Origin of the sequence: Xanthomonas vesicatoria ATCC 35937 (assembly GCF_001908725.1) — a bacterium.
In the GTDB taxonomy this organism is placed as follows: Bacteria; Pseudomonadota; Gammaproteobacteria; order Xanthomonadales; family Xanthomonadaceae; genus Xanthomonas; species Xanthomonas vesicatoria.
The window spans coordinates 4281903-4397245 of record NZ_CP018725.1 but is presented as its reverse complement, the minus strand read 5'-3'; the positions used below and the strand labels follow the sequence as shown (position 1 = coordinate 4397245).

The following is a 115343-nucleotide window of genomic DNA, read 5'->3' as shown; positions in this document are numbered from 1 at the left end:
ACCCGGGAATCTTGCGTCGCATCTCAGCAACGTCGCGCATCTTCTCGCCCAGTGCGTAGTGGCCGATGGCATGACTGATCACTGCGTCGAGCGATTCGCGCCCGAACATGTTGATCTCCACGCGGGCGCCGGGAATGACGCGTGCGCGCTGCTGGATGGCGGCGGCGTCCTGCTGCCGCAGCTGGTGCAGCATGTCGACCACTGCTGCGCGCTCGGAAGCCGTGCCGCCTCTCCATAACGATGCCGCCGCAGCATCGGTCGCCTGGGCGGCGAGCGCCCGCTGTTGTGCCAGGACGGCCCCGCCAAGCGCCGCGCCGGCTTCGATGGCCAGTGCGCCACGCCCCTGGATACGTTCGAGCACATTGCGCAGCACGACACTGCGCTCTTCCGGCGTGGCCGGATACTCCATCGCGCCCAGTTCGGCGCTGCTTTCCGGAAAGATGGCCTTGAGCCGCGCACGCAACGCATCCCATCCCTGCAGCGTCACCGGCTGCGCTACATGCGTATCCAGAGTGCGCTTGTAGCTGGCAGTGCCCAATAACGGACCGGTGCGCGTATCGTCCAGTATCGCGTCGGTTGGCAACTGCACGTCGCTGGACGCCACCCGCACCCCTGCCAGCTGCAGTGTGCCGGCACCGGTGGCGGCATTGACCAACCGCTTGAAATTGCGCCCCAATACCGATGTCAATGCGCCGCCTAGATTGATGCCGCCATTGACCTCGGCATTGATGCCCACGCGGCCCTGGAATTCCAGCCCGATGATGTCTCGCCACGCGTGGTCCAGATGCAATTCCATCTGGCTCCATTGCACACCGATCTGCGCCGTCATGCCGAACGGTAAAGATGTCGAAACCGCACTGCGCGGGTTACCGGTGGCTGCGCCCGGTGCGACTGGCTGTTTCGCACCATAGGGATGCCGCACTGCCAGCGGCTGCCCAGTCAGGTTGACGTTGAGCGACGCATTGAAATTGGTTTCGAACAGATCCAGGCCGATCGCCCCCTCATCCACGCCTGCACGTAACAGGTGGGTGGTCTCGCCGGCATGCCGGTCGAACAACAGTCTGGCGAATTCGGGGATGGTGTCCGGCGACAGGATGACCGCCGCGCCCACGCCATGTTGATAGGTTCCGCCCATCCCGAGATTGGCCGCGCCTCCCCAGGTTCCAGACACCGTTCGTGCCGGGGTGTCGACATACACATACTCGCCGGTTCCCGGGCCCGGCCGAAGATCGATACGCAGGCCCGCGCTGCCGGACACGGTCGCTTTTGCGTGGCGCACGAAGAAGGCCACCAGGCCCGCGTCGCCGTCCTTCGAATCGCCGATGCGCTCGACGCCCAGCGCGTGGATGGCCTCCCCGCCCATACCGACATTGATCGGATTGACCTGCGTCCATTGCGCCGACCCGAGCGAACCGCGCAGTTCGGCCGAGCGCACCCGACTCGAGAAGAAGGTGCTGCGATTGAACAGGTCCTGCAGCACGTCGATCATGCGCGACGCCATTTCATCCGGGGTGCTCCCCGGCGGCAGGCCAAGACTCTTGAGCAACTGCAGCTGGCGGGCACTGCCGGGCGTGGTGACCTCCTGCCGAAAGGTAGATACCACATCATCGAATGCCTCCAGTTCGCGCCAGGACGACAACCCCAGTTTGGCCAGCGCATGCAGCCCGGACTGCTGTCGCCGGGCGTCGGCTGCCTGCAGCGCCTGCGCGTCGCCGACGCCCAGCAACGTGTTGTACTCGACCAGGCCCGCAAGCAGGCATGCGCTGCGCAGCGCATGCGGCGCATCGGACGCGTTGGTGGCGTGATCCTTCTGGGCCGGCAAGGCGACATGGGCGGTCTTGAGTCGATGGCTGACCTCGCGCAGCTCGGCAAGCAGCGCCTGCTCAATGTCGCTCAACGCCTGCGGATGTAGCGCTGCGCCGCCGGCCAGGGCCGCGATGCAACGGTCGAATGAGGGCAGCAAATCGTGGCCTGCCTGGAGCGCAACGCGCATAGCCGCTGAATGCGCCCGCCGCCAAAGTTCGGCGGCGCGATAACTGGCCGTCGAACTTGTGCGCTGGATGGCGGCCCCGTCCGCCATGGAAAAATCGGCGGCCAGCGCACCCTCGCGGAAGCCGATCTTGCGCAGATCGCGCAACAGACCGGCCAAAGCCGTTTCGCGCAACGCGACCAGCTGCGCATGCTGGTCGGGCGAAAGCCCGTCGACCGGTTGGCGCAGACACGCCGCATCGGCAATGCGCACCTCCGCAAGCACCGGCAAGGTCTCGAACAGTTCCAGAGCAAGCGACTGCGCCTGCGCCGCCTCGTGGCGGAAGCCGGCAAGCCGCTTTTGCTGCGCAGTGGGTGGAGGTACAAAGCCAGTCCATCCGGCCGCCGTGCGCACGGCGCCGCAGGCCATGTCGACGACCACCTGCGCCAGCGCGGTGGCCTGCGCGCGACCGCTCTGGGCCAGCACCTGCGCAGTCGAGCGCAAGCGCAACGGATCGGTGGAAGTGGTGCCCAGCAAGGTCGTGCTGATCGCGGCGTCGTGGTCGGGCGTACTGATCCGGCTCGCCTGCTGCTGGTTGACATGGGCATTGGTACCGGACTGGGTACCGGCAGCAGCCGCCTCGTCGGGTGACGGATAGGTGGCAACGCGTGCCGCCTGGCGGGTGCCATCGGCAGCCGTCATTGCCGGCAACACGGTGTGCCAGCGCGCGCCGAGCTGCAATTGCAGTTGCCCGGTACGCGTACTGCGCAGCGCACCTGGCGGCGGTAGCGTCTGTGGCAGGGTGATCGGCACCGCATCCCACTGCCCGTGCTCGCCCAGCCGGTATAGCTGCGCAGGCCCTTCGCCGGAGTGGTCCAACGCATACAGCACATCGTCCAACCCGACGGCGATGGCCAGCGGGCGCGGCAACGCGGGCATGCCGACGCGCTGGCCTTCCGCATCCACCTTGATCAACGTGCCCGACGCCGTCAGCACCACCGCGCGACGGTCTGCATGCACGGCCGCCTGGACGAGATCTTCGTCGAAACGGGCGATCGACCTGCAGCGCACCTCCACCACGTCCGGCACCACGGCCAGCGGCCCACCGGAGGGCGTGCTGGGCACCGCACCGGCCGCCAGCCAGGTCGTCCGCCCGGGCAGTGTGACCTCGACCAATCGCGGCGGCGAAGCCAATAGTGCAAACACCGGCCGACGATCGACGAACCCACGCGGACCGGTATGCAACGAGACAACACCGGTCAGCGGTGCGCCATCGGCAAGCGTCAACCGCTCCCATGGCTGGTCCGGCGCGGGCGAGTAGTGCAGCACCCCGTTCAGATGCCCCAACCGGGCATGCCCATCCAGCACCACTGGCGACTGTATCGCCTCATTGGCGGGCAGCTGTAGCCCTTCGCTGCGCATCAGCAGAAGCGGGCGATCGAGCATGAACGCCGGCTGGAATCGCGCCTGCCCTGCCGGCCGTTGCAGCGAGATGCGGTGCCCGGCGCTGTCTTCCAGCACAAGATGCACACTGTTGTCGGTGGCCAGCCCCATGGACGTAACCGCCCATCCGTCCAAGCGCTCCATCCGATCCGGCAGGGTCAGGCGCTGCGCAACGATCGGTCCTGTGCCGCGCAGATCCGCCTCATACACACGCCCCTTGTCATCGAGCATCAGCGCAGTGCCGGCGTCAGGATGTGCCAGCGGCAGCACATCGACCGGCAAGGCAGGCGTCGATTCGAACGCCGGGCCGCCAGGCACCGGACGCAACAACTCCACCACCCGTCCGGGCGTGTCCTCATCGCAACGCCGCAGCACGCCGTCATGCAGCATGCATGGTCTGCTATCGGCATCGAAACGAAGCACGGCACCGTCCGGCAGATTGCCCACGCTGGCGGATATCTGGTCGCTGCCGGCGCGCCAGCAGTGCGCACCCGCCTGCAGATACACGGCGCCATCGGCTTGCTGGCCAAGCATGCGGATATTGGCAGCCGCACGACACGCCGCAGGGAGCGGAACCGGTACCCAGCGCCCGCTCGCATCGGCACGATGCAACTGATTGGCACGATAGGTGAAGCACTGACCGTCGGTCGCCTGCCAGATGCCGGTCAACAGGCCGATCGGCGGGTCGGCAAGCTGGCTGGCGATCCGGTCGGCGGTCGGCGCCGTGCCGGTGCGGCGTTCGACGTCCGGATGCACGGTCAATCCTGCGATCAGCAAGCCCGGCGTCGTGGTGAAGAACGCCTCGTTGCGTGGCATCCGCGGGTCCTTGGGGTCGGCCACATAGCGCAGCAGACGTCCACCGCCGCCCAGCGCCGATTCGCTCTGGATCGCCGGCCGACGCGCAAGACAAGCCTCGATCATGCGTGCGACATCGCCATCCGACGCCGAGGCGCCGTCAACCTGCACCCCGGCACGCCGGCCCTGCTGCGACGGGGAACTGCGCCGGCGGAGCGCTGGGGCCGAGCTGCTGGACGCGCCCGGCCTGACCGGCAACGCGCCCAGCGCATGCGGCGGAGACTCGGGGGAAGCTGCGCGCGGTGAGGGTGTGGTCGGCACCGGCGTGTCGACCGAATCTGGTGTCGGCAGCAGCAGCGGCCGCGACGCACGCGACGAAGCGATGGAGTGTGGTGTGGTCATCGAACGATCCAAAAAGTGGGATGCTCGGCGCGACGTCTGCAGGGCAACGCCTCACATCGTGTGAAGTACCAGAGGTGTGCGTTTCGATCAGGCAGTCGCATGGATGCCTGACAGCGCGCAGCGTGCATAGGCAATCCATTCGGCTTGATCGGTAACACCCAACGGCGCGGGCAACGCCCAGGCCCTCAAGTGGCGCACTGACGCATGGCCAGTTCAGTCCAAACGGCGAGCCCGCCAGAGACGCGCGCTCACGCGGGCGCGGCACACCCTGGGTGTGCACGCGATTGAAAACACTCACGCCCCCGAGCGTGACGCTGTTGCCTTGCTGCGATTAAGCGCATGTCGTCCTCCCTCCCAGAAGAGATGACATCCCGTCAGGATGTATCGCTGCGGACGCGTCGGGCATCCAACGTGCCGCTGTTTCGCTGGTAAAGTAATGCGCTGCGCATCGCGCGGAATGTCGAATGCGAAGCGCCGCGCGAGATGGCGAAGCAAGGCATCGCTTGAATTCCGACCGTATTGATCAGTTGCGACCTGCGTCGCCTAAACGATCAACGGCGCAAGAAATGCAGCTGTCCGGCTCTTGCCGTGTCGAGCCACCACCGCCGGCGTGCCTGCGACCACCACGTTGCCGCCCGCGCCACCCGCGCCCGGCCCCATGTCCAGCACCCAATCGCTGCTGGCGGCCACGCGCATATCGTGTTCGACCACGATCACCGTGTTGCCTGCGCCCACCAGCCCTTGCAGCTGGGCCATCAAGGTATCCACGTCGGCCGGATGCAGGCCGGTGGTGGGCTCGTCCAGCACATAGACGGTGTCGCGCCGCTGGGCGCGTTGCAGCTCGGTGGCCAGCTTGATGCGCTGCGCTTCGCCCCCGGAGAGTTCGGTGGCTGGGTGGCCAAGGCGCAGATACCCAAGCCCCACCTCACGTAATACCTGCAGCGGCCGCAGTACGCTGGCGTCGTCGGCAAAAAAATCCCCCGCCTGATCCACCGTCATTGCCAGCACCTGCGCGATGGTGTGGCCACGCAGTTCGATCTCCAGCGTCTTGGCGTTATAGCGCGCGCCATGGCAAGTGGGGCAAGGCGCGTACACGCTAGGCATGAACAGCAGTTCCACCGATACCGAGCCCTCGCCTTCGCAGGTCGCGCAGCGGCCCTTGGCGACGTTGAACGAGAACTGCCCGGGGTCGTAGCGACGGCGGCGCGCGGTGGGAGTAGCGGCGAACAGCTTGCGCACCGGATCGAACAGGCCGGTGTAGGTGGCCAGGTTGGACCGCGGCGTACGGCCGATCGCTTTCTGATCCACCCGCACCAGCCGACGCACCCGATCGAGCCCGCCAACGATCGCTCCACCCAACGGCACCTGCGTGCCACGCTCCAGCGGATCGAGCGCTTCGTCTTCCTCGGCCGGGGTTTGACCAAGGTGCGCGGCCAGCAGTTCCACCAATGCCTGGCTCACCAGCGACGACTTGCCCGAGCCGGACACACCGGTCACGGTGGTGAACACACCCAGCGGCAGGTCCACATCCAGGTCGCGCACGTTGTTGCGGGTGATGCCACGCAGCTGCAGCCATCCAGTCGCCGCACGCGCGTGGCTGTGCACCTGCGGCGGACTGCCGAACAGATAACGCCGCGTGGACGAGGCCTCCACCTGCTCCAGTCCCGCGGGCGGGCCGCTGTACAGCACCTGCCCACCGTGCACGCCGGCCGCCGGGCCGACATCGACGATCCAGTCGGCGTGGCGGATCACATCCACCTCGTGTTCGACCACGAATACCGAATTGCCTGCGGCCTTGAGCTGATCCAGCGCGCCCAGCAAGGCCTGCGCATCGGCCGGATGCAGGCCCGCCGATGGCTCGTCCATCACATACACCACGCCGAACAGCTGCGAGCGGATCTGCGTGGCCAGCCGCAGCCTTTGCAGCTCGCCCGGCGACAGCGTCGGCGTGCTGCGCTCCAGGCTGAGATAGCCCAGGCCGAGCGCCTGCACCACGGCGATCCGCGCGCGTAGATCTGCGGCAATCCGTTGCGCGGCGATCGCCTGTTCCGGATGCTGCGCTGCGCCCTTATTTTTTGCCTGCGTCCGCACATCGGCATCGGCCGCCGGGCGCAACAGCTCGGCCACCTCATCCAGCGGCCTGCGCGACAGCTCGCCGATGTCCAGCCCCGCGAACGTCACCGACAGCGCCTCGCGCCGCAGCCGCTTGCCGTCGCACTGCGGGCACTGCGTGCTGATCAGGTACTGCGCTACGCGCTTTTTCATCTGCGCGCTTTGCGTAGTGGCAAAGGTGTGCAGCACGTAGCGCCGCGCACTGGTAAAGGTGCCCATGTAGCTGGGCTCTTCCTTGCGCTTGAGTGCGCGCTTGACCTCGTCCAGGTCGTAACCGGCGTATACCGGCGCCACCGGCTGCTCGTCGGTGTAGAGGATCCAGTCGCGGGTCTTCTTCGGCAGCTTGTGCCAGGGCAGGTCCACATCGACGCCCAGCGTGGTGAGGATGTCGCGCTGGTTCTGCCCGTGCCACGCACCGGGCCAGGCCGCCACAGCGCGATCGCGGATGCTCAGGCTGCGGTCCAGCACCATGGTGGCTTCGGTGGCATCGTAGATGCGGCCCAGACCGTGACAGGTGGGGCACGCACCGGCCGGCGTATTGGGCGAAAACCCGTCCGCATAGATGATCTCCTGCCCGGGCGGATAATTGCCCGCACGCGAATACAGCATGCGCAGGGAGTTGGAGATGGTGGTGACGCTGCCCACCGACGAGCGCGCACTCGGCGCGCCACGCGCCTGCTGCAAGGCCACCGCCGGCGGCAGGCCTTCGATGGAATCCACTTCCGGCACGCCGACCTGGTCGATCAGGCGCCGCGCATACGGCGAGATCGAATCCAGATAGCGGCGTTGCGCTTCGGCAAAGATGGTGCCAAACGCCAGCGACGACTTGCCCGAGCCGGAAACGCCGGTAAACACCACCAGCGCATCGCGCGGAATGTCCACGTCCACGTTCTTGAGGTTGTGCTCGCGCGCACCGCGCACGCGCACCAGGCCGGAGGATGACGAGGCTGCGCTGGACATGAGTGACACACCGACATTCGACAACGTACTAGCCTAGCGCGGGAGGCATGCAGCCGGTGTCAGTGTCAACGGCCAGTCCTGCAGCGCTTCAATCAACCAACGCGCTGATTGCCTTGGAATGCATCGGTCGCGGGCCCTGCAGACAAATCACAGCTCCCGTGCTCTGCGGCTGGCCACTCCGCACCGTTTCATTACATCCAAGCGGGCGAGATTCGAGGCGTGGCGTCGTTAGATGCAACATCAAACGCCCAGTCGGTCGAGGGCGCGGTGCCCTCATCGCTCGCGGGACACGCCGTGAACCCATCCCTGGGGGCTCGGTGGCGGCATCCATGCCGCCACACGGTCCCGCAGGCGGCGAGGACACCGCACCAAAAAATGGGTCGGTAGCCTTGTGAAAAGCTGACCATCTCACTGGTTGCATCGGCTTGCTGATGCAGGCCGCAACCACATGAGAGTTGAGCGCGTTAAAGGCACCTCATGCACTGCTTGCACCATGCACACCGACCATCTCGACTGGTCCTTGCCCGCTCACCGTCGCGGGACCTTACGCGGCATGGATGCCGCGTAAGAGCTTACAAGGACGTACTTGCAGCGTGTCCCGCGACGGTGGGCGGGCAAGGGCCCTGCAGCCAAACCGCAGCTTCCGTGCTCTGCGGCGGCCCCTCCGCACCGTTTCATTACATCCAAGCGGGCGAGATTCGAGGCGTGGCGTCGTTAGATGCAACATCAAACGCCCAGTCGGTCGAGGGCGCGGTGCCCTCACCGCTCGCGGGACACGCCATGAACCCGTCCCTGGGGCTCGGTGGCGCCATCCATGCCGCCACACGGTCCCGCAATCGGCGAGGACCGCACCAGGAAGTTGGTCGGCCATTTTATTGAAAGCGTTTCGCTCGGCTCACGCGGGGAACTGATCGGACGCAACCTGATCCGAACAACGCACGCCACGCCTTGCTTGCAACTACGCGCACCGACCACCTCGACAGGTCCTTGCCCGCTCACCGTCGCGGGACCTTACGCGGCATGGATGCCGCGTAAGAGCTTACAAGGACGTACTTGCAGCGTGTCCCGCGATGGTGGGCGGGCAAGGACCCTGCAGCCAGGCCGCAGATCAGCCGCTCTACAACGCGATCAGCCCAGCACGTGCGCCGGCACAGGCTGCTCGCCGGTCTCGGCCAGCGCCTGCATGCGCGTCACCACGGCCGTGAACAAGCGTGCGGTGGCGGCATCGCGCGTGCGAAAGATGGCTTCCAGCTCACCGTAATACCACAGCGTGCCTTCGCGCCCGGCAGTGAATACGTTGAAGATGTCCTGGCCCACGGCGGGGTTCTCCAGGTCCTGCACGATGGTGCGCGCGTTATAGAGCTTGTCGCAGCCCGATACCAGCAGCGCGCGCTCCGGCGTCTTGCGCAAGTGGTCCAGGTAGGCCAGCTTGCGCTCGCGCCAATCGTTCTTCCGTGCGCGCGCGGTGTTGTCCACCTCGGCCTTGTCTTCGGCCGTAGCGTCGGTACACGCCATCACGATGTCGGCCACCACATCGCCGAACTGCGCGCGGATCGAAGCCTCGTGTCCGCCGCCGCAGTCTTCCACCACATCGTGCAGCAAGCCGGCAATGGCCTGTTCTTCATCGCCACCGCACTCCAACACCAGCGTCGACACGCCGAGTAAATGGCTCAGGTAAGGAATCTGCGTCCCCTTGCGCACCTGTCCGGCGTGGGCGATACGCGCGTAGTCCACGGCCTGGGCGTAGCGTTCGGTGAGAGCGGTCATGGGGCGTCCGATGCGAGCGATGCCACATTATCGCCGAGCAGAACCACACGCAGGGTGAGGATGCTGCGATGCGCAATTTGCACTCAATGACGCGTCGTTGCGGCCGATAGGATTAGGCTCGATCCACGCCGCACGATTGTGTCTACGTCATGACCCAACTTCCTATTTGCAACGCCTGCCGCGACGGCCAGGAGTTTCCCACCGCTATCACCATGGCGTTCCAGCCGATCGTGGACGTCTCCACGCGCAGCATCTATGCCGGCGAGGCATTGGTGCGTGGCATCAACGGCGAGTCGGCCGGCAGCATCCTGGCCGCGGTGGACGCACGCAACCGTTACGCATTCGACCAGGCCTGCCGCATCAAGGCGATCGAATGCGCCGCGCAGATCGCGCTGCCGGCCTTGCTGTCGATCAACTTCATGCCCAATGCGGTCTACAACCCCGAGCATTGCCTGCGCGCCACGCTCTCGGCCACCGCGCAACACGGCTGGCCGTTGGATGCGATCATCTTCGAGGTCAGCGAGCAGGAACACCTTGCCGATCCGGCGCATCTGCTGGACATCCTGCGCACCTACCAGGCGCGTGGCATGAAGACCGCCATCGACGACTTCGGCGCCGGCTATGCCGGGCTCGGCCTGCTGGCCGACTTCCAGCCAGACCTGCTCAAGCTGGATATCGCATTGATCCGCGGCATCGACGCCGACCGCAGCCGGCAGGCCATCGTGCGCCACGTCACCCGCATGTGCGAAGAACTCGGCGTTGCGGTGATCGCCGAGGGCATCGAACAGCCGGACGAGTACCGCACCCTGCGCGACATGGGCATCCACCTGCAACAAGGCTACCTGTTCGCCAGACCGCAGATCGGCGTGCTACCGCAGGTCCAGTGGCCGGAGTAAGCGCTAACAACGATCGCGCAACCGCCAGGCGGCCGCGGCCTGCGCCCCGAATCGGCACGTATCACGCGTAGGGCGCGGTTCCGGCTGCGCCGCCCGCATCCCATCTGAGGGTCGCTCGCGACGTCTTGTTGGCCACTCTGGTTTCCGCGTGCAGGCGTGCGCACTGGTCAATCAGCCCAGCCCCGCAAAACAAGCTCAGAGCGGCAAGCATCAAGCGCTAGACCCATGCAAGCGGGGTTGCCGGGAAAACACAGCAGAGGGAATGCGCTCTTACGATTCCCGAATCCCCAATTCCCGATTCCCAGCGGCGCACCAGCGCCGCTCACACGTAGCGCGGAATCGGCCCCAGCTGCGGTGTTTGATCCGGCAGTTCCACTTCCACTTCGTCCACGTAGCACCAGCCCCAGCCTTCGGGCGGGTCGTAGCCTTCGATGATGGGGTGGCCGGTGGCGTGATAGTGCGCAGTGGCATGGCGGTTCGGGGAATCGTCGCAGCAGCCCACGTGGCCGCAGATACGGCACAGGCGCATATGCACCCAGGCACTGTCGATGGCGAGACACTCTTCGCAGCCGCGCGCACTGGGCGTGACGTCTTCGATTTGCGCGGTGTGGGTGCAATGGTGGCTCATGCGGTGGTCGACTCCTGATTGGCGCTGGCAAGCTCGGAGGCCGGCACCGGATTGGCCTGATGGGCGAGGTATTGATGGATCTGCGCAACCACGGCGGCGCCCTCGCCTACCGCGGCAGCCACGCGCTTGACCGAGCTGGCCCGCACATCGCCAATGGCGAACACCCCGGGGCGATTGGTTTCCAACGGCAGGCAGGCTGGCACGCCATCGCCGCGCGCGGTGCCGGTGATGACAAAGCCGCGCTTGTCGGTCTGCACGCAGTCCTGCAGCCAACCGGTATTGGGGTCGGCACCGACGAACAAGAACAGGTGGCGCAGTTCCACGCGTGTGGTTGCACCGTCTGTTCGCGTCCGCAGCACGGCCGCCTGCAAACCGCGCTCGGGGTCGCCCTCCAGTGCGGACACTTCGGTGCCGGTATGCAGCTGCACATTGGGCAATGCCGCGATACGTTCGATCAGGTATTGCGACATCGAGGCTTCCAGCCCGCTGCCGCGAATGATCAGGTGCAACTCCTTGACCCGCGGCGCCAGAAACGCCACTGCTTGCCCTGCAGAATTGCCGCCGCCCACCAGTGCCACCACGCCGCCCTCGCACAGGCGCGCTTCCACCGGCGAGGCCCAGTACGACACACCGTGGCCTTCGAAGCGCTCCAGTCCTTCGATGTCGGGGCGTCGATACCGCGCGCCCGACGCAATCACCACGGTGCTGGCCAGCACCTGTTTGCCATCGGCCAGGTCCAGATGCAGCGCGCCATCATCGCGCCCGCACTCCAGCGTTGCCGCTTCCAGCGGGATGGCCAACTCGGCACCGAATTTCAGCGCCTGGTTATAGGCGCGGCCAGCCAGCGCCTGCCCCGAAATACCGGTCGGAAAGCCCAGATAATTTTCGATACGTGCCGACGCACCGGCCTGCCCACCGATGGCGCGCTGATCCAGCACCAGCACCGACAAGCCTTCGGAGGCGGCGTAGACCGCCGTCGCCAGACCGGCAGGGCCGGCGCCCACAATCGCCACGTCGTAGCGCTTGTTCGGGTCGATGTCCGGCGTCATGCCCAGGCAATGCGCGGCTTCGGCATCGCTGGGCTGGCGCAACAGGCGGCCGCTGGGGCAGACCATCACCGGCAGATCCTGCTCCTGGATACCCAGCCGCTCGACCAAGGCGCGGCCTTCGGCATCGGACACATCCATCACCGTGTTGGGATAGCCGTTGCGGGTCAGGAAGCCCTGCAAACGGGTCACGTGCGGGTCGTCCGGTTCGCCGATCAGCACCGAGCCCGACGCATCCCCTTCGATCAGGCCGACACGGCGCAGGATCAGCGCACGCATCACCACTTCGCCCACCTCGGCCGAGCTGATCATGAGGGCGCGCAGATGTGCGGTGTCGAAGGGCAGCGCCAGGCAACCGTCCGGCCCGGCACGTCCGGCCGCCAGCGATGCGCGGCCGGCCAGCTGACTCACCTCGCCGGTGAACTGGCCAGGCGTGTGTTTGGTGATCGGCTTTTCGTTGCCCAATCCGTCGCGACGCACCACCTCGATGGCGCCTTCCAGCACCACCCATACCGGCGCGTGCGCATCGCCGACGTCGAACACGATCTCGCCAGCACCGAACCGCTGCGCCGGCCCGCTGGCGAAGCGCCGCGTGATCGCCAACTGGCCCACGTCCAGCTCGGGAAACATCTGATGGTGACGGGTATCGTCCAGAGGCATGGATCGGCGGCATTTGAAGGGGGGATTGCATGCAAGCATGGCCAGTGGTGACGGCAATGGCAATCACCCGAAATAGGCAATGTCAGGCATACCCGACGGCACAGACCGACAAGCGCACGCGAGCGCCTGCAGCTGCGCGAAATGATGATGTGTGTCGTCTTGCACCCGCCAGTGCTGCACCGAACACTACCGGGCAAACGGCCACAAGCGCACGCATCACCGCGGCGTCGGCTGCCAGTGCGGGCCGTGCTGCCCTGCCGCCATACGCTCGGCCGGGCGCACACGAAACACCACGCTCATGCGCTCGCCCACCGCCCGGCTGGTCTTGGGGATGCCATGGGTGTGCGTCAACTGCGAGGCATGGCTCATCGCCAACAAGCTGCCCGGCGCCAGCTCCAAGCCGACGGCACGGCCGCGGCCATCGTTTGCACGCAGATTCATGCGCCTTGCGGCCCCCAGCGACAGCAGCGCGATCGGATGCGGCGCAACCAGCGTGTGCAGCGCATCGTGGTGCATCGCCACGCTGTCGCGCCCATCACGGTACAGATTCAAGCCCACCGCGTTGTACGGTGCGGGCAACACCGCTTGAACCGTCTCCAGCAGGCACTGCAGCGGCAGGCCGGGCGGCAAGGCAGCGTCCAACCGGTAGGAGGCCAGCAAACGCGGCACATCCACCACGCGGTCGTACATCTCCCGCCGCTGGCTGCGCCAGTCGGCGCCATCGCGCAGCGCCGCAAAGCACTCCAGCGCCATTGCAGGAGTCAGCAGCTGCGGCCAATAGCGCACGCCGCCTTCGGCATCGTCCAGTACCTGCAAGGGCGCTGCGGGGGTGTCGAACAAATCCATCTGCACCATATGCGGGCGCGCCCACGCTATTTCAGCTGCGCGCTGTCGTGACGCAATGTGCAAACCCGACCAGTTCAGCTTTGCGCTGCGGCACGTGCACAACCGTCCGTCGTCGATGCCCCGCGCGCATGCTGGCGGCCTGACGTTACAGCGTCGCCTCTGCATTGCGGCGCGACTGCCGAGGCCGTCGTTGGCGGCGCGCCCAGCCGCGTAGACCGAGCTGCTAAAGAGTCATTGCCAGTGCGTCGCCAAGCAGGTGGCGCACATGGTGTTGGCCGCATGCAGCGAGACGGTGTTGCATGCTGCGTTCCAGCGCGGCGGCGCATGGCCGAATGCGTCGACACGACCGGTTGCGCATCGGTGGCAAGCATGCAGACCACGCAAGAAACAGGCGAGCGACCCGCAACGTTTCTTTGCACACATCGGTTGACGATAGCGGCGTTGCAATGTCGCCGACCCGTAAAGATGGATGCGATAAGACAACACATGGAATCAACCCCAGCGCGTGGTCGTCAGCGGCGCAGACGCATGCCACCCTCCTCGTGCACGCTTGGGACGCCACGCGATCGCTTACGTGCGTTCTAGGGGCATATCCGCCAATAGAGTCACAGCTAGCGGCCCCAACAACGACTGCGCTGCTTTGCATGGCGCAACGCCTGTGGCCGGCAGCGCCGCTGTGCTACGGTCCGGCGCTGCATCCGCTGGAGACGTTTCGCATGCCGCACAGATCGATCGCATCCTCTCCTCTGCGCTGGCTGGTAGTGCTTGCCGGTCTCGCTGTCACTGCCGGCAGTGCGGCGCCACGCGCAGCGGAATCTGCCTTCAGCGCGGTCGATCCATTCATCAGCACCGGTGGCGAAGGCCACACCTATCCCGGTGCCACGGTGCCGTTCGGCATGGTGCAGTTGAGCCCGGAAACGCAAATCAAGCCGCGCAAGGAGGCCTACGGCTGGGCGGCGGGATACCGCCATAGCGACAGCACAATCGTCGGGTTTTCGCACACGCATTTTTCCGGCTCCGGGCATTCGGACCTGGGCGATCTCCTGCTGATGCCCCAAGCCGGCGAGGTCAAGCTGGAACGTGGCGATGCCAGCACGCCCGGCAGCGGCTATACCGCGCAGTTCGACCATGCCAGCGAGCAGGCGCAGCCAGGCTATTACGCAGTGACGCTCAAAGACCGCGCTATCCGTGCCGAGCTCACCGCCAGCACGCGCGTGGGCGTGCACCGTTACACCTTCCCCAAGGGCAAGCCGGCGCATGTGCTGCTGGATCTGCGTACCAGCCTGTACGACTACCCCGGCAAGGTGCAGTGGTCGCGGCTGCGCGTGCGCACCGATGGCACCGTCACCGGCTTTCGCGAAACGCGCGGCTGGGCGCCGGGCAGGCAGCTGTACTTCGCCATGCGTTTTTCGCGCCCACTCACCGCCACGCAGCTGCACGACACCGAGCAGGACATCCCGTACAAGGGCTTCCCGCCGCCGGGTGACAAGAACCCCGCGCAACGTGCGCAGATCGAAGGCCGGCAACTGGTCGGCGTCTTCGATGTCGCCAACGACGGCACCCCGCTGGTGGTCACCGTGGCGCTGTCGCCGGTGAGCGAAGACGGCGCCATCGCCAATCTGCAGGCCGAAGTGCCGGACTTCGATTTCGACCGCGTGCGCGCCGATGCGCGTGCGCAATGGACCCGGGCGCTGTCGGCGATCGATGCGCAAGGCACGCCGCAACAACGCACCCAGTTCTATACCGCGCTGTATCACACCCTGCTCGGGCCCACGCTGTTCATGGACAGCGACGGCCGCTATCGCGGGCCGGACAACGCCGTGCATCAGGCCAATGGCTGGACCAACTATTCCACCTTCTCGCTGTGGGACACCTACCGCGCCCTGCACCCGCTGCTTACCCTGGTCCAGCCGCCGCAACGCACCAGCGACGTGGTCAATTCCCTGCTCGCCTCGCGCCGCGAGAGTGCCTACGGCATCTTGCCCGTCTGGGCATTCCACGGCCTGGAAACCTGGTGCATGATCGGCTACCACGCCGTGCCGGTGATCGCCGATGCCTACATGAAAGGCATCGGCGGCTTTGATGGCAACGAAGCGCTCGATGCCATGGTCGCCAGCGCCAACTACGGCCCCTATGACGGCATCGCGCAATACCGCGAGCTGGGCTATGTGCCCATCGACGAAGAAGGCGAGGCTGCCTCCAAGACGCTGGAATACGCCTTCGACGACTGGACCATCGCGCGCATGGCCGACAAGCTCGGCAAGCCCGCCATCGCCGCAGAATTCAGCAAGCGCGCCGGCAACTGGAAGCACGCCTTCGACCCGGCCACCAGCTACATGCGTGCGCGCACCCGTGCCGGCAACTTCCGCGAACCGTTCGACCCCTCGGCCAGCGGTTACGGCAGCGACTACACCGAAGGCAATGCCTGGCAGTACTCGTGGTATGTGCCGCAGGATGTCGCCGGGCTGGCGGCCGCGCATGGCGGCGACGACAAGCTGCTCGCGCGCCTGGATGCGGTGTTCGACGCCAAGGTCGACCCCAAGGTGTTCGAGCACATGGAAGACATCACCGGCCTGATCGGCTGGTACGCACACGGCAACGAGCCCAGCCACCATGTTGCCTATCTGTACGCCTACGCCGGCCAGCCCTGGCGCACCCAGGCGCGGCTGACCCAGATCATGGACACCCAGTACCACGCCGGCCCCGAAGGCCTGGCCGGCAACGACGACCTCGGCCAGATGTCGGCCTGGTACGTATTCACCACGCTGGGCTTTTATCCGGTCGCACCGGGCAGCAACCAGTACATCATCGGCCGGCCGTTCCTGCCGCGCGCCACGCTTAACCTGCCGAACGGCAAGCGTTTCAGCGTCATTGCCGACGGCGTGAGCAAGGCCCGCCCCTATATCGGCAGTGTTACCCTCAACGGCACGCCACTGACCCGCGCCTACCTGGCCCACCAGGAAATTCAGGCCGGCGGCGAACTCCGCGTGCGCATGCAGGCCACGCCGAACACGCAATGGGCCACCGATCCCGCGCAGCGGCCGTATTCGATGTCGGCGCCTGCGTCGGCTCAGTAACAGATCCCCATCCGCAACCCGCAAGCATCGCGCTCCACCACCGCCGGCAGACTGCCGGCGGTGCCAGCGGCAATGCGCTGCGCGCTCCAGCAAGCCACCAAGGCATCGAGTACATCGTCTGGCTGGGCGCATGCGCGCGGCACGCGCTCCAGCAACGATGCAACGCGCGCCGCACCGTAGTGATCGCCTAACAAGGTGCGCCGCTGTCGGTGCCCTTCGTCGCTTTTCTTGGGTGCCGCCAGACCTTGCCCGCCGGCAAGCGCTGCGAACGACACTTCCGGATGCACCTCGAAGACCCGCGCCGCCCATGCATGATCTGCGCGCAATGCAGTGTCCCAGTCGCGGATCTTGGGCAGCAACGCAAACGACTGCACACCGAAGCCGCGATGCTTCTCATGATCCAGCACGCGGTGCAATGCCGATGCGTCTGCCTGTGTTTCAGCCTGCAGGATGCCGCGCAACGGCGCTGCAAAAATGCTGCACGCACGGCGCCCGCCCACAAAGCGGCGCGCCTGCACATCTGCTGCACGTGGCGCGTGTTCAGCCAAACCCAGCGGAATATCGACGCCCAGCACCTCCACCTCGCGCAACGCCACCGTCAGCTCGGCCACCGTTGCGTAATACGCAAACGCCAACGCATCCCGGTCTTCCCATACCGCAATCCAGCCGCTGCGTGCGCCGTCCACGCCTACGCAATGGTGTCGTTTCATGTACTTGTTCTCGCCGATGACATGCGCTTGTTGACCGCCATGTAACGCAAAAACAGCTGTCCTGCGTCACGCGTTCACATGGTGCACAACATTTATTCACCCGTGCGCATCATCGCCATTCTCACACTGTGCTGCATCGGTGCGCTGCGTTGGATGCGTGCCGCGCCATCCCCACTGCAGGAGTCCGTGCATGACCAGCGCGAAAAACCAGTACGAAATGCAAAACCCGCTCACCCAATTCCCGCAGCCGAAGTTTCCGGACCAGACCCAGGAGGCGCCGGGCACGATCCATGCGCTGGAACCCAAAGCCGACCACGGCGAGCAAACGTACCAGGGCTTCGGCCGCCTGAAGGGCCGCAAGGCGCTGATCACCGGTGCAGACTCCGGCATCGGCCGCGCCACGGCCATTGCCTACGCGCGCGAAGGCGCGGACATCGTGCTCAATTATTTGCCGGAAGAAGAACAGGACGCGGCCGAAGTCGTGGCGCTGATCAAGGCCGAAGGGCGCAAGGCGATCAGCATCCCCGGCGATCTCAAGGACGAGGCCTTCTGCACCCAGTTGGTCGAACGCGCGGTCAAGGAACTCGGCGGGCTCGACCTGCTGGTCAACATCGCCGGCAAGCAGACCGCCATCAAGGACATCGCCGACATCACCACCGAGCAATTCGACGCGACCTACAAGACCAACGTCTACGCGATGTTCTGGCTGTGCAAGGCGGCCATCCCGCACCTGCCGCCGGGCGCAGCCATCATCAACACCGGCTCGATCCAGTCGTATCAGCCTTCGCCCACCCTGCTCGACTATGCCTCCACCAAGGCGGCCATCGTCAACTTCACCAAGGGCCTGGCCCAGCAGGTGGCCGACAAGGGGATCCGCGTCAACGCCGTCGCACCCGGCCCGGTGTGGACCGCACTGCAGCCCAGCGGTGGCCAGCCACCGGAAAAGATTCCGGAATTCGGCTCGGAAACCCCGCTCAAGCGTGCCGGCCAACCTGTTGAGATGGCGCCTCTCTACGTCATTCTGGCCTCGCAGGAATCGAGCTACGTCACTGGCGAAGTGTTCGGTGCCACCGGCGGCCTGCTGCTGTCTTGATCCGTCCGAAGGCAGAGTTTGAACGCGATGCCAGCGGCACCCTGCCGATCGCTGCCTATGCAGCGGTCGGCGACGGTCGCTCGGTGGCCCTGTGTGGGGCCGACGGCAGCATCGATTGGTGGTGCGTCCCAAAGATGGACTCGCCACCGCTATTCGACCGCCTGCTCGATTCCGGCCGGGGCGGCTACTTTGCAGTGACGCCGCACGACCTGCAGTACGTGCAACGCCGGTATCGCGACGGCAGCAATATTCTCGAAACCACATTCATCACCAAAAGCGGCACCGCGCGCCTCACCGAGTCGCTCAACAGCGGCGAGGCGGGGCGCCTGCCGTGGTCGGAGCTGGCACGACGCATCGAAGGCATCGACGGTAATGTCACCTTCGCGCTGGTGTATCGGCCCGGCACACGTGCCGGACAGGTCACGCCGTGGCAAAGCGATACCCCCAATGGCCGCGTGCATCACATTGGGCCCCTGATGACGATGCTGCGCTTCGATAGTGAGGCAGTGCGCGTCACCCACTGCGACGATCGCGGCGTGCAGGCCACGCTCACGGTCCACTCAGGCCACACCCAGGTCGTTGCGTTGTTAGCTGCCGAAAACGATGCCTTGCCGGTGCCATCGCTGGACGACATCAACGGCCGCATTGATCGCAGCGACGAAGAATGGCGCGAGTGGAGCGGCAACCTGCGGTATGACAATGGCTATCGCGACGCGGTGATCCGCTCTGCGCTAGCGCTCAAGTTCCTGTGGTTTTCGCCCACCGGCGCCATTGCTGCAGCGGTGACCACCTCGCTGCCCGAGCAGATTGGCGAAAACGGCAATTGGGATTACCGCTACGCCTGGGTGCGCGATGCCGCGTACACCACCAAGGCCTTCCTGCGGGTGGGCGCACTGGCCGACGCCAAGGCGGCCTTCAGCTGGCTGATGCGTACCATCCGCCGCCACCGCCCCGGCGTGCGCCCGTGCTACACCCTCGATGGCGAACTGGTACCAGACGAACGCCAGATCGACATCCCCGGCTATCGCAACACCGCCCCGGTGCGCGTGGGCAATACCGCAAACACGCAATTGCAGCTGTGCCTGTACGGCGACATCTTCGAAATGGCATCGCGTTTTCTCGATGCCGGCCACATCCTGGACCAGGAGGCGGCACGCCAGTTGTTCGAGCTGGGCAACGAGTGCGCCGATACCTGGATGCACAAGGATGCCGGCTTCTGGGAGCTGGACACCAACGAGCACTACACCATGTCCAAGGTGGAATGCTGGCTGGCATTGCGCCGTGCCAGCGAACTGGCCAAGGCCGGGCACCTGTCCACCGCCATGCTGCCGCGCTGGGAGCGTGAGCAGCAGCGCATCCTGGAGTGGATCGACACCCACTGCTGGTCGGAGGCCAAACAGTCCTACACCTTTTACGCCGGCACCGAGGATCTGGATGCCAGCCTGCTCCTGGCCTCACGCTTTGGCCTCGGCGGCCCGCGCCGCGCACGCATGATCGCCACGCGCGAGGCCATCGGCAAAGAGCTCGGCAGCGGCGCGCTGGTCCACCGCTACAGCGGTATGCAGACCCGCGAGGGCAGTTTCACCGCCTGCGCCTTCTGGATGGTGGAAGCCTACGGACTACTTGGCGAGCGCGAAGAAGCCAAGCGTCGCTTCGAGTGCTTACTCGAGCAACTGGGCAACGACGTGGCGCTGATGCCGGAGATGCAGGACGCCAGCACCGGGGAAGCGCTGGGCAATTTGCCACAAGGCCTGAGCCATCTCGCCCTGATTCACGCCGCGCTTGCGGTAGATGGCCAATAGCGCACCGCGAGAGGCACCCCAAGGCAGGTGGCGGCGTGGATACAAACTGCGCGAAGGGCGGATGCGATGTCACCCCGCCCAACGCGTTCGTTGACCACGGCAGTGTTTATTGCGTCATCACCACCGTCTGGATCGCATGCGCGGGAATCTCCAACTCGCTGGATGCCTCGCCCACATACAGGTTGTAGCGGATCGCCACATCGCTGGCATTCATCACCACCGTGGCCAGTGACCCATCGCGGTTCGCAAAGGCAGTCGTCATCAAATTGCTCCTGCTACTGGCCGCACTCACCCGCCGCGCACCCGGCCGGATGAACTTGGAAAAGTGGCCGATATACCAGTAGCTGGGTGTGTAAGTCACCTCACCCGTGCGCGTGTCCGCATGCACCGGTGCAAAGCAGTAATTGCCCACATGATTGGGCCCGCCATTCTGGTCGAGCAGGATGTTCCAGTCGGTCCAGCCCACCGCGCCGTGATTGAGATCGTTGATGATCGCGGTGCCATAGCGCTCGCCGTTGGGCCAGTACTGCAACTTGGCCGGGTCGAACTTTTCCACCGCCGCTTCGGTGAGCAGCAGGTGCTTGTCCGGGTACGCCTGCGCGACCGCTGCCACGTTCTCCACCATGGGCGCGAACCCGGCCCAGGTTTCGTACCAATGGAAGCCCATGCCCCACGCGTACTTGGCCGCTTCCGGGTCGTCGAAGATCACATTCGCGCGGTGCACCATCATGTCGCGGTTGTGGTCCCACACGATGATCTTGCGATCACCATAGCCGGCGCTGGACATGGTCGGCCCCAGGTGATTCTTCAGGAAGTCGCGCTCTTCCTCGGCGGAGAACAGCATCGACTCCCAGGTCTGCACCGCCATCGGCTCGTTCTGCAGGCTGATGCCCCAGATCGGAATGCCGGCCCTCTCGTACGCCGCGATAAACCGCGTGTAGTAGCTGGCCCAGGCCTGCGCATACTCCGGCAACAATTTGCCGCCCTTGAGCATGGTGTTGCTGTCCTTCATGAAAGCTGGCGCGCTCCACGGGCTGGCAAATGTGGTGAGCGTGCCGCCGGCCACCGCAATGGCCTGGCGCAGCATCGGGATGCGGTATTTCGCATCGTGCTTGACCGAAAAACTCTTCAGCGCGGCATCGCCTTCCTTGATGTAGGTGTAGCTGCCGCTGCTGAAATCCGAGCTATGGATGGTGGTGCGCGCCAACGTATAGCCGATGCCCTTTTGCGGGTCGTAGTACGCGGTGAGCAGCGCACGTTGCGCAGGCTTGGGCAGCTTGGCAAAGGTCTCCGCACTGGAATCGGTGATCGCCCCACCGATGCCCAGCAGCTCCTGGAATTGCCGCTGCGGATTGACGAAGATCGAATTTTCTTTTTCGGTCAGCGCGTGGCCTGTCCTGGGCGCCGCCACGGTACTGACCCGCATCTGCTCGCCGGCACCTTGCGAGGTGGTGTAAACACGTAACGCAGCACCGCCCGCTGCAGATGGCACCGCCTGCTCCGCAGCCATGACCGCACCTGACGCACTTACCAACATGCTCACAAGTCCCACTACCGAAAACGCCATCGCTCGCTTCACCGTGCACCCTCCCAGGTTGATCGCGCCAGCCTAACCGACCAACGCGCCGCAACATCGCGCCGCAAACGAGCGCAAGCGCGACTCTTTTTGTATCCGATCTTTCTTGTCGCACCAAAGGTGCATTCCCCCTTCAGGAGAAGCCGACGCGCAGCGCCGGATGAGGGGACATGCGCACGCGCAATCTGGGTAACGTAACGCAGCACACGACGCGACAACGCCGACGCTGCAGGACGACTACGCACTCTACCCTCGCCCCCTCTCTCTCGCGGGCGAGGGCTACGTAAGCGCTGCAGACCCGCTCGCCAACCGATCCAGAATCCCCGGCACTTCCGCTGGAATTTCGCGCGCCAGGAACCCGACTGTCCCGATCCGTTTCGACAACTGCTTGCCCGCAGCCGCGTGCACAAACACGCCCCACAACGCCGCGGTCAATGCATCGCACCCGCGTGCCGCAAACCCTGCAATCACGCCGGCCAGGGTGTCGCCAGAGCCGGACGTCCCAAGTCCGGGCACGCCGCCACGATGCATCCACAGCGCACCGTCAGGCCCGGCAATGAAACTGTCGGCACCCTTGACGATCACCACGCTGCGCATCTTCTTCGCAAATGCCACCGCGTACTCGCCCGGCGCCGCTTCCACCGCCGCCTTGTCGTCTCCGGCCAGCGTGGCCATCTCACCGGCATGCGGCGTCAGCACGAACGGGCGGCCCGGCGGTGCACGCAAGCGTGGCGACAGCGCGCCAGCATCCAGCACCAGCGTGCACACAGCCTGCGCAATCGCACGTTTGACCAGCGCAGCGGTGGTGCCGGTTGACACCATGCCTGGCCCGATCACCGCCGCATCGCACGCAGCCATGGCCGCATCCATCGCACGATGCCCGCGCACGATCTCGCCCTGGGCGTTCTGCCCCAACCCCAGCACCAGCGCTTCCGGCACCGCCAACGCCATCCCCGGTGCAATGCCTGCAGCCGTGGCGATCTGCAACTTGCCCGCGCCCGCCCGCAAGGCCGCCTCGCCAGCCAATAACGCGGCGCCTGGCACACGCATCGAGCCACCCACAATCAGCACGCGCCCACGCTGTTCCTTGTCGCCACCGGGCAATGGCAGCGGCATCGCGCGCAATGCCGCTGCGGTGAGCATCCGCACGCGTGCCGCCGCCATGTCAGCGCGCCCCTGCCGGACGATCGGACTCGGTGGTCACCGGCTCTTGCGCCAGTTCCGGCGACACGAACTTGGTGCGCACCAGCTTCAGCGATTGCCCATCGGCCGCGGCAACGTATTCGGTCACCCCGCAATTGGGCACATCGCCTTCTCGGTCGATGCCCAGGATGGTGGCCTCGTCCATCCGCTCGATCAGGTAGCGAAAGCAATTGACGATCACCTGGTGCCCCACGATCAACACACGCGCACCCACATGGTTGCGCTGCAGATCGCCGACGATGCTGCGCAGGCGAAAGATCACATCGCACCAGCTTTCGCCACCGGGTGGGCGGAAGTAGAACTTGCCCACCAACTTGCGCTGCTCCGCCAACTCCGGAAACGTCGCAAGAATGCCGGATGTGGTGTAGCGGTCGAGCACGCCAAATTCCTTCTCGCGCAGCCGCTCGTCCACGCTCACTGCATCGGCTGGCTGGCTCAACGCCCGCGCCACTGCCGCAGCGGTCTGCCTTGCGCGCACATAGGTGGAACTCAGGATCAAGGTTGGCCGCTCCTGCTCGGGCAGGCCCGCCATCCACGCACCCAAGGCGTCCGCCTGGCGCTGCCCCAATTCCGACAACGGCACATCCGCATCGCGATGCTCCAACTCGATCAGCGCCGCCCCGCTGGCCTCGGCCACATCGCGCGCCACATTGCCTGCGCTCTGCCCATGCCGCGCCACCCACAACCGCGCCGGCCACTGCGCCGACACACCGGCTACCGCACTGTTCTCACTCACATGCATCTCCTGCAACGAACCTCACATGTCGCACAGCGGCCGTGAAAAAACGGTTGATCACCACAGCTGCATAAACTGCAACGCAGCGCACGCAACACCCATGACCAATGGCCTATCGCCAAGCGAACGCAACGGATGGATAACGCAACGCCGCTATACTGCAGCCCCCCCGCCGACCCGCTCCCCATGTCCAACGTTCTGCTGCTACGCACGGCGAAAGAGCGCGAAGAACTGCGCCTGGAAGAGGTGCTGGACGCCACCGAACAGTGCATCGACGAGATTGGCCTGGGCGCCACCAGCTTCGAGCTGATCGCCGAACGCGCCAGGGTCAGCTGCGGCAGCCTGCTGCAACGCTTCGAAGACAAGGACGCGCTGGTGCGCGCATTGCTGGAGCGCAACTACATGCGCGCCATCCGCCAGATGTGGCTGGTGGAGCGCCCGGCCAACGTGCACGTGGTGGATTTCATCGCCGGCCTGCTCGAAGACTGGCTGCTGCAGGAAATCAACATCAAGCGCACCCGCATCGACCTGGAACTGCACCTGGCCACCCTGCGCGACCCGGTGCTGGCCGCCTTCATGCGCCGGCAGAGCGCATCGCTGATCGAACACCTCAGCGCCCTGCTCAAGCGCCTGCTCCGCGGCCACGCCGACCCGGCCAGCAGCGAACAGGAATTCCAGGCCCGCGTCTTCGCCGTCGCCGCCATGTGCGGCGGCCTGCACAGCGTGATGACCAGCGGCATGGAACTCAACCGCATGCATTTGCAGTTGATCCTGCGGGAGAGTTTGTCGGGGATTTTGAAGTCTGCGCCGGTGTGATCGGCTGCATCGTGCGGCGTGGCCGGCTGCGATTGCGCAGCTAATGCTGTGCGTCCGTGCCGGTTCCGAAATTCAGATCAGATAAGATCCAGCTTCATACCAAGGAAGGATGTCGATGCGAAATCGAATCACACCCAAGGTGGCGATGCTGCTCACGCTGCTCCTGGCGTTTGCGCTTACCAGCACTCCTGCACTGGCCATAAGTACGGTCGTCACCTTTCGAAGCGCTGACAGCACATACGAAGTCGGACTGTATGTCGGTGGTGGAAGCAAAGAAAACGACGGCATCGCCGGCGCCATGATCCGCTGGCCCGGCTATGAGCACAGTGACCTGCCTTTCACTGGCGCGAAGTACCACATGGATAAGGAACACACCCGCGCAAGCGCCAAATTCGTCAATCCAGGCGACCCAAAATACCCCCCTCTGTTTTACAGTCGAGATAGAGGGTAGAAGTGGTCGCCTGACAATTGGCAAGCAGGTCATTCCAGGCAGTGCATCCTGGATCGTGGGTCCTTACGCCTACCCGTAGCGACTCGGCAAACAATAGAGATCCATCGCAGGGACGAACGATGAAAACACACATACGCAGTCTATGGACCAGTCTGATCTTGTTGATCGCCGTGCTGACAAGTACGTCCGCTGGCGCCACCGGCGATGTCCTGTCGTTTGAAACAGGTACCGCCGGCTACAGCTTTCTGGTCTATAGCGGAGGCGGCCCTGGTGGCATCGGCGGCCTGGTCATGACCTGGCCGGACATTGCATCACGCGGGCTTCCATCGGAAAGCACGCAGTGGTACTTCAAGCCAACTGCCAACCACATGCGCATCGTTTTCACCAACCCCGAACGCACCGACTTGCCGCCGTCGTTCACGTTGGAAATCAAAGGCAAGCGAGGCACGCTCAAGTTCGACAAACGCACGATCAAAGGCAAAGCATACTGGCGTACAGGCTCACTAGCGGAATACTGATCGCCTTTCCCGGATAACAACGCACTGCAGATACAGCCGGCCGACACTGCGGCGCAGCGCCCCAGCCGATCGGCGTTGGCGGTGGCGGTGGCGGTGGCGGTGGCGGGCACATCGCCATGGGCGGCAATGGTGAGCAACTGATCCAGCGCATCTACCTGCTTCGCTTTGACGCCGAAAGCAAACGCATCACCTATAGATCAGCACTGCGTGTTTCCGTGTGCGCGGCAACGCCATCACTAATCGGTTCTTGCAACCTCCCCGGCGTCGGCAGCGTTGCCAGCAGGATCGGGCTCAAGGTGCGCGGGCCACTGTACCTGCGCCAGTGCCTGCGTTACCTGCTCGGCCAGTAACTCCAGGCAGAACGCCAACTCGCCCATGCAGATGGCAGGCTGCCTTGCCCGCTCTTCGGCCTGCGTGCGCGGCTGCGCCAGGCGCGCCAAAAAACGCATATGGTCGCGCAGCTGCTGCAAACGGTGCTGCGCGCCTTCTGGCAGGTAATAGCCCGGGTGTGACTGCGCATCTCGTATAACGTCCGACATGGCCTGCTCCTCATTCCATGGAATCAGCCCGCCCGCCGCAAGGCGACGGACGGGAAGTCGGGAGGCTCGAAACCGCGTACAGCCGGCGGGCGTATTCCCCTTGCGGGTGTTGTATTAGCCGCCCTCCCGACGCAGGCATCACGTCGGTTGCGCCCCTAAACAAACAGGCACAAAAAACCCACCGGTTTGTCGGAGGTGGGTACCGCTGTACGGGGAGTTTCGAGGCTCCGTGTAGCAAGACTGCTACCGAAAAATCCATACGTCAAGCATGGATAACGAACGCCGCTGTGAGCTGGAAAACGCATCATTGGCCAGCGGCAACGAGGTTTCCCCGTCGGAGCTCACCCGACTCGTTGCCATCAGACCGTGCCTAGCGCACCACAGATTCAATTGAACAAGAAAGCTGCCTGTGACTTCGTCACCGCACTGTTACCCGTCGGGACAAGTCCATGATCGCGCATCCAACCAAGCCACTTACCTAAGATATCCGGCGTGAAGCGCTCCTTTGCCTCATGCCAGTTGCTGCGAAACTCGTTGATCAACCACTCGTCATTGGGACGAAGCCCCCCAGCAAGCGCATCGTTCCAGACCGCGTATAGCGTTGCGACAGCCTCCAGATCGTCCGTCTTACGCCCTTCAAATAACGCGATAAGGCGATCCAACTCCTTCCGAGCAACGCCGAGTGCGGCAGCCGTCACTCCGACAGAACGATTGACATTATCCCCGATGTGATAGGAGACCTTTTCCTGCCCAGATTTCAGCACCTCGATCGAGGTCGAATACAGTCCTTCTTTGGCGGCACGCTCCTCCACTCGATAAATCGTCGTATCGAGCGGACCCGCAGCATGGCGACGATATCCATCCATCAAACCCAAGCCCAGATGGGAATCCGCCAAAAACAGCAACTTCATATGTGCCACGCGCCCAAAGGTGCGTTGTGGCGCGAGCTTTGAAATAAGGTAAGCGCTGAAGTCAACAACCTCGGCGCCTGACTCCTTTTCACCATTTAAAGCTTGGCCAATCAATGCATTGGCAAGGCTCCCATGCACTTGGCGGACCTCGCCGAGGCGAGCTTTGAGTTGATCGCACAGCGCCATCAGTTGATCGACTTTCGCGACGATGCGGCGTTGTTCGGCTAGGGGGGGAATCGGCAGCACAAAATTCGCCATACTTTCCTGATTGAGTTTTGGCATTTTTATTCGATTTTCTGCGACCCTAACCTGCTCAAGAAAAACCGCAGATAGAATTTCTTTAAGTAGAAATTCCGAGTTAATAAACGCATCTATTGGGTACATGTCCGCACTGCAAAGCCCGTCGAAATCAACTAGAACGGCTTTAGAAAGCGACGGGCGGATCTTCGAGTAGACAATCTGTCCGGCAAAGAATCGACTGTTCGGGCCTTTGACGCCAGAGTCTTTCACTGTTCTGTTGTCAGTGAGGCGGCCAGTTCCTTTCTCAATGCAGTCAGGGGCAACCTGGCGTAATGACGGGAAATCTTCGGGGCGAACTAGCTCGCCTTTGATTGCGCAGACATTCCCAAATCTCGTCCAGATCCAGCTGCTTGGCAGCTCGAAAAGAGCCTCGTCTTTCTCAATTTCCGACAGGACCTTCTGCTTCTTGATCTTGCCTTCGGCCACCAGCAGCGCCTTTTCCTTAGCAATCCGCCTAAGCAACTCACTGGCTGGCTCATCGCTTGGATCTTGCGGCACCAACTTGCCCATCACCGCCAGTTGCAGCAGGATTTGCTTGAGGGCGTCGATGCTGGGTTCGGTGGTGAACAGGGTGTGGAAGTGTTCGGCCAGCCGCTGCCAGCTTTGCGCAAAATCCTCGGCATTTCGGGCCTGGGTCAGGCTGTCCAGCAGCGCCTGCACCAGTTGGACGTGGGCGCTGTCGGCATCGGCCTGCCGGGCGTCCAGCCGGTCGCACAGGGCCATCAGCTCATCGACTTTGGCGACGATGCGGTACTGTTCGGCGAGCGGGGGAAGAGGAAATAAGGCTTGCCTACCGTCTTCGGTTCCTAGCCTAGGCATTTTCATACCGTAGCTTCTAGCATTCACATATCTGAGAAAGTACGGACTTTTCAGCGCACCCATGAAGTAGTTAGCTAAAAAAGGACCGTAGCATCTGAAAGGCAGAATCTCAGTTGTGCAAAATCCGTCTTCGTCAGCCACCAAAACTTTATTTAGATACGGCCGTAGTTTTCCATAGAGGACATCACCTTTATTAAAAAAATTTTTGTCGCTAAGCGAATTTCGCTCTTTAAAACGAGCCTTCTGCAAAAGTTTTGAGGTGTCTTTTTCAATATCTTCCAGATCGAGCACCCAGGCATCCTCTGGAATCTCTTCTTTTTTGACAGTAATACCAAAGTTGGTAATTTCGCCAAGACGAGCCCACTCCCAGGTCACCGGAAGTTCAAACGGCACCCCATCCCCGCTGATATCAGCGAGCGGCTTTTGTTTCTTAATCTTTCCCTCCGCCACCAACCGCGCCTTCTCCTCGGCAATACGCTTAAGCAACTCGCTGGCCGGCTCATCACTCGGATCTTGCGGCACCAGCTTGCCACGCACCGCCAGTTCCAGGATCAGCTCGCGCAGCTTCTTGATGCCATTGGGCGCGCCTGCCAGCAGCGGCAGGTTGCCGGTAAGCAGCGCCGTCATACCCGGCGCTCCAGCGCTTCGGCCAGCACCGCCTTGAGCTGGTCACGCAGCTCACTAATCTCGCATTGCAGGGCGGCGTAGCTGCGCAGCAGCTGGTTCGGGTCGTGACTGATCTGCTGGCCGACGTGCGGGTTCTTGCTGTCGAGATTCCAGTTACGGCTTTGCAGCTCTTTGAAGCTGACCTTCCAGGCAAACTTATTTTCCTGCCGTGCGGCAAAGCCATCTGCCTCGCTGCCCCACCAAGCCTCCTCGGTGGCGAACTCCTCGATGCGCATGGGCTTGGTCTTGGAGTAACTCTTGTAGCCAGCCGGGTATTGGTGCTCGTAGAACCACACGTCCTTGGTGGGCGTGCCCTTGGTGAAGAACAGCAGGTTGGTCTTGATGCCGGTGTAGGGGTTGAATACACCATTGGGCAGGCGAACGATGGTGTGCAGGTTGCACTCGGTCAGCAGCTTTTCCTTGATGCGGCTCTTGATGCCTTCACCAAAGAGGAAGCCATCGGGCAGCACCACGGCGGCGCGGCCACCGTCCTTGAGCAGGTGCATGATCAGCACCAGGAACAGGTCGGCGGTTTCGCGGGTGCGGAAGGCGGCGGGGAAGTTGCTTTCGATGCCGTCTTCTTCCATGCCGCCAAACGGTGGATTGGCGACGATACAGTCGACCCTCTCGCCCGGCCCCCAGCTGATCAGCGGGCGCGCCAAGGTGTTGTCGTGCTTGATCTGGCTGGGCACCTCGATGCCATGTAGCACCATGTTGGTGGTGGCCAGCAGGTGCGGCAACGGCTTCTTCTCCACGCCGAAGATGCTGGCCTGCAGGATGGCCTCGTCCTCGGAGGTGCGCACATAGCGTTGGCGCTTGTGCTCGATGGCGCAGGTGAGGAAGCCGCCGGTGCCACAGGCAGGGTCCATCACCTTTTCATGCAGCTTGGGGTCGACCATGCGCACCATGAACTCGGTCACCGGGCGCGGTGTGTAGAACTCGCCTGCGTTGCCGGCGCTCTGCAGGTCGCGCAGCAACTGCTCGTACATGTCGCCGAAGGCATGGCGCTCCTGCGCCTTGTTGAAGTCCACGCCGCTCTGGATCTTGTTGAGCACCTGGCGAATCAGCTGCCCGGACTTCATGTAGTTGTAGGCGTCCTGGAACACATCGCGCACGACAAAGCCCAGCGGCTTGCTGTGGCGAGGCGTCAGATCGCGCAGCTCGGGAAACAGGTCGATATCGATGAAGTTCTTCAGCTCATCACCGGTGATCCCTTCCGGATCGGCCGCCCAATTGCGCCAACGCAGGCGCTGCGGCAACGGCGAACGGTAGTCCTCGTGGATGAGCTCCCATTCCTGCTCACGGTCATCGAGAATCTTGAGGAACAACATCCACACCAGCTGGCCGATGCGCTGGGCGTCTCCGTCGACGCCAGAGTCCTTGCGCATGATGTCCTGGATGGATTTGATGGTGCTGCTGATCGACATCGTGTTACCTGTTGAATGATGCAAGTGCGTCCAGCCGCGTGAAGATCAACTCCTCGCGCTGGCGGTTGTTGTTGGAAGTGGCCTGAACGGCATAGCTGAAGTCGCGGTGGCGCAGGAGTTCGGCGATCCCTTGGGCGATATCCAGCTGCAATGCCGTGGACGCCTGCGCGACCTCATCGCACAGGCTGGCGCGGCCATCCACGACATTGAGGATGTCCTCGATATCCCGGCTGGCCAATGGATCACGGTTGCCGCGACCCCGGTAGGCCTCCAGCTTGGTGCCCAGAAAGTAGGCTGGAGCGACCACGCGGATCGTCACACCTGCCGGCAGTGCGTGATCGTACGCCTCACGCAACGCATCGGCGTACCAGCGATTGCTGAAGCCAAGGACGGCAGCGTCATCAGGCATGAAATCAACGATCAGGTCGCTGGCATGTTGATCGCGCAGGCGGGTGCGGCAGACGACGTCGTCGTTGGGCGAGGTGCGAAAGCCCTTACCGGCCAGCACCTGCTGCAGGCGGTACCAACTGCCCAAGCCCAGGACGTGCACGATCAAGTCGACATCTTCGGTAAAGCGAACAGCTTCCCGGCTTACCGCGTCTGTCATCAGCAGACCGGTGGTGCAGCCGCCGACGAAGGCGACTTCCAGCAGCAGATCCGGCCCAAGCGCTTCGGCCACGCGTGCCAGCATGTGCTGCTGGATATCCCAGTTTCCAGGCGTGCCCATTACGGCACCTCCCGCAGGTATTGGGTCAGCACACTGGCGGCAAGCGCCGACTCACGCTCACGCCCCAGCCGGATCGCATCCACCAGCGCCAGCATGGCGTACAGCTCCGCATCGCGACGTACGGCACGCGGCACGCTCTTGTAGAGCGGCTCCACGCGCTGGCCCTGCTCGCTGCCGTAGCCGTCCTCCCAGACGTAGATGTGTTCGCCCGCGGACAACAGACGATCGACCAGCACGGGCGCTGCGTGTGCCGTAGGAATGCCGCGGACAATCGGGCCCGGACGCGCCGGGAACACATACTTCAGCCCGTTCATCACAAAGCCCAGCAGGGCGCGCGTATTGGCGCGCGGGATGCCACTGCCGCGCTCGGCCAGGACCAATCCCACGTCCGCGCAACGCCGGAGCGCCTGACTGACTTCCGATTTGCTGATGCCGGTGGACTCCTCAAGGCCGCGCACGGAGAACGCATCTTCGGCCAAGCCGCTCGCCCCTTCATCCTCCTGAGCCGCCGACATGGCCCAGCCGCGCCAGTCATCGGGAATGCCGAGCGCTGCTTTCTCGCCGCCTACAGGGACCGATTGCTGGCGCTCAAGGCTGACCAGCTTCAGCAAGAGCACGATGTCTTGACTTTTCATGAGTAACGGAAAGGGCCCGTCCCCTGTCCTGAAACAGAGGACAAGGATACTATGGAACGCAGGTCAGGCAACGTCCGCACTGCTATATAGCTGGCTTTCCAGTTCAAGGATGGCCCGTTGGTAATTCGTCTTGCCGCCAAAGGCCGCCACAAGTTCGACCGGTGCTCCAAGGGTACGAAACGGATCAAGCTGCAGGATCCTGATGTCCTCGATGTGCTCCACCCCGGTGTCGGCGTACTTGTCCAACAAGCCTTCGAGTACCTGCCGCGCCTTGCCCTGATACCTGGCGAAGTAATTGCGCTTGCGCACACCCTCCGCCCGCTCCCTGCGCGACAGCGGCGGTTGATCAAAGGCCACGTGACAGATCAGGTCGAACGGATCGAGCGACTGGCCGAGTTTCTTCTCGACCTCGCCGGCCAGCTCTTCCCATAACACGCCCTGCGTGGCCAGCTCATCGATGATGGCCTTCTTCTGCTGGGCATCGCTCCAGCGCCGCAGGAAGTCATCAAGCGATGCGAACTGGCGCAGGACGCGCTCACGGGTGTAATCGCGCAGCGACTCGGTGATGAGCTTGCCATCGGATCCGTAATACAGGACGCGCTCGGCCACGACCGATACTGGCAGTTTGTCGATGACGTATTTGATGCGCTTCGGCCCATCTTCACTTCCGGTGGTGACGTCATCGCCGCCATCTGGAGGATCGCTGATCACACCGCTGTCGCCACCCTCTCCGCCCCCGATCTCAGGCGGTACCGGACTGTCATTGGGCGAGGGGTTGTAGATCACCTCCGGGTCTCCATCGAACGATGGATCAGCAAACAGTTCGGTCGCCTTCTTGAAATCCATGATGGTGAACCAGTACTTGCCGTAGTCCTCATTGATGCGCGTCCCGCGACCGATGATCTGCTTGAACTCGGTCATCGACCGGATGTGCTGGTCCAGCACGATGAGCTTGCAGGTTTGCGCGTCAACGCCGGTCGTCATCAGCTTGCTGGTGGTCGCGATGACGGGGTAGCGCATTTCCGGATTGATGAAATTGTCGAGCTCGGCTTTTCCTTCGTTGTCATCGCCGGTGATGCGCATGACGTACTTGCGATTTTCCGCGACACGCTGCGGATTGAGATTCACCAAGGCCTGGCGCATACGCTCGGCATGATCGATGTCGTCACAGAAAACAATGGTCTTCTGGAATGGACCGGTGGCAGTGAGGAATTCGGTGACTTTCTGCGCGACCAGATACGTCCGCGCTTCGACCACAAGCTGGCGATCCATATCCCGCAGGTTGTAGATACGATCTTCGATCAACTCGCCGTTTTTGTCGCGCATCCCTTTGGGTGGCCGCCAGCCCTGCAGATCGACATCGAAGTCGATGCGCACCACTTTGTACGGTGCCAGGAAGCCGTCATCGATGCCCTGCTTCAGCGTGTAGCTGTAGACGGGCTCTCCAAAGTAAGTACTGCTAGAGACCTCCTTGGTCTCCTTTGGCGTTGCGGTCAGGCCGATATGCGTGGCACCAGAGAAATACTCCAGGATCTCCCGCCACGCAGAATCCTCGGCCGCGCTGCCACGATGACATTCATCGATGACAACTAGGTCAAAGAATTCCCGAGAGAACTGCTTGTAGATGTTCTTGACGTCCTCGACACCGTTCACCGCCTGGTACAGGGACAGGTAGATTTCGTAGGACGTATCAATCTGGCGCTTGGTGATCTTGGTCATCGCCGTGCCGAACGGCTTGAAATCGTTGTTTTTTGTCTGATCCACCAAGATGTTGCGATCAGCCAGGAACAGGATGCGCTTCTTCTGGCGCGACTTCCAAAGCCGCCAGATGATCTGGAAAGCGGTATAGGTTTTGCCGGTTCCGGTGGCCATCACCAGCAGGATGCGGTTTTGACCATTGGCCACAGCTTCGATCGCTCGATTGATCGCATTGATCTGGTAGTAGCGCGGCGAGCGACTGCTGCCATCATCGTAGTAGGGAGACTCGACCACCTGTCGCGCGTCTTCACCAAGCCCCTTCCAGAGGCAATAGCGACGCCACAGTTCCTCTGGCGAAGGAAATTGGTCCAAAGTCAATTCGGATTCGACCTTGTCGCCGGTTGCGGTTCTATCGTGGAAAAGGAATCCGTCGCCGTTGCTTGAGAACACAAAAGGAACATCCAGCGCATCTGCATATCCCAGTGCCTGTTGCATGCCGGAACCAACGGTATGTTTGTTGTCCTTTGCCTCGATCACGGCCAAAGGAAGATTGGCACGGTGATACAGCACGACGTCGGCACGACGCGCCAACCCCCGGCTGTGCAGCTTGCCGCGAACGACGACACGCCCCTTGGTAAAAGCGACCTCTTCGCGCACCTGGAGATCCAGATCCCAGCCGGCAGCGACGATCGAGGGAATGATGAATTTCGTGCAGATATCGCGCTCGGTTAACGACGACTTGTCCATTCAATCCCCTGTGTCTCCATCTTCCCGCAATTGGCGACGCGCCCAGGCACAGACGCCACTTATCGATTGACTCGCCGCCTAATGATAGTCGTCTTCTCGCTGATGCCTGGCTGCCAAAACGGTGACGACCCGATCGCTTTCCACCTCAAACAGCAGCACGTAGCCGCTGGCACCGAAGCCGACCACCAGTTCTCGCAGGAACGGATCTGCTACCCCTGCCTTACGGCAGCTCAGAGGAGCTAGTTCAAGCACAGTGACGCCATCGCGGATGGCCTGCAGCGCGCGCTCGGCCACGGTGAGGTCGCCTTCAGCACGCTGGAGCAGCCAGTCGTAAAGGCGCGCCAGATCGTCGCGCGCTTCTTGAGTGAAGCGGACAGAAAATCCCACGTTGGCTTAGCCCTTGCGCGCCTTGTCCAGTTGGAACTGCAGCCCGGCCAGCACGTCCTTAGCGTCGATATACCGGTCAGACGCCTTGGCGCTGTCGCGCGAGGCCAGCCCACGGGCAATGAAGGCTTCCTGCTGCTGCCGCTGCTGCACCTGAGCGCGCACGGAGTGCTCGACAAAGCTGGAAAGCGTTTCGCCCTCCTGCAACACGGCTTCGGCCGCTTCGCGCAGCGCCGGGTCTACCCGGAGCGATGGAAGAGATGCGGATTTCATGGCAGGCCCAGTGCGTTGCAATTGCGATGCATCATCGCAAGCGGGCGGCGGTGCTTCAAGGTTTTCTTTGCAGACCTAATCCGATGGTGACGCATCTACGCCGACGCAATGGGCCGTGGACGCTGAAACACAACGCTTGCATGTGCCAGATGCCACCACGCGCTTGACGCTGCGACGCACCTGAGAAGCGCTCATACACAGTACTCTCCAAGAGATGACAGGTCGAGGCCCGGCCCGCCTGGGCGACCTGCTTGTGTGGCGCCACTAGATCCTTGGGCTTCAATTCCACAGCCAAGCCTGCCTCATTCCACATTCCGGAATATGGGATGGGGCGAACGGCGTGTTTGTGCAGGCAGTCTCAACTACACGCTGCCTTGAGCAGCGGTTTACAGGTCAAAAGCAAAAACACCAAAAGCTCTCACCCAATGCTTCGTGGCTTGACAGCCTCTTCCTGCACCACCCCTCTCTCCTGCGCCTGACTCTGCGCTTGCGCCAACGTACGCGCATCTAGCTCTTGCAGCTTTGCCAGCGATTGCTCTACCGGCGTATTGACGGCCACGTCGGTGGGCATGCTGGCGCGCAAGTGAGCCGGATTGCTGGGCTCGCCCTGCACCACGAAGACGGCGGCACCAGCCGGCGCACGCTGCGTTTGGTTGCTCAGCAGCACGTGGTCAATGCGCTCCAGCCCGTGCTCCTTTGCCAGATGGGCCAGGCTGGCGCTCATCCGCTCGCTGTGCGCATCGCTGGCGCGGCCCATGCTGGCATCCAACCGGCCAACCAAGGTGCTAGCCTGTGCATGCAACGGATGAGGCGCGAGGTGGGCGTCTTCCGCGTCTGCCTGTCGTGGCCTCCCAGGCATAGGCGCTGCAGGCCCGCCGTTCTGCCGCTGCGGCTGGGCTGGCGGATGCCCCCGCTCCTCCTGCCCTGGCTGTACTCCTTCACGCCCTCGCCCTTGGTCCTGATGCTGCTCCCGCACCGGCCCGTGTGTGGTGCTGGTCAGCACGTATTGCCAGCGCGTCTGCGCGGGGTTGCCTTGAACCGCCGCGATGAACCCATCGTACTCGGCTGGATGAATTGTCTGGCAGCCAGCCGAATCGGTACTGCCGCTGGAACCGCGATGAATCTTGAAGGTGTCGTTGAGATTTTGCACACCGTTGAGATCGGCTTGATCAAACCAGCCGTCCGCATTGCTATCCCGCTGTACCCCGCCCCGCCCTGCATCGACTGCCGCCTGACTTGGGCGTAATGCGTTGTCTTGGGTGCCTGGCCGGCTGGGATTTGGGTGCTGCCCCATCCGCATCTCGATGGTGCCTTCACTCAGGCGCCCGAGATCCCTGATGCCATCGGCATTGACATCCTCGCCTTCGATCTTCCTGGGCCTGGTGATGCTTTCAAAGCCTGGCGACGGTGCAAATGTCCTGTTCTCCATGCCGCCTTCCGCACGCGGGCGCCGCCCCATGTTGCCTGCATGATGATCGTACTGCGCAGTCGGCTCGGTGTTTGCTTGTTGGGCGACCTGCGTATGACGCGTTCCATCGGCATCCTTCCACAGTACGACCAGGCGGTCGTTGTAGACGCCCGTGCCGCCCTGAGCTTCGTTGATGGCAGGGGTTGCCGGATCGTCGCTACGCAGGCTTCCGGCATGCGCGCGATCCTGCATGGCCGCAAGCGTTGAGTTTTCCTGGCGAAGGCCTAATACCACGCGCTCGTTGGGTCGCGAGAGTGCCTCGTGCGCGGCTTCGTTACCTCTCACCTGTACGGTTTGACGCGGCTAGTTGCAAGCGTTGCAGCACACTGGCATCCGCAGCGACGACCGGCCCTTGTTGTTGATTGGCGATTGCACCGGCGGACGCTGCGCCGACGTAGCGATCCAGTGCGTCACGCACGATCTCTGCCTGGCCTTGTCTGCGCACATCAAGCATGCGCAGCGCCTCGGCCTGTCGATTGGCGTTGAACAACGCAGAAATCTGGTCGGCAGTCGCACGGATGTCTAAATCGTTGGATCTCGCCATTTCGATGCTCCTTGCAGAAGTGGTCACTCACTGATGAAACGGTCCTCACCATCTGGATAATCCGCACATGCCTGTTCGCCTGTGCGCTGCTGGCGACACGGCCACTGCGCTCTAGCGACTCGTTCTACCAGCTCGAAGCGTTCGCCTGTCCACCGAAGAAAACCAAAATGGGCGTAAGACCCGACGCGCTTCTGGTCATCGGTGGCCAGCGGCTGGTCAGGATCGAATTCCATCAACCATCGCATTGTCGGCGCCAAGGGCAGCTTGTCATCGAACAGAAAAAGCTCCGAGCCGCCGTGGTCGTTTTGCCGCGCAACATCTTCTGCAGTCAGGCTAGGCTCTGGCGGAAACACCGCTGCACTGACATCGCGTGCGGTGCCGTCCTTGGTTACGCGATATGCCTTTCGCCCTTTACCTGACTGGCACGCGAGGCCAGCTTCGCCCGCGCCACATTTCACCGGCCAGACCAAGTACACCGTTTTGTCGGGATCAGCACTTTCAAACGAACGGATTGTCAGATCACCCGCCACCACGGTGAAGTCAGCGCGCCGTCCTAAGCCCGGTGCGGCCACGTACACGGCGTCGCGCAGGCGCGCTTCGCGCGCTTGCGGCGAGGCATCGACCGCATCTGCAGGCAGGGCAAGCAATGCAGCCGCCATATGCGCAGGTGCCGGGCCCTTGCAAAACCCGTCCCTTAGCAAAGGCGCAGGCGAGGAGTCCTGTGATTGCGTACGGTCCACACAGACGGCGCCCATCTGCCGTTCCAGTTTGAAGGGAACCCAAGGTGACGGCGTGGCAGCAGGCGCCTGAGGAAAAGACGATGCTTCGTGTGCACCACTTGGGGGTTTTGCGGCAGCCTGTTCCATCGAAAGCCGTGCACACCCAAGCGTCATGATGGGCAGCAGCGCGGTCGCCACGATGCAATGCGTCAGCTTCTTCACGGGCATCCTTGAACGGAGAGGGCGAACGTCCCGGACTTTGGCCGTATGAGCAGGCTCGGTCAAGTGATCGATCGCAGACGAAACCGGCTCAGCGGCGCTCCTATGTGAGACCGAAATAAGCGCTGCATCCCGCAACACTGCCATCTACTAGGGATTCAGCGCGAGCGTCCAGGTTGGACAGTATTCGGTTAGTTTGAAACGTTCAACCGACACGCTGCGTGCGGCTTCATGTGATCACCAGCATTGCAAAAGGAGGTTGAAGTGGCCCGTATTAAAGCCAGCCTAGAACATGGATGGGCCACAGGCGCTGCCCTGCCCTCTTGCTGATTCGCCGCACCAGTCATCCAGCGACAACTTCGCCTGAGCGACGGCAGATCACTACCGTCTCCTACCACCTGCCGATTGACCGTACCGTGTAGCGGCAAGTGCACCCCTATTAACGAGCAGGTGCGCTCACACCACCGCAAGCCCTCTGCCCCCGCCCGCACTGCCTAGCCACGCAGCGCCACCCGAAGCGCCTCCCCGCCCACCGCGCGCTCGCCAGCAGACGCTCCAGGCTCTGCCCATGCCGGGCGCTGGCGGACAGCCAGGCCATGGTGGTGCTGACGAAATCCGCCAACCGGTCCGCGTCTTCCGGCCGCTGCCTGGCGATGTGGGAGCGGATCAACTCCTGGGCGGCGACATGAAAGCCGCATGCGGCCTCGCGCGCCTGCGGGTCGTTGCTGCGCGTACCCTCCAGTACTAGGCAGCCGCTGGCAGCGGGGTCTGCGGCTTAGCAGCGGGCGGCGTGCTCTAGCAAGTCGGCCAGTGCGTCGGCCAGCGGTCGGGCGGTGTCCAGGAGTTGCGGCAGCGGGATGGCAACTGTCTGCGCGTAGCGGTCGAGTCAGCACACATGGCGAGCTGCCGCTGCACTGCCGACCTTGTGTCCGCGCGCATCTCCTGCTGGCAGCGCGTGATCGCATTCCGATGTCATGCGGCGCACTGCACATGCAATGGCTGAGCCCCTTGCTGTCGCGTTGATCGTGATTTGCCTATAGTTCGCGACGAACCCTGCAATGGATTGACCAATGCACATGATGTCATCCGGCCGGTGCCTGGCCCTTGCACTCGCCGTCGCTGTGGCCGGCAGTGCATGTGCACGGACGCCATCACCCGAACAAAAAAGGACTTCCCCTATGTCAGGCACCGTCACCACCGGCCGCACCATCAACGGGCACACCTATTCGGATGCACCGGTGGACGTAAAGCTGGGGCCGCATATCTTCCGCATTCCCGCTAACTACCTCGATAGCCAGATCGCACCATGGCCGGGCGAAGGCGTGACGCTGGTCATCGAATGGCCGGACATGCCCCCCACCCCGCCCGGCGCGCGGGCCAACCCGCGTACGAATGATTTCCGGAAGGAAATTTCCGTGTCGATCGACTATGTCGACCGTGTTCCCATCGAGGCATTGCTGGAGCGTTTCTCGTCAAACGATGGGCGTACAGAGGCAGGCTCAGTTGAACGGGGCAATCCTGTCGCCCGGCTCGATCTCCGCATCGCACAGCCTGAAGCATTCGGATTAACGCCCTATGCCATTGATGAGGAGAAGATGGCGGCCTATGTGAAAGCATATCAAGCCCACCACGGCGAGCCTCCGACGCGCAACCCTGCGTTTGAGGACGACTGGTACGTCGCGCGCGACTCCAACGGCAATTTGACCACGTTCATCAAGTGCGACAGCAAAAAATTTCGAGCAGATGGCGTTCAGCTGGAGGGATCTGAAGTAGTCCATGAAAAAGGGGCCGTTGCTGCAAGTTGCGTCCACTACTTTTCTGACATCGAAAACAAACTTTCCATCAGCCTCAACTACAAGCGTGCATTTTTGAAGGATTGGAGGCGCATGGAAGATGCGGTGAGAAACGTATTAGCCCGCACTAAAATCCAGTGATTAGCGTATTTACAGGGAGCAACCGGTGAGCGGATTGAATGAGCAAGATCTGGAAAGTCTTTCGAACTATGCAAATAAAGGCAATCGCGAGCTGTATTGGAACTATCTCTCGCAGCTTGAGGGAGCAGACGGCTATGGGACGCTGGCATTAGGCGTAGTGCGCAACGACAGCTTGCCAGGGCAAGTGGCTAACAATTACGCGCAAGACTATGCCAGGACACAGCACGATACTGGCTCGCGCTTTGCCAATGCTGAATTGAGCGAACGCCAGTGGGAAGAGTTCGGGCAGACGCTGCTCAAGAAGGATCTTGAGCTTCGACAAGCTTGGTTCGACAAAGAGCGTCCGGATATGGCCCTGAACCTTCCCGGCAAGGACGTCATGCGAGCACACGACCAAGCCTTCCTGGACCATGAGCTCGACCCCAACTGCTGGACCCCACGCGTCATCCTACAAGCGGCCCTGGAAAAAAGCGGCCCCCAGAAGCTGGAACAGATCTGGACCAATATGCTCGACAACGAGTACGCCGGCGCCACGCGCATCAGCAACACCGGCTACGAGACCTTTGCGCAGATGGGATTGGCAGCCGGCAGCCAATACCTGGCCAAGCTCGGGACGACCGAAGCAATCCAGATGCTGGAAGGCCGCTCCGCCGTCGACCCCAACGTCATCGGCAGCAACAGCTTCTATGCGATGTACTTCGAAAAAGAACACAAATGGGTGAATGTCAGCGCAGGCGGCGGGCATCTTTCCATGCGCGAAGAAACCAATCCCGGCCGTATCGCAGAACTCGACGATGCTCGCGCCGTGCGCCTGGAACGGCAGCAGAAAGCCACGCAATTTCACGAAGACGACCCGCACCGCTCGATCAGCCGCAGCCCGTTCACGGCATCGGCCGACGGTCTGCGCGATCAGACGCAGCCGCCCACCAAACTGGCCGATATCGGCCCTGATCACCGGGACTACCCATTGCTGCAGCAGGTACGCGCGGGCGTGAGCGCGATCGATGCGCAAGCCGGGCGCACGCCGGACGAGAACAGCGAGCGTCTCATCGCCAGCGTGATGACCCTCGCCCGCCAGAACAACCTGGACCGGGCCGACCATGTGGTGCTGAGCGAACAGACCGCCGACAGCCCGGCCGGCCGCAACGTGTTTGTGGTGCAGGGCGAGTTGAACAACCCCGCGCACCTGCGCGCCCACATACCGACCGACGTGGCCGTGCAGACGCCGGTGGAGCAATCGCTGCAGCAGCTGGAAGTGGCCAGCACCGATCGCCAACAGGCGTTGGCGCAGAGCCAGCAGGAGATGGACACCCGACAGCGTGAGAGTGCGTCGATACGCATGGGGTAAGCGCGATGCTGAGCAGTGGCAGCCGGGGTGCTGACCGCACCTCCCGGCGGCGCTCGCTCTGTCAGCGTGCCGTGGCGACATGCAGGCTAACCCGCCGCCATAGACACGCAGCCCACGGCATCCGCACAAAAAAAGCCCGGCATCGCCGGGCTGTCATCCGATGCAGCGAAGGCTGCACAGCGCGCGTCAATCAAGCCTTGCGCGCCTGCAACCACGCCCGGATCTGCGGCACCCGCTGGTCGCGCAGCTTGACCCGGGTCTGGATGGCGCTGATCGCGGTTTCCGCTTCGCGGCGCGAGGTGGGGGCGATGTACTTGTCGGCAAATGCCTTGATCTTGTCGACGGTCTTCAAGTCGAACGAGCCATCGGCCAGGCCGGGGTAGTAACGCGCACGCGAGGTGGTGTCGACCAAGGCGTTGACCTGATTGCGATGGGCAACGGCGAAATCGAACGCCAGCTCCGGGTGCTGCTTTGCTACCGCACGGATCATGCTGGCGGCATTGGTTGCCCCGGGCTCGCTGGTGAGGGCCAGCGCCAGGGCGCGCTCTGCCAGTGCCGGGTCCTTGGCCTGCGCCAGATAGAGGTAGTCCTCATCGCGCACCATCGCGGAGGTTTCCTTCTTCGCCATTGCCTGCAGTGCCTGCCAGGTGGCGGCATCGGCATGCCGGGCGACGATGCTGAGCACGGTGCTGCGCAACTCCGGCGACACCGAGGCGGGGTTGGCCTGGAAGGCAATGAAGCGGCGCTGCGCTTCGGCGATCACCGCGGGGTCGTCCAGCGAACCCAGGGACTTGATCAACTGCGCACGTAGTTGCTTGACCTGCGCCGAGTCGCCATCCCGCTCGTCCCAGCCATAGCGGGCGAACACCGGCGCCAGCCGCGCCAGCGCGTAGGCGCGCCAGGCGGTGCGGTCGGCTGCCGCGCTGTCGAACAGGTCATCCAGGTCTACAAAGGTTCGGGAAACGGTCCTCCACAGGTCCGGCGCGGCATCGGCCGGCAAACTGGCGGTGAGATCGAGCAGGTCCGCATCCGGCTGCAAGCCAACCGTTGCCAGTGCCGCGGTATCCAGCAGGACGCCGAGTTGGTCCGCCACTGGCAGCGTCGGCAAGCGCGCGGCCAGTGCCTTGAACTGCGCGGGCGTATACAGCGTGCGGTAGTAGCCCTTCTGGCCGGCGTTGACCAGCACCGGGGCATCGCAGCCCGGCAGGTTGAGCTGCGCGGTGTGGTTCACCAATAGGCGTTGCGTGTTGCCGGCGCCGTCGCGCACCGTCACCGGCACGTGCCATGTCAGCGGTGTCTTGCTGGGCCGATCGAGCGTGTATTCGCCCTGCTCCAACGTGAGCGTGGTGGTACCGGCATTGCAGCGGGTGCTGACCTTGATCAACGGCACACCCGGTTGCTGGGTGAAGTCGTGCGCAATGTCGATGAAGTGCTTGCCGGGCGCGACCTTGTCGATCTGCTGCCACAATTGGCCGGTGACCGCGTTGCCGTATTGATGCTGCTGCAGATACTGCCGCACGCCAGTGCGCCAGTTGTCCGAGCCCACATAGTCTTCCAGCATGCTGATCACCGCCTCGCCCTTGTCGTAGGTGATGGCGTCGAAGGCCTGGCTGGCCTGCTCCACGGTGGCTACGTGCTGCACCACCGGGTGAGTGGTGGCGTAGGCATCGAGCGCCATCGCGTTGCGGCTTTTGTAAGCCGGGCCGGTCTTGTCGATATCCCACTCCGGATGCAGCTTGGCGGTGGTGCGCGCCTCCATCCAGTTGGCGAAGCCTTCGTTGAGCCACAGGTCGTCCCACCACGCCATGGTCACTAGATTGCCGAACCATTGATGCGCGATTTCGTGCGCGGCGATGGTGAACACTTCCTGCTTGTCGGTGACGGTGGACACGGCCGGATCCAGCAGCAGATAGCGTTCGAAGGTGAAGATCGCGCCCCAGTTTTCCATCGCACCGAAGAACTGGCTGTTGCCGGGCGCGGCGATGTTGTCCAGCTTGGGCAAGGGATAGGGAATGCCGAAGTAGGCGTTGTATTCGTGCAGCACATCGCGCCCGGACTCCAGTGCAAACTGCGCCTGATCCACCTTTCCCTTCTGCGCGATTACGCCGATCTCGGTGCCGTTGTCGGCAGTGACGGTGGCACGCTCGAAGGCGCCCAGGCTGACGAACAGCAGGTAGGTGGACATCTTCGGCGAGGTCTGGAACGCGATACGGGTGCGGCCATCGGCGCTTGGCGTGGACGATGCCACCGGCATGTTGCTCACCGCCATCTGCCCGGCCGGTGCATGGATGACCAGATCGAACGTCGCTTTGAAATCGGGTTCGTCCCACGCCGGCACGAAGCGGCGTGCATCGGAATTTTCAAACTGGGTGAACAGCGCGCGGCGGGTGCCCTGCGCGGTGGGGTAATCCAGTGCGAACAGGCCATTGGCCTGCGTGCCGATCGTGCCGCTGTAGTCCAGCGTGAGCACGTACTTGCCCGGTGCCAGTGCGGCGCCGGTGGCGATGCTGGCGGTTTGCGCGTCGGCATCGGTGGTGACCTTGGCCGCCACCGGGGCGCGGCCTGCCGCGGCCAGCGTGGCCTTGCCGAAGCGTAGATCCGCGGCTTGCAGCACGATGGCATCGGTAGGCGCCAGCACCTGCACATCGATGCTGACCTTGCCATCGAAGGCCATCGCCTCGGCACGCGGGGTGATCTCGATGGCGTAATGGCTGGGCCTGGCGGTGCGTGGCAGCTGGGTGGTGATGGCCGCGGCGGCCGGTGCTGCCGTCCTGGCCGATGCCGGCTCTGCGGCATAGAGGTGGCTGGTCAGGGCAGTACCGGTCAGGACCAGCGCGATGGCGGTCGCCAGGGGAAGACGCATGGGGAATTCTCGTTAAGGGGGGCGTGGACCCGAGCCGCTCATGATCCCTTGCGCCCTTGTTCGTGCGCACCGCCGGAAGTCATGCCAATGGCTCAAGAAATGCGCAAACGCCAACGGCCCGGACAAGCCGGGCCGTTGGGTCTTGCTACGCGGTGTCAGCCGCTCAGGCAAACGGGTCCTGCAGCACCATGGTGTGGTCGCGGTCCGGACCGGTGGAGACGATGCTGATCGGGCAGCCGGCCAGTTCTTCCAGCGCGCGCAGGTAGGCGCGTGCAGCAGGCGGCAACTCGTCCCATACGGTGATGCCGTGGGTGTTTTCGGTCCAGCCCGGGAACTCCAGGTACACCGGGGTGCATTCTTCCCAGCCCTGTGCGTCCAGCGGCGCGTATTCGGTGCGCTTGCCGCGGTATTCGTAGGCGATGCAGACCTTGAGCTTTTCCATGCCGTCGAGCACGTCGAGCTTGGTGATGCACAGGCCGGAAATGCCGTTGATGGCCACCGCACGCTTGAGCGCAACGATGTCCATCCAGCCGCAACGACGCGGGCGGCCGGTGGAGGCGCCGTATTCGGCACCGCGGTCGCGGATGCCCTGGCCCACTTCGTCGTCCAGTTCGGTCGGGAACGGGCCACCGCCCACGCGCGTGGCATAGGCCTTGGCGATGCCCAGCACGTAGTCGATGGCATCGGCGCCCACGCCGGTGCCGGCCAGTGCGCCGCCCACGGTGGTGTTGGAGCTGGTGACGTACGGATAGGTGCCGTGGTCGATGTCCAGCAACGCGCCCTGCGCGCCTTCGAACAGCACCCGCTTCCCCTGCTTGCGCAGGTCATGCAGGATGCCGGCCACGTCGTACTTCATCGGCTGCACGTACTCGCCGAACGCCAGCGCTTCGTCGTAGGTTTTCTGGAAATCGACCGCTTCAACGCCCAGGTACTTGGTCAGCACGAAGTTGTGGTAATCCAGCGCGGTCCGCAGCAGTTCTTCCAGCTGCGGCGGGTAATGCAGGTCGGCGATGCGGATACCGCGACGCGCCACCTTGTCTTCGTACGCCGGGCCGATACCGCGGCCGGTGGTACCGATGGCCTTGCCGCCGGCGGCCTTCTCGCGCGCCTGATCCAGGGCGATGTGGTACGGCATGATCAATGGCGCGGCCGGGGAGATCTTCAGGCGCGAACGCACTTCCACGCCGGCGCCTTCCAGCTCGCTGATTTCCTTGATCAGCGCGGCCGGGGAGATCACCACGCCGTTGCCGATCAGGCACAGCGCGTCGTCGCGCAGGATGCCGGACGGGATCAGATGCAAGACGGTCTTCTTGCCGTTGATGACCAGCGTATGGCCGGCGTTGTGGCCGCCCTGGAAGCGGACGACCGCACCGATCTCTTCGGTAAGCAGATCGACGATCTTGCCTTTGCCTTCATCGCCCCACTGGGCACCGAGCACGACAACTGACTGACCCATGACGGGTGAACTCCTCAAGTTTTACTGCGGCCATCGGGGCCGCGGGATGGGACCGGTTCGGGGCGGGCGGCGCCACCGTGCGCGCGGCTCCATCGGGGAGCGTTGCAGCGGCGACCAGCCCGGACACGGAAAAAGCCGAACGGGGTGCTCTGGTTGGAGCGTGCCCGGCCGGCTTTTGTGCATTATCCGGGTTTCGGGTGACGTGCACTACCCCTGGCAGGCGGCGAACCGGGGGCTGGTCAGATTGCGGCTGGCTGTCGGGGGCCGGTGCGCCGAGCGCTGCAGGCCCCAGCCCGGGAGTATCACCGTAACGACAATCCCAATGGCTCGTAGGAGCACACCAGGGCGCGACAGGCATTCCCGGTACGCGGTCGCGCCCGGGTGCTCTCCTACGACGACAGGGACTTGGGGCAGCGATGCAGTGACCCATGCCTGTCTCGCCGCGACGGCGCATACGACAACGCCCGCATGACGCGGGCGTTGTCGGTTCAAAGCCGAGCGATTAGCGATCGCTCTTGAGGTACTGCAGGAACGGGTCGTTCTTGTCCAGCACCACCACGCCGTTGCCGTCGGTCATCGATTCGCGATAGGCCTCCAGGCTGCGGTAGAAGGCATAGAACGAAGGGTCCTTTGCGCCGGCCTGGCCGTAGATGCGGGCGGCATCGGCGTCGCCTTCGCCACGCAATTTCTGCGCATCGCGTTCAGCGTCTGCCTTGATCACCGTGCTTTCGCGGTCGGCTTGCGCACGGATGGTCAGCGCCTGCTCTTCGCCTTCGGCGCGCAGCTTGCTGGCTTCCTGCTTGCGCTGGGCGCGCATGCGCTCGTAGACGTCGGTGATCACCTGGCTGTCGGTTGGCAGGTCGATCTGCTTGATGCGCAGGTCGGTGATCTGCATCCCCAAGCCCTTGATCGCTCCGTTGATGCCCTTGAGCTGACTGGCGATCAATTCGCTGCGGTCGCCGGAGACCAACTGCTGCAAGGTGCGCGAGTTGATCTGGTTGCGCAGCGAGTCGGTGATGATCGGGGCTAGGCGCGAATTGGCCACGGACTCTTCACCACCGGTGGCGCGATAGAACGCCCGCACATCGGAGATGTAGCCGATGGCGAAGAAGTCCACGCTCACGTCTTTTTGCTCGGCGGTGAAATACCGCGCCGGGGCGGTGTCCAGCACCTGGAAGCGGCGATCGAACACGCGCACTGATTCCACCACCGGAATCTTGAAGTGCAGGCCGGGCTTGAGGTCGGCACGCACCACGCGGCCCAGGTTGAGCACCATGGCGGTCTGGTCTTCGCGCACCACGAACACCGAGCCCATCAGGGTCAGCAACACGGCGACGATCAGGCCGATGACTAGCGAATTCTTCATTGTTCGGTTCCCTCACGGCCGGTCGGACGCGGGCCGCGTTCCGGGTTGCGGATGGCCTCGCTGGTGGCGCTTTGCGGCGGATTCAACAGCACATCCTGCGGCACCATCGACGGCATGCCGCTATTGCCCGCGTTGCCACCGGTGTTGGCAGCCTTGCCGGAATCGGCAGGCAGCGGCACATAGATGACCTGGCGACCGTCGCTGCCGATCACCTTGCGGTTCTCCGACAACACCTTCTGCACGGTTTCCAGCCACAGGCGCTTACGCGTGACCTCGGGGGCACCGGCGTACTGCTCCTGCAGCAGGGTGAAGCGGTCGGCGTCGCCTTCGGCCTTGGAGATCACCGCCTGCTTATAGCCTTCGGCGCCGGTACGGGTGCGGGCACCCTGGCCGCGCGCTTCCGGCACCACCTTGGCAGCGTAGGCCTGGGCCTCGTTGATCAGGCGCTCGCGCACCTGCTGGGCACCGTTGACCTCGTCGAAGGCCGGCTTCACTTCTTCCGGCGGACGTGCGTCCGGCAGGGTCACGCCGGTCACGGCCAGGCCGGTGTTGTAGGCATCAAGCGCCAGTTGCAAACGATCCTTGGATGCGATCGCCAGCGGGCCGCGATTGTTGAGCACGGTATTGAGGTCGGACCGCCCCACCTGCTCACGCACGGCACTCTGCGCGGCCTGTTCCAGCACCAGATCGGCATTGCGCGAGCCGAACAGATACTTGCGCGGGTCGCTGATCTGGTACTGCACGTTGAGCGAGACGTTGACGATGTTCTCGTCGCGGGTCAGCACCGGCACCTGATTGCTGAAGGTCTTGATCTCGGTTGCATTGACCTTGCGCACCGATTCGATCGGCCAGGGCAGCTTGAAGTTGGGACCGGGCTGCAGGATGCGCGAGAACTGCCCGAAGCGCAGCACCACGCCACGCTGCTGCTCGCCGATGAGCTGGAAGCTGGAGAACAGCACCATCAGCACCACCGCGACCAGAATCCAGCGCCCCACGCCGCCGTCCAACAGCTCCTTCAACGGGGCGGGCAGATTGCCCCAGCCACCACCGTTGCCACCACCACGCGGGCCCCAGGACCTGCGACGGTTGGGATCCGGGCCGTCTCCGCCCTTGTTGCCGGGTGTGTTCCAGGCCATGCACGCTCCATGATCGAGGGGCTGTGCGGGCCAGTCCCGCAGTGCCGCCGTGTTGTTTGATTCGCCGATTCTACTAGATGGGGCAGACCGGCCGTTTTGAAAGGCCCTGATTGGTGCATCGGCGGTTTAGCCGGCGGGGTGGATCAGGGGCTTTGGGTGTTCCAGCCGGGTTGGAGCCGAGGTAGCGGCGCCAGGTTTCGGGTCGCAAGAAGTCGTCAATGCGCAAAATGGGCGCCGAGACCGAGGGCGCCGGGTAGACGCTCCGCTGGCCACAGATCGGGTCGCACAGACCAAGCTTGGCCAATGCACCAGTGGCTGCCGCTCACGCTCTTGATAGCTCGACACTGCGACCGCCCACAAGTGCCTCGATTCGATAGCGACTCTGCCGCGCTGATCCATGGCATCACGCGTAGGTGAGGCCACTACGCGCATCGGCGGATCGGCCTTGAATGGACGGCTAGTGCAGCAATGGACAGCGGTGATCGAAGGAGACCGGTGCTGTGGCACACAATGCATCGCTGCGCTTTACAGCGACTGCAGCGTCGCGCTTGCAGGACCGTGACTGGCTATCGGCCAACTAACTGATCGGGCTCTACGCCTGCTATACCGGCTCGGTGACCAGTGCGGCAGCCCGGCGTGTAGCGAGTGCGATTGCGGAGGCGCATTTCGGTCTCGTGCCGCAACTGCACGGACGCGATGATTAGGGGCGTGCTGTCGCCCTATGCCATCGACAGCGTGGGCAGCGACGGAGCACTGCATGCTCGCATGCGGCGGAGCGGCGAAACCACCAAGTCACCCCATCGGCGTTGCCGCACCCGGCGCGCCCGATAAGCGAGCGCGCGCATGAGCGCAGACAGCTGCAGTCCCGGTTGGCGTTGGCGCCGAGGCGATTGCCTGTCGCTACAGCGATGACCCTGGAAGCGATAGGCCGAGACTTCCGACCCAGTTGCCGCGGATGTCAGCGATCACGCCTTCGGCGGCTCTTCCTTCTGGTTGAAGACTCGCTCCATCACTTCCAGCAATTCGTCTTCTGAAAACGGCTTGGTGATGTAGGCGCGCGCGCCCTGGCGCATGCCCCACATACGGTCGGTGTCCTGATCCTTGGTGGTCACCAGGATCACCGGGATGTGCTGGGTGGTGGGCTCGCGCTTGAGCGTGCGTGTGGCCTGGAAACCGTTGAGGTTGGGCATCACCACGTCCATCAACACCAGATCCGGCAGCGACTCCTTGGCCGCTTCCACGCCGGCGGCGCCATCGGTGGCGGTGATGGTTTCGTGCCCCAGCTTCTCGACGATGCGCTGAATCCCCAGCAGCTGCGACGGCGAGTCGTCGACGATCAAGATGCGTGCCATGTGTTTCCCCTAGTGTGCGCGGCGAGTGTAGTGCGCCGGCTGCGCTTTCGGTAGCTGGGGGCGGTAGCGCGATGGTCGAAGGCGGTGCTGCGGCGCGGCGCAAGCCGTGCGCATCTTCGCAACCCTGTGTGCTGTGGTGGGCGGTGAGGGGTTGGAAGCAAGGCGCAGGCGATCCGTCGCGTATCGACTGCGCGTGCTGCCGCTCACTGTTGGAGGAATGCCCGAGTGCAGCTTCGCTCGCGGCGCGCAACTGATACGTGGACTGCCACCCGGCCAACGTGACTGACGCCGGGGGGGCGCCACCGGGCAGCCGTATCCTCACCCCCAACCCCTCTCCCGCAGGAGAGGGGCTCTCGAACCTCCTCGTGGGGGGAAGGCTCGCGCTTCGCGGCGGGAGGTTGCGACGGAGTTGTCGATCACGCAGGAGGCGTCTAGACCTGGCGCATCTGCACCCGGAAAGGCATTGGACCTAAGGTCTCTGGATCGCGCTTTTCGATAACGCCAGCAAAGTCACCAAAGAAAAACACTTGCACCTAGAAACATATCGACCTGGCGCCAAGGCTTTTGAAGCTAGCGCCTCTCGGACCTTGCGACGTTGACCAGGGAAAGGGATTAGACCCCAGCGCCTCTCTACAAAAAGAGAGGCGCAGCGGACCTCACACCGTCTCGCCGAAGGCCTTGGCCAGGTTGCGGTAGGCCTTTTTCTGGGCGTCGTCGGTGGGGGCCGGGGCCAGGACTTCCAGCTCCACGATCTGATCCCCCGGGGTGGTACCCGGCAGGCCGCGGCCGCGCAGGCGCAGCTTGCGGCCTGCCTCCGAGTCGGCGGGCACCTTCAATTCCACCGAGCCGCCCAGGGTGGGCACGCTGATGGTGGTGCCCAGCGCCGCCTGCCAAGGCATGACCTGCAAGGTGTACAGGATGTTGCGCCCGTCCACCTCGAACTGCGGGTGCGCGGCGTATTCGATCTCCAGCAGCAGATTGCCGCCGCCGTTGCCCTGCCCGCTCAGGCGAATCACCTGGCCGGGCTGCACGCCCTTGGGCACGCGCACGTCCAGCTGCTTGCCGTTGATGGTGATGCGGACGCTGTCGCCCGAATACACCGCTTCCAGCGGTACCGCCAGCTTGGCGCGGGTGTCGCCACGCGCCTGCGGCCCCGGCCCTGCGCCAGGACCGGCACCGCGCGGACGGCCACCGCGCTGGCCGGCGAACAGGCTTTCGAAAAAGTCGCTGAAGCCGCCGCCGGCACCACCGTTGCCGAACACCTCTTCATAGTCGAAGCCCTGCCCGCCACCGTAACTGGGCGGTGCCTGAAACTCGTCGCCCGGGCGATAGCCCTGCGCCTTCAACTGGTCGTAGGCCTTGCGCTTTTGAGGGTCGCGCAGCGCCTCGTAGGCTTCGTTGATCGCCTTGAACTTGTCTTCGGCGCCGGCTTCCTTGCTGACGTCGGGGTGATACTTGCGCGCCAATCGGCGGTACGCGGTCTTGATCTCCGCATCGCCCGCGCTGGGTTCGACGCCCAGCGTTGCGTAGTAATCCTTGAATTCCATCTATTCACCTCTGGAAAAAAACGGCCCGCAGCCAGGGCCACGAGCCAGTTCGAGAGGCAGACACCAGGTTGTGGCGGCCGTGCATGGCGCGGGGGGTGGGAGCCGCAGGCACGTGCTGTACCTGTCGATTCCAGACACCAACCGCGCCCGCGGGGCAGTCACGCAACTGGGTTGCTGGCCGATCTCTTCGCAGCCGGGCGGGCGACCGCGCCTATTCTACGGCGCGGCCGTCGCCGGGGAGCGAAGTCGGTGACCCGCTCCAGGGCCATTGCTCGGCAGCACATGCCTGGCAGCACGCCGCGATGCCGCGGCCCTGCAACCGGGATCGTGACCGGGCCTTGGGTGTCATGCACACCCCAAACCCCGGCCCCGGCCAGCTACCGCTGCACATACACGCGCTGCGATAGCGCTTACTGCACGGTACTACCGCTGGTGTCCTGCCCATTGCCGACCTGAATGCGGCGCGGGGTCGCGGCCGGGCGCTTGGGAATGCGGATTTCCAGCACGCCATTATGGCCGGCGGCCGTGATGCCATCGGCATCGGCACTGTCGGGCAGCGCGAAGCGGCGGTGGAAGCTGCCGTAGCGGCGCTCGATGCGCGAGAAGCGCTCGGTCTCGGTGCTGGACTCGCTCTTGCGCTCGCCCTTGATCGATAGGATGCCCTTGTCCATCTGCACCTCGATCTGGCTGGGGTCGATACCCGGCAGATCGGCATAGAGCACGAAGTGGTTGGGCTCTTCCTTGATATCCACGCGCGGCACCCATTGGGCGGTGACCACGGCCGATTCGTCGGTATCGCTGTTCTGTTCGAAGAAACGATCGAACACGTGCTTGATCTCGTTTTGCAGGGCGTGCGTGGGCCACTGGGGATAACGAACGATGTTCATTGCAAGCCTCCAAAAGGTTGGGTGACGGGCCGGCGGCTGCGGCATGCACCACCGCGCCGGCCATGTGCGTCAGATAGGCGTGGCCCTGCGGATTTCAAGCGCGTTGACGCGCTTTTCCCCTGCCCTTTTCTAGACTTCGTTCAGCCACAGGAGCCCCACCCCATGACCATCGCCGTTGGTGACAGCATTCCCGAAGTGGTGCTCAAGCGCATGCGCGACGGCATCGAAGCAGTCGACACGCATAGTCTGTTTGCCGGCCGCAAGGTATTGCTGTTTGCGGTACCGGGCGCATTCACGCCAACCTGCTCGGCCAAGCACCTGCCGGGCTACGTGGAGCACTTCGAGGAGTTCCGCAAACGCGGTATCGAAGTGTTGTGTACCGCCGTCAACGACCCGTTCGTGATGCAGGCCTGGGGCCGTAGCCAACTGGTTCCCGATGGCCTGCATCTGTTGCCCGACGGCAACGCCGAACTGGTCCGCGCGCTGGGCCTTGAAATCGACGCCAGCGGCTCGGGCATGGGCCTGCGCTCGCGCCGCTACGCGCTGTATGCCGACGACGGGGTGGTCAAAGCCCTGTTCGTCGAAGAACCCGGCGAGTTCAAGGTGTCTGCCGCCGATTACGTGCTGCAGCATCTGCCCGCTTAAAAAAACGATTCCCCCGTCCACTCAGAAGGAAAACGGCCAGCCATGTCTGATCAGCCAGCCACCACGACCCCCGCCGGTATCACCGATACCGCCACCTTGCGCGCACGCGCACGCCAGAGCATCGAAGACGGCGCCATTACCGAGAGCTACCACGCCGATCGCGAGAAAGTGATCGAACTGCTCAACACTGCGCTCGCCACCGAGTACGTGTGCACGCTGCGCTATTACCGCCACTACTTCATGGCCAAGGGCATGCTGGCCGACGCGGTCAAGGGCGAGTTCCTGGAGCATGCGCAGCAGGAACAGGCGCACGCGCACAAGCTGGCCGAGCGCATCGTGCAGCTGGGCGGCGAACCGGACCTCAATCCGGACACGCTGACCAAGCGCTCGCACGCCGAATACAAGGAAGGCACCGATCTGCGCGACATGGTCAAGGAAAACCTGATCGCCGAGCGCATCGCCATCGACAGCTACCGCGAGATGATCGACTTCATCGGCGACAAGGACACCACCACCAAGCGCATCCTGGAAAGCATTCTTGCTCAGGAAGAAGAGCATGCCGACGAGTTCGCAGACATGCTGGAAGGCTGGATCGGCGAGTGAGTGGCGTGCGTCGGTGCTGAGTGCGCCGATGCCACTGCATGGTCGAAGGTACAAACAAGACAGGGCGCCGTTGGCGCCCTGTCTTGTTTTGGACAACGTTTGGACAAAGTGTGGACTAGCTCAACCATGTTGCGTGTAGGAGCGCACCTGGGCGCGATGAAGCCCTACCAGTAACGGCTCCTTCGCACCCGGGCGCGCTTCGAGGAGCGCGACCACTTCCCCACTCAACGCAAGACGCGAAACCGCACCTGGGTCCAGGCGCCGTCGCTGGCCATGGCGGTGAGCGTGTGCTCCCCCACCTCGGCAAAGTCGCGCTGGAATCCCTGGCGCCCGTCGGTCTGTGCAATCCAGCGACCGTCCAGCAGCCAGTCGATGCGCGCCTCGCTGCCCAGCGCGCGCAACTGCAGGCGCACCGGGCGCGCGGTGTCGTTTGCGCGCGCCAAGGTGGCGCGGTCGCTCAGCCCATCGATACGCAGCACGCCGCCGCCGGTCATGCGCCCGTCCGGCAGACAGTCCGGTGCCAGTGGCGGCAACTGCGCGGCTGTACGTTCTGCCGCACTCAGCCAGGGCGACACCAGTGCCGGCCAGCGTGCCAACGCGCGTGACGTGCGCACGTGCGGCTGTGTGCATTCCTGCGACAGCCGCTGGCCGCTGCGCGCATCCACCTCGAACTGCAGCCGCCCGCTTTGCCACAGGCGCGCGTCGCGCTCGGCGAAGGTGGGTGGCAGCGCGCCATCCAGTGCATAGGCCTCGGCACGGCGGGCACACAGTGCCGGCGGCGTCTGCTCCAACGCGCCACCGAGCGGCCAGCAGATCTCCCTTGCCTGCACCGTTGCCGGCATCGGCAGCGGTGCACTGTCGCCGGCGTTGCGCGGCAATGCGTCGATGACTTCGAACATCAGCGGCAATGCGGTCACCGCACCGTACTGGCCGGGCAACGGCGTGCCATCCGGGCGGCCAACCCATACACCAACGGTGTAGCGCCGCGTACCGCCAATGGCCCAGGCATCGCGGTAGCCGTAACTGGTGCCGGTCTTCCAGGCCACGCCGGGGCGCGCGGCGGTGTCGAAGGTGCCGCTGCCGTAGCCGGGGCGTGGATTGCTCTGCAATATCTCCCGCACGATCCAGGCCGCACCTGGCGACATCAGGCGTCGGTCGATCCGTGCATCGTCCGGCGTGTAGCGCACGCGCCCGGCAATGCCGCCACGATTGAGCGACGCGAACGCGCCCACCAATTCCTGCAATTGCGCGCCGGTGCCGCCCAGGATCAACGCCAGCGATGGCGTGCTGCCACGCGGGAAGTGCAGCGCAATACCGGCATTGGACAGCCGCGCGGCAAAGCGTGCCGGGCCGATGCGATCGAGCAGATCCACCGCCGGCACATTCAACGACAGGCGCAATGCGGTGGCCGCGCTCACCGGCCCGTTGAAGGCGGCATCGAAGTTGCCGGGCCGGTAGTTGCCAAAGCTCTGCGGCGCATCCACCAGCAAGCTTTCCGAATGGATCAGGCCATCGTCCAGCGCCATGCCGTACAGGAACGGTTTGAGCGTGGAGCCTGGTGACCGCCAGGCCTGCACCATGTCCACATGCCCCAGCCCTTTGCGATCGCCGAAGCTGGCCGAGCCGACATAGGCGCGCGCTTCCATCGTGGCGTTGTCGACCACCAGCAAGGCGGCCGAGGTGCGCTCGGGCAATTGCGAAAAATACGTACCCACGCGTTCTTCCAGCGTGCGCTGCAATTCCACATCCAACGTGGTCACGATACGTGCAGCACGCGGTTGCGCGCTGTGCAGACGCTGCGCCAGCAGCGCGGCATGCAATGGCGGCTTCAGCGAGCGCGTGACCACCGGCTCGATGCGGGCATCGTCCACCTGCGCGCGTGACCACACGCCCAGTTCCACCATGCGGTCGAGCACCTTGTCGCGCGCACGTTGCGCCGCTTCCGGGTGACGGTCCGGGCGCAGCCGGCTGGGCGATTGCGGCAACACCGCCAGCAACGCCGCTTCGGCCTGCGACAACGCCTTGGCCGGCTTGCCCAGATACGCCCAACTGGCCGCGTCCACGCCTTCGATGGTGCCGCCGTAGGGCGCGCGCTCCAGATACAGGGTGAGAATTTCGCGCTTGCTCAGATGCGCTTCCAGCTGCAGCGCGCGCAGCAATTGCTTGGCCTTGCCCCACGGCGTGCGCGTGTGCGGGTCCAGGATGCGTGCCACCTGCATGGTCAGCGTGGAGCCGCCGGAGACGATGCGCCCGTGCCCCAGCCACTGCCCGCCGGCACGCAACAAGCCCCATGGGTTCACGCCGGGATGGCGCCAGAACCAGCGGTCTTCGTAGTTCAGCAAGGCCTGCAGATAGAGCGGCGACACCGTCTCCGGGCTTGCGGGATAGCGCCACACGCCGTTGCGATCGGCGAACGCGCGCAATGGCGTGCCGTCGCGTGCGACGACCAATGTCGAGGTATCGCGGGATTTGGGCAGCGGCAGCGGGAAGGCCAGATCCAGCAGCAGCAACACAGCGAGCAGCGCGGCCGAACTCCAGCGCAGCCAGCGCAACCAATGGCGGCGGCGGTCCTGTTGTTGCGACGCACGCGGGCGCGGCGGCGTCCGGTCCATCCCTGTCTGCGCCTGCGGTTGTTCGTCCATCGTGCAAAGCATGCAGGGCAAAACGCATTTCGGCCACTGCCACGCGGTGCGGGCGGCCGTCTTGCCATCGCCGGCTGATCAGCCGCGGCGCTAGGGTTGCTGCGCCCGGGCAGCGACGACAGTGCTGTGCAGGCCGGCAGGCCTGACGAATGCACGTAGCAACCCCATTGCCAGCAACACCGCCGACAAGCGCAGCGCCATCCCCAGCCAGCCACTGGCGGCCGAGTCGGACACCGCAAAGACCGTCCAGGCTGCGTTGAGCGAGACATGCAGCACCCATCCGCTCCAGATCGTGTAGCCATCCTGCGCGTCGACGATGGCAAACAGCAGCGCTCCGATCCCGGTGATGGCGAAGATCAGCAGTGCCTCCCCGCCACCACCGCCGGCCCCAAACCAATGCACGGCGCCGAACACCAGCGCCTGCAATAGCGCGGCCAACGCCGGGCGCCACGCAAGCGCACGAGAGGCGAACACGAAGCCGAACCCGCGGAACACGATCTCTTCGGCCAGCGGAAACAGCACCGCCAACCACAGCAGGCCCAGTACATCATCGGTACCGATCGCGGTGGCCTGCGTCCACAGGCCGATCCAGCACGGCAGCGTGGCACACAACGTCAACAGCGGCCCACCCAGGCCATTCCAGCGCAGCCCCAGGCGCGCGAGCAGATCGCCAGGCGTGCTGCGGTAGAGCAAGGCGGCCGCCACCAGCACGACGATGACGCTGAGCCCGTTGTCGAGGATCGCACCGCCATACGGCACCGGAATCCTGGGAATCGGCAGGCCGATGGCCTTGGCGATATCGCGCACCTGCAGCGCAACCAGCAGCACCGCCAGCCAGACAAGATGCCGAGCCAACGGCCAGGCGCGGAACGCGAGCGACATGCAGACATCCTTGAGCGCAACCGTCGGAGTCCGACTGTAGCCAGTGCGGGCCGATACCTGCAATGGCTTCCGCCTAATCAAGGCAATGGCCGTGTTCGCCAAACCCTGCGAGTCGGGGGCTCCTGTGCAGCCTGCATGCGCTGTGGTCGTTGCACGCGACCGCTGCATCAGGCAGTCAGGCGCCTCTTGGTGCCCGCTGTACAAGGTGACACGTTGGCGCTTGATTCGGCAGCTCGCCGATCAGCACTTCCGCTGCTGGCTCCTGCCACGCGCTCAGCGTTTTTCCAGTGTGGCGCGATAGGCCAGCAACGCTTCCGGGGCATCGGTCTGGATGATGCTCACACCATCGCGGTACATCCGGCCCCAGACCTTGTCCGGGTCGCGCTCGGCATCGGCGTCGCCGCCGTAGCCTGCAATGAACCCTTCCCACAGCGAGTTGACCATCAGCCGCACGTTGTGCGCCTTGCTCACTGCCACCAAGGCGGGCAATTGCGACGCGGCCATCTTGGGCAGTTCGAAGGCCATCGGGTGTGCATTGCGGGTCTGTGCCGTGGCGATCGCGGCCAGATCGGCGGTGCCGTGCGCGTTGATCAGGATCGGGAAGAAGTACACGGTGTTGAACGGCACCATCCCCGCCAGCGGCGGCGTGGCGATGCCGGCTTCGGCCTTGACGATCACGTGGTGCTGCATGCCGGCACGCGTGACCGCATCGACCACCTGCACGTAGATCGCATCCTTGACGTCCAGATTGAGCAGGATGTGGCCCTTGGCAGCAGCCAGCATCTGCTCCAGCGTGACCACGCGCTGGTCGGTCAGCGGTGCCTGCGCGCCGCCTTCGTCGCTGCGCAAGCGCAGCTTCTGTAGGTCGGCCAGCGTGAGCTCGGATAGCTTTCCGGTGCCATCGGTGGTGCGGTCCACGGTGGCGTCATGCAGCATCACCAACGTGCCGTCGGCGGCGCGGCGCACGTCGGTTTCCATCACGTCGGCGCCGATGGCGATGCAACGCTGCAACGCCGCCAGCGAGTTCTCCGGTGCGGTCTCGGTGAAGCCATGCTGCGGCGCGGCCGCGTGGCAACCGCGATGGGCGACCACCACGATGCCGCCCTGCGGGTTGGTCAAGCGGGCCTGGATCGCCGCGACGCCGGTGGGCGCTGCATTCACAGGGCTGGCGAGCGTCGCGCATAGCATGGCGGCGACAGTGGCAACAGAACGTAGTGTCATTAAACAACTCTCAAGTGGTGACTGATCGCCTGACGGCATCTACGCCAGGCAAAGCGCGTGCAAGCTGGATGCTGTCAGCATCGCTCGCACGTCCGATCTAGCGCGGCATCGGCATCTGGCCGATGACGGGCTTATCTCAAGCGCCGCGCTCAAAACGTCGGCGTAAAGCGCAGACCAAACCAGTACGTGGTGGGCACCGAGTAACTGTCCTTGAGCAGGTTCTGCCCTGGCCCAGTCACGCTGGTGATGCGGCTGTGGGTGATGTTACTGACCTGGCCGATCACGCTGAGCTGCTTGCTGATGGCATAGGTGGCGGTGAAATCCAGCTGCGAGCGCGGCGACCAATACAGGTCCTGCCAATCGATATTGCTGACGATCGAACGCAAGGCCTTGCCCTGCCGGTTGTAGGCCGCACGCAACTCCAGCCCGCCGGTGTTGTAGAACACCGTTGCGTTGGCGGTGTAGTCCGGTTGGCCAACCAGGTTGTCGAGCTTGCGTTCGCGCTGAGTGACAGCCGTACCGCTGCCGACGCTGTACGGCACGTCGAGGCTGCCATCGAGCACGGCGAAATTGGCACTGAAGCCCACACCGCTGAGCCACGGCGCGATGGGCGCCAAGGTGTTGACGATGCCGTTGAACTCGACCCCACGGATGCGCGCCTTGGCCGCATTGGCCGGGGTGCTGATCAAGGCATTGGCGTAGGTGGTGCCGTCGAAGGTGAAGCTGTCGGTGCGCGAGAGCGTAAAGATTTCGTCCTGGATACGCTTGTCGAACACCGCCGTGGACGCGAAGGCATCGAAGTCGCCGGGCAAGCGCCATTCCAGCGACAGATCCAGGTTGTTGGACACCCGCGGCTTGATGTCCGGGTTGCCGATGGTGACGGTGACACCTTGCGCATTCGGGTTTCCGGCATCGGTCGTGTTGACGAAGCCGATCGAGGTGCGCGCTGCGTACGCATCGTACGGCGGGCGACCCAGCGTGCGGCTGGCGCCGGCGCGCAGGTCCAGCGCGTCGGTCAGGTGGTAGGTCAGGATGGCCGACGGCAGCAGATAGTCGTAATCGGCACTGGTCGGGTTATCGACATAGACATAGCGGTTGCTGGCGGCATCGAGTTGGCGCTGGCGGCCCACCGTATCGAGCTTGGTGCTGTCGAAATGCACGCCGGCTTGCACATTGAGCCGATCGCTGCGATAGCTCACCAGCCCATAGCTGCCGAAAGTCTTTTCGGTATGGGTGAAGTTGTCCTGGTTGCTGAAGGCCTGCTGGTCGGTGCTGTTGAAGGCGCTCAACGGCGATGCCGCCAGCACGCGGTTGGCCTTGTCCGGATCAATGGTGATCAGGTTCAACCCGGCGTAACGCATCGGCGCCCTGCCGGTGCCGGCCACGTCGGCCAGGCCGAAGGCCGGTGCGCTGGTGTTGGGCTGATATTCGACGCGATAGATGTCGTAGGACGGCTTGTCGGTGGTATACGACACGCCTGCCGCAAAGCCGATGCCCTGATCGCTTTCGCCCTGATTGAACCCGTAATCGAGCCGCCCGGTGAGAATGCGATCGGCGGCGGTGCGTTTGTAGTCGGGCCGCCAGTACGACAGGCTGTAGTTATCCAGGTTGTTATAGGCCTGCGGCGATACTCCGAAGCGCTGATCGAACCCGGACGTGTCGTAGTTGAATGCGTAATTGGGCGTGGCATTGAGGGTCACGCCACTGCCGGTCTGGCCCACCGGCACCGGTGCGGCGCGGCTGATGCCGGTGGCGTACTTGATCATGCGGATCGGCTCGTCGTAGGTGGCATCGGACCACGCGCCACGCGCGGAAAACTGCTGCCGGTCGGTCGGTCGCCAGATCGTTCCCAACTGCGCCACCTTGGTGCGCGTGGTGACGATCTGGTTGGAATATCCCACCTCGATATCGCCGCCCGGATAACTGCCGGACGTGGCGGTCTGGTTGAACACCTGGTTGCGGTTACGCGGGTCGATGATGACCTCGTTGCGCTCCATGTTGTCCTTGAAATAGTAGTAACCGGCCATGGCATACGCTTCGAGCGCCGCGCTGGGCCGCATCTCGAACTTGCCGGTGACGCCATAGCGGTCGCGCTGGTTCTGCACGTACCAGTATTTGTCCTGCTGCGGCACCGCCCAGCCATTGCCGAGATTGGCGCCGGTCTGCAGCACGCCGTTGTTGTCGTAGAACCCGTAATGCACCGTGTCGGTGGTCATATGGGTTTCGGTGTAGCTGCTCAGCGTCTGGTAGTTGGCCGACAGCGTGAAGCCGTATTGCTGTTCGCTGCCGAAGGTGCGGCTGCCGGTGGCATTCAAGCGATAGCCCGGGTCGTCCTGATCGCGCGGCTTGCCGACATCATTGGCGTGGCCCAGCGCGGCTTCGGCGCTGAAGAACGGCTTGCCGCCATTTTCGAACGCACTGCGCGTCTTGAGATTGACCGCACCGCCGGTGGCGTTGGGATCCAGGTCCGGGGTGAAGGTCTTGACCACCTGCAACTCGCTGACCATCGAGGCCGGCAGCAGATCCAACCGCACGCCGCGGGTGATCGAGCCGAGCGTGCCGTTGGGCGTGCCAGGCGAGGCGATGGTCAAGCCGTCGATGGTGACGTTGTTGTACGACGGCCCCAGACCGCGCAACACCGGCGTGGCCGCTTCGTCGCGCGGATGCTCGTTGTCGGTGGCCGGCAACACGGACAAACCCGGCACGCGGCGCAGTGCTTCGACGATGGTGCTGTCCGGCAGGGCGCGCACGTCGGTGGCGCTGATCACATCGGTGATATTGGTCGCCGCACGCTTGCTTTCCGCTGCCGCTGCATTGGCACGACGCACGCCGGTGACTTGCATGGCATCGAGGGTTCGCACGCCGGTCTTGGTGACGGCGGGCGATGCGTCTGCGTTGGATATTTCATCTGAAGACGCCACCGATTCGGCGCCGACTGCGTCGCCCGGTGCTGCGCTAGCGCCTGCGGGATTTACGGATGATGCAGGCGACGATGCAACGGTGCGCTCTGCACTAGCAGAAGTCGCGTTGGTCTGCGCCTGCACCGCCGGTGAACATGCCGCGATGGCGACGGCGAGAACGGACAGCTGAAAACGGTACGAATCGGAGCGCTGCATGGAATCCCGGAGTTGCGCAGCAGGAAATGCTGCGCCTGTACGAAAGCACGCCACCGTAGCCGCCAAAAATGACCCTTGCGTGTCGCGCGCATCGCACCGAGAAGACAATGCGAAGCAGTTGCGCCCTCAGCGAAGCAATAAGCCGACGATCATAGAAAATCCGATTTGCCGGTTGCGAGAAGTGGCTAGCCCCCTCCAGAAGCAGGGATACGTTACCGAAGCACGCAGATACCAAACGTTTCCGTCTCGGGGTTGGCGACTGGCTTGGCAGTCAATTCACAGACGAAGTTCAGGGGCCGCCCATGCACCTCACCATGGTTGCTGTAATTGTGTTTGGTGAACACCCATCCCTTGTGCTCGTTGCCCTGATATCGCAGCGTGATGCGCTGGCCGATGACCGGTTCATGCGGCATGAATCGTGCCAACCACGACGTCGTAGTGACGGCGCGAAATTGAAAGCGGCCTTGCGCATCGGTCTTGACAGAATGTGTCTGGCGCTCGTTGCTCCAGTGCCAGTGATATTCCTGCTCGATGTCCACACCCTCGACCGGCTCACCATCGAGCAGCACGCTGCCCTGAACTTCCGAAAACAGGTAGAGGACGTTTGAAAGAGGCATGGCGTTACCTTGAGGGAATAAGCAGGCAAGCAGCAGCCCGACGAAGATCGGCAATTGGCGATTGACGATCATGTCGCTGCCAATTGAGGCCAATCCATGGGAAGGGCGACCGGATCCGCATCTGCAGGATCTTCCGCGGCTGTCGAATCAACGCTCTGACTGTCGAACACAGATACCCAAACTCCCGATGTCAACGCGCGGCGCAGGCTCGTCTGCAAGATCGCACTGCAGGCGCATTGGCGAGTGACCAAACTCACCCTTGTCATCATAATTACGCTTCGAATGAAACCATCCTTGATGGGATCGGCCAGCGTGCCGAATCTTCAGGTATTGCACGATCACTGGTTCGTGCGGCAATAACTGGGCGGTCAATGATCTGCCGGTGACTGTCGGAAAATGAAACCTCCCGTCTTGATCCGTGCGTGTTGTCGAGCTCCGGCGCTGATTTCCCCAACGCCACGTGTATTCGCGCTCCACCTCTGCACCTGCGAGCGGCCGACCGTTTAGCAACACGACACCCTCGACCTCGGAGAAGAAATAAAGCGTCTTGAAAAAAGCCATGGCGGGTCCTTGCAAACAGAGTCCAAGCGCAGTCAGCAACAAGCAGATCGTACGTCTGTAGCAGCGCATATCGGCAGTGGCACTCAGGAAGATGGCGGCGGTCGTCAGTCGATAGTTACCAAGACCTTGCCGTCATCGGCCAAAACCCTCCTTGGCACCGAATGGCCCTGCAACACCATTGGCTGTACCCGGGTGATGATAGCCGGTTGAGGCCTCCACCCCAATTTTCGTCACTCAGTCATTGAGCGTAACGTGTCGAGGGAAGAACGCCGCGATACAGGCAAGATTCCAGGGACTACGTTGAAGCAGGCAGCTTGCCTGACACTGCGTCCCTAATGTTCGCTTTGCTCCTCGCGCCCGCATTGCAATAACTTACGATAGCGATCCAAAGGGCAGCGCCTGCCAGCGGTGATCACCACGCATCCGCAATGGATCTTTTGCCCCCCGCCGAGAGGTCATGGGAAAACCTCAAACAACGCGAACCCACGTTTCGCCATCAAATGCCACGATGTCGGTTTCACCAACGGACCAAAGCACTCCATCCGCACTACTCAGCGTGTGGCAGCTAGCTGGAAAAACGTCGCCGAAATCCACCAGCTCAAGCTGCCGATCGCGCAACTTGTAAACAGCGTGGAGGGTGGAGACGTAGAGGATTCCGTTGAACCATTCAAGATCAAAAAAATCCAGCTCCGTCACCCCATGATCGAGGGTCTCCCAATGATGGGCTTTTCCTCTCACCAATGTTCCACCCATGCCGCATGCATACACCCAGCCATCGCCGGCACAGCAGACCTTTGTCAGATGGGCTGTGGTGGGGCTGCGGCAGCTCGTCCAGGCGGCTCCATCGAAGTGCCAGATCTCGCCATGCCAACCGACAGCAGTGAGATCGGCTTCGCTGAACCCGTGGATGGACTCGAAGCCGAAAACCAAATCCTGGGCAGCCTGACTCGGCATGTCGCCATGCAGTGCCAACCAGCAACCCGGGCTAGTTCGCTTGAAAACCTGGCGATCCATGCCACAGACATAAGCGAAGCCCCCAATATTCCGTATCTCACGCATGGTGCTCAGCGTGACGCCAGGGCAGACGATCTCTTCGTCGTAGTCATCGGCATTACCCATCACCCGGACAGTCCCGTGTTCGCCCAACGCTAGCGCCTGTTCCTTTGGCAATTGTGCAACGCAAATCGAGTGCGCATTCCAGCGACCGATGTCGAACATGCACCAATCCCCCTCATCGAGCGCATAGAACGCAGTGTGGGGTAACTTTTCGCTGGCCAAGCCCGGATCGATGCATAGGACGTAGCCCAGATCGTTGTAGCGGACCGCACCACCTCGGAAACGGTAGCCAATCTGTTTGAAATCGAAGTCAGTCACTTACGTGCGTCCTTTGCAGATGCCATGGTCCGCGGCCGAGCGTACCCATCGCGCGGGCGTCATCAGCATGGAAAGGCAAGATAATGAGGAGAGCAGCGCATCCGGGTCACGATCGGAGACCATGGCAACAGCGGCATGCCTTACTCGGTGCCACAGACACATCACGGGGTTACATCCATCCACGTCTGGCCGTCTTCGGTCCAGGTCACATGCTTGGGGCCACACGACCACAGCACTCCATCGTTGGCATGAAGGCGCCGACAGCTGGGCTTCGGCGACAACCGCATGTCCACTTCGATCAATCGATCCGTGTTGTCAAGCTTGAACAGCCCGCGATCGCACGCCACATAAAGCTCTTGTTGAAACCACTCCATGCCCCACAAATCATCTGTTGTCACGTCCTGCGCGATGGTCTTCCAACCACCTCCATTGTTTCGCAACAGAATCCCCTGTTGTCCGCAAGCAAAAACGAGGTCCTCACGTACGACTTTGACCTTGTGCAATACCAGGGTGGTGGGGCTATCTTGCTGCAGCCACTGTCCATTGTTGCATTTCCATATTTCTCCATTGAAGCCAACAGCGTAGATGGCGTCCTCGCCAAGGCCATCGAGTGCGTTGAAACCACACAATTGCGCCTCACCACGCGCCAGTACCACGCCTTCGTCCTGGCGCGTCCACGTCTGCACACCGTCCCTGCGGTACACCTGGCGCCCCATGCCCGTTACGTAAACAGCGCCTGCGATCACATGTAGGCCGCGTAGCGGCCCCCGGCGCGCAGGACCGTCCAGTGAGACGTCCACGCGCTCTTCGGTGGTGCCGGCTGCCGTGCCGACCGAAACGCTACCGTCTGCACCAACGGCAATGACGGCAGGCTCGGGTTGATCGATGTAGCACAACCATGACGCACACCAATCCAGGCCAAAGTGGAACCACCTGTTCTGGCTTGCGTCCCACTTGAGCAGTATCGAGCTGGTCACACCCTGATCGGTCAACATGCCGATCTGCGCTATCGCCCGTCCAATATGGCGACTTTGCAGATAGCCACCAAGAAACGTGAGTTCACCGGCCATGGAGTGATTCCTTTTGCGAATTGGTTATCCGGGCACCGCTATTGCCAAAGCGATGGGCGAAAGTATCCCGGCTGAGATGCATGGTAGCCATGGCCCTGCGACAGGAGCCCCTGGCAGTGGCCGTGCTTGAGGCCAGGCGTCGCCGTTGTTTACCCGAACTGCGCGCGCCATGGCAGTCCGATGCGCTGCCGTAGTGCAGTCGATGCAACGATTCGACGCTGCACGCCTGGGCGCGACGTGCGGGATCGCGATGTCATCACTCCACGTGCCTCCATGTACTGCCATCAAAGGCCACTATGTCGTTCTCGCCGATGGACCAGAGCAAACCATCGGCACTACTGATGCTGTAACACGTGATGGGAGCCGCATCGCCAACATCGACCAGTTCAAGCCGGTCATCGTGCAACCAATACAAAGCGTATCGGGTGGCCACATACAAGCGGCCGCCGAACCACTCCAGATCCCACAGATCTGCGTCAGTGGCTGCCTGGCAAATGATCTCCCATCGATCGTGCTTACCGCGCAGTAGCATTCCCTGCATTCCGCAGGCATACACCCAGCCATCTTCCGCGCAGCAGACCCGGGTAAGGTTGATGGCGGTGGGACTGGCGAAGCGCGTCCAGGCAGCACCATCGAAATGCCAGATTTCGCCATGCCAGCCCACGGTATAGACATCCACCTCGCTGTAGCCGTGAATGGACTCAAACCCGAACACCATATCCTTGGCCGGCTGGGTCGGCATGTCGCCGTGCAACGCAATCCAGTTGCCTGGACTTTCCCGCTTGAAGACCTGGCGATCCATTCCGCAGACGTAGGCAAAACCGCCGACATTACGGATCTCTCGCATGACGCTGAGCGATACGCCAGGGCAGGCGATTTGCTCGTCATAGTCGTCGTCGTTGCCCATCACGCGCACGGTGCCATGCTCGCCTAGCGCGATCGCCTGGTCTTTGGGGCGTTGGGTGACACAGATCGAGTGGGCGTTCCAGCGACCTATCTCATACATCCCCCATCCGCCGCCATCCCATGCGTAAAAGGCGGTGTGCGGCAGGCCGTCTGCCTCCAGGTCGGGATCGATACACAGCACGTAAGCGAGGTCGCCATAGCGCACGGCTCCGTTGCGGTAGCGATAGCCGATGTCCTTGAACAGCATGATGTGGTCTTCCTCTAGATCGTTTGGCATTCCATATGCCTACGCCCCACGCGCCGGATGCACTGCGATCCGGGTCGTCCGAATCGCCGCTACTGGCTCCGATTCTTCTGCAGAACGATGGACTTGCCGCCCGCTTCGCCAACCGGCGCAAGGACAGGGAGGACCCACGCCCCGCACCGGATCCGCTACGGGACAACGCTCCATCATCCCGCAGGCATCTCGTACCAAAGCGCGATCGCGCAGACAGATGCGCTATCTCCCGTCTCCTTGGATGGCACACGTCCGCGCTCTCGAGGACGTGTGCCATCAGGCGCGTCAGGGCTGCACCACCGTGATGGTGGATGGAGTGGTGTGCCCCACCCCACGCAGCTCCGGCCGGTACATGTCTTCCACCAGCGACGGCGGCACCGTGTAGGTGCCCGGCGTCACCGCGCGCACCAGGTAATACACCTGCGCCTTGCTGCCCGACGACAGCGCCAGCGCAGCCACATAACGGTCGTCGCGGAACTCTTCGTGCTTGACATCGGCGGCGCTGGAGCGCTCGCTGATGCCGATGCCGTCCACCACCACGTCGGCCCACTGCTTGGCATCGCCGAGATTGAAATTCTCGATTTCCAGGCCGGCAGGCAACAGATCGGTCAGCAATGCATCGGGCATCGATTCGTTGGCGGTGATGGTGACGCGCACGATCAGCGCCTCGCCTTCCTTCAACGCGCGCGGCGTCCATGGCTTGCCGTCGGTGGTGTACCAGCTGCGCTCCACGCTGAGATTGCGCGTGTCTGGCTCAGGTGCAGTGCGCGGGATGCCGGCCACTTCAATGCTGGCATACATCGGCGCTTCGCCTTGCGGCGCGAACTGCACACCGCGGGCCAGCGCCGCACTGTCGAAGCTGCGTCCGAACACGCGGGCCGGTGCGATCTGCTGTACCGCATCGCCGACGGTCAAACTGCCCGAGACCTGCTTGCCCTGCCCCACCATCAACGCCTTGCCCAGCCGCGCCAGCGCGATCTGCTCCTGCGTGCTCAGCCACAACACTCCGCCAGCGCGGCGTGCATCCAGTGCCTGCCCCAGGGCAACCACGCGGGTGTCGTACTCGGGCTTGGACAGCCCGCGTTCGTGCAGCAACGCCATCATCAAGGCATCGTCACGCACCACACTGCCGTAATCGCTCAGATAGCGCGGACGCTCGGCGCTGTCCTTGGCAAACCCGGCCTTGATCGCGGCCTCGCCACGCTTGCTGTCGCCCTGCAACGACAATGCTGCGCCCAGGTGCACCAACGATAAGCCGGTCAAGGCCTTGGCGCGCTGGTTGTCGTACAGCGCGCGCAGCGTGCCCAGCGGGGCGCGGTTGACGCGTGCCAGCACGTAACCCGACCACGCCTGGTTAGCGAACTTCAGGTTCTCGCGGCGGTCCTGCCCATAGAACTCATTGCCACCGGACAGCAGATCTTCGCTCAGGCGATTGAGTGCCTTCTGCAGCACGTTATCGGGTACCGCAAAGCCGGCGTCCTTGGCGTCGAGCAGGAACTCGGCAATGTACGGGGTCAGGCCCGGATTGACGTAGCCATCGTCGCCCCACATCGAAAAATGCCCGCTGGCGATCTGCATCGACGCCAGTCGGCCGAACGCGCCTTCCATGCGCTCGCGGCGCGTGGCCGCATCCAGCCCCTTGGTGCCCAGCGCCTTGGCGGTCGCCTCGTCGAGCAACAGCGCTGCATACCCCTTGCTGGTGGTCTGCTCGGCGCAACCGTACGGGTAGTCCAGCGCGCCCTGCATGGCGCTGGCGAACGGGATCGGCGGCAGCGGGCTGACCAGCATGCGCGCGGTCACCGAACCGGCCATCAGGCCATCGGCATGGCTGCTGTCCAGGGTCACCGGTGCCAGCGGGTCGAGCACGCGGGTCTGCGTACGCAACACCTGCGGCCACCCGGCACGCACCGGCAGCTCGTAGTTGCGGTCGGCCTTGAAGCCATTGCCGTCCACGCGCACGCGCACCTTGGCCACGCTATAGCCTTCGGTGGCCGTCAGCGGGAAGCTCAGCGTCTGCTTGGCATCCACGCCCAGCTTGATGCTGCGCGCCGCTTCGGCAATCGACAGCGGGCCGATGCCGTCCACACGCACGTTGAACTCGCCCGGCTTGCCGGTGAAGTTCTGCACGTCCAGCGTCACCGTACTGCGGTCGCCCGGCGCCATCACGCGCGGCATGCTGGCCTCGGCCAGGATCGGCGCACGCACGATGGTTTCCATATCGCGGTTGCCGTAGCGCGTATCCGAATACACCAGCGCCGACACCCGCAAGGTGCCGTTGAAATCCGGCACCGGCAGTTGCACACGTGCATTGCCCTTGGCATCAAGCGTCACCGAGCCGGAGAACAGGTCCACGGTCTGCACGCGCGCGGTCGGGCGCTTGGCCTGCGGCAGCGCTTCCAGCGCCATGTCGCCGCCGAACTTGAGCTTGCCGCTGGCGCCTTCGAAGCTTTCGATCACGCGGCCATAGATGTCATAGGCATCGGTACCCAGGCGCCGCTGCGCGAAGAACTGTGCGTTGGCATCGGGCACCGGGAAGCGGGTGATTTTGAGGATGCCCACGTCCACCGCCGAAATGGTGACGTGCGCCGCCTTGCCCGCCAGTTCCGGCACGCTCACCGTCACCGGCAGCGATTGCTCGGGGCGCATCTGCCTGGGCGCGGACAGGCCCACGGCCACGCGTCGGGTCTTGCGGTCCATCGGTACATGCGCCACGCCCACCGCACGCGCGGGGGTGATCTTGCTCGGTGCAGTACCGCCACGGAACACCAGCGCGGTGACGTAGACGTCGTGGCGCTCCCAGGCCTCGGTGACCGGGATTTCGAACGTACTACCCGGCTTGACGTCGATGTCCTGCACGTAGAGCAGCTTGTCGCTTTCCACCAACAGCACGCCCTTGCCGGCATGCGGCGGGGTCAGCGTGACTTTGAGCGTGTCGCCAGCGCGGTAGCCGGTCTTGTCCAGCGCCAGCTTGACCTTGTCAGGGCGCGCATCCAGGCCGCGGTTTTCGTCGTTCCAGCTCCAGCCGGCGCGGAACGGGTAACGCGTGGTCAGGCCGGTGGCCGGGTCGAACACGTCCAGGCGGTACTCGCCCCACTCCACTGGAAAATCGAGCTTGGCATTGGCGCTGCCCACATCCAGCGTGCGGGTGTCCTTGTTCTCGAAGCGACGGGTGAAGTCGTAGTCCCAATGGTCGTCGGTGTAGTTCCAGTGGTAGTCGCGCAGCTCGCGCACCAGCGTGGCCTTCAGGCCCTTGGCCGGCTGCGGCTTGCCATCGGCATCCACGCGGGTGAGCTCGAAACGCGCGGTGCCATTGGCATCGGCACCGTCCTTGTCGTCGAACAACGGGCGCACGCCGACCAGCGCCTTGGCCGGCCACAGCACGCGCTTGACGGTACGGGTCACGGTGCGCCCGCCGGTCTCGTACACGCTGCCCGAGACCACCGCCGCAATCGTGCTCACCGGCTTGGCTTCGGCAGGCAGCGCAATGTCTTCGCGCAATACGCCATCGCTGCCGAACTCGGTGTCGATCACGTCCTTGGCTTCGCGCGGCAGCTCCAAGGTGGGGTCGCCGAAGAACCAGCCCGGCAACGACTCCAGCGGATGCTGCTCGACGCTGACCGCAAGCTTGGCAGTGAAGCGGTTGCCATCGGCCGGTGCGCCGTACAGATAGGCGGCATTGGCGAGCAGCGTGAACGGCTGACCGGCACTCAAGGTCTTTTGTGCGGCATCCAGATCCAGCTTCATGCGCTCGGGCAGGAATTCTTCCACGCGCACGGTCATGCCCTGCACGGCATCCTTGCTGGCCGGGTCGGTACGGAATTCCACCTGCCAGCGGCCAGTCGGCGCATCTGCAGGAATCTGCTGGGTGAATTCGAAGTAGCCTTGTTCGCCCGGTTGCAGCTTGGTTTCGCGGAAGGTCTTGCCGTCGGGCTGCTTGAGCCGCAGGAACACCGGTTGCGGCTTGGTGGGCTTGCCGTCGTTGTCGCGCAAGATTGCCGACACGCGCATGGTCTCGCCGGGGCGATACAGATCGCGGCCGGCCCAGGCGAACACGTCGAACCAGGCGCTCTGGCGCCCGGCCACCGCAAATTCGCTCAGATCCAGCGCCGGTTGGTTGAACGGCAACACCGAGATGTCGGTCTTGCTGCGCGCCACCAGCACATGGCCGGCGTCGAGCGTGTAGTTGAGCAATGCATTGCCGTTACCGTCGGTGGCGCCCTTGAGGAACAGCTCGCCCTTGGCATCGAGGATGCGCACGTCCACGTTCTTGATCGGCTCCCCGCTCTGCAACGAGGCGGTGTGCACGAACAGCTTGTCCTTGTAGGCGCGCGTATGCAGGCCGATGTCGCTGACGGTGAAGAACGACGTCTCCTGTTCGTTCTCGAAGCTGCCGGCGCGCTTCATCACCGCAAAGTACAGGCCAGGCTCCTGCAGCTCCTTGATGTCCTGCGTCGGCAGGTAGGTCAGCACGCGCTCGTTTTGCTTGCCGCCCAGGATGAAACGATTGACGTACACCGGCTCGGCCAACGTGGACAGTGGCTGTTTGTCGTCGTATTCGCTCTCGAGCTCCCAGCTGCCACGACGGCCGCCGCGCTGGAACTGCTGGAAGAACGCCGGCAGCGACTTCTCGCGCACGCGCAGGAACTCCACGTCCACTTCCGGCACGTTGACCGACACCACCGGCAAACCGCGGCTTTCGCGCGCCGGCAACACGCTGCCCTGCGAAGCGAACCCGACCACTGGCTTGAGCGCGCCGGTATAGACCTTCTGCTTGAGCGGCTTGCCCAGGCGGCTGCCATCGGCCGCCAGCAGATTGGCGTCGATCAGGACGGTGTAGTCCTTGGCCGCTTCCACGTACGGGTAGCGCAGCGTCTTGCCGTCGTCGGACAGCGACCAGCTGCTGTCGCCGGTGCCGACCTTTTCTTCGAAGCGCACCAGCGCATCGAAATCCTGGGTGCCGACCAGCGGACGCGAAAATTCCAGCGCCAACGACAGGCCATCGCCACTCTGGTCGGGATAGGCGCGCGCCAATGCAAACCCGGTGATGGCCTGCTTGTCGGCCTTGATCGCCTCGCCGCTGGCGGCAGGCAGCTGCCCGCTTTCGTTGCGTTTGCACGCCACCCCGCCGATCGCCACGGTGAGCAACACCACCCACAGCAACATGCGCCGTGTGCCCGACCACTTCATCCCTGATACCTGGCTGTCCATTCGTGCTACCCCATGACTGAGGCGACAAGTATAGCGAGGCCGTTCACGTCACTGATGACGGCATGGTGCGACGCAGCGACTTGCCGATGGGCGGAGATGACGCGCTACTGGACCCGCGTTGCGGTGGCGCCTGCGTGCCCGACCGGCGGTGAGCGCAGTGGTGTTGCTAGCCGGCTTTCTAGATGCATCAGAAGCCTGGTGGGCCGAGTGCGCGGCGCCCTCACCGCTCGCGGGACACGCCGTGAATCCGTCCCTGGAGGCTCGGTGGCGGCATCCATGCCGCCACACGGTCCCGCAATCGGCGAGGACACCGCACCAGAAAGTTTGTTGGTTGCTCTATTGAAAACCATGCACACCGACCTCTCGACTGGTCCTGTCCCGCCCACCGTCGCGGGACCTGACGCGGCATGGATGCCGCGTAAGAGCCTACAAGGACGTGCTTGCGGCGTGTCCTGCGATAGTGGGCGGGCAAGGATCATGCAGCCAAGTTGCAGCACTATCGCCCAGCAACTGACATGTCCATTTCATTCAACCAACCCACAACGACGTCGGGTCTAGGCGTCGTTTGGCTACGTCAAAAAGCCGAGTCAGCCGAACGCGCGGTGTCCTTGCCAGAAAGATTGTTGGCTGCTTTGTCGAAAACAGACATACCCGACCCTCTCGACTGGTCCTTGCCCGCCCACCGTCGCGGGACCTTACGCGGCATGGATGCCGCGTAAGAGCCTACAAGGACGTGCTTGCGGCGTATCCTGCGATAGTGGGCGGGCAAGGACCATGCAGCCAAGTTACAACTCAGCGGCCCTTGCGGTAGACGGACATGAAGTCGTTTTGTTCTCCGCTCCTAGCGCAACTGCAACACTGCCCGCATGTACATGTCGATCAACGCCGGCTTATCTGCACGCAGACAGGCCTGCACGTTCGGCACACCCGGGCCTTCGCGCGTATAGCCCTGCGCATCGACATCCAGATGCAGCGGCGTGGTCGGGCAGAGTGCGGGGCGCAGCAGCCAGGCCACTGGCACGGCATCGAACACCGTCGGCGTTGCGCTGGCCCAGGGCTGGTCGGTGTTGCGCCACTGGTAGTAGAGCTGGGTGAGCGCGTCGGTCAGGCCGTCGCCGTGCGCAAACAGCGCGATGCGCTCGGGCTCTTCCAGGGTGATCTGGGTGGCATCCAGCGGCAGCAGGACGATCGGCACGCCGGCCGCGAACACGCGCTGCGCAGCAGCCACATCGGACACGATGTTGTACTCGGCGGCCGGCGCGCTGGCCGGGCGATAGGCGGACTTGCCGTAGCCCACCCGCACCGAGCCGCCCATCGCCACAATCCGCTTGAGCTTGGCAAAGCCGGCAGGGTCGCGTTGCTGCGCCAGCGCGGCATCGGTCATCGGGCCCAACACCAGCAGGGTCACCTGACCCGGGTGGCGACGCGCCTGCTGCAGGATCATCGCCGCCGCATCGGGCAAGCCGCTCGACAGCTGCCCCTTCGCGGCCCAGCGCGCCTGGCTGAAGGCGATCGTGCTGGTGGTGGGCTTGCCCACGGCTAACGGAATGTCGCTGCGCCCGGCCTGCTGCAACAGCCGCTGCAACAGCTGCGCACGCAGCGTGGTATCACCCCAGGCCGAAGCGATGCCCAGCACCTGCACCTGTGGGCGACGCAACAGCAGTGCCAGCGCAAACGCATCGTCGATGTCGTCGCCGATGTCGGTCGACACCACTACCTTGTCGGCCGGCACAGGCGCAGCGGCGCCCTGCACGGCTGCCGCGGGCGTCTGCGCCCACGCTGCGGCGCAGACGCACCACATCACCGGCATCATCCACGCGCGTTGCCAACTCCACTGCATGTCGCCACTCCTGCTGCCATAAAAAAAACCGCCGGCATGATAGCCGGCGGTTCGATAGTGCTACACCACGGCGCCGATCAGAAATTGGCGCGGAACTGCGCGCCGACGATGCGCGGGTCGTTGATGAAGCCGGTGAGGTTGTTGAAGTCGATCGCACCGGTCACGCGGATCTGGTTGGTGCAGTTGCGGCAGAACACCGACACCTCGTATGCACCCGCGCCCCAGTTGTAGCCGATCTTGGCGCCGCCTTCGACCAGCGGCTGGCCGGTGAATTCCTTGGAGTCGTACAGGAAGAAATTCACCTCGCTGCGGTAGGACCAATCGGTGTAGAAGAACAGCTCGCCATCGTTGTCCATCGGGATGCCGTAACGCAGCGTGGCGTTGGCCATCCACTTGGACGCCTGCGGCAGGTCGTTACCATCGATCAGCGCGCGACCGGCCGCATTGAGCGGGTCGGTCACGGTGCAGGTGCGGCACACGCCCACCGACAGGGCCGGGTCGTCGATGCGGGTCCAGTTGTAGGCGCCGCCGGCGGTGACGCGCAGGTTCTGGGTGAGCAGCGCTTCGAAGTCGAACTCGGCGCCGCGGGCCTTGGTCTTGTCGGCGTTGAGCAGGCGCACGTCGTTGGACGCGCCGCCCACCGCGGTGAGCTGCTGGTTCTTCACACGAAAATCGTAGATGTCGAAGCTCAGGCGCGCGCGGTTGTCGAACAGATCCGACTTGATACCGATCTCGAACGAATCCACCGTCTCCGGTTCGGCCACGGTCAGCGGCGCGGTGCCCGAGGGCACGCCGAAGCTGGCGCCGCGGAAGCCGCGAGCGGCGCGTGCATACACGTTGACGTCGTCGTTGATGGAGAAGGTGGCCGCCAGATCGCCGGTGACCTTGGAGTTGTCGGTCTCGCCGCTGGAGGGCTCGACCAGCGTGACGCGGTCCAGCGCCAGTACGTCGAAAGTCTTCTTGTCGTAGGTGTAGCGGATGCCGGCGCGCAGGTTCAGGCGGTCGGTCGCTGCATAGTTCAACGAGCCGAACGCCGCCCACGAGGTGTTGCGCTGGCGGGTCAGCTGGTAGCTGGCCAGATCGCCGCCGCTGAAGGTGTTGTAGGTGTAGTTTTCGCCTTCCACATCGTCGTGGAAGTAGTACAGGCCGGCCTGCCAGTTGAGCGGGCCTTCGTACTGCGATTCGGCACGCAGTTCCTGGCTGTACTGGTCCAGGCTCTTGATGCCGCCGGCGGTTTCCACCGGGAACGGAATCACGCCCGGGCCGGACGGCGGTGCGAACACTGCGCCGAAGCCGCCGTCGATGTCGCCACGGCTGTAGTACTTGCCAATGCCTTCGTAGGCGGTGATCGAGTGCAGCGCGATGTCGCCCAGGTCCCAGGTCAGGTTGGCGCTGCCGCCGTAGGTCTGCAGTTCCTGGTTGTTGGCGCCGTCGATGAAGGACTTCTCTTCGTCGAAACCGTCCACCAGCTGGTTGGTGCCGGGCTGGATGATGTTGGCGCGGAACAGCCGCGCGGTGCCGTCCAGGTGACGCGCATGCGCGTTGAACAGCGCGCTGAAATCGTCGCTGGCCTGGTACAGCAACTGCAGGCGCACTGCCGAGTCGGTATAGCCTTCCAGATCGCGGCCGTCGCGGTTTTCCACCCAGTCGTCGCGGCGCTGGCCCAGCGTGGACAGACGCGCCGCCCAATGCTCGCCCATGGCGATGCTCAAGCCGCTTTCCAGGGTCATGGTGCCGTAGGTGCCGTACGACAGGCTGGCGTAGCCATCGTTGGCGCCGATGGTCGGCTTGACCGAGTTAAACTTGACCACGCCGGCCGGCGTGTTGCGGCCGAACAAGGTGCCCTGCGGGCCGCGCAGCACTTCCAGGCCTTCCAGATCGAAGATCGGGAAGCCCTTCAGGAACGCGTTTTCCTGCACCACGTCGTCATAGATCAGCGATACCGGCTGCGAGGCGTAGGTGTTGAAGTCGGTGTTGCCGTAGCCGCGGATGTACACACGCGGGAACACACGGCCGTTAGACGATTCGATGTTCAGGCTGGGCGCCTTGCCCGCCAGCACGCGGATGTCCGAGCCGCTGGTGGAGATGGCATCCAGAAACTCCGGACGCAGCACGCTTGCCGACACCGGCACATCCTTGGAGTCTTCCGAACGACGTTCGACCGTGACCTTGACCGCATCCAGACGCACGACACCGTCGTCGCCAGAGACCTGCTGCGCAGCAGCGTAGAACGGAAGAAGCGAAACGACGGCAACGGCAAGCGCGCTGATCTTGAGCGACCGGCTGGCTGACATGGGAAGACTCCGAATTCTGGTGGCGGGGCGGCTGCCTGGCCTGCATGCCGCGGTGCAACAGAATTAACACGATTTACACAAATATGGCAGGGCGCGTGCGAAAAAGTTTCCATAATTCGAAATGGTGTTCGAATTAATGCAACACATCCGTGGAATTTGTGCGCCAGAGCTGAGTCAGTCTCCCGATATGAGGCTTCTGGCGCCGACAACGTCGGTCGGGAATGCGGTCGCCAGGGGGCCTACACGCGGGCACTGGATTCGCTCCGCAGGGAGCCTGGGCGAACGTGGGATACGAGCCCCTGCGGCAAGCGAGCGCCCGGATCGGCAACGCGCGGCCGCCGCTCATTCACTCCGGCGCGGGCACCCGCACCCAGCCTTCCATCAGCACCCGCGCACTGCGGCTCATCAGCGCCTTGGTCACCTTCCACTGGCCGTCGACCAGCGTCGCCTCCGCACCGACGCGCAAGGTGCCAGACGGATGGCCGAAGCGCACCGCCGTCCGCGCGGCGCCACCGGCGGCCAGATTGACCAGGGTGCCGGGTACCGCCGCTGCAGTGCCGATGGCGACGGCGGCGGTGCCCATCATCGCGTGATGCAACTTGCCCATCGACATTGCCCGCACCAGCAGATCGATCTCGGCCGCATGCACCGGCCTGCCGCTGGACGCGGTGTAGTCGGCCGGCGGCGCAACGAAAGCGACCTTGGGGGTGTGCTGACGCGTGATGGCCTCTTCGACGCTGGCAATCAACCCCATCCGCACCGCGCCATGCGCACGCAATGTTTCGAACATGCTCAGCGCACGCGCATCGCCGTTGATCGCATCCTGCAACTCGGTGCCGGTGTAGCCCAGGTCCTGCGCGTTGACGAAGATGGTCGGGATGCCGGCATTGATCAGCGTGGCGGCGATCGTGCCCAGGCCGGGAATCTCCAGCTGGTCGACCAGCTTGCCGGTGGGAAACATCGCACCGCCCTCGCCTTCGGCTGCATCGGCCGGGTCGATAAATTCCAGCTGCACTTCGGCGGCGGAAAAAGTCACCCCATCCAGCTCGAAGTCGCCGGTTTCCTGCACCTGGCCGTCGGTCATCGGCACGTGCGCCACGATGGTCTTGCCGATATTGGCCTGCCAGATCCGCACTGTCGCGATGCCATCGCGCGGCACGCGCGTGCCATCGACCAGGCCATTGGCGATGGCGAACGGCCCCACCGCCGCCGACAGATTGCCGCAGTTGCCGCTCCAATCCACAAACGCGCTGTCGATGGACACCTGCCCGAACAGATAGTCCACATCATGCCCCGGCCGCGTGCTGGCGGAGACGATCACGCTCTTGCTGGTGCTTGAAGTCGCCCCGCCCATGCCATCGATCTGCTTGGCATACGGATCGGGACTGCCGATCACCCGCAGCAACAGCGCATCGCGTGCAGCACCGGCCTGCTGCGCCGCTGCGGGCAAATCCTGCAGACGGAAGAACACGCCCTTGCTAGTGCCGCCGCGCATGTAGGTGGCAGGGATGCGGAGTTGGGGAACAAATGACATGGAGGTTCCTTGAAAGCAACGAAGTAGCGAGACACTCAACTCATGCGAGCCAGTATCGTCTTGTATGGCTAGCGCAGCCGAGAGCGTGCTGGCATCCGGTCTGTCTTTCGCGGTTCAAAACGGCAATAAGCCTTGACCCTGCTCACCCAAGCCGGCAGCAGGACGCAGTGGCCATTGCGCGATGGTGGTGTAGCGATACGGCACTCCGCCAGCTTCGACAAGCAGCAAGGTCTCGCTGTGCCAGACGATCACCGGAATCCTCGCGTCCAGCTTTGCGGGCGCCTTGTAGCTGATCGTGATATGCGGGGTATGTCTACCTCCAGGCGCTAGCTGTTCTGCCTGTAATGCCGTGGCAACCGCTTGCAGCAGGGCGGTGAATTCCAACGGCACACCATATGCTCGAAACGCGCAATGCAGTGGACCTGAGCCGGAGGTGGTGATGCGATTCAAGCGCAACGTCACCGCGGCCGCATCGACGCGGCCTCCAGCGCGCAGCATTGCCGCACGCGCGTCCATTCCCTCATATCTGTCACTCAGCGATTGATGCCAATTGCACACATCAAATAGCCTTTCCCCAAGCGCCGTATCAAAACCATGGGCAGCGACCGCACCGGACATCAGATCACGCACCTCCGGCGGCGGTTTCAACATGAAGATCAGTCGTGGTGTGGAACACATACCGATGCCTACGCCACCTTGCTCGCTTCCAGAAAGTCCTGCGCAAACCGCTGCAGCACACCGCCCGCCTCGTAGATCGACGCTTCTTCCGCCGTATCCAGACGACAGGTCACCGGCACCTGCACCTGTGCGCCGTTGCGCCGATGGATCGAGAGCGTCAGGGTCGCACCTGGCGTGCGCTCACCCATGACATCGAAGGTCTCGCTACCGTCGATGCCCAGGGTCTTGCGATCGATACCCGGTTTGAACTCCAGCGGCAACACGCCCATGCCGATCAGGTTGGTGCGGTGAATCCGTTCGAAGCCTTCGGCCACGATCGCTTCCACGCCCGCCAGCCGCACGCCCTTTGCCGCCCAGTCGCGCGACGAGCCCTGCCCGTAATCGGCGCCGGCAATGATGATCAACGGCTGCTTGCGGGTCATGTAGGTTTCGATCGCTTCCCACATGCGCACGACCTGCCCGTCCGGCTCCAGCCGTGCCAGCGAGCCGGCGGTGACCTGCCCATCGATCACCGCCATTTCATTGACCAGCTTCGGGTTGGCGAACGTGGCGCGCTGCGCGGTGAGGTGATCGCCACGATGCGTCGCGTAGGAATTGAAGTCTTCCTCTGGCACGCCCATCTGCGCCAGATATTCGCCGGCTGCGCTGCTGGCCATGATGGCGTTGGAGGGCGACAGGTGGTCGGTGGTGATGTTGTCGCCCAGCACCGCCAGCGCGCGCATGCCATGCAATGTGCGTGCACCGGCCAGTGCGCCCTCCCAATACGGCGGGCGGCGAATATAGGTACTTTGCGGGCGCCAGTCGTACAGCGGGCTGACGCGCGCGCCCTGCCCGACGCTGCGCTTGAACATCGGGTCGTAGACGCTGCGGAAATGTTCCGGCTTGACGCTGCGCGCCACCACCGCATCGATTTCCGCATCGCTTGGCCACAAGTCCTTGAGCGTGATCGGCGTGCCATCCGCATCGAAGCCAAGCGCATCTTTTTCGATATCGAAGCGCACCGTCCCTGCGATGGCATAGGCGATCACCAGCGGCGGCGATGCCAGAAACGCCTGTTTGGCATACGGATGGATACGTCCATCGAAATTGCGGTTGCCCGACAATACCGCCGTCGCATACAGGTCGCGGTCGATGATTTCCTGCTGGATCACCGGGTCGAGCGCGCCGCTCATGCCATTGCAGGTGGTGCAGGCGAACGCCACGATGCCGAAGCCCAGCTGTTCCAGCTCGCTCAGCAAGCCGGCCTCTTCCAGATACAGCTGCACCGCCTTGGAGCCGGGCGCCAGCGAACTTTTCACCCAGGGCTTGCGCAGCAAGCCGCGCGCGTTAGCGTTGCGTGCCAGCAGGCCGGCTGCTATGACATTGCGTGGATTGGAGGTGTTAGTGCAGGAGGTGATTGCCGCGATGATCACCGCGCCATCGGGCATTTGTCCCGGCACGTCTTCCCACGCAGCGGCGATGCCACGGTTTGACAGCTCGGTGGTCGCCACGCGCTTGTGCGGATTGGATGGGCCGGCCATGTTGCGCACCACGCTCGACAAATCGAACTGCAGCACGCGCTCGTACTGCGCTGTCACCAGATCGTCGACCCACAAACCGGTATGGCGTGCATAGGTTTCCACCAGCGCAACCTGCGCGTCTTCGCGGCCGGTCAGCCGCAGATAGTCGATGGTCTGCTGGTCGATGTAGAACATCGCCGCCGTCGCACCGAATTCCGGTGTCATATTGGAGATGGTGGCGCGGTCGCCAATGGTCAGCGCACTCGCGCCGTCGCCGTAGAACTCCAGATACGTGCCGACCACGCGCTGCTGGCGCAGGAATTCGGTCAACGCCAGCACGATATCCGTGGCAGTGATGCCCGGCGCCGGCCGGCCTGACAACTCCACGCCGATGATGTCGGGCAGCCGCATCCACGACGCGCGACCCAGCATCACGTTCTCCGCTTCCAGCCCACCCACGCCCACGGCGATTACACCCAACGCATCCACGTGAGGGGTGTGGCTATCGGTGCCCACGCAGGTGTCGGGAAACGCCACGCCGTCCAGTGTGTAGATCACCGGCGACATCTTCTCCAGATTGATCTGGTGCATGATCCCGTTGCCCGGCGGAATCACCTCCATGTTCTCGAATGCACGCTTGGTCCATTCGATGAAATGAAAGCGGTCGGCATTGCGCCGGTCTTCCACGCTGCGGTTCTTGGCAAAGGCCTGCTTGTCGAAGCCGGCGTATTCCACGGCCAGCGAGTGATCGACGATCAGCTGCACCGGCACCACCGGATTGACCTGCGCCGGGTCGCCGCCCTGTTCGGCGATGGCATCACGCAGGCCGGCCAGATCCACCAGTGCGGTCTGCCCCAGGATGTCGTGACACACCACCCGCGCAGGAAACCACGGGAAATCTAGGTCGCGCCTGCGCTCGATCAGCTGGCGCAGGTAGGCCTGCAGCAGTTGAGGCTCGGCGCGCCGCACCAGGTTTTCGGCATGTACGCGCGCGGTGTACGGCAGCGTTGCATAGGCACCGGGCTGCAACGCATCCACGGCGGCGCGCGCATCGAAATACTCCAACGAGGTGCCCGGCAAGGGCTTGCGGTACTGGCTATTCATGGCTGGCGATATCACAAGACGGACGAAGTTGTTTTTGCGGTTGCGGTACTTCTACCGCGGCGCCGCTGCCACCGCTGTGCCCTTCTCCCGCAAGCGGGAGAAGATGCGCAAACGGAGGACGAGGGCGAGTGCCTCCCACACGCACTCAGGCGCGCTGATCCAACGGTACAAACACCTGATCTTCCGGCCCGGTGTAGTTGGCCGAAGGCCGAATGATCTTGCCGTCCACACGCTGTTCGATGATATGCGCGCTCCAACCGGCCGTGCGTGCCAGCACGAAGAGCGGCGTGAACATCGCCGTCGGCACGCCCATCATGTGATAGCTCACCGCACTGAACCAATCCAGGTTGGGGAACATCTTCTTGATGTCCCACATCACGCTTTCCAGGCGCTCGGCGATGTCGTACATCTTGCGGCTGCCCTGCTCATCGGACAACTCGCGCGCCACGTCCTTGATGACCTTGTTGCGCGGGTCGGACACCGTGTACACCGGGTGGCCGAATCCGATCACCACTTCCTTGCGCTCCACGCGCGCCTTGATATCGGCTTCCGCCTCGTCCGGCGTGTCGTAACGCTTCTGCACTTCGAACGCCACTTCGTTGGCGCCGCCGTGCTTGGGTCCACGCAGCGCGCCGATACCGCCGGCAATGGCGCTGTGCATATCGCTGCCGGTGCCGGCGATCACACGGCATGCAAAGGTGGAGGCGTTGAACTCGTGTTCGGCATACAGGATCAGACTGGTGTGCATCGCACGCACCCACGAGTCCTTGGGCGCAAACCCGTGCAACAGATGCAGGAAGTGCCCACCGATCGAGTCGTCGTCGGTCTCCACCTCGATGCGCTTGCCGTTGTGGCTGTAGTGATACCAGTACAGCAGCATCGAGCCCAACGAGGCCATCAGCTTGTCGGCGATATCGCGCGCGCCCGGATGATTGTGGTCGTCCTTTTCCGGCTGCAGGCAACCCAGCACCGAGACACCGGTACGCATCACATCCATCGGGTGCGCCGACGGCGGCAGTTGCTCCAGCGCCGCTTTCACTGCGGCCGGCACGCCACGCAGCGAGCGCAACTTGGCCTTGTAACCGCGCAATTCGCCGCTGTTGGGCAGCTTGCCGTGCACCAGCAGATACGCAATTTCCTCAAACTCGCTGGTGGTTGCCAGGTCCAGAATGTCGTAACCGCGGTAGTGCAGATCGTTGCCGCTGCGCCCCACGGTGCACAGGGCGGTGTTGCCTGCGGCAGTGCCGGACAGGGCAACGGATTTTTTTGGCTTGAAACCAGGAATGGTGGTGTCGTTCATGCGATGAGCTCCCAAGCTGTGGCGTGTTGCGGTGTCACTGAGGATCGACCAGGTGGACCCAGCAAGCGGCGATCATGCGCCTTTGCGCGCAAACAGTGCGTCCAGGCGTTGTTCGTAGTCGTGGTAGCCGATGCGTTCGTACAATTCTTCGCGCGTCTGCATCGTTTCCAGCACCGCTTGTTGGTGACCATCGCGACGGATCGCGGTGTAGACGTCTTCGGCGGCCTTGTTCGCCGCACGAAATGCCGACAGCGGAAACAACTGGATCGCCACGCCGGCAGCGGCCAGCTGGTCGCGCGTAAACAGCGGCGTCTTGCCGAACTCGGTGATGTTGGCCAGCACCGGCACGCCCACCGCATCGACAAAACGCTTATAGGTGTCCAGATCGTAGGCGGCCTCGGCAAAGATGCCGTCGGCGCCCGCTTCCACGCAGGCGATAGCGCGCTCGATCGCCGCGTCCACGCCTTCCATCTGGATGGCGTCGGTCCGCGCGATCAGGAAGAACGCCGGATCGGTCTTGGCATCGGCCGCCGCCTTGACCCGGTCCACCATCTCGCCCTGGCTGACGATCTCCTTGCCTGGCCGATGCCCGCAGCGCTTGGCGCCGACCTGGTCTTCGATATGACAGCCGGCCGCGCCCGCCTTGATCAACGATTTGATGGTGCGCTCGATGTTGAACGCGCTCGGCCCGAAGCCGGTGTCCACGTCCACCAGCAGCGGCAACGCGCAGACATCGGTAATGCGGCGCACATCGATCAGCACGTCTTCCAGCGTATTGATGCCCAGATCCGGCAGCCCCAGCGAACCTGCGGCCACACCGCCGCCCGACAGATAGATAGCCTGATACCCGGCACGCTGGGCCAGCAGCGCGTGGTTGGCATTGATCGCGCCGATGACCTGTAGTGGCGACTCGGCGGCCAGCGCCGCGCGGAAGCGGGTACCGGCGGAAGAAATGGGCGAGGACGTCATGGCGATTCCTGGGGATGGGATGTCTGATAATTCGCAAACCCTATGCCAATCGCAAGCGTTTGATTTCAATGGCCGCCGCCAGGGAATCGTTGCGAATATGAAACGCGTGGCGCAACATGCAACACCCATGAAACACGGCAACTTCGATGCGTAGCCCCTCCCCTGCCGATCCGGCAGACACATCGCCACCGGTGATATGGACCGTCAGCGTGTCGCGGCTGACCGGCCTGCTGGCCGATGTCATCCCCGAATTCGATCAGCGCGCACGCATCGAGCAGATCAACCTCGGCTTTGCCGACGCGGTGGAAGTCATCGGCCAGCGCCTGCGCCGCGAGCGCTGCGACGTCCTGGTCGCTGGCGGCTCCAATGCCGCCTACCTACGCAGCCGGCTCGCGCTGCCGCTGGCGCCGATCCAGGCCACCGGCTTCGACCTGATGGAAGCGTTGGCGCGTGCGCGCCGCATCGCGCCACGCATCGGCGTGGTCACCCATGCCAGCGATGTCCCTTCGTTCCACGCCTTCCAGCGCAGTTTCGACCTGGACATCGAACACCGCCGCTTCGTCACCGCCGAAGACGCACGCGACTGCATTGCCGACCTGCGCGCCGGCGGCACGCAGGTCATCGTGGGCACCGGCATGGCGATCGATTTCGCCGAGCAGGCCGGCCTGCCGGGCGTGTTGCTGTATTCGGCAGATTCGGTCCGGCGTGCGCTGGAAAACGCCATCGCCCTGGGCACCGCCTCCAGCCAGGAACGCCCAGTTGCCCGCAGCAATACACGACGGATACGCCGCAGCGAAGCGCTGCTTGGCGACGACGCGGCAATGGTGCACGTCCGAGAGCTGGTGCAGTTGTATGCCCCGCACGCGGGCACGGTGTTGATCAGCGGCCAGACCGGTACCGGCAAGGAGCTGGTCGCACGTCAGTTGCATGCCGGCAGCCGCCGGCGTGGCCGCTTCGTCGCGATCAATTGCGGCGCCATCAGCGAGTCGCTGCTGGAGGCGGAATTGTTCGGCTACAGCGACGGCGCCTTTACCGGCGCACGCCGCGGCGGCCATGTCGGCCTGATCGAAGCCGCGCAGGACGGCACGCTGTTCCTCGACGAAATCGGCGAACTGCCGATGCCCCTGCAGACCCGTTTGCTGCGCGTCCTGGAAGAGCGTGAGGTGTTGCGCGTCGGCGCCACCGTCCCAGTTGCCGTGGATGTGCGCGTGATCGCCGCCAGCCTGCAGGATCTTCAGTCCCTGGTCGAGCAAGGGCGTTTTCGTCGCGACCTGTTCTACCGCTTGGCCGCATTGCGCATCGCGCTGCCGCCGCTGCGCCGTCGCCCCGACGATATCGCACTGCTGCTGACGCATTATTTTCAGCAACTGGGCAGCATTGCCTCGCCGTTGTCATCTGCAGCCCTGCAGCGGCTGCAGCAACATGCCTGGCCGGGCAATGTTCGCGAGCTACGCAACCTGGTCGAACGCTTGTGCATCCACTGGAAGGCGCAAGCGCAGGACGACCTGAGCCTGGAACACCTCCAACGCTGGGCGCCGGAATTGTTCGACGCATACGCCAGCGACGCTGCGCCACAGGCCCACACCGAGCTTGCCGCATCTCGCCTGCAACTCACCGCAGCAGCGGTGCGCACGGCACTGGATTGCGCCAACGGCAACCGCGCCCTCGCCGCCCAGGCGCTCGGCGTTTCGCGCACCACCTTATGGCGTTGGATGCAGGCACAGGCGATGGCACCACAGCGTTGACCTCCGCACCTTAGCCCGGCTTTCAGCCCAGGCAGGACACGAGCGGTGCCATACATCAGGTGATGCAGTACTGCACGCAGCTAGGCGCGCGACGATCAGCGCGCACGCGGCAATGCAGCGATTACTTGACCCGCGTGTACTCGGTATCGCCCGTGCTCAGACGACCCGTTGCCTCATCGATCGCATAGTTCACCGTGCCGGTGCCACTGGATACCTGCAGCACCCCCTTGGTCAGCAGCGCCGGATAGTTTCGGGTCCTGACGCCGCTGCCGAACAGCTCCGGCGTGGTGTCGCGAATGATGAAGCTCTCGCCGTTGTGCTCGATGCTCAGCACATTCTTCTGCGACTTCACATTGACCCACTTGCCCACGTACTGCTCGCCAACATCGCGCGCGCACCCGGTCAACAACACCATCGCAACCAGCGCACTTCCAAGCAGCGTCTTCATCGCCACTCCATCTCGATCCGGGGCCTTGCAGGATGGCAAGTCCCTGTCGAGCTCGCAAGGTATTGGCCCTAGCGAAAAGTGCTTACGCGCAGCGTCTGTTGAATGCAACGCAGCGCGTTGCTTCACCGGAGGCAACAACGACACCTTCTAAAAATCCCATGACCTGTTCAATCGATAAAACCCGGGCAAAGCCCTGCAGGTCGCAGATCCTGATCGGACCCGCGTACACGCAACTATCGCCATGCCAGCGCGAGCCGCGGAACGGCATGCCACTGAGTTCGCGGCAGTGATTGCCGAACACTGCATCAAAAAAGGAACGACACGCTGCCGCAACCACAGTCCTCATGGCGGCGACTCACGCGCGGCCACAAAAAAACCGGCTTTCGCCGGTTTCATTTGACTCTGAATTCATGGTGGGCGGTACAGGGTTCGAACCTGTGACCCTTGCCGTGTGAAGGCAATGCTCTACCGCTGAGCTAACCGCCCGTTGACGCGAGCCGCACATTATAGGGCAGCTGCGACAATCGTCAACAGGTGTTTATGCGGGCCTCTCGCAGGCCAGCACTGCAATCCGGTCACCCTTGCTAGGCATACGTCTGCAATGGATTGGGCCGCACTCAAAAACATCCACCAACACGCCGGATCGCCCTGGCAGCAGCCCGGATCACATCGTATGGGTGGGCTTGTCCGAGGTGGTCAGGCCGGCCAGCAGGGTTTCGATCTTGTTGCGTACCGCCTCGCCTTCCGGGCCGTCAGGGAACTGCACGCCGATGCCGGCGGCGCGGTTACCCTGCGCGCCCGCAGGCGTGGTCCAGATCACCTTGCCGGCCACCGGCAGGCGCTCGCTGGAATCGGGCAGGGTCAGCAGCAGGAAGACTTCGTCGCCCAGCATGTAGCGTTTGGGCGTGGGGACAAAAATACCGCCGCCTTTGACGAACGGCATGTACGCGCTGTAGAGCGCCGGCTTGTCTTTCAACGCCAGCGACAAAATGCCTTGGCGTGCATTCATTGCACTCATCGAGTTCCCCTAGAACGTGGCTGGTGCGCTCCCTCGCGCCAGGCCAGCAACAATTCCGTCACTGCCAGGTCGGCGCGGACGGTGGTGCGCAGCAGGTCGCGTGTGCGATTGGCGGCGTCGAACCAGGTCGCCAGCTTGTGCAACCGCGATGGATCGGTCAAGCCGGCCGAGGCCTGCGCCAAGGCCAGGTCGGCGGCGTGGCGCAACCGCTGATCGGCCTGGCCATCGTTGGTCCAGCGCTGCGCAACCTCCACCGCCCCGGCGCGACCGTTGGCGATCTGCTCCAGATCCTGTGCCACCGCACGACGCACCGCCAGGCCATCCTCGCGCAACCACTGCGCGGCCAGCCCCGGATGGCCGCGCGCAGCCTCCAGCGCGTCCTGCGCGGCGCGCTCGCTGACGCCTTGCGCCAGCAGCCAGGCCAGCGCCTCGTGCGCAGGCGGCAGCTTGAATTCCAGGCGCTGGCAGCGGCTGCGGATGGTGGCGGGCAAACGCGCCGGCTGCGCACTGATCAGCCACAGGTAACGGCCGGGCGACGGCTCTTCCAGGGTCTTGAGCAAGGCATTGCAGGCGGCGCGGTTGATCGCATCGGCCGGGTCGACGATCACCACCTGGGCAATGCCGTACTGCGGCGTCAGCGACAGTTTTTGCGAAATCTCGCGCACCTGTTCGATGACGATCTCGGTGCGCAGCTTGTCGCCGGTGCGGTTGGGAATGAACGAGATCAGCTGCAGGTCCGGATGGGTGCCGGCGGCGATCAATTGCCGCGTGCGCTGCGCCAGCGCCGGGTCCGGCGAACTGGCCAGCACATGCTCGGCCAGCGCCAGTGCGACAGCGCGCTTGCCCAACCCTTCCGGGCCACAGATCAGCAGCCCGTGCCCGAGCCGGCCGGCGTCCAACGCCGCCACGGTTTGATCGAAGGCGCGTTGCTGCCAGGGCGAAAATGCGGCGGTCATGGGGTGGGCTCCGTCTGCGGCGTGCTCGGCAGGCGGCGGCGCTGCAGATAGCGCGCCACCGCCGCGTTGTGTTCGGCCAACGTGGCCGAAAACGCATGCGCGCCGGTGCCGTCGCCAACGGCGACGAAATACAGCGCATCGCCGGGGGCCGGGCGCACCGCGGCCAGCAAGGCCTCGCGGCCCGGCATCGCAATCGGCGTGGGGGTCAGGCCGGTGCGGGTATAGGTGTTGTACGGGGTATCGGTGGTCAGGTCGCGGCGACGGATATTGCCGTCGTAGCTGCTGCCGATGCCGTAGATCACGGTGGGGTCGGTCTGCAGCTTCATGCCCATCTGCAGGCGACGCAGGAACACCCCGGCGATCAACGGCCGTTCGCTACCCAGCGCGGTTTCCTTTTCGATGATGGAGGCCAGGATCAACGCCTGCTCCGGCGAGCTCAGCGGTACGTTGGCGGCGCGCTGCTCCCAGACCTGCGCCAGCGCCTTGTCCATCGCTGCGTGGGCGCGCTTGAGCACATCCAGATCGCTGTCGCCGCGCTGATACAGATAGGTCTCCGGAAGGAAGCGGCCTTCCGGGTGCTGGTTGGCGAAACCCAGCCGCGCCATCAACGCGGCGTCATCCAGCGTGCCGATGGTCTGCTGCAACGGCGTGGCGGTGGCGATCGCGGCGCGCAGCTGACGGAAGTTCCAACCTTCCACGATGGTGAAACGGTATTGGATCACCCGCCCCTGGCGCATGCGCGTCAGCAGCTCGCGCGGCGACAACGCCGGCGCCAGCGCGTACTCGCCCACCTTGAGCTTGCCGGCCGCATCGACCTGACGCGCCAGCAGCTGCCATTCCAGATCGGTGCCCTGCGCCACGCCGGCCTCGCGCAATTTGCGCAAGGTCGCCTTGAGCGAATCACCGGGCGCAATCACCACGCTGGGCGCGCTCGCAGGCACGGGCGTATCGGCGAAGTGCAGGTAATGCCGCCATGCCACCAGCGCGGCAATCGCCAACAGCGCCACCAGCAGCAATGCCGTGCCCAGCACGGCCAGACATCCGCGTTTGCCAGTCATTGCCACATCCACCTCGTCATTGCCCCAGCGCCGCGCAGGATACCGCGCGCCGGTGATGTCGCGTTGAAGCGCTCATGCCTGCTCGATCGCACGCAGCACGCCACGCGCCTTGGCGCGGGTTTCGTCCAGCTCGCGTTGCGGATCCGAGTCCACCACGATGCCGGCACCGGTGCGGAAGCGCACCTGCTCGCCAGCCACCTCCGCGGTGCGGATCAGGATGTTCAGATCCATGTCGCCATCGCGGTTGAGCCAACCGAACGCGCCGGTGTAGGCGCCGCGCGCGGTCTGTTCGAGCTCGGCGATGATCTGCATGCAACGCACCTTTGGACAACCGGTGATGGTGCCACCCGGAAATACAGCCGCAATCACCTCGCCCGGAGTGACCCCGTCGCGCAGACGGCCGCGCACGTTGCTGACGATGTGATGCACGTGCGCATAGCTTTCCACCGCCATCAGCTCGTCCACTTCCACCGTCCCGGGGGCACAGATGCGGCCCAGGTCGTTGCGCTCCAGGTCGATCAGCATCACGTGCTCGGCGCGTTCCTTCGGATGGCCGACCAGCTCGCGGATGCGCGCCGCATCGTCGTCGCCGGCAAAGCGCGCGCGCGTGCCGGCAATCGGGCGGGTCTGCACCGCATCGCCGTGCACCGACACCAGCCGCTCGGGCGAGGAACTCACCACCGCACGCCCGGCCGCCACGAACACGCCAGCGAACGGCGCAGGGTTGGCCGAACGCAACCGGGCGTGCAGCGCCGCCGGATCCACCGCAGCGGCAAAGCGTGCGTTCCAGGCGCGCGAGATATTGGCCTGGAACACATCGCCGGCACGCAGGTAATCCAGCACCCGCTGCACCGCATCGGTAAAACGCTGGGGGGCATCTTCGTCCACCGCAACCGGCCCGACCCAGGCCGGCAATGGTGGCAGCGCGGCGCACGCAGCAATGTCTTGGACAATCCGCTGCAGCAAGTCCTCGCGACCCGGTTCGGCCAGCGCGATGCAGCGGCCTTCCACGCGGTCACGCAACACCGCTGCCGGCGCGCGCAAGGCAAGCGCGCTCGGAAGGCGGTCGGTCCGCGCGGGCAACTGCAGGATCGGCTCGACCTGGGAGGCCAGTTCGTAATCCAGCAACACCGCCCAACCGCCACGGAACGGCAATGCACCGGTTGCATCGCGCGGCACCCGTTCGGCGTGCCAGGCGGCATCCAGCGCGTCCAGGAAAGTGCAGTCCAGTACCCGCCCATCGCCATCGCGCGTGCGGCCGTCCCGGTCCAGCCGCAAGCTGCCACCGTCGGCAAGCAGCAACACGTCCCAGCGCCCGTGCTCGGTACCGGAGGCAGTGGATTCCAGCAACGCCGGATACCGCTGCGGCGCCAGGCGATGCAGCGCCAGCAAATCGATGTCCGCGTGCAGTGATCGGGTGAGCGTCATCGGTCCGGGGCGGCGTGAGATACGAAAGCGCGCCGCCTTCTAAAAGGCAGCGCGCGCGATGGGTGGATCAGAACTAGTTCGAACCGACACTGTGCAGTTGGCCGCACGAACGTGCTCGCGGCGGACTGTTGCGCGACGCGTGGTGCGACAGCACCGACGCGCCGACTCAGAGGCGCTTGAACACCAGCGTGCCGTTGGTGCCGCCAAAGCCGAAGCCGTTGGACATCACCGCATCCACCTGGACTTCGCGCGCCACGTTCGGCACGTAATCCAGGTCGCAGCCTTCGCTGGGCTCTTCCAGGTTGATGGTCGGCGGGATGATGCCGGTGTGCAGCGCCATCACCGAGAAGATCGCCTCCGCACCGCCGGCTGCGCCGAGCAGGTGGCCGGTCATCGACTTGGTCGAGCTGACCATGGTCTTGTAGGCGTGGTCGCCCAACGCGCGCTTCATCGCCAGCGTTTCGGCCAGATCGCCCAGCGGCGTGGAGGTGCCGTGCGCGTTGAGGTAACCGATCTGCTCGGGATTGAGCTTGGCATCGCGCATGGCCGCGACCATGCTGCGCGCCGCGCCTTCGCCGTCTTCGCTGGGGGCGGTCATGTGGAAGGCATCGGAGCTTGCACCAAAGCCGACCAGCTCGGCATAGATGCGCGCGCCACGCGCCTTGGCGTGTTCGTACTCTTCCAGCACCAGCACGCCGGCGCCATCGCCCAGCACGAAACCATCGCGCTGCTTGTCCCAGGGACGCGATGCAGCAGCGGGGTCGTCGTTCCGGGTGGACATCGCCTTCATTGCACAGAAGCCGCCCACCGAACTCGGCGAGGACCCGCGCTCGGCGCCGCCGGCCAGCATCACGTCGGCATCGCCGTACTGGATCATGCGCATCGCCGTGCCGATCGAGTGATTGGACGTGGCGCAGGCGGACACGGCCGAGAACGTCGGGCCCTTCAGGCCTTTGATCAGGCTCACCTGGCCCGGCAGCATGTTGATGATGGTGCTGGGCACATAGAACGGCGAAATCTTGCGCGCGCCGCCCTCATGAAATTTGATGGTCTGCTCTTCGATGCCGAGCAGCCCGCCGATGCCGGAGCCGAGGATGGCGCCAATGCGTTCGGCATTGCTTTCGTCGATCTCCAGGCCGGAATCGTCCAACGCCATGAACGAGGCGCCGACACCGTAGTGGATGAACGAATCCATCTTCTTGACGTCCTTGGCGGACACAAAAAGCGTGGGGTCGAAATTCTTGATTTCGCCGGCGATCTTGGTGGTGAACTGCGAGGCATCGATCTGCGTGATCGAGCCAATGCCGGAGCGCCCGTGGATGATCCCATCCCAGCTGCTGGCCAGATCATTGCCCAGCGGCGACACCATGCCCATGCCGGTAACGACAACACGACGACTCATTGCAGATCTCCTCACCACGGAACGGACGGTGCTTGCGGTTTGCGGGTGACGCTTGAAAAACACAGGGCCGCATCAGCGGCCCCATGGAATGTCTGACGCAGCAGCGGCGCAATGCACGCCACCGCAGTCAGGAACAACGCATCAGCTCTTGACGTGAGCCTTGACGTAGTCGATCGCCTGCTGGACCGAGGTGATCTTCTCGGCCTCTTCGTCCGGGATCTCGCACTCGAACTCTTCTTCCAGCGCCATCACCAGCTCGACGGTGTCCAGCGAGTCGGCACCCAGGTCATCGACGAACGATGCGCTGGTGGTGACTTCCTCTTCCTTGACGCCGAGTTGTTCGACGACGATTTTCTTGACGCGTTCTTCGATGGTGCTCATTGGGGATATCGCTCCAGCTGGAGTAGTGGTGGTACGAAAAAAACGCCATCGCCAATGCGATGGCCGCGTTGGATAGTGTAGTGGAAGCGCCCGAGCCTTGCATTGCATCACAAGTCCCGGCCGATCAGCCACTTAGCACCTCCCGGCGCCGCACGCTCACGGCATGTACATGCCACCGTTGACGTGCAGGGTCTCGCCAGTGATGTAGCGGGCAGTCGGGCCGGCCAGGAAGGCCACCGCATTGGCGATGTCCTCCGGCGCGCCCAGATGCCCGAGCGCGATCTGCTGCAGCAGGCCAGCCTTGGCCTCCTTCGGCAATGCCTTGGTCATGTCGGTATCGATGAAACCGGGCGCCACCACATTCACGGTGACCCCGCGCGACCCGATTTCCTTGGCAAGCGATTTGGAGAACGCAATGATGCCGGCCTTGGCCGCGGCGTAGTTGGTCTGCCCGGGATTGCCGGTCACTCCGACCACCGATGCGATATTGACGATGCGGCCTTTGCGCGCCTTCATCATGCCGCGCATCACCGCCTTGGACGTGCGGAAGACGCTGGTCAGGTTGGTGTCGATGATGGCTTGCCAGTCGTCGTCCTTCATCCGCATCAACAGGTTGTCGCGGGTGATGCCGGCGTTGTTGACCAGGATCGAGATCGCGCCGAACTCCTTGCCGATCGCATCGATCAGGCCATCGACCGCGGCGGCGTCGGTGACGTTAAGTTCGCGACCGTGACCGCCGTGGGCCGCCAGCCGCTCGCCGATTGCCGTGGCACCGGAGGCCGAGGTGGCGGTGCCGATGACGGTGGCGCCCTGGGCGGCCAAGGTATCGGCAATGGCCGCACCGATGCCGCGACTGGCGCCGGTGACGAGGGCGACTTCGCCCTGCAGAGGCTTGCTCATGACTACTGTTCCTCGAAGGAGGACGCTGCGGTTACATCGCGAGCGTCGAGGGATGTCGGTATCACCGGCACATGCGTCGGATCAGTGCGCCCACGCATCGAGCGCGCCGGCGTAATCGGCCGGCGTGGCCAGCGGACGAGCGTCCAGGCTCTTGTCGATGCGCTTGATCAGCCCGCTCAACACCTTGCCCGGGCCGCATTCGGCGATCCTGGTGATGCCCTGGGCCGCCAGCGCCTGCACGCAGCCGGTCCACTGCACCGGCAGGTACAACTGCTCGACCAGGGCCTGGCGAATCGCCGCGCTGCCGTCGTGCACGCGCGCATCGACGTTCTGCACCACCAGAATCTGCGGGGCGTGCCAGCTCAACCCGGCCATCGCTTCGGCGAGCTGATTGGCCGCATCGCGCATCAACGGGGTGTGCGAGGGCACGCTCACCGCCAACTTGACCGCCTTGCGCACGCCGCGCTCGGCCAGCAAGGCCAGCGCACGGTCCACTGCTGCGGCATCGCCCCCGATCACGATCTGGCCGGGCGAGTTGAAGTTGGCCGGCACCACCACCTGACTGCCGGACGCCTCGACACAGACGTCCTGCACCAGAGCGTCGTCGGCGCCCAGCACGGCAGCCATTGCACCGACACCGGCCGGGGCCGCAGACTGCATGAACTGCCCGCGCAGCCGCACCAGGTGCGCACCGTCATGCAGCGACAAGGCGCCTGAGGCCACCAGCGCGGTGTATTCGCCCAGGCTATGCCCGGCAAGCAGGGCCGGACGCGCACCGCGCTGCGCGGTCCACAGCCGCCACACCGCCACGCCCGCCGCCAACAGTGCTGGCTGGGTGTATTCGGTACGGTTGAGCATCTCTTCCGGGCCGCCCTGGGACAGCGCCCAGAGGTCGACACCGGCGCCCTCGGAGGCTTCGGCAAACGTTTCGCGAACCTGCGGGTGCAGTTCGGACAGTTCGGCCAGCATCCCCAAGGACTGCGAGCCCTGGCCGGGAAAGACGAAGGCAAGAGTGGATTCGGTCACGCGCGGCTGCCTGCAAAAATCGAGCCGGGATGATACGTGCGAAATCGCCCGGGCGTCTGTACTGCCGCGTATGCAGCGGGGTCTGCAGCAACGCTCGCCGGGCTGGACGAATCGCTGGAGCGGGCCAATGTGGCCATCGATACCCCTTTTCACGCATACGGCCGATGAGGGCGTCGGAGCGAACGCATCAGCCTGGAAAGAGATTGGACTTACGCGTGGCGGGGTGCGTGCAGAGTGCCCCTGGCGCGACGCGGACGGGCGCGTCGGCATCGCAAGGCCGCGCCCGAACAAGCGAGCCGTGTGGCGTTGGATCAGCGCAGCTTGGTCGCAGTCAAGCCCACTTGCGGAGAATCATCTCCCGCGCATGCCGCTCGCCAAGTCGCATCTGGCTCGCCGATTGGCCCCACATCAACGACCGCACGGAATTCCGCCACAGCGAGGCGCGCCAAAGAGCGGCGCGGGCGCATGGCACCCCAGCCCCAGCAACGCGCGCAAGATGAAGAAACCGAGCTTAGACCGGACGATTGCAGCGGCAATGCGGCTTGCGCCGGTGCACTGCCCAGCGATGACGTCGGATTGGAGTCGGTCTATGCAGGACTCGGCGTCCTGACAAGGCCAGACCCTGCCTGCGAACGCGGCAGGGGTCTGCGGAACTCAGTAGCGCAGCAGCGCCGAGCCCCAGGTAAATCCACCACCGAACGCTTCCAGTAGCAGCAATTGGCCGCGCTGCACGCGCCCCGAGCGGACCGCTTCGTCCAGCGCGAGCGGCACAGAAGCCGACGACGTGTTGCCATGGCGATCCACGGTGACCACCACCTGCTCCATCGGCAAATCCAGCCGCTTGGCGGTGGCTTCGATGATGCGCAAATTGGCCTGATGCGGGATCAGCCAATCCAGATCGTGCTTGTCGTAGCCGTTCGCGGCTAGGGTCTCATCGACCACCGAATCCAGCGCCTTGACCGCATATTTGAAGACGTCGTTGCCCTTCATCAGCAACGCGCCACCGCCATTCTTGCCTTCGCCGAACCCGACCGACACGCCCACCGGGTCCCACAGCAGCTCTTTCTTGCTGCCGTCGGCATGCAGATGGGTGCTGAGGATGCCGGTCTCTTCGTCGGCCTTGAGGATCACCGCGCCGGCACCGTCGCCGAACAGCACGCAGGTTGTGCGGTCTGTCCAGTCGACGATACGGGTCAGTGTTTCTGCCCCCACCACCAGCACGGTCTTGGCATCGCCGCTGCGTACGAACTTGTCGGCCACGCTGAGCGCATAGACAAAGCCCGAGCAGGCGGCGTTGACGTCCATCGCGCCGCAACCGACGTTGCCCAGCCGGGCCTGCAGCAGGCAGGCCGTGGACGGAAAAATCAGGTCGGGTGTGGTGGTGCCAATGACGATCAGGTCGATCTCGTCGGCAGTGACACCGGCCGCTTCCATCGCCTTCAGCGAGGCGAAATACGCCAGATCGCTGGTGGTCTGGTCGTCGGCAACGATGTGACGCTCACGGATACCAGTGCGCGAGAAGATCCATTCATCGCTGGTGTCGACGATCTTGGACATGTCGTCGTTGGTCAACACCTTTTCGGGCAAATAACTACCCGTGCCCGCGATTCTGGAATAGATCCGCTTGCTCATGCTGTTTCCTGGTGCAAGAGCCGCGGTGATTGGCGGCTCCGGAAGTATCGAGGGTCACCCGCCAACCAAACTGCGGCGGGCGCCACGGATCAATCTTCTTGGACGGCCGACGACTTGGTCGCGATCACCTTCTTGCCACGGTAGTAACCGTCAGCGGTGATGTGGTGGCGCAGATGGATCTCGCCGCTGGTCGGATCGGTCGACAGCTGCTTGGCGGTCAGGGCATCGTGCGAACGACGCTGGCCGCGACGGGACGGGGTGACACGGGATTTCTGCACAGCCATGGGATTGCTCCAACTTTAGTTCGATAACTTGTCTGTTGAGTCGAACAGCACGCTCTACGCCCGCGTCGACCTGTCTTTCCGCCCTTAACAGCGGCGGTTACTGTTTCTTCAACGCTGCCAGCGCCGCGAACGGACTGGCCTTGTCTTGCTCTTCCTGGCTCGGCACCCACTCAGCCTCGACGGCCTCGCTGCCCGGCGCCATCGGCACCACGGGGACCGACAGCACCAGTTCGTCCTCCACCAGATCCGTCGCCCGCAACATGCCGTCGTCGGGCACCAGCAAGGCTTCGTAATCGGGCGGCAACGCCGCTTCTTCGTCCTCGTCGCGGATCAGGCCAAGGCGCTGCCTGATCTGCACCGGGTACAGAAAACGCTGCAAAGTGCGCTGGCAGGCCAGCGGCAGCTCGACATCGATGCTGAGTTCGACATAGGCGACCTTGAGCAGATCGTCCTGATCGAACTGGAGCGAATAGACACATTCGCCTTCGGTATCGACCAGACTCCCCTGCAAACGGGTCATCGCAGATAGCGGGATGCGGCCATCGAAGCGCCTGCGCGCTGCGACCATCCGCCAAGCATCCAGCATTTCGGGTACGTTCGCGGACATAAGCCGCAGAATGTTAAAGACCCGCAGTAGCCATGTCAAATACACCCATTCACATGTGCCGCAAGGCGCGCGGGCTGGCAGACTCCCCTGCCCGCCTCCATCGACGTTCATGATGCCACGCCTGATCCTCGCCTCCACCTCTCTCTACCGGCGCGACCTGCTCGGCCGCCTGCGACTGGACTTCACCACCGTCCGCCCGGAGGTCGACGAACAGGCGCTTCCGGGCGAGGCGCCGAGCGCACTGGCCAGCCGTCTGGCGGCCGAAAAGGCTGCCGCCGTGGCGGCGCAGGCGCCCGAGGCCTGGGTCATCGGCTCGGACCAGGTGGCCGATCTGGATGGCCAGGCCCTGGGTAAACCGGGAACGCTGGAACAGGCGCGCGCGCAGCTGAGCGCCATGTCCGGGCGCGTGGTGCGCTTCCACACCGCTGTCAGCCTGATCGGCCCCGAGCAGCGCCTGCACGCGTGCGACGTGACCGAGGTACAGCTGCGCCCGCTGACACCCGTGGAGATCGAGCGCTACCTGGTCGCCGAGCCCGCGCTGGATTGCGCCGGCAGCTTCAAGTGCGAAGGCCTGGGCATCAGCTTGTTCGATGCGATTCGCTCGCAAGACCCAACCGCTTTGGTCGGCCTACCGCTGATCGCACTGGCGCGGCTGTTGCGGCAGGCCGGGTTTGCGATTCCGTAAGACCAGCGCGGCTGCGGCAACGCCGCTCAGTCGAATGCGATCGCAAGTGACCATGAAGTCGCAGCCCCCACCGTCACGACGGCGCGACTGCAGCAGGATGGCCGAGCACGACTGCCTGTCTCTGCCCGACTGCACGCCACACTGGCCGGTTGCGTTACTCCGGGCGAGCGAGTTCGCAGAACTGGTACGGGTATTGGGCTTGTCCGACATGCGAGGACAAGGTGCGACAACGTGACGGATCCAGAGTCAGCCCATACGCAACCAGACGCTGCTGCGCGGACACGCGCACCGCACGATCTGCAGCGGCGATATCGAGCGCCTTGCCCTTGGGCACCTGCAGCACGCAGCGACCTGGCGACTCCACTTGCAGCTCGGCACGTAGACCGCGGGCGATCAACCAACGCAACCGCGTGCACCGAGGCTGCGTGTCCCAGCCAAACTGCTGCGCCCAGCCGTTCATGCGATCGATCCGCAATTGCTGCTTGTCGCGCGTCGCACCCAACATCGCGTACAGCTGCGGGCGCTCGGCGATCAAGGCACTGACCCGCTCGCGGTACTGATCAGTCTCGGAGAGATTGGTCGCCACGCCGATGTAACGAGCCTGCTGCGGCAACAGCGGCACGCGCCAGGACTGCGGCTCGTCGCCGACCAGCAGCACCGTGGATGCCGCAGGATCGACAAGCGCCGGTTGCTCGACCTGAAAACTGTCGCGCGCCCATGCCTCATGCCCCCAGTCCTTCCATCCCACCACCGCAACCAGCGCGCACACACCGATCAACCACCCAGCCTTGCGATCTGCATTCACCGCAAAGGCATGCCGGCACACGACCCACAACACCAATGGCGCAAGCAGCTCCAGCACCAGCAGGTAGCGGTGGATGCTGAAAACCGCTTGCCACAGCGCGTAGGCAGTGCCGAAGAACACCAGCAGCACCACCGCTGCCCGATCACGCTTGGTCGCGGGTAGGGAGCGACGCAGCACGATGCGTCCTGCTGCCATCAGCGTGACCGCATACAACACTGCCCACCCCGCCTGCACCAGACCGAGATCGCCAACGCGTTGCGGCTTGAGCGTAAACAGCAGCGGCCAGATCAGGTGTTCGCCGATGCCGCGCGGCAACCAGCGGACATCGGCAATCGACACCGGCTGCGCCAGCGGCGACTTGAACACGCCGTTGAATTGCGGAAACAGCGGATTGCCCAGGTGTTGCCAGACCTGCCAATACCAGGGCCCGGCCAGCAACAGCAAGACCAGCACCGCGACACCGGCAAGGACGCTCAACCCCAGAACCCGCGAGCGCATGCGCCCGCCGTCGCACAACACCGCCGGTGCCAGCGCCAGCGCGTACAACGCATTGGTGAGCTTGAGCGCGATCGCCAGACCGATCAGCACGCCGGCAACGGCCCACAACCACGCAACGCGTCGACCCTGCCGCGCCTTGGCCTGCGCCAACAGCACGATCGCCAGCGACGCCAGCACCGGAATCGCGCTGGCGGTATCGCCCATGGTGTTGCCCAGTTCGGACAGGAACACCGCACTGCACATGCCGGCCAGCGCGAACAGCGGAGCCCACCGTGCACGTCGCGATTCATTGGTCAGCACGCGCCACGCCACCGCCGCCAGCGGAATGAACACCACCGCATGCAGCGCGCCCAAGAGCGCCCCGACCAGTGGCCCGGGCAGATGCAACATCAACCAGGCATGCAGGACATCGAGCAGCGGGCTGAAATAGCTCTGCATCTGCGCCGGCGCCAGATCCACGCCCAGACGGTCATGGGTCCACGCGTCGCCGATGTAGAGATGGTAATTGCGCAAGTCCCAATTGGCGTCCTGACCAAGACCGAGCGAGAGCAGCGCGCCGAGCAGCAGCACGGCCATCACCGCGGTGATGACCTGGCGCTGCGAATGAAAGCCGAAACGGCTATCCGCCCAGTGCAACAAACGCTGCAGACGCATCGCCCCGGTCACCGATGCCATCAATGCGTCCCCTTGTCATGCGAGGCGGCCACACGATGGCCTACGCCCGGCTCGGCGAGATACGCCAGATGTTTTGCTTCCACGCGCCCACGCGTGACCGTATCCAGGATCAGCCCGCAGGCCAGCAACAGAAAGCCAAGCAGCATCAGCGCCACGCACAGGATTGCGGTCGGAAAGCGCGGTACCAAACCGGTTTGCAGATAGGTCTCGAACAATGGGACCGCCAGTACGATCGACAGCGTGGCACTGAGCGCAAACCCGATCGAGAAAAACAACAACGGCCGCTCGGCCTTGAACAGTTTTGCAATCGTGGTGAGGATGCGCCAGCCGTCGCGCCAGGTATTTAACTTGCTCTGCGACCCTTCCGGGCGCACGCCATATGCTGTCTCGACTTCGGCCACCGGCATGCGCAGCTGCAAGGCATGCACGGCAAGCTCGGTTTCGGTCTCGAAGCCATGCGCATGTGCCGCAAACGATTTGACGTAGCGCCGCGAAAACACCCGGTAGCCGGACAGCATGTCGTCGAAACTGCGCCCGAACAGCACCCCCGCGCAGCGCGTCAGCAGCACATTGCCCAGCCGGTGCCCTGGCCGGTAGGCGGCCTGCTGTTGATCGCGACGCGCGCCGACCACCATGTCCAGCCGTTCGTCGATGAGCTTGCGCACCAGCGCCGGCGCGGCAGCCGCGTCGTACGTCGCATCGCCATCGACCAGAACGTAGATGTCGGCTTCGACATCGGCAAATCCACGCCGCACCACATTGCCCTTGCCTTGCAAGGCAACGCGGCACACCTGCGCACCAGCCGCCGCAGCGTTGGACGCAGTGGCGTCGCTGGAGTTGTTGTCTAGCACGTGGATGGCCGCACCCGGCAATGCCGCAGCGAAATCGCCGACCACATCGGCAACGGTCGCCGCCTCGTTATGGCATGGCACCAGCACGGCGATTCGAAACCCGGACAGATGTGCGGGATGGGCAACGGGCAAGGCGTGGGTCATTGCGTGATCTAAGGTGCAGAAACGGTGACAGGCTGTTCCCACCAATCCTCGACGCTGCCGTCGCGGCCGTGCAGGCGCAAACCTAACCAATGCGTGCCGGGTGGCAACGCGCGCGCATCGAGCGTGGCGGAGAAGCCGACGTTGGGGTGCTGCGGGTCGGTGGAGATCTTCCAGTACGGGCGAACATCCATCGGGCTGCCGTAGTCCGCTTGCGCGACTGGACGGCCATCGAGGAGCAACTCCACGTCGGCCAGGCCGATGCCATCCTTGAACGCCCAACCGCGCACCTGGACCTGGCCGGTCACGCGCACATCCGGCAGCGGCGCATCGATCCAGGCCATCGCCGGGGCGACGCACGGACCTGGCGAGCGTTGCGCCGGCAGTGCGAACAGCAGAAAACGTTGATACCCGTGATCGGTGGACACCACCGTAGGCGGTGGCAACGGCCCGACCATGTCGCAGATGGCGTGATAGCGCTTGAGCAGGTCGCGGTAGCGCTGATCGCTGGGCGACAGCACCAGCAATCGCGGTCCGTCACGCGTGCCGTCGCTGAGCAGGCCCCATTGCTGCAATTGCGCGCTGCGCCCGTGCTTGTCGTTCAAGTCGGCACGCAAGACTTCGATCTGCGCATCGTGCAGCTGAAAGCCGAGTTCGGCGCCCACCTTGAAGTTCTCTGCCAGCACGCGCGTGCCCGGCGGCATCTGTGCCAGCTGACGCTTGACCGCACGCGCCAGATCGTTCCAGCCGGCGAAATTGCGTGGGTAGTATTTTTCGCCGGCCGCATGCGCGCGGATCGATGGCACCGACACCGCCAGGTAATAGCCGTAAGCCCCCAGCGTGCCGAGCAGCGCCAGCAACCATGCGGCACGGCGCAGCGGAAGCGGCCAACGCAACAGGATCACCGGCACCGCCACCAGCAACGCCAGATAGCCGGGCAGCGGCCAATGGAAACTGATGCGCTCGGCATCGCTGAAGAAGCCGAGCACGAAGATCGCCACGGTCGAGATGCCGCCCAGCAACCCGAAGTACCGCCATTGCGCCCGCGACCCGCCGCCGGAGCGCGTGCCGGCCAGGCTCACCTTGACCATGGCCCAGGCCAACAACGGCGTCACCGCCACTGTCTGGATCAACAGGAACAACAGCCCGCCGATCTGGAACCGCCACGGATGCCGGTCGACCAGTTGAAAGCGCAGCCCCGCCTCATCGTGGTCGGTGTTCCAAAACAGCAGCGGCAGCCAGCTCACCGCGCCCACCGTCAGGGCAAGCCAGATACGCGGGTCGCGCAGCACCGCACGTCCCTGCGGAATGCACAGCAGCGCGATGCAGCCCACGCCGATCACACCGACGAAGCGGTAATGGCTGAGCGCGCCGATGACCAGACCGATCGCAAGCTCCAGCGCACTGGTGGCATCGACCTCGCGCAGCAAGCGTGCGCCGGCATCCATGCATAGCACCGCGGCCAGGGCCATCGGTACGTCCGGTACAGCCAGCATGCCCAGCGTGGCCGACAGCGGCATCAGCAACGTCAGGCTGCCGGCCTGCCAGCCCAGGGTGGAGCCGAACCAGCGCGTGGCGATATGCGCAACCAGCCACGGCAGCAGCGCGGCGATGGCCAGAAACGGCAGCCGCAGCGCCAGCAGATGATGCCCACCGACTTCCACACCCAGGCGCGCCAGCCAGGCGGTCAGGCCCGGCAGATCCGAATACGCCGCAGCCAGGTGCTGGCCTTCCTGCCAATAAAAGGCCTCGTCCACGAACAGCGGCAGCCGTGCGGCGATCAACAGCTTGACGGCCGTCGCCAGTGTCCACAGGATCACGAAGGTGCGATGTGCGCGTTGGTCCCCCTGCATTGCCCTGTGCACTCTTCTTCCACCTACGGAATTGTGATGTCGACACCGCTGCGTTCCACGGAAATGCTAACCGATGCGCTGCGTCAATCGCTGCGGCGCGCGCAAGACCAGGTCAATTCGCTGCTGTTGGGCAAGGCGCAGGAAGTGCGACTGGCGTTCGTGGCGCTGCTCTCCGGCGGACATCTGCTGATCGAAGACCTGCCCGGCCTGGGCAAGACCACCCTCGCCCACGCGATGGCTTCCAGCCTGGGATTGGGCTTCCAGCGCGTGCAGTTCACCTCCGACCTGTTGCCGGCCGATGTGCTGGGCGTGTCGGTGTACGACGCGGCGTCGCGCCAGTTTCAGTTCCATCCCGGCCCGGTATTCACCCACGTCCTGCTGGCCGACGAAATCAATCGTGCGCCGCCGCGCACGCAGAGCTCGCTGCTCGAAGCCATGGCGGAACAGCAGGTCACCCTGGACGGCGTGACGCATGCCTTGCCGGAACCGTTCTTCGTGATCGCCACGCAGAATCCCGTCGACCTGTCGGGTACGTTTCCGTTGCCGGACTCGCAGCTGGATCGCTTTCTGTTGCGGCTCAGCCTGGGCTACCCCAGCGCCGATGCCGAACGTGCGTTGCTCTCCGGGGTGGACCGGCGCGAACTGATCGCCCAGGCCGCACCGCAGCTCAGCGATACCGACGTGGTCGCGCTGCGTGCGGTGGTCAGCCAGATCCACGCCAGCGATGCATTGATCGGCTACGTGCAGGCGCTGCTGTTGCGCAGCCGCCAGCATGCAGGCGTGCGCGTCGGCCTGTCGCCGCGTGCCGGCATCGCGCTGCTGCGTGCGGCCAAGGCCTACGCGTTACTGCTCGGGCGCGAGCACGTGCTGCCGGAAGACGTGCAGGCGCTGTTCGTGGCGGTGGCCGGGCATCGGCTGGTGCCGGAGGCCGAATCCTCGTCAGGGCCGGCGCTGGCCAAGGCGCTGCTGCACAGCGTGCCGGTGGACTGACCCAGGTGCGTGCACCCTTGCGCGGCCTAGGCCGCCGGCTCAGCCTGCTGGCCCGTCCGCGGGGAGCGGAAGCCTTGCCGATCATGCTGGATCGGCGGCGCATCTATGTGCTGCCCACCCGCTTCGGGCTGTTCGTCACCGCCCTGCTGCTGGCGATGCTGATGGGCGCGTTGAACTACAACAACAACCCGGCCCTGCTGCTGGCGCTGCTGCTGGCCACCGCCGGAATCGCCAGCAGCATCATGGCGCACCTGCAGCTGTCGGCGCTGCGCATCGAAGCGGTCTCGGCCGAACCGGTGGTCGCCGGCGAGCCGCTGCGGATGCGGGTGTCGCTGGCACGTCGCGATACTCGCCTCCGGCGCGGGTTGCGGCTGGACCATCTGCAAAGCAGCGGTTTCTGCTCGCTGGTCGAGCACGACATGGCCGAGGTCGACTTGCTGGTGCCCACCACGCAGCGCGGCTGGCAGGACATCGAACGCATCCGGCTGTCGAGCACCCAGCCACTGGGCCTGGTGCGGGCCTGGTCGTGGGTGTGGCCGGAAACCCCGCTGCTGGCCTACCCCAAACCCGAAGACCACGGCCCCACGTTGCCCGACGGCGCCGGCTCGCCCAACCAGACCCGACTGCACGCGCAAGGCGAAGAACTGCATCAGCTGCGCCCGTACCGCGCCGGCGATGCGCCGCGCACGATTTCCTGGAAGCATTCCGCGCGTCGCGACAGCTTGCTGGTACGCGAGTACGAACAGCCGCTCGGTATCGAGGTCACGCTGGACTGGCGCACGCTCCACGCACTGCCCTACGAACGCCGCATCGCGCGGCTCGCCCGCTGGGTCAATCTGGCCGAACGCGACGGGCGGCGTTACCGCTTGCTGCTGCCGGGCCAGCCGCCGCTCGGCCCTGCACAAGGCCCGTCCCACCACCACCTGTGCCTGCGCGCCCTGGCGCTGCTTCCCCATGACTGAGCCCTCGCTTCCGATCAGCCCAGCCAGTCGCGGCTGGGTGCTGGCAACCAGCTGGCTGGCACTGGCGCCGTTGCTGCTGCAGCTGCCCGGCCTGCTCGCCACCACCATTGCGGTGGCCGCGGTCCTGGTCGGCGTGCTGAGCTGGCGCGGCACGGTAATGGCGCCGGTGCGGGTGTTGCTGGTGATCGCGATGCTGGCAGCGGTGTACTGGCAGATCGGCATGCGCTTCGGCCGCGATACCGGTTGTGCGGTGCTGGCCGCGATGCTGGCAATCAAGGCCTCCGAACTGCGCACCTTGCGCGATGCGCGCAGCCTGCTCGGCTTTGCACTGTTCGCACCATTTGCGGCATTTCTGCTCGACCAGGGACCAACCACGATGGGCCTGGCGCTGCTGGCGGTGGTCACCGCCTTGCTCAGCATGCAGCGGCTGGCTGACGAAGAGCATCGCACCAGCACGCCTGCGCTACGCCTGCAGCTGCGCGGGATCGGCAAGCTGGTGGCCATCGGGGTGCCGCTGGCGCTGGCCACGTTCTGGTTGCTGCCGCGTCTGAGTTCGCCGCTGTGGGGGGTGCCCGAGCGCGCGCTGTCGCGGCCCGGCTTTTCGGACAACATGTCGCCGGGCGAATGGATTGACCTGATGGCCGACGACAGCCCGGCGCTGCGCGTGCAATTCACTGGCAAGGCGCCCCCGCCGCAGCAGCGCTATTGGCGGGGGCCGGTGATGTGGGATTTCGACGGCCGCACCTGGCAGCGCGCGCGCTGGACCGGTCGCGGCCAGACCGCATCGGTCACGCCCGGCCAGCAGACCTATCGGTATCGACTGGATTACGAGCCCACCGATCGTCGCCAACTGGTGTCGCTGGACCTGCCGACCCAGGCTGTCGCCAACGCCGAGCTGTCGCCAGACTACGAACTGTTCGCGCAGCGGCCCTTGAGCGCACTGACTCGCTGGGAACTGCAATCGGCGCCACCGGCACGTTTCGATACCGACCTGCCCGATCAATTGCGCAAACGCGCATTGACCCTGCCGCCCGGCTTCAATCCGCGCACCGTTGCGCTTGCCAGGCAATGGCGCGCAGAAGCTGGCAACAACGACGATGCCGTCGTGCAGCGCGCACTGGGATGGATCACCCGCGAATTCGCCTACACGCTGGATGCGCCACTGCTTGGCCGCAATAGCGTGGATGAGTTCCTGTTCCAGCAAAAAGCCGGGTTCTGCGAGCACTTCAGCTCCGCGTTCGTGGTGCTGATGCGCGCCGCCGACATTCCCGCACGCGTGGTCACCGGCTATGCCGGCGGCACCTACAACGGGCTGGGCAACTACTGGGTGGTGCGCCGCATGGATGCGCATGCCTGGACCGAGGTGTGGCTAGCGGGCCGCGGCTGGGTACGTGTAGACCCGACGGCCGCCGTAGCGCCGGAACGCATCTACGACACGCTGGAAGATCGCCTGCAAACCGACGGCAACAACTTCGCCCAGCTCGGTACCTGGGCCGGCCTGGGCCAAGTCAGCGACTGGCTGCGCCGCGGCTGGAACGATCTGGTGCTGTCCTTCAATGCCGATCGCCAACAACGGTTGCTGCAGCCGTTCGGCATCGACCGCCTGGAGCCTACCCAGCTGGCTGCCATCTTCGGTGTGTTCGCGGTCAGTGCATTGGCGTGGATGAGCTGGCTGCTGGCGCGCGGCGAACGCGAGCGCGACCCCCTGCTGCGTGCCTGGCATCGGCTGAGCCGGCGCTACGCCAAGCTGGGCCTTGCCCGCGAACCACACGAACCGGCCATTGACTGGGCGCAACGCGTCGCCCGATCCCACCCCAACACACCCCTGTTGGCACTCAGCCAACGTTTCGCTGCCGCGCGCTACGCTGGCGCTGATTCGGACAGCGCCTCACTCCTTAAAGATCTGCAGCAGCATCGCCCGCGAACCGGAGTTTCCTCATGAGTACTCGCTTTCTTTTTCCCATCGTCGCAGTGCTCGGGCTCGCAGCCTGCGCCACCGCGCCCAAGCCGCTGCAGGGCCAGTTCCCCACGGTCAGCCCGAGCGACTCCACCGCCAGCGCGCAGCTTGGCACCTCGGTGCGCTGGGGCGGGAAGATCATCCAGACCAAGCCGAGCCAGGGCCAGACCTGCTTCGAGTTGATTTCGCGCCCGCTCAACGCCAGCGGCCGTCCGGATCGCAATGCCGTGGATGCGAGCGACGGCCGCTTCCTGGCCTGCCGTTCGGGCTTCTATGACCCGGCGGTGTTCGAGCCCGGCCGCGAAGTAACCTTCATCGGCAAGATCGAAGGCTACGAGACCACCAAGATCGGCGAGTACGACTACAAGCTGCCCAAGGTGGCTGCAGACGTGGTCTACCTGTGGCCGGAAGTGCGCGACGTCGACGTGATTCCGGCGTATCCGTACGGTCCCTGGGGCGACCCGTGGGGTCCGCGCTGGGGCGGCGGTTGGGGCTGGGGCCGCGGCTGGTGGTAATTGGCTGCTAGTCAGCCGTGATGCAAAACGCCGCTCTTGAAGGAGCGGCGTTTTTTTGTGCGGGCCAAGACGCCTGCATTAGCACTTTTCTGCTGGATCCTTACTTCGCCATTTCGCCTACCTCGGCGCTGGGAGGGTGCAACAAGCCCTGCGGGCAGCGCATGCGTGGCTGCTGTGAGCGACGACTGGGTTGTGCATCGGCTCGCAATCGAATCGCAGCACTGGCGATCGACCATGCTCAACTTAGTCCTGCGCGTGACGCTCGACAGCCTGTTCGCTCACATCGGTGGCAAGGTCCAACGCTTCTGTCACGGCGTGCCGAAGCGGCCCAGCGGCGCACCGGCCAGCAGATGCAGATGGATATGGAACACCGTCTGCCCGGCATGTTCGCGGCAATTCATCACGATGCGGTAGCCATCCTGCGCCAGGCCCTGCTCACGCGCGTACGCGGCAGCGGCGAGCGCCAACTTGCCGACCAGCAGCCCCTGCTCCGGCGGGACGTCGTCCAAGGTCGGAATGGCATGCTGCTTGGGAATGAAGAGCACATGCACCGGCGCCTGCGGCGCGATGTCCTCGAAGCCCAGCACTTCGTCGTCTTCATAGACGATGGTGGCTGGGATTTCGCGACGGATGATTTTGCTGAAGATGGTGTCGGACATAAGTCGGGATTGGGAATTAGTCATTGGGGATTGGCAAGAGCTTACTCCGCGCGTCAACCGGCTTTTACCAATCCAAAATCCCGACTCCCCAATCCCAGCACTCAAAGCACCTCGCTGCGGGTGCCGAAGGCGTGCGACAGCGTTCCGCGATCCACATATTCCAGCTCGCCGCCCAGCGGCATGCCCTGGGCGAGCCGGCTCGGGCGCACGCCATGCTGGCGCGCCAACTGCGCCAGGTAGTGCGCGGTGGCCTCGCCCTCCACCGTGGCGTTGGTGGCGATGATCATTTCAGTGATTTCACCGGCGGCTAGGCGTTCGCCAAGTTGGTCCAGCCCCAGCTCGCGGGGGCCGATGCCATCCAGCGGCGACAGGCGTCCCTGCAGGATGAAATACACACCGCGGTAGCCGGTAGCGTGCTCGATCGCCAAACGGTCGGCTGGCGATTCCACCACGCACAGCTGCTGACGGTCGCGACTGACGTTGGCACAGATCGGGCAGATTTGCGCCTCGGTAAAATCGCGGCATTGCGCGCAATGACCGACCTTTTCCACCGCATTGGCAAGCGCCGTGGCCAGCCGCCGCCCACCCTCGCGCTCGCGCTCGAGCACGTGATAGGCCATGCGCTGCGCCGATTTCTGGCCTACGCCCGGCAACACCCGGAAGGCCTCGATCAGTTGGTCGAGAAGAGAGGACATTTGGTTGGGAATCGGGAATCGGGATTGGGGAATCGCAAAAGCGAAAGATGATCTCGCTCTTACGATTCCCGATTCCCCACTCCCGATTCCCCGCCTCTCAGAACGGCAACTTCATACCCGGCGGCAGCTGCATGCCGGCGGTGGCCGAGCCCATCCGGTCCTTGGATTCGGCGTCGATCTTGTTGGAGGCATCGTTGAAGGCGGCGGCGATCAGGTCTTCGGCCATTTCCTGGTCGGAGAGGATGCTGGGATCGATGCGCACCTTGCGGCACTCCTTGGCGCCGGTCAGCGTCACGCTGACCATCCCGCCGCCGGCGGTGCCGGTGACTTCCAGCTTGGCTAGCTCTTCCTGGGCGCGCTGCAGGTTTTCCTGCATCTTCTGCGCCTGCTGCATCAATTGGGCAATGTTTCCACGCATAGGTCGTTACTCGTCGTAAGGGCGGATGGAATCGGGGACGACCCGCGCGCCTTGCTGCTGAATCAGCTGCTGCACGTTCGGGTCGTTCATGAAGGCGGATTCGGCTGCGCTCTGGCGCTCGCCTTTCTGCCGGTTGGCGCGCTCATGCAAGGTTTCGACATCGGCACTGCCGGTTTCGATCACGATACGCGGCGTGTCTCCGAGCACCGGTGCCAGCGCCTGTGCCAGGTTGGCGATGGAACGCTCGGAATTGAGATATTCGAAGCCAGGCGCCAGCGCCAGCCGCAGCACGCCATCGCGATGGCCGATGAAGGCGGCATTGGCGGCGAGCTGTCGCGAGGGACCGTTCAAGCCGCTGCGGGTGACCAACTCCAGCCACTGTTCGGCATCGGCAATGCGGCCGTCGTCGATCAACGTGCTCGAGTCGCTGGTCGGCGTCGATGCAGACAGCGTTGCTGAAGCTGGCGTAGCCTCGGCGGACGCAGGTGCAAAGGGCGCTTCTGCACTGATCTCTTGCGGTACGGGAGCAGCGGCGGCTGCAAGCACAGGCACCGACATCGGCGCCGCAGCAACGGCATCCGGCGGCAGTGCCATTGCAGATTCAGGCGCAAGCACCGCCGTGTCGGGCGCGGGCGCAGCATGCGTACGTACCGGCGCATCGTCCACCGCCCACGGCGGCGCGTCCTCGGCGCGCGCAGCGGCAGACGAGCGACCATCGAGCGACGGCTCAGCCGCAGCAAGCACCACAACCGGTGCCGCGGCGACTGGTGCTGCCACGGGTGTCGGCGTTGGTGCGGGTGTTGGTGCGGGTGTTGGTGCGGGTGTTGGCACTGGTGCCGATATCGAAGCCGATGTTGCCGTCATCACCGGCGCCGCAGCAGGTACTGCTTCAACGACCTCGACCGGCTTGGCAGCCACTGCAGCCGCAGCCGTCACCGGTGCCGCCGCCTGCATGCCCGCAGCGGCCGCGCGGACGCCGCCGCCCGCGCTGGCACCGCGTCCATCGTCGCTGCTTCCGGCAGGCACCGCCGCAGCGGGGCGGAACGCCAGCATGCGCAGCACGGCCATCTCGAAGCCAGCCCGCGGGCTCGGCGCCAGATACAAGTCGCGGCGCCCGTTGAGTGCCATCTGGTACCACAACTGCACGACCTCCGGCCGCAGGTGCGCCGCGAACGGGGTTGGGTCGATACCGTCGCCGACGAACGCCACCGATGGCACCAGCTGCTGCACCTGCACGCGGTGCAAGGCCTCGGCCAGGGCTTCCAGCACCCCGCTCCAGTCCGGCGAAAATTCCGCAAGTGCGGCGACCACCTGCAGCAGGCGCGCGCCATCGCCGTCGGCCAGCGACTGCAGCATCGCTCCGACCTGGGTGCGGTCCACCGTGCCCAGCATCGTGCGCACCACATCCTCGCGCAGCGCACCGCCGGCATAGGCGATCGCCTGATCCAGCAGCGACAAGCCATCGCGCAGCGAGCCATCGGCCGCCTTGGACAGCTGCACGATCGCCGACGGGTCCGATTCGATGTCTTCGGCGGTCAGGATGCGGGTCATCTGGCCCTGGATCTGGTCCTCGTCCAGGCGCTTGAGGTTGAACTGCAGGCAACGCGACAACACCGTCACCGGCAGTTTCTGCGGGTCGGTAGTGGCGAGCAGGAACTTCACGTGTTCCGGCGGCTCTTCCAGGGTCTTGAGCAGCGCATTGAACGCCGCCTTGGAGAGCATGTGCACTTCGTCGATCAGGTAGACCTTGAACTTGCCGCGCGAGGGCATGTATTGCGCGTTCTCGATCACCTCGCGCACATCGTCCACGCCGGTGTTGGAGGCCGCATCGATTTCCAGCAGGTCGATATAGCGACCGGCATCGATGTCCAGGCAGGCCGGACAGGTGCCGCATGGGTCGGCACTGGTGCCGGTCTCGCAGTTCAACGATTTGGCGAAAATGCGCGCAATGGTCGTCTTGCCCACGCCGCGGGTGCCGGTGAACAGAAACGCGTGGTGCACGCGCCCGCTGTCGAGCGCGTTGGTGAGCGCGCGGACCACGTGTTCCTGGCCCACGAGTTCGGCAAAACGCTTCGGGCGCCACTTGCGGGCGAGAACGAGATAAGACATCGGGCAACCAGCTTGTTCTGAGCCGATATTGTGCCACGGTGCGTCTCACCGGCTGCGCCGGGAAGATTCAGCTTGTGGTACGGGCCGGCGACCGCTAGAATCTGCGGCCCTGTTAGACCCCGGTCATGCAGGTACGGAGAGGTGTCCGAGTGGTTGAAGGAGCACGCCTGGAAAGTGTGTAAGCGTCTAAACCGCGCTTCGGGGGTTCGAATCCCCCTCTCTCCGCCAGACATTGGAACTAAGCCCCTGATCTCAAGGGGCTTTTTTCTTTTTTGCCCGGCCTAGTATGCCATCCAGTATGCCACAGCAAGTTGGCTGTGGTTGGGGCTCTTTGCGCGGCGCTGTGCATCACGAAGCGGCGGAAACTCACCTCGACTGCACCAGCCACTGCCTTCATACAAAACCTGCCCTACTCCAGCTTGATGCACTTGGCCCACCGTACGTTGCCGCGGCTGCCTCACTGGCCCTTTGCTGACAATGGCCAGCCCTAGCTCGACAGGAATTTCCGAAGAGGTTTTTGAATTACTTGCGGAAATCCGCTCCTTATTCAATTTCCTAGTATTTGCCCAGCATGTTCCGGAGGATGGCCATCCCGGCTGTCCCGATCGAGGACAAGTACATGCCAGCTGGCACCGTTAATGAAATGGCCGCGAAGTTCACCGCGGCGTACCACACACTCAAAGACAAGAAAGATACCGAACGGCTCCTTACGCTTATCAAGCCGATGATCCTGACCGCAAAGGTGGACGGCATCAGCGACAAGGAGTTGATTGACCTGATCAATGCCTTGGGTCTGCGAGAGAAGTTCTACCCCGCGAAGCTCAAGGAGCTGCGCGGCCGACTGGACAAAACTGAATCGGATGTGCCCGCCAGTAGCGAAGATGGCCCACCCGCGAACGATGGTTCCATCCATCCGCTCGCAACCGCGCCCAGCGGCCGTCTTGAGGGAGCCGCGGCATGAACATGCTTGCCCAGCTCACAACCGTCCCAGTGCCCGACTACAATTTCGGCATGCTGCCAGCGCTGGCCGCAGCTGCTGCAAAGGCAGTGTGCGCCAAGGTCCCAGAAGCCTGCCCTGCCATGGTCCGAACGCACATGCTGTCGGTGTTGTCCTCCGCGGTTGCTCCTCTCTACACAATGTCGCCGCCCAACTGGACATCCATTCCCATCGGCGTCAACACGCTGTGCATTGCCGATGTTGGTGGAAGTAAAAGCCCGATGCATGACTACCTGATCCCGCCGCTTGAAGACCACGCGCGAGACAGCTTCGCTCGGTATGAGGTAGCCCGGACCGAAGCGAGCGCGGCGTCGGCCGAGAAAAAGTTCCATATCAGACTCCTGGAGGCCGAGATCGCTCGCTGCCGGCGCAAGCAGGAGCCCGCGCAGGACCTTCTTGCAACATTGGCCAAGCTGCGCCGCGCGGCCACGGCGCAGCCAAAACACCGTCCGCGCCTCGCGAGCAACATTGACCTGGAAAGTCTGCTGCAACAGCTAGATGGCAAGTATGAAGCAGTGGATTTCCTTACCGACGAAGGTGACAAGCTGCTGAGCTCCAGCTTGATGCGCCACGTGTCGGTTCTGGTTGATCTGATCGACGGCAAGCTGCTGGAATTTCGTCGAGAGAAGAAGAAGCATCTCTATGCCAGTCAACCACGCGGCACGTTCGGCTTGCTGGCGCAGTTCGCAGCGATCGAACCGTTCCGCCCCCGGTGCAAGCGCAATGAGTACACCGAGCACCAGGCCGTCAGGCTCGGCTTCTTCGCGCGTTTCCTCGTCTGCGTCGCCCAGCCGTCGCCCATGAGCAATCGATACGCACCCGCGGGCAACGATGACCAGGCTCTTTCGAATCTCCACGAGGCGCTCAAGGAGCTTTACGACCTGCACCAGGACAACCAGGAGGCCGGTGGCATTGCCCCCATCGAACTGGCGTTCGCACCTGACGCGCTGGGCTACTGGGACGAGCTGTGCCGCATCACTCACAATCTCAAGTTCGGACAGCTCGCTCACATCGCCGACTTCGTCTCCAAGATGCTCAACCTGACCGCTAGGCTGGCTGCGGTGCTGCATGTTTGGGAAAGCCAAACCCAATACGTCTCGATCTCCTGCCTCCAACGTGCCTGGGAGCTCGTCTCCTGGCATGCCACCCAGTACGAACGCGTGTTCGTGCCGCCACCTCCCCTGCCCCAACAGGAGGCCGACGTGGAAGCAGTCATCGAACATCTCCAGGCATCCCGCTTTTCAATTGACTACAAAGAAGTTCCAACAGAGCCTATCGGCTTGTTGTTGAACATGCCGAGCAATCGTCTACGGGCCGCCCTTCTGCGCATGGAGCAGCGAGACCTGATCGAACTGTGCGGCGGCAAGACCACATTCATCAACTGCACCAAGATGTTCTCGCGATCTCGAAACATCACTTGGCGATGAATTCAAAGCCTAAAACTGCCCTGCACCACCCGGCGCAGGGCAGTTCTCTTCCCTCTTTTTTTGACTAATCCGCCGTAGCCTTCATCAGCGCATCGCGGGCATCGGAGTAGAACTGGATGTCGATCTTGGTCGCCATGTCGTCTGACAAGTCGACCAATTGGCGTCGACACGCCACCGGCATCAGCAGCGATGCTGCGCCTTTCTCGACCGCGATCTCGGCAATCGTGACGGCGTTGTGGACAGGTTCGAGCGATCCTCCAAGGTTGATCTCGCCAACGATGATCAAACCGCCCCGCACGTTTCGCTTCAAGAGCGACGTGCACAAGGCAACCAGAGAAGCCACGCCAAGCTTCGCCCCGGACTTCGCTGCATCAAAAGCCCGCAGCTGGACAGTAAACTCGTGCTGTCTTGGATCTTTGTCGCCGACCAGCTGCATGGATCTGGCGTACAGGTTCTGCTCGGCGAAACCAATGCTCTCGCGGAACGCAGGCGGAATGGGCTTGTTGAGCACCTTCACACCTGACCCAGGACCTTCGTTAACCTCAATGCGGTAGAGGCCGGAGCCTTCCTCGCCGCCGCCCGGACTGATTGTCCAAACCTGACCTGGCTCCAGCGGATCGCCGCCGATGCTGTTTTCACTTTGCAGCTCCGGCGTAGAGACGAACTTCTCGACCCCGTCCGCGTCCATGATGTAGCTGAAGTGCGTATTGCGAAACTCGGCAGCGCCCACACGCTTTTGCTGCTCTTTGACTCGGCGCCGAACCTCCATCGCGATGCGAACGGCCCACTCAAGATCCTCGTCGGGGACCGGGACATCAGCGCTCGGGTACAGCAGCTTGAGCAAGCCGCTGACCGTCTTGTTGATCGCATTCGTATCGCGGCCAGACAAGGCGCCGCCAAAGAAAACGCGGCTCTGCAATTCGCTCACGCGACTTTGACTACGCAGCTGGCTCCAGCACTCGGAAAGGAAATCGCTGACCAAGCCAAAGTGGTTGGTCACCAACTCCTTGTTGATCTTAGGTACGTCCCACCCAGGTAAGAACGCGTGGATGCGATCCATGAACGCGGTGTCATCCCGCATTTCTGGCGGCATCGGCCCAAAAAGGTGGCCGATGCGCTGCTGGTACTCTACATCGACATCGAAGTTGCCGACCATCACGATGCTGCCATCGGCGCGAATGCTCTCTTTGCCTCGACTGAACTCACCGGACTCCATGTAGCCCTTCATGATATTCACGCCGTCCTTCTGATCGAAAGAGATGCCTGACACCTCGTCGAAGCAGACCACGTCGTACTGGCACACCAAGCCTCGACGGCCCTTGGCGGTGTTCTCCACGAACATCTTGGCGACAGTGGCTTTGCCACCTGAGATGAGGTGGGCGTAGGGCGAAACCTGCTGGAACAGATGGCTCTTGCCCGTGCCGCGTGGCCCGAGTTCAACCAGGTTGTAGTTCCGTTCTACGAAAGGCACCATGCGCAGGAAAAGGGCATTTCGCTCGCGGTCGCTCAGCCCACCTGACTCAATGCCGATGGATCGGAGCAGAAAACACTTCCATTCTTCGGTGGTGAACGACTGACGCGCCTTGGCCAGGGTGTCCAGCACGTCACGCTTGGACAGCTGAATTTCCCGAAGCGAGGTGATCCCAAACGGACGCCCCTTGGCTTCCTGTGCGATCGCTACATCGAATGTCACGCCCAGCTCGGCATAGAAGCCCCCTGTGAGCATGCGTTCGTGTTGGTTGACCAACTCGCTGCTAATCCGCACATCCGTCAGGCGCAGGCTCGGCAGGCTGGCGACGTACTCGCCTTTGTTGTCCACGCGTGCCGTCACAAGATCGATGATCTTCACCTCGCCAGTTTCAAGCGCCCTGGCCTTGAACAGTTCTTCTTCGCCGGCTCGCACCGTCCTGGATTTCAGCTGACGTTGAACAATCTCCAGCCCTTCGTCGATCTCCTCTTGATCGATGCTGGCGCAATATCGCCCAAGCATGAACTCGACAACGTAGGTCGGCACGGGAAATTGCCGACTGAAGGTGCGCACCAAGTCTTTGCGGACTAGATACCCGTCCAGCTCCGAGGCGGCTTTCCTGTCTATCTGATCAAGTTCAACCATTCGTCACGCTCCGCCGATCACGGTGTTCGCTTCGGCCACCAGTTCGCCAGACGCGCTGAGCAGGACCAAAAATGCCTCGAACCCCTGCAGTTCTTCGTTCTCAACAACCACCGATGCGGCGCCGTTGTCCTTAAGTGGCTTGATGCTTACGACCACACTGGTTGTGGGGTCGCCCGCGCGCGTACGAATGTCGAGCAACAGGCTCGCGTACTGGCCGTCCGCTGCCACCGTGCAGCGCAAGCCCCTCCAGGCGATGTCCGTCACCTGGGCGGCTTGCCTGACTGATGCGTTCGCGCCTCGGGTCACGATCAGCTCTAAGGTGAGACATTCTTGAAGACTCAATCCACCATGGTTGTAATCCACCGATTTTCCATAACACCCCACGCCGTCAGCAAGAGCGAACTGCTGATTCGGGTTCCAGAACCAGGGGTACAAGCGCTCATTGGTGGAAGCGCCTGACTTGATCGAGGCGCAGCGCCCCCACTTGTTGTCCGTGAGGTCCTTTGACATCTGGATGGTTGGCAACTTGCCCGGCATAAGTAGCCAACCGTGATCGGTCACCACCTTGATGCGAGTCCAGCCTGCGGCCAACAACGCAGCAATACGTTCTGCGATTTCGCCAAGAAGTGGGTCGATGTGTTTGGCCAATTTCCAGCCGCGAACATGGCCCTCACTGTCGATATCGCCGAATTCGCACCAAGCGTTGCCGTGCCCGTCACCGTTGTCTGTTCTGTCCAGAACCTTCCAGTTGTCGGCGCTCAGCAACTTCTTCAGGTGATAGCCGCCTTTGAGCGATTGACCCGTAGCGGCGACACCGGGTTCAAAATCGTCACAGTGATCACTGCCGCTGATTTTGCTGCGCACTGGGGACACGGCGGCTTTGCCGGTTGCAGTGACGCTGGGCAAGGCGGCCCAGGTCATCGCTTCCGCAACCTGGTAGCCACTCGCCTCCAGGGTTGCCGAGAGCCGACGCGCGGCATCAAAGCGAAGGCCATCCACAAACAGAACGCATTCTCCATCGACCCTATAGAACGCAGGTGCCTCAGCGATCCTTCCGCCCGGATACACCGATCCAGAAATCACCTGCTGCAGGTATCTGGCGGACTCTTCCAGCCACGGTAGATAGATCGCGCGTATCGCCGACGTCACAGCTTCAACGTCTACTGCCTTGTCAACACAGGCCAGAGCCAACAGCATCGCGTCGTCAGCCCGCCAGCCCTGGGAGGCGTAGCCTAATTGCATGTCTGAAACCGAGCCGGCAGCCAAACTAGTTTTAGTAACTTCAGCCACTAAGGCCAGGTGCTTAACCGCCAACGCGAGCGGCGATTCCCCAAGCTCAGCCCAGACCAACTCGCGGCGCGGTCCGTGAGCCTTCTCGATCTCCAGCACCCGCTTTCTTGCTTCGTGCGCAGGAAGGTGATTTAGCGCCAGCAGATCATGCTGGAGCGACTTTTCCTGCTCTTCGTTCCATTGTGGCCAACCGCTCAGCTTCTCTCCCGGCGCGTCGAAGATCCCCAGCTGTGGCGGCTTGCACTGGCGTATTCGGTTCGGGATGTGGGGGTAGCGCTGGGGCGCTTCGCTGTACCGCTCCCACACCGAATGCCAGGGCCCTTCACGCATCGCAAGCTTGCTGGCCCCCGCTAATACCCCCTCGGCCTGAGGGTTGAACGCAAGCTGTGACTTGCAGACCTCCACAAAGGCCGCCCACTCGTTTGCGCCGCGCGTGGTTTGGAACGCTTCGCCCAGATCCAGCCACTGCAGCAGGTCGCGTACCGGGTCGCCACCGGTCAGCAGGGTGTTGAAGTAGTCCTTATCCAGCCGCTTGCCCTTCAGCAGCTCGCGTTCTTCATCCAGCAGCCGGTACAGCGCCAGTTGCATGGCGTTCTTGGCATCGTTGTCCTGGGCCATATCCAGACCCATGCCGCCTTGGTCGGACTTCAGGAAAGCCATGATGGTCCAGTCCTTGGCGTTCGCCTGTGACCAGATCACGCCCCTGTACTGCAGCTCGGCCAAGGGCTTCAAGAGGTCCGGGCAGTCTTCGATCGCTCGTAGGTCCTGGCGGCTGACGCCAGGCAGGTAGAACACCGGCACGCGGTCGGCTGGCAAAGTGACATCGGGCGCCTTGCCGGCAATCACGCAGCGCAGCCAAATGGCCGGCCCCGTGCGGTTCTCAGGCGTGTAGTCGCCTAGCACCAGCAGTTCCGCCAGCTCACTCTGCAGGCGCGGGATCACAGCCTCCCACTGGCGGTCCTTGTCGGGCCACAAGATGCACGAGGGCGCGACTTGAACCTCGGGGT

86 protein-coding genes, 2 tRNA genes, 1 other RNA gene and 2 pseudogenes (2 of these 91 cut by a window edge) are annotated in these 115343 nt (G+C 63.9%); 22 read left to right on the top strand and 69 right to left on the bottom strand.

The window, feature by feature from the left end:
- The 3 genes from BJD12_RS19220 to BJD12_RS19200 form a co-directional block, all read right to left on the bottom strand.
- Positions 1–4465, bottom strand: the 5' portion of a protein-coding gene (locus BJD12_RS19220) for a hypothetical protein (protein ID WP_042828687.1). Its footprint begins 1541 nt before the window's first position; 4465 of the gene's 6006 nt are visible here — the first part of the coding sequence; the start codon lies at positions 4463–4465; its stop codon lies beyond the left edge, outside the window.
- A 687-nt stretch (positions 4466–5152) separates the two neighbouring features.
- Positions 5153–7681 (bottom strand): excinuclease ABC subunit UvrA, encoded by a 2529-nt coding sequence (locus BJD12_RS19215; protein ID WP_005997514.1) that lies wholly within the window; start codon positions 7679–7681, stop codon positions 5153–5155.
- Positions 7682–8809: 1128 nt separating this feature from the next.
- Positions 8810–9448 (bottom strand): HD domain-containing protein, encoded by a 639-nt coding sequence (locus BJD12_RS19200; protein WP_005990939.1) that lies wholly within the window; start codon positions 9446–9448, stop codon positions 8810–8812.
- Positions 9449–9597: 149 nt separating this feature from the next.
- Between BJD12_RS19200 and BJD12_RS19195 the strand changes: the two genes are divergently transcribed.
- On the top strand, positions 9598–10344 hold the full coding sequence (locus tag BJD12_RS19195) for an EAL domain-containing protein (RefSeq protein WP_005990938.1): 747 nt from the start codon (positions 9598–9600) through the stop codon (positions 10342–10344).
- Positions 10345–10400: 56 nt separating this feature from the next.
- Positions 10401–10478, top strand: a non-coding RNA gene (locus BJD12_RS19190) — sX9 sRNA.
- Between the two features lie 188 nt (positions 10479–10666).
- Here the strand turns inward: BJD12_RS19190 and BJD12_RS19185 are convergent.
- The 3 genes from BJD12_RS19185 to BJD12_RS19175 form a co-directional block, all read right to left on the bottom strand.
- Positions 10667–10972 carry a UBP-type zinc finger domain-containing protein gene (locus BJD12_RS19185; protein ID WP_005990937.1) on the bottom strand — a complete coding sequence of 102 codons (306 nt, stop codon included), beginning with the start codon at positions 10970–10972 and terminating at the stop codon, positions 10667–10669.
- Positions 10969–12678: an FAD-dependent oxidoreductase gene (locus BJD12_RS19180; protein ID WP_005990936.1), complete on the bottom strand. Its 1710-nt coding sequence runs from the start codon at positions 12676–12678 to the stop codon at positions 10969–10971. The genes BJD12_RS19185 and BJD12_RS19180 overlap by 4 nt, the downstream gene beginning before the upstream one ends.
- Positions 12679–12894: 216 nt before the next feature.
- Positions 12895–13524: an alpha-ketoglutarate-dependent dioxygenase AlkB gene (locus BJD12_RS19175; protein ID WP_039424888.1), complete on the bottom strand. Its 630-nt coding sequence runs from the start codon at positions 13522–13524 to the stop codon at positions 12895–12897.
- A 716-nt stretch (positions 13525–14240) separates the two neighbouring features.
- On the opposite strand from BJD12_RS19175, the gene BJD12_RS19170 reads away from it, so the two are divergent.
- Positions 14241–16601: a GH92 family glycosyl hydrolase gene (locus tag BJD12_RS19170; RefSeq protein WP_042827849.1), complete on the top strand. Its 2361-nt coding sequence runs from the start codon at positions 14241–14243 to the stop codon at positions 16599–16601.
- Here BJD12_RS19170 and BJD12_RS19165 read toward each other — a convergent pair.
- Positions 16595–17311 (bottom strand): DUF429 domain-containing protein, encoded by a 717-nt coding sequence (locus BJD12_RS19165; RefSeq protein ID WP_039429134.1) that lies wholly within the window; start codon positions 17309–17311, stop codon positions 16595–16597. The genes BJD12_RS19170 and BJD12_RS19165 overlap by 7 nt on opposite strands.
- Positions 17312–17501: 190 nt before the next feature.
- On the opposite strand from BJD12_RS19165, the gene BJD12_RS19160 reads away from it, so the two are divergent.
- Positions 17502–18404 carry an SDR family oxidoreductase gene (locus BJD12_RS19160; protein WP_005990932.1) on the top strand — a complete coding sequence of 301 codons (903 nt, stop codon included), beginning with the start codon at positions 17502–17504 and terminating at the stop codon, positions 18402–18404.
- Positions 18401–20206, top strand: coding sequence for a glycoside hydrolase family 15 protein (locus BJD12_RS19155; RefSeq protein ID WP_005990931.1), 1806 nt, complete (start codon positions 18401–18403; stop codon positions 20204–20206). Before BJD12_RS19160 ends, BJD12_RS19155 begins: the two co-directional genes overlap by 4 nt.
- Positions 20207–20312: 106 nt before the next feature.
- On the opposite strand, the gene BJD12_RS19150 is transcribed toward BJD12_RS19155, so the two are convergent.
- The 3 genes from BJD12_RS19150 to BJD12_RS19140 form a co-directional block, all read right to left on the bottom strand.
- A complete protein-coding gene (locus BJD12_RS19150) occupies positions 20313–21716 on the bottom strand; it encodes a glycoside hydrolase family 30 protein (RefSeq protein ID WP_229003631.1) in 1404 nt (467 codons plus the stop codon).
- A gap of 345 nt (positions 21717–22061) precedes the next feature.
- The gene (locus BJD12_RS19145) at positions 22062–22946 is read right to left on the bottom strand and encodes an NAD(P)H-hydrate dehydratase (protein ID WP_074059447.1); all 885 of its coding nucleotides are present in this window, start codon (positions 22944–22946) and stop codon (positions 22062–22064) included.
- A 1-nt stretch (position 22947) separates the two neighbouring features.
- Positions 22948–23727 (bottom strand): histidine phosphatase family protein, encoded by a 780-nt coding sequence (locus BJD12_RS19140; protein ID WP_005996120.1) that lies wholly within the window; start codon positions 23725–23727, stop codon positions 22948–22950.
- Between the two features lie 180 nt (positions 23728–23907).
- Here BJD12_RS19140 and BJD12_RS19135 point away from each other — a divergent pair, with 180 nt between their 5' ends.
- From BJD12_RS19135 to BJD12_RS19125, 3 genes are all read left to right on the top strand, one after another.
- Positions 23908–24537, top strand: coding sequence for a TetR/AcrR family transcriptional regulator (locus BJD12_RS19135; protein WP_042828488.1), 630 nt, complete (start codon positions 23908–23910; stop codon positions 24535–24537).
- Positions 24538–24652: 115 nt separating this feature from the next.
- Entirely contained in the window at positions 24653–24988 is a 336-nt protein-coding gene (locus tag BJD12_RS19130; protein ID WP_126936641.1) for a hypothetical protein, read from the top strand.
- A gap of 119 nt (positions 24989–25107) precedes the next feature.
- The gene (locus BJD12_RS19125; RefSeq protein ID WP_005996127.1) at positions 25108–25506 is read left to right on the top strand and encodes a hypothetical protein; all 399 of its coding nucleotides are present in this window, start codon (positions 25108–25110) and stop codon (positions 25504–25506) included.
- Positions 25507–25742: 236 nt separating this feature from the next.
- Here BJD12_RS19125 and BJD12_RS19120 read toward each other — a convergent pair whose 3' ends face one another.
- The 10 genes and pseudogenes from BJD12_RS19120 to BJD12_RS25025 all read right to left on the bottom strand — a co-directional run bounded on the left by BJD12_RS19120 (position 25743) and on the right by BJD12_RS25025 (position 36292).
- Positions 25743–26045, bottom strand: a complete 303-nt coding sequence (locus tag BJD12_RS19120; protein WP_005996129.1) for an XAC0095 family protein — start codon at positions 26043–26045, stop codon at positions 25743–25745.
- Positions 26046–26431: 386 nt separating this feature from the next.
- Entirely contained in the window at positions 26432–28702 is a 2271-nt protein-coding gene (locus tag BJD12_RS19110; protein ID WP_005996131.1) for a restriction endonuclease subunit S, read from the bottom strand.
- On the bottom strand, positions 28699–30168 hold the full coding sequence (locus tag BJD12_RS19105) for a type I restriction-modification system subunit M (protein ID WP_005996134.1): 1470 nt from the start codon (positions 30166–30168) through the stop codon (positions 28699–28701). The genes BJD12_RS19110 and BJD12_RS19105 overlap by 4 nt, the downstream gene beginning before the upstream one ends.
- Before the next feature lie 4 nt (positions 30169–30172).
- Entirely contained in the window at positions 30173–30895 is a 723-nt protein-coding gene (locus tag BJD12_RS19100) for a nucleotidyl transferase AbiEii/AbiGii toxin family protein (RefSeq protein ID WP_005996136.1), read from the bottom strand.
- Positions 30895–31512, bottom strand: a complete 618-nt coding sequence (locus BJD12_RS19095; RefSeq protein WP_228860952.1) for a helix-turn-helix domain-containing protein — start codon at positions 31510–31512, stop codon at positions 30895–30897. The genes BJD12_RS19100 and BJD12_RS19095 overlap by 1 nt, the downstream gene beginning before the upstream one ends.
- 81 nt (positions 31513–31593) lie before the next feature.
- Positions 31594–33975: an EcoAI/FtnUII family type I restriction enzme subunit R gene (gene hsdR / locus BJD12_RS19090; RefSeq protein WP_005996140.1), complete on the bottom strand. Its 2382-nt coding sequence runs from the start codon at positions 33973–33975 to the stop codon at positions 31594–31596.
- Between the two features lie 78 nt (positions 33976–34053).
- The gene (locus BJD12_RS19085) at positions 34054–34362 is read right to left on the bottom strand and encodes a type II toxin-antitoxin system RelE/ParE family toxin (RefSeq protein ID WP_005996142.1); all 309 of its coding nucleotides are present in this window, start codon (positions 34360–34362) and stop codon (positions 34054–34056) included.
- A gap of 6 nt (positions 34363–34368) precedes the next feature.
- On the bottom strand, positions 34369–34632 hold the full coding sequence (locus BJD12_RS19080) for a YlcI/YnfO family protein (RefSeq protein WP_005996144.1): 264 nt from the start codon (positions 34630–34632) through the stop codon (positions 34369–34371).
- A 144-nt stretch (positions 34633–34776) separates the two neighbouring features.
- Positions 34777–34945 (bottom strand): annotated as a pseudogene (locus BJD12_RS25030) (MarR family transcriptional regulator); the annotation flags it as partial.
- A 105-nt stretch (positions 34946–35050) separates the two neighbouring features.
- The gene (locus BJD12_RS25025; protein WP_005996146.1) at positions 35051–36292 is read right to left on the bottom strand and encodes an XVIPCD domain-containing protein; all 1242 of its coding nucleotides are present in this window, start codon (positions 36290–36292) and stop codon (positions 35051–35053) included.
- 115 nt (positions 36293–36407) lie between these two features.
- Between BJD12_RS25025 and BJD12_RS19070 the strand changes: the two genes are divergently transcribed.
- Entirely contained in the window at positions 36408–36626 is a 219-nt protein-coding gene (locus BJD12_RS19070; RefSeq protein ID WP_074059446.1) for a hypothetical protein, read from the top strand.
- Between the two features lie 41 nt (positions 36627–36667).
- Here the strand turns inward: BJD12_RS19070 and BJD12_RS19065 are convergent, their stop codons facing one another.
- Positions 36668–37303 carry a hypothetical protein gene (locus BJD12_RS19065; protein WP_005996148.1) on the bottom strand — a complete coding sequence of 212 codons (636 nt, stop codon included), beginning with the start codon at positions 37301–37303 and terminating at the stop codon, positions 36668–36670.
- Between the two features lie 773 nt (positions 37304–38076).
- Positions 38077–38468, bottom strand: a pseudogene (locus tag BJD12_RS19060) (TetR/AcrR family transcriptional regulator); the annotation flags it as partial.
- A gap of 184 nt (positions 38469–38652) precedes the next feature.
- Between BJD12_RS19060 and BJD12_RS19055 the strand changes: the two are divergent.
- On the top strand, positions 38653–39516 hold the full coding sequence (locus BJD12_RS19055) for a Smlt3025 familytype IV secretion system inhibitor (protein WP_042828489.1): 864 nt from the start codon (positions 38653–38655) through the stop codon (positions 39514–39516).
- A gap of 25 nt (positions 39517–39541) precedes the next feature.
- Positions 39542–40864, top strand: a complete 1323-nt coding sequence (locus BJD12_RS19050) for a Smlt3024 family type IV secretion system effector (protein WP_042828490.1) — start codon at positions 39542–39544, stop codon at positions 40862–40864.
- A gap of 190 nt (positions 40865–41054) precedes the next feature.
- Here BJD12_RS19050 and BJD12_RS19045 read toward each other — a convergent pair whose 3' ends face one another.
- From BJD12_RS19045 to BJD12_RS19015, 7 genes are all read right to left on the bottom strand, one after another.
- Positions 41055–43727 carry a M1 family metallopeptidase gene (locus BJD12_RS19045; protein WP_005996151.1) on the bottom strand — a complete coding sequence of 891 codons (2673 nt, stop codon included), beginning with the start codon at positions 43725–43727 and terminating at the stop codon, positions 41055–41057.
- Positions 43728–43890: 163 nt separating this feature from the next.
- Complete coding sequence (locus tag BJD12_RS19040) at positions 43891–45183, bottom strand: adenylosuccinate synthase (protein WP_005996152.1); 1293 nt, start codon at positions 45181–45183, stop codon at positions 43891–43893.
- Between the two features lie 502 nt (positions 45184–45685).
- A complete protein-coding gene (gene hflC, locus BJD12_RS19035; protein WP_005996153.1) occupies positions 45686–46549 on the bottom strand; it encodes a protease modulator HflC in 864 nt (287 codons plus the stop codon).
- The gene (gene hflK, locus BJD12_RS19030; protein WP_042828492.1) at positions 46546–47685 is read right to left on the bottom strand and encodes an FtsH protease activity modulator HflK; all 1140 of its coding nucleotides are present in this window, start codon (positions 47683–47685) and stop codon (positions 46546–46548) included. Before hflK ends, hflC begins: the two co-directional genes overlap by 4 nt.
- Positions 47686–48650: 965 nt before the next feature.
- Complete coding sequence (pilH, locus tag BJD12_RS19025; protein ID WP_005996155.1) at positions 48651–49037, bottom strand: twitching motility response regulator PilH; 387 nt, start codon at positions 49035–49037, stop codon at positions 48651–48653.
- Between the two features lie 656 nt (positions 49038–49693).
- Positions 49694–50584, bottom strand: a complete 891-nt coding sequence (locus BJD12_RS19020; RefSeq protein ID WP_005996156.1) for a DnaJ C-terminal domain-containing protein — start codon at positions 50582–50584, stop codon at positions 49694–49696.
- A 410-nt stretch (positions 50585–50994) separates the two neighbouring features.
- Positions 50995–51471: an Hsp20/alpha crystallin family protein gene (locus BJD12_RS19015; RefSeq protein ID WP_005996158.1), complete on the bottom strand. Its 477-nt coding sequence runs from the start codon at positions 51469–51471 to the stop codon at positions 50995–50997.
- A 162-nt stretch (positions 51472–51633) separates the two neighbouring features.
- Here BJD12_RS19015 and BJD12_RS19010 point away from each other — a divergent pair, with 162 nt between their 5' ends.
- Positions 51634–52116 (top strand): peroxiredoxin, encoded by a 483-nt coding sequence (locus BJD12_RS19010; RefSeq protein WP_005996160.1) that lies wholly within the window; start codon positions 51634–51636, stop codon positions 52114–52116.
- Positions 52117–52158: 42 nt separating this feature from the next.
- Entirely contained in the window at positions 52159–52719 is a 561-nt protein-coding gene (locus BJD12_RS19005; RefSeq protein ID WP_005996162.1) for a ferritin-like domain-containing protein, read from the top strand.
- Positions 52720–52943: 224 nt separating this feature from the next.
- On the opposite strand, the gene pbpC is transcribed toward BJD12_RS19005, so the two are convergent.
- From pbpC to prpB, 17 genes are all read right to left on the bottom strand, one after another.
- Positions 52944–55361, bottom strand: a complete 2418-nt coding sequence (gene pbpC, locus BJD12_RS19000; RefSeq protein WP_058564010.1) for a penicillin-binding protein 1C — start codon at positions 55359–55361, stop codon at positions 52944–52946.
- A 90-nt stretch (positions 55362–55451) separates the two neighbouring features.
- Positions 55452–56243, bottom strand: a complete 792-nt coding sequence (locus tag BJD12_RS18995) for a CPBP family glutamic-type intramembrane protease (protein ID WP_042827817.1) — start codon at positions 56241–56243, stop codon at positions 55452–55454.
- Positions 56244–56516: 273 nt separating this feature from the next.
- The gene (locus tag BJD12_RS18990; protein ID WP_058564009.1) at positions 56517–57464 is read right to left on the bottom strand and encodes a glycerophosphodiester phosphodiesterase family protein; all 948 of its coding nucleotides are present in this window, start codon (positions 57462–57464) and stop codon (positions 56517–56519) included.
- Positions 57465–57613: 149 nt separating this feature from the next.
- Positions 57614–60580: a TonB-dependent receptor gene (locus BJD12_RS18985; RefSeq protein WP_042827810.1), complete on the bottom strand. Its 2967-nt coding sequence runs from the start codon at positions 60578–60580 to the stop codon at positions 57614–57616.
- A 212-nt stretch (positions 60581–60792) separates the two neighbouring features.
- Positions 60793–61269, bottom strand: a complete 477-nt coding sequence (locus BJD12_RS18980; protein WP_005990582.1) for a DUF6795 domain-containing protein — start codon at positions 61267–61269, stop codon at positions 60793–60795.
- Between the two features lie 75 nt (positions 61270–61344).
- The gene (locus BJD12_RS18975) at positions 61345–61758 is read right to left on the bottom strand and encodes a DUF6795 domain-containing protein (protein WP_201765701.1); all 414 of its coding nucleotides are present in this window, start codon (positions 61756–61758) and stop codon (positions 61345–61347) included.
- Between the two features lie 468 nt (positions 61759–62226).
- Positions 62227–63132, bottom strand: a complete 906-nt coding sequence (locus BJD12_RS18970; RefSeq protein WP_005990580.1) for a hypothetical protein — start codon at positions 63130–63132, stop codon at positions 62227–62229.
- A gap of 161 nt (positions 63133–63293) precedes the next feature.
- A complete protein-coding gene (locus BJD12_RS18965; RefSeq protein ID WP_005990578.1) occupies positions 63294–64202 on the bottom strand; it encodes a WD40/YVTN/BNR-like repeat-containing protein in 909 nt (302 codons plus the stop codon).
- A gap of 256 nt (positions 64203–64458) precedes the next feature.
- The gene (locus tag BJD12_RS18960) at positions 64459–65355 is read right to left on the bottom strand and encodes a hypothetical protein (RefSeq protein WP_042827812.1); all 897 of its coding nucleotides are present in this window, start codon (positions 65353–65355) and stop codon (positions 64459–64461) included.
- 315 nt (positions 65356–65670) lie between these two features.
- A complete protein-coding gene (locus BJD12_RS18955) occupies positions 65671–70572 on the bottom strand; it encodes an alpha-2-macroglobulin family protein (RefSeq protein WP_172797203.1) in 4902 nt (1633 codons plus the stop codon).
- Positions 70573–71434: 862 nt separating this feature from the next.
- A complete protein-coding gene (locus BJD12_RS18945; RefSeq protein WP_005995258.1) occupies positions 71435–72433 on the bottom strand; it encodes a nucleoside hydrolase in 999 nt (332 codons plus the stop codon).
- 77 nt (positions 72434–72510) lie between these two features.
- Positions 72511–74727 (bottom strand): TonB-dependent receptor, encoded by a 2217-nt coding sequence (locus BJD12_RS18940; protein ID WP_005995256.1) that lies wholly within the window; start codon positions 74725–74727, stop codon positions 72511–72513.
- 346 nt (positions 74728–75073) lie between these two features.
- Entirely contained in the window at positions 75074–76261 is a 1188-nt protein-coding gene (gene prpF, locus BJD12_RS18935; protein WP_005995254.1) for a 2-methylaconitate cis-trans isomerase PrpF, read from the bottom strand.
- A 114-nt stretch (positions 76262–76375) separates the two neighbouring features.
- A complete protein-coding gene (locus tag BJD12_RS18930; RefSeq protein ID WP_228861085.1) occupies positions 76376–76912 on the bottom strand; it encodes a 2'-5' RNA ligase family protein in 537 nt (178 codons plus the stop codon).
- 35 nt (positions 76913–76947) lie between these two features.
- Positions 76948–79542, bottom strand: coding sequence for a Fe/S-dependent 2-methylisocitrate dehydratase AcnD (acnD, locus tag BJD12_RS18925; protein WP_005995250.1), 2595 nt, complete (start codon positions 79540–79542; stop codon positions 76948–76950).
- 145 nt (positions 79543–79687) lie between these two features.
- Positions 79688–80842: a bifunctional 2-methylcitrate synthase/citrate synthase gene (gene prpC, locus BJD12_RS18920; RefSeq protein WP_005995248.1), complete on the bottom strand. Its 1155-nt coding sequence runs from the start codon at positions 80840–80842 to the stop codon at positions 79688–79690.
- A gap of 72 nt (positions 80843–80914) precedes the next feature.
- Complete coding sequence (gene prpB / locus BJD12_RS18915) at positions 80915–81811, bottom strand: methylisocitrate lyase (RefSeq protein WP_005995247.1); 897 nt, start codon at positions 81809–81811, stop codon at positions 80915–80917.
- Positions 81812–81957: 146 nt separating this feature from the next.
- On the opposite strand from prpB, the gene prpR reads away from it, so the two are divergent.
- Positions 81958–83556, top strand: a complete 1599-nt coding sequence (gene prpR, locus BJD12_RS18910; protein ID WP_042828345.1) for a propionate catabolism operon regulatory protein PrpR — start codon at positions 81958–81960, stop codon at positions 83554–83556.
- A gap of 121 nt (positions 83557–83677) precedes the next feature.
- Here the strand turns inward: prpR and BJD12_RS18905 are convergent, their stop codons facing one another.
- The 14 genes from BJD12_RS18905 to BJD12_RS18845 form a co-directional block, all read right to left on the bottom strand.
- The gene (locus BJD12_RS18905) at positions 83678–84004 is read right to left on the bottom strand and encodes a hypothetical protein (RefSeq protein ID WP_005995243.1); all 327 of its coding nucleotides are present in this window, start codon (positions 84002–84004) and stop codon (positions 83678–83680) included.
- 82 nt (positions 84005–84086) lie between these two features.
- On the bottom strand, positions 84087–84350 hold the full coding sequence (locus tag BJD12_RS24355) for a hypothetical protein (RefSeq protein WP_126936638.1): 264 nt from the start codon (positions 84348–84350) through the stop codon (positions 84087–84089).
- Positions 84351–84415: 65 nt separating this feature from the next.
- A tRNA-Val gene (locus BJD12_RS18900) sits at positions 84416–84490 on the bottom strand.
- Between the two features lie 178 nt (positions 84491–84668).
- Positions 84669–85022: a PilZ domain-containing protein gene (locus BJD12_RS18895; protein WP_003483889.1), complete on the bottom strand. Its 354-nt coding sequence runs from the start codon at positions 85020–85022 to the stop codon at positions 84669–84671.
- The gene (locus BJD12_RS18890) at positions 85019–85978 is read right to left on the bottom strand and encodes a DNA polymerase III subunit delta' (protein WP_005995240.1); all 960 of its coding nucleotides are present in this window, start codon (positions 85976–85978) and stop codon (positions 85019–85021) included. Before BJD12_RS18890 ends, BJD12_RS18895 begins: the two co-directional genes overlap by 4 nt.
- Positions 85975–87048, bottom strand: coding sequence for an endolytic transglycosylase MltG (mltG, locus tag BJD12_RS18885; RefSeq protein ID WP_042828344.1), 1074 nt, complete (start codon positions 87046–87048; stop codon positions 85975–85977). The genes BJD12_RS18890 and mltG overlap by 4 nt, the downstream gene beginning before the upstream one ends.
- A gap of 60 nt (positions 87049–87108) precedes the next feature.
- Positions 87109–88464, bottom strand: a complete 1356-nt coding sequence (locus tag BJD12_RS18880) for an aminodeoxychorismate synthase component I (RefSeq protein WP_005995237.1) — start codon at positions 88462–88464, stop codon at positions 87109–87111.
- A 166-nt stretch (positions 88465–88630) separates the two neighbouring features.
- Positions 88631–89866: a beta-ketoacyl-ACP synthase II gene (gene fabF / locus BJD12_RS18875; RefSeq protein ID WP_039424979.1), complete on the bottom strand. Its 1236-nt coding sequence runs from the start codon at positions 89864–89866 to the stop codon at positions 88631–88633.
- Positions 89867–90007: 141 nt separating this feature from the next.
- Positions 90008–90247 carry an acyl carrier protein gene (gene acpP, locus BJD12_RS18870; RefSeq protein WP_002814322.1) on the bottom strand — a complete coding sequence of 80 codons (240 nt, stop codon included), beginning with the start codon at positions 90245–90247 and terminating at the stop codon, positions 90008–90010.
- A gap of 156 nt (positions 90248–90403) precedes the next feature.
- Positions 90404–91147, bottom strand: coding sequence for a 3-oxoacyl-ACP reductase FabG (gene fabG, locus BJD12_RS18865; protein WP_005995232.1), 744 nt, complete (start codon positions 91145–91147; stop codon positions 90404–90406).
- Positions 91148–91228: 81 nt separating this feature from the next.
- Positions 91229–92173, bottom strand: a complete 945-nt coding sequence (fabD, locus tag BJD12_RS18860) for an ACP S-malonyltransferase (protein WP_005995229.1) — start codon at positions 92171–92173, stop codon at positions 91229–91231.
- A gap of 654 nt (positions 92174–92827) precedes the next feature.
- Positions 92828–93805, bottom strand: coding sequence for a beta-ketoacyl-ACP synthase III (locus BJD12_RS18855; protein ID WP_005995227.1), 978 nt, complete (start codon positions 93803–93805; stop codon positions 92828–92830).
- An 89-nt stretch (positions 93806–93894) separates the two neighbouring features.
- Positions 93895–94089, bottom strand: a complete 195-nt coding sequence (rpmF, locus tag BJD12_RS18850; RefSeq protein ID WP_003483870.1) for a 50S ribosomal protein L32 — start codon at positions 94087–94089, stop codon at positions 93895–93897.
- Between the two features lie 97 nt (positions 94090–94186).
- Positions 94187–94696, bottom strand: a complete 510-nt coding sequence (locus BJD12_RS18845) for a YceD family protein (protein WP_005995225.1) — start codon at positions 94694–94696, stop codon at positions 94187–94189.
- A 109-nt stretch (positions 94697–94805) separates the two neighbouring features.
- Between BJD12_RS18845 and BJD12_RS18840 the strand changes: the two genes are divergently transcribed.
- Entirely contained in the window at positions 94806–95381 is a 576-nt protein-coding gene (locus BJD12_RS18840; protein ID WP_005995223.1) for a Maf family protein, read from the top strand.
- Between the two features lie 154 nt (positions 95382–95535).
- On the opposite strand, the gene BJD12_RS18835 is transcribed toward BJD12_RS18840, so the two are convergent.
- From BJD12_RS18835 to BJD12_RS18825, 3 genes are read right to left on the bottom strand one after another with little or no spacing between them, the layout of a single operon-like run.
- A complete protein-coding gene (locus BJD12_RS18835) occupies positions 95536–97359 on the bottom strand; it encodes a hypothetical protein (protein WP_005995222.1) in 1824 nt (607 codons plus the stop codon).
- Complete coding sequence (locus BJD12_RS18830) at positions 97359–98354, bottom strand: glycosyltransferase (RefSeq protein WP_005995221.1); 996 nt, start codon at positions 98352–98354, stop codon at positions 97359–97361. The genes BJD12_RS18835 and BJD12_RS18830 overlap by 1 nt, the downstream gene beginning before the upstream one ends.
- Positions 98355–98362: 8 nt before the next feature.
- Complete coding sequence (locus BJD12_RS18825) at positions 98363–100204, bottom strand: glycosyltransferase family 39 protein (protein ID WP_005995220.1); 1842 nt, start codon at positions 100202–100204, stop codon at positions 98363–98365.
- A gap of 36 nt (positions 100205–100240) precedes the next feature.
- Between BJD12_RS18825 and BJD12_RS18820 the strand changes: the two genes are divergently transcribed.
- The 4 genes from BJD12_RS18820 to BJD12_RS18805 are packed head-to-tail and all read left to right on the top strand — an operon-like array spanning position 100241 to position 104628.
- On the top strand, positions 100241–101194 hold the full coding sequence (locus BJD12_RS18820; RefSeq protein ID WP_039424986.1) for an AAA family ATPase: 954 nt from the start codon (positions 100241–100243) through the stop codon (positions 101192–101194).
- A gap of 5 nt (positions 101195–101199) precedes the next feature.
- Entirely contained in the window at positions 101200–102156 is a 957-nt protein-coding gene (locus tag BJD12_RS18815; RefSeq protein ID WP_042828342.1) for a DUF58 domain-containing protein, read from the top strand.
- Positions 102149–104098: a transglutaminase TgpA family protein gene (locus BJD12_RS18810; RefSeq protein ID WP_005995217.1), complete on the top strand. Its 1950-nt coding sequence runs from the start codon at positions 102149–102151 to the stop codon at positions 104096–104098. Before BJD12_RS18815 ends, BJD12_RS18810 begins: the two co-directional genes overlap by 8 nt.
- Complete coding sequence (locus BJD12_RS18805) at positions 104095–104628, top strand: Slp family lipoprotein (protein WP_005995216.1); 534 nt, start codon at positions 104095–104097, stop codon at positions 104626–104628. Before BJD12_RS18810 ends, BJD12_RS18805 begins: the two co-directional genes overlap by 4 nt.
- A gap of 308 nt (positions 104629–104936) precedes the next feature.
- Here BJD12_RS18805 and BJD12_RS18800 read toward each other — a convergent pair whose 3' ends face one another.
- From BJD12_RS18800 to dnaX, 4 genes are all read right to left on the bottom strand, one after another.
- Positions 104937–105287: a histidine triad nucleotide-binding protein gene (locus tag BJD12_RS18800; RefSeq protein WP_005995215.1), complete on the bottom strand. Its 351-nt coding sequence runs from the start codon at positions 105285–105287 to the stop codon at positions 104937–104939.
- Positions 105288–105388: 101 nt separating this feature from the next.
- A complete protein-coding gene (gene recR, locus BJD12_RS18795; protein WP_005995214.1) occupies positions 105389–105982 on the bottom strand; it encodes a recombination mediator RecR in 594 nt (197 codons plus the stop codon).
- A gap of 97 nt (positions 105983–106079) precedes the next feature.
- Complete coding sequence (locus BJD12_RS18790) at positions 106080–106400, bottom strand: YbaB/EbfC family nucleoid-associated protein (protein ID WP_005913896.1); 321 nt, start codon at positions 106398–106400, stop codon at positions 106080–106082.
- A 6-nt stretch (positions 106401–106406) separates the two neighbouring features.
- Complete coding sequence (gene dnaX / locus BJD12_RS18785) at positions 106407–108509, bottom strand: DNA polymerase III subunit gamma/tau (RefSeq protein WP_058563956.1); 2103 nt, start codon at positions 108507–108509, stop codon at positions 106407–106409.
- Between the two features lie 135 nt (positions 108510–108644).
- Here dnaX and BJD12_RS18780 point away from each other — a divergent pair.
- The 3 genes from BJD12_RS18780 (at position 108645) to BJD12_RS18770 (ending at position 110933) form a co-directional block, all read left to right on the top strand.
- A tRNA-Ser gene (locus tag BJD12_RS18780) sits at positions 108645–108737 on the top strand.
- A gap of 355 nt (positions 108738–109092) precedes the next feature.
- Positions 109093–109470, top strand: coding sequence for a hypothetical protein (locus BJD12_RS18775; RefSeq protein WP_229003526.1), 378 nt, complete (start codon positions 109093–109095; stop codon positions 109468–109470).
- Positions 109467–110933 (top strand): YfjI family protein, encoded by a 1467-nt coding sequence (locus tag BJD12_RS18770; RefSeq protein ID WP_005996537.1) that lies wholly within the window; start codon positions 109467–109469, stop codon positions 110931–110933. Before BJD12_RS18775 ends, BJD12_RS18770 begins: the two co-directional genes overlap by 4 nt.
- 64 nt (positions 110934–110997) lie before the next feature.
- Here the strand turns inward: BJD12_RS18770 and brxL are convergent, their stop codons facing one another.
- A complete protein-coding gene (gene brxL, locus BJD12_RS18765) occupies positions 110998–113046 on the bottom strand; it encodes a BREX system Lon protease-like protein BrxL (RefSeq protein ID WP_005996539.1) in 2049 nt (682 codons plus the stop codon).
- A 3-nt stretch (positions 113047–113049) separates the two neighbouring features.
- Positions 113050–115343: the 3' portion of a BREX-1 system phosphatase PglZ type B gene (gene pglZ, locus BJD12_RS18760; protein WP_005996541.1), read on the bottom strand. It continues 52 nt past the right edge of the window; only the last 2294 of its 2346 coding nucleotides appear in the window; the start codon falls outside the window, past its right edge; it ends in the stop codon at positions 113050–113052.

What these genes read in the sequence shown, in the direction of transcription:
- BJD12_RS19215 (WP_005997514.1), bottom strand. Translation starts at nt 7,681, where the DNA reads ATGTCCAGCGCAGCCTCGTCATCCTCCGGCCTGGTGCGCGTGCGCGGT.
- BJD12_RS19200 (WP_005990939.1), bottom strand. Translation starts at nt 9,448, where the DNA reads ATGACCGCTCTCACCGAACGCTACGCCCAGGCCGTGGACTACGCGCGT.
- BJD12_RS19195 (WP_005990938.1), top strand. Translation starts at nt 9,598, where the DNA reads ATGACCCAACTTCCTATTTGCAACGCCTGCCGCGACGGCCAGGAGTTT.
- BJD12_RS19185 (WP_005990937.1), bottom strand. Translation starts at nt 10,972, where the DNA reads ATGAGCCACCATTGCACCCACACCGCGCAAATCGAAGACGTCACGCCC.
- BJD12_RS19180 (WP_005990936.1), bottom strand. Translation starts at nt 12,678, where the DNA reads ATGCCTCTGGACGATACCCGTCACCATCAGATGTTTCCCGAGCTGGAC.
- BJD12_RS19175 (WP_039424888.1), bottom strand. Translation starts at nt 13,524, where the DNA reads ATGGATTTGTTCGACACCCCCGCAGCGCCCTTGCAGGTACTGGACGAT.
- BJD12_RS19170 (WP_042827849.1), top strand. Translation starts at nt 14,241, where the DNA reads ATGCCGCACAGATCGATCGCATCCTCTCCTCTGCGCTGGCTGGTAGTG.
- BJD12_RS19165 (WP_039429134.1), bottom strand. Translation starts at nt 17,311, where the DNA reads ATGAAACGACACCATTGCGTAGGCGTGGACGGCGCACGCAGCGGCTGG.
- BJD12_RS19160 (WP_005990932.1), top strand. Translation starts at nt 17,502, where the DNA reads ATGACCAGCGCGAAAAACCAGTACGAAATGCAAAACCCGCTCACCCAA.
- BJD12_RS19150 (WP_229003631.1), bottom strand. Translation starts at nt 21,716, where the DNA reads ATGGCTGCGGAGCAGGCGGTGCCATCTGCAGCGGGCGGTGCTGCGTTA.
- BJD12_RS19145 (WP_074059447.1), bottom strand. Translation starts at nt 22,946, where the DNA reads ATGGCGGCGGCACGCGTGCGGATGCTCACCGCAGCGGCATTGCGCGCG.
- BJD12_RS19140 (WP_005996120.1), bottom strand. Translation starts at nt 23,727, where the DNA reads ATGCATGTGAGTGAGAACAGTGCGGTAGCCGGTGTGTCGGCGCAGTGG.
- BJD12_RS19135 (WP_042828488.1), top strand. Translation starts at nt 23,908, where the DNA reads ATGTCCAACGTTCTGCTGCTACGCACGGCGAAAGAGCGCGAAGAACTG.
- BJD12_RS19130 (WP_126936641.1), top strand. Translation starts at nt 24,653, where the DNA reads ATGCGAAATCGAATCACACCCAAGGTGGCGATGCTGCTCACGCTGCTC.
- BJD12_RS19125 (WP_005996127.1), top strand. Translation starts at nt 25,108, where the DNA reads ATGAAAACACACATACGCAGTCTATGGACCAGTCTGATCTTGTTGATC.
- BJD12_RS19120 (WP_005996129.1), bottom strand. Translation starts at nt 26,045, where the DNA reads ATGTCGGACGTTATACGAGATGCGCAGTCACACCCGGGCTATTACCTG.
- BJD12_RS19110 (WP_005996131.1), bottom strand. Translation starts at nt 28,702, where the DNA reads ATGACGGCGCTGCTTACCGGCAACCTGCCGCTGCTGGCAGGCGCGCCC.
- BJD12_RS19105 (WP_005996134.1), bottom strand. Translation starts at nt 30,168, where the DNA reads ATGTCGATCAGCAGCACCATCAAATCCATCCAGGACATCATGCGCAAG.
- BJD12_RS19100 (WP_005996136.1), bottom strand. Translation starts at nt 30,895, where the DNA reads ATGGGCACGCCTGGAAACTGGGATATCCAGCAGCACATGCTGGCACGC.
- hsdR (WP_005996140.1), bottom strand. Translation starts at nt 33,975, where the DNA reads ATGGACAAGTCGTCGTTAACCGAGCGCGATATCTGCACGAAATTCATC.
- BJD12_RS19080 (WP_005996144.1), bottom strand. Translation starts at nt 34,632, where the DNA reads ATGAAATCCGCATCTCTTCCATCGCTCCGGGTAGACCCGGCGCTGCGC.
- BJD12_RS25025 (WP_005996146.1), bottom strand. Translation starts at nt 36,292, where the DNA reads ATGCAGGATCGCGCGCATGCCGGAAGCCTGCGTAGCGACGATCCGGCA.
- BJD12_RS19065 (WP_005996148.1), bottom strand. Translation starts at nt 37,303, where the DNA reads ATGGCGGCTGCATTGCTTGCCCTGCCTGCAGATGCGGTCGATGCCTCG.
- BJD12_RS19055 (WP_042828489.1), top strand. Translation starts at nt 38,653, where the DNA reads ATGCACATGATGTCATCCGGCCGGTGCCTGGCCCTTGCACTCGCCGTC.
- BJD12_RS19045 (WP_005996151.1), bottom strand. Translation starts at nt 43,727, where the DNA reads ATGCGTCTTCCCCTGGCGACCGCCATCGCGCTGGTCCTGACCGGTACT.
- BJD12_RS19040 (WP_005996152.1), bottom strand. Translation starts at nt 45,183, where the DNA reads ATGGGTCAGTCAGTTGTCGTGCTCGGTGCCCAGTGGGGCGATGAAGGC.
- hflC (WP_005996153.1), bottom strand. Translation starts at nt 46,549, where the DNA reads ATGAAGAATTCGCTAGTCATCGGCCTGATCGTCGCCGTGTTGCTGACC.
- hflK (WP_042828492.1), bottom strand. Translation starts at nt 47,685, where the DNA reads ATGGCCTGGAACACACCCGGCAACAAGGGCGGAGACGGCCCGGATCCC.
- pilH (WP_005996155.1), bottom strand. Translation starts at nt 49,037, where the DNA reads ATGGCACGCATCTTGATCGTCGACGACTCGCCGTCGCAGCTGCTGGGG.
- BJD12_RS19020 (WP_005996156.1), bottom strand. Translation starts at nt 50,584, where the DNA reads ATGGAATTCAAGGATTACTACGCAACGCTGGGCGTCGAACCCAGCGCG.
- BJD12_RS19015 (WP_005996158.1), bottom strand. Translation starts at nt 51,471, where the DNA reads ATGAACATCGTTCGTTATCCCCAGTGGCCCACGCACGCCCTGCAAAAC.
- BJD12_RS19010 (WP_005996160.1), top strand. Translation starts at nt 51,634, where the DNA reads ATGACCATCGCCGTTGGTGACAGCATTCCCGAAGTGGTGCTCAAGCGC.
- BJD12_RS19005 (WP_005996162.1), top strand. Translation starts at nt 52,159, where the DNA reads ATGTCTGATCAGCCAGCCACCACGACCCCCGCCGGTATCACCGATACC.
- pbpC (WP_058564010.1), bottom strand. Translation starts at nt 55,361, where the DNA reads ATGGACGAACAACCGCAGGCGCAGACAGGGATGGACCGGACGCCGCCG.
- BJD12_RS18995 (WP_042827817.1), bottom strand. Translation starts at nt 56,243, where the DNA reads ATGTCGCTCGCGTTCCGCGCCTGGCCGTTGGCTCGGCATCTTGTCTGG.
- BJD12_RS18990 (WP_058564009.1), bottom strand. Translation starts at nt 57,464, where the DNA reads ATGACACTACGTTCTGTTGCCACTGTCGCCGCCATGCTATGCGCGACG.
- BJD12_RS18985 (WP_042827810.1), bottom strand. Translation starts at nt 60,580, where the DNA reads ATGCAGCGCTCCGATTCGTACCGTTTTCAGCTGTCCGTTCTCGCCGTC.
- BJD12_RS18980 (WP_005990582.1), bottom strand. Translation starts at nt 61,269, where the DNA reads ATGATCGTCAATCGCCAATTGCCGATCTTCGTCGGGCTGCTGCTTGCC.
- BJD12_RS18975 (WP_201765701.1), bottom strand. Translation starts at nt 61,758, where the DNA reads ATGGCTTTTTTCAAGACGCTTTATTTCTTCTCCGAGGTCGAGGGTGTC.
- BJD12_RS18965 (WP_005990578.1), bottom strand. Translation starts at nt 64,202, where the DNA reads ATGGCCGGTGAACTCACGTTTCTTGGTGGCTATCTGCAAAGTCGCCAT.
- BJD12_RS18960 (WP_042827812.1), bottom strand. Translation starts at nt 65,355, where the DNA reads ATGCTGTTCAAGGACATCGGCTATCGCTACCGCAACGGAGCCGTGCGC.
- BJD12_RS18955 (WP_172797203.1), bottom strand. Translation starts at nt 70,572, where the DNA reads ATGAAGTGGTCGGGCACACGGCGCATGTTGCTGTGGGTGGTGTTGCTC.
- BJD12_RS18945 (WP_005995258.1), bottom strand. Translation starts at nt 72,433, where the DNA reads ATGCAGTGGAGTTGGCAACGCGCGTGGATGATGCCGGTGATGTGGTGC.
- BJD12_RS18940 (WP_005995256.1), bottom strand. Translation starts at nt 74,727, where the DNA reads ATGTCAGCCAGCCGGTCGCTCAAGATCAGCGCGCTTGCCGTTGCCGTC.
- prpF (WP_005995254.1), bottom strand. Translation starts at nt 76,261, where the DNA reads ATGTCATTTGTTCCCCAACTCCGCATCCCTGCCACCTACATGCGCGGC.
- BJD12_RS18930 (WP_228861085.1), bottom strand. Translation starts at nt 76,912, where the DNA reads ATGTTGAAACCGCCGCCGGAGGTGCGTGATCTGATGTCCGGTGCGGTC.
- acnD (WP_005995250.1), bottom strand. Translation starts at nt 79,542, where the DNA reads ATGAATAGCCAGTACCGCAAGCCCTTGCCGGGCACCTCGTTGGAGTAT.
- prpC (WP_005995248.1), bottom strand. Translation starts at nt 80,842, where the DNA reads ATGAACGACACCACCATTCCTGGTTTCAAGCCAAAAAAATCCGTTGCC.
- prpB (WP_005995247.1), bottom strand. Translation starts at nt 81,811, where the DNA reads ATGACGTCCTCGCCCATTTCTTCCGCCGGTACCCGCTTCCGCGCGGCG.
- prpR (WP_042828345.1), top strand. Translation starts at nt 81,958, where the DNA reads ATGCGTAGCCCCTCCCCTGCCGATCCGGCAGACACATCGCCACCGGTG.
- BJD12_RS18905 (WP_005995243.1), bottom strand. Translation starts at nt 84,004, where the DNA reads ATGAAGACGCTGCTTGGAAGTGCGCTGGTTGCGATGGTGTTGTTGACC.
- BJD12_RS24355 (WP_126936638.1), bottom strand. Translation starts at nt 84,350, where the DNA reads ATGAGGACTGTGGTTGCGGCAGCGTGTCGTTCCTTTTTTGATGCAGTG.
- BJD12_RS18895 (WP_003483889.1), bottom strand. Translation starts at nt 85,022, where the DNA reads ATGAGTGCAATGAATGCACGCCAAGGCATTTTGTCGCTGGCGTTGAAA.
- BJD12_RS18890 (WP_005995240.1), bottom strand. Translation starts at nt 85,978, where the DNA reads ATGACCGCCGCATTTTCGCCCTGGCAGCAACGCGCCTTCGATCAAACC.
- BJD12_RS18880 (WP_005995237.1), bottom strand. Translation starts at nt 88,464, where the DNA reads ATGACGCTCACCCGATCACTGCACGCGGACATCGATTTGCTGGCGCTG.
- fabF (WP_039424979.1), bottom strand. Translation starts at nt 89,866, where the DNA reads ATGAGTCGTCGTGTTGTCGTTACCGGCATGGGCATGGTGTCGCCGCTG.
- acpP (WP_002814322.1), bottom strand. Translation starts at nt 90,247, where the DNA reads ATGAGCACCATCGAAGAACGCGTCAAGAAAATCGTCGTCGAACAACTC.
- fabG (WP_005995232.1), bottom strand. Translation starts at nt 91,147, where the DNA reads ATGAGCAAGCCTCTGCAGGGCGAAGTCGCCCTCGTCACCGGCGCCAGT.
- BJD12_RS18855 (WP_005995227.1), bottom strand. Translation starts at nt 93,805, where the DNA reads ATGAGCAAGCGGATCTATTCCAGAATCGCGGGCACGGGTAGTTATTTG.
- rpmF (WP_003483870.1), bottom strand. Translation starts at nt 94,089, where the DNA reads ATGGCTGTGCAGAAATCCCGTGTCACCCCGTCCCGTCGCGGCCAGCGT.
- BJD12_RS18845 (WP_005995225.1), bottom strand. Translation starts at nt 94,696, where the DNA reads ATGTCCGCGAACGTACCCGAAATGCTGGATGCTTGGCGGATGGTCGCA.
- BJD12_RS18840 (WP_005995223.1), top strand. Translation starts at nt 94,806, where the DNA reads ATGATGCCACGCCTGATCCTCGCCTCCACCTCTCTCTACCGGCGCGAC.
- BJD12_RS18835 (WP_005995222.1), bottom strand. Translation starts at nt 97,359, where the DNA reads ATGGCATCGGTGACCGGGGCGATGCGTCTGCAGCGTTTGTTGCACTGG.
- BJD12_RS18830 (WP_005995221.1), bottom strand. Translation starts at nt 98,354, where the DNA reads ATGACCCACGCCTTGCCCGTTGCCCATCCCGCACATCTGTCCGGGTTT.
- BJD12_RS18825 (WP_005995220.1), bottom strand. Translation starts at nt 100,204, where the DNA reads ATGCAGGGGGACCAACGCGCACATCGCACCTTCGTGATCCTGTGGACA.
- BJD12_RS18820 (WP_039424986.1), top strand. Translation starts at nt 100,241, where the DNA reads ATGTCGACACCGCTGCGTTCCACGGAAATGCTAACCGATGCGCTGCGT.
- BJD12_RS18810 (WP_005995217.1), top strand. Translation starts at nt 102,149, where the DNA reads ATGACTGAGCCCTCGCTTCCGATCAGCCCAGCCAGTCGCGGCTGGGTG.
- BJD12_RS18805 (WP_005995216.1), top strand. Translation starts at nt 104,095, where the DNA reads ATGAGTACTCGCTTTCTTTTTCCCATCGTCGCAGTGCTCGGGCTCGCA.
- BJD12_RS18800 (WP_005995215.1), bottom strand. Translation starts at nt 105,287, where the DNA reads ATGTCCGACACCATCTTCAGCAAAATCATCCGTCGCGAAATCCCAGCC.
- recR (WP_005995214.1), bottom strand. Translation starts at nt 105,982, where the DNA reads ATGTCCTCTCTTCTCGACCAACTGATCGAGGCCTTCCGGGTGTTGCCG.
- BJD12_RS18790 (WP_005913896.1), bottom strand. Translation starts at nt 106,400, where the DNA reads ATGCGTGGAAACATTGCCCAATTGATGCAGCAGGCGCAGAAGATGCAG.
- dnaX (WP_058563956.1), bottom strand. Translation starts at nt 108,509, where the DNA reads ATGTCTTATCTCGTTCTCGCCCGCAAGTGGCGCCCGAAGCGTTTTGCC.
- BJD12_RS18775 (WP_229003526.1), top strand. Translation starts at nt 109,093, where the DNA reads ATGGCCATCCCGGCTGTCCCGATCGAGGACAAGTACATGCCAGCTGGC.
- BJD12_RS18770 (WP_005996537.1), top strand. Translation starts at nt 109,467, where the DNA reads ATGAACATGCTTGCCCAGCTCACAACCGTCCCAGTGCCCGACTACAAT.
- brxL (WP_005996539.1), bottom strand. Translation starts at nt 113,046, where the DNA reads ATGGTTGAACTTGATCAGATAGACAGGAAAGCCGCCTCGGAGCTGGAC.